We start from the raw sequence: 115,343 nt of genomic DNA on the forward strand, positions 1-115,343 counted from the left end.
AAGACATTCAGGAGGAATGCATCCGTTCCAACAATATGGAAAAACTCTATGAAAAGGCATACGAATGGTATGAGGAACAGGAAAGTTCAAACATGCACGACTATCTAGAGGAGACAAGAAAGAATATGGAAACGGACAATTTAGCCGGAGAGTTTGAAGAGCATGAAGATGAAATCAGGGAACTTATCTACGACCGGAACGATTCCGACCCGGTAAAGGATCTGATACGCAACTCGTCCGTCACTAATTTCTTCTATTCGCTCGGAGTGGAAATCAGCGGATATCTGACCGGTTGTTCACTGCGGGGAGAATCAGTCGCCATAGCCTGCCATAAGGTACGTCGCGCACTGCATCTGAAAAAGGGGCAGTTTGACGAGAAGATTGAAGAACTGGTAGAGAATGCCACATACGGCGGAGAACTGCGCATCTACTTCAACGCCATGTTTGACAGGCTCATTAGCAAAGACCCTGAGAACGATTTCAAAAGCATCCGTTTCCACGGGAATGTAGTGGTGGCCATTGCCGACAGCCGGAACGGTTCCGGACATCATGTACGGATTCCGCTGGATATCACTTTTCCTTTCCGAAGGGAGAACCTGTTTGTCGATTCACAAGTACACTATTCCTATGCCAATGAAGTCTGCGGCATGACCAATGACTGGTGTGATTCCACAAAATGGGAAACGGGCATGAAACCTTTTACCGGATCTGTCCGAAAAAGCCGGATGGCTGAATACAAGAAACAGGAAGCCGCTTATGAGCAGACATTCCGAGACGGGAAATGCACCTTCGGTGACATGAACTACAAACGCCACCGTGACGTACGGTATTCGAATGAGTATCCTGCCGGATGCAGATGCCCTCATTGCGGCACTTTCTGGATTGACTGAAAAACATTTATTAGCCAATAAAATTATATCTAACAATTGAAACTTTTTCTCATATTTTCTTTTTATAAATTTACTAATTAGAAGATCCAAATAAAGCTTTAGATGATCTACGGAGCATAGTAACAAACTCCATCATTGCAAACCCTGCAAGGAAAGAAACGATTAGATATGTATTTAAATCTTTGCTACTAAAAAGCGATGAAAACATAGAAGTCCGGAATGCAACTATAAGAAAGGCGGTTATTGGCACACCAATTATAGGTCGAAAGACATACCAAGGCCACCATGTATCCATATTTTGTCCACCTTTATAACACTCCCAACCTATATAATCGTAAAACGTACGTGCACAACAACCTAGAAAAACTATACATAAAGTTAAAACAAAAAGTTGTTTTGTATTAGAGTAATTGTTATTAGACTTATAAATTAGTTCATTTACCTTTTTTATATACTCTTGCTTATGAGAATCATTTTTTATAGAATCAATCGGTTCCATACAATTGTATAATAATTCTTTTTCGGAATTATCTATAGCTTTATAAGTAGAAATAGAAGTATCAGAAATAGCAAACCATACAGGCGGTTCATCCTTAATTCTCAGATTTTTTGTTAAATTCTGAATAGGAATTTCTACATTTGATTTTGATAACACATCTGAATAATAGATCAATGTATAATGTAATGCTATAAAGCAAACTATAATAGTTAAACTGAGTATTATAATTTTTTTCCACATAAATTTTGTTATTTGCATTATTCTTTTAAACAAATTACATTCTTTAATAAATTGATTGTCAATTGCATTTACATACGGAAGAAAAACATCAAGTGGCTCTCTAATAGTATTATTAGGAGTATTAAAATTTGTATAAGGGGATAATCTAATATATCTAAACACAGCATAAAAGTCAAGTGTTTTTTTTACTTCAACATCTCTATCAATATTGTATTGTTCAAGGATAAGTCTTGTAAAAGGATGCGTAGGACTACTATGTGACAAGATATAACCAATACCCAAAAGTGGATCCCCCGACATCATTCCTTCAAAGTCAATAAATGCAGCTAAATGATTATCTTTAGATATTATTATATTATCAAAACTAAAATCACTCCATACTAAGCATGGTGATGGTTCTTTTATTTTATCAACATAGTCAAAGAGTCCATTACAGATTTTGATATATTTTAAATTTTTTGTCTGCTTAAAATATTTTCTAGACTTTTCTATTTCAGCCTTAAGAAAATGACTCCATGAATTATATTCATTGATTCTACCTCTATTGACACCACCATATTTATCGACTTTTATTTTGTTAATTTCTTGATAATTACTAATTACCTCAATACAAATATTCTTTAATTCATTCTCATTTAGAGTGGTGAATTTATCATTGAGTGTTTCACCTTCTACCCATTCATATATGAGATAAGCAATTTTACCTTCTGTTCTATTTATACAAATTGGCAATGGAACTTTTATACCTTTTTTTGCAAAATCTATAAGATATGAATATTCAACTTCAGCTAACCATCTTCTTGGATTTGGATAACAACGAACAACATACTTTTTAGTTTTTGTATACATCTTGTATGTATCAGTCATTACCCCTTTATTAATATACTCAAGTGTTATATCATTCCAACCTTCAGCCTTTAATTGTTTAAGAACTGCATTTATCGATGTAAACATTTGTTTATATATAAATTTAATTCCTTACTTATATTGGGAGTAAAAAAATATTTTTTAAACATTTCTATGTCTTTAATCCTGTAAGCATTTTCGATTACCCATTCCTTTGTTTGCTTTTCAAATTCAAAACCCAATTTATTTTGAAAATGAAGAAGCCGAAACCAAAAAACAGAAACAGCCGACAGAGGTATATCATTAGAAACAGGTTTTTCTGGAAAATCCAAACGAACAGCTCGCAAAACGCGATTATTTATATCTGTTATGCCATGTACAGGATCATAAATAGTGCCTGTTTTAATATTAACACCTATTGCATTGGCTGTAAAATCAAAATTTTTCAACAAATCATCAATTGTAAGAATTGGTTTAGGAGAAACTATAAAATTGTAAAATGGGACAATGTCGACATAATGCCCATCAATTGCATTGGGATAAAATCGAGGTGAACCATATTGTCCATATACAACACGGCCATATTTTTCTAAATATGTAATTAGCATATTCAGTTCTTCTATCGTACAGTTTATAAAAACATCAATATCCTTACCACTATTTCCATATAAGATATAGTCACGAATATACCCACCACATACATAAAAATTTTCTATGTCTTGATAATCAAATAAAAGATTCCATATTGGGTGCTTATTTAAAAATTGAAGACTAGTAAATTCATTCATCTTTTATTAATATTATATTGATTCTTCTTAATTCATTTACAAAACTAATAAAAGAATCTTTTTCTAGAAGATAGATTATCAATTATTCTTCATAGCATTTATCTTATTAAAGATGTCATTATATCTTCTATTTATAAATAAGTTACATAAAAGTCTAAAAATCATTTTTAATGATTAATTCAAAATAAAAGAATTATATCAAATAACATTATATATGAACACATTCTTTTTACAATTTTAATTTTTAACCACATATACGTTATAAATTCTCTATTTACTGTATATCAAGAATAAAAAAACAACTATAAAAATCCAATATAAATTTAATCATGTAAAAGCTTTATTCATATTAAGGAAGATATACAATAAAATATATTGATTTGATTAATAGTGCCTTACGGTGAAATACATTTGCTTTTCTGAGAAGACCTCAAAATACATCTCTTAAACTTGACTGCATCCTCATTTCTTGCTGCAAAAATATCTGTTTGCCGCGCAACTCCCGCAAGGCGGCCCTGCCGGGCTGGTTGTCTGGAAAAAAATCATCCTCGCTTCGCTCCGGTATTTTTTTCCGCCAAGCCTTGCAGGGATGCGGGCAAACAGACAACAGGGACAACAAGAAATAAGAATGCCTGTACCTTACAGGCAGACAATGTATAACAATAAATATCAGAAGTCATGATTACAGACCAGAAGACACAGAACAGGCTTCACGCGGAGACCGGAACGGAACTGTTCTCCATCAGACAAAGGAAGGAAGCCGTCACAAGGATGCTGGACATTCTGAAAGAAACTCCGGAATACCTGCAGGTTATGAACCATATACCGGCTTATGCCATGGATGACGATACGTCAGAATGGTGGAATTCGGAAGAATCGGAAAATTTCATGAACTCACTCCTGGAAGTGATGGAAAGCTATACTCCGGATGGATACAGGTTCGGACCGAAATCCGGCACGGCTGACCTTTACGGCTACTGGGAAAGCAAGACCGGACGGACAACCCTCTTCCATCTGCTTTTCAGTCTGGAAAGCGGATATGAATGGGGAAAAGGTCTTTCCCATGAGAAAACGGACGTATTCTACAAGGAAATAAAAGAGAAATTTCATGGAGAGGGATTCGACACGGACATAACCGGCTGTACATCACAGGCCATGTATCTTGTAAAAGGAAAGACACGCCTGTACGTGCATCCGATGGAAATAAGCGGCTACTGTGAGACACTGCATATTCCACAGATTACAGCCATACTGAAAAAAGGAGGCCGTACATTCCGTCTTGTAAAGGATACGATAGCGGAAGAGGTGTATTCCTTCACCGATGAAGAAGAAATGGAATATTACCGTGCCAGATACGGAACGTGCATCCACCGGAATATACTGGATGCCTTCAGCAACCGCCGGGCAGGGAAAGAGGACATACTTTCCATGATGGCATCACGGATAAATGTGGCGACGACATCACATCTTCACGGTATCGGATATGATTCGCCTGCATACAGGTTTGTACATGAGGCATACGACAGACTGGTAAACAACGGAAAGCTGAAGGAGAATGTCCGGGAAATCGGTTGCTGCAACATCATAATGGCCATTTCAAATACCAACGCAATATGAGACTGAATTACAATGACATGCTGCTTCTGGCAATATGGGAATACAATAGGAGACAGGACGAGGATCTGACCCTGGAACTGTTTCAGGAAACATTCGGACAGGTTCCCGGCGCACATTTCCATGACAAATGGGTGCATTATTACAACAAGAACCTGCTGATGATGGCCGCCTATTTCAGGGGTGAGGAAGAAAACGGCCAGAAATTCTGTGATATGATCACCCGACAGGTTGAACGCTATACACAAAACAGGAGGAGAACAGGATGAATACAAAGATACGATATGACCTTGACAGTCTTGAACTGGCAAACGGTGACTTCGGGTATCCCATTACAGAAAAGGAAGTACGGAAAGTGAACCGTATGCTGGAACTGATTGAGAATGTCCGAAGCAGGCAGATGTGCCCGACAGAAGGAGACTGCGTGGAATTTATCTCACGTTCGGGTGACTATTTCGGAAAAGCTCATATAGAACGGATAACAGGCAAATATGCGGATATATGCCTGATACCGGAAACGGTATTCTGTTTCGATGACATGGGAAAAGCCGCCTATGATACCACCGGAAGCCTCTGGACGCAGGTCAATATTCGGAACATGAAACCCGCAGGTACTGAAATCCGCATATTCAGGACATGGGGATTCGGGAAACGCAGCAATACGGGCAGTCTCAGGTTCGATGCTCCGGTCAGGAAATGGGAATACAGAGAACCGGATCCGTTGTATGACGGTTACACCACCCGTAACTGGTTCCGCTATCATATCATGAAACACCGGGATAGGGAAAGGACAGGTGAATACACCTTCCGCAGCGATTCATTCACGCTGTACAGCCGGAGCGAGCTGGACGAGTTGGCCGCAATCCTGAAAGGCAGACTCTACAAGGGAATCCTGCCTGACTCTCTTGTACTTTGGGGATACCGCATGGATATTAAGGAAATATCACGTGAGCAGTGGAACGGTATGGGACAGCACGGACAAATCCGCATGAAATTCATGGGATACGGTCCGGTCAGAATCCACACGGACAATGAAAACCATACCGTAACAGTATACAGAATCAACGACAGTCTATAACCAATTATAAAATAAAGGAATATGGCACGATATGAAATCTCCAACGAAGTCAGGCCACTCGACAGGCTAATCACAAGCTTTGCCTCCTCATGCGGCTATGAAATACAGACCGTATTCAACGACCTGCTGCGTTTCATCATCCACGGCTTCTCTCCTGGAGCACCGCCAATAAGCAACTGGAAATACAAGCGTCAGCAAAACGCCTCGTTCATGGAAATGACAGCCGAATGGACACGTATCATGCAGAAACAAATCGGCAGGTCGGGCTGGTTCGACGCTTTCGGTGAACTCCACATGGCCTACTGCTCAAAACCGGGACAGCAGGCAAACGGACAGTTCTTCACGCCGTCACATATCTGTGAACTCATGGTCATGTGCGCGGCAGGTAAAAAAGAGACCGGACAGAGGATGGGAGACCCTACATGCGGCAGCGGAAGGCTCCTGCTGGCATACCATGCGCACAATCCGGGAAACTATCTGGTCGGAGAAGACATCAGCCGAACCTGCTGCATGATGACCGTGTGCAACATGCTCGTCCACGGATGTGTCGGGGAAGTGATCTGTCATGACAGTCTCCAGCCGAAGGCATTCACCGACGGATGGAAAGTCAACCAGGCTCTGCCCTTGACGGGAATACCTTCTATAAGACGCATGAAGGAAGAGGAATACAGGAATCCTCTTCCGGAAAATATCGGACGCTTCAAAGAGGCAGTCCGTATCATCAACCTATTGGACAAATAATTACCAACCTTTTAAAAAATATAATTATGGAAGCTTTAGCAACATTGAACAATCAGAGACAGTTTGATTTCCAGAACAACGGAATCGAAGTAATGGACCTTGAAACACTCCAGCGTACCTACAAGGAGAACGACATCTACGGTAATCCGGTCAGGGGTATCTACCACTATCAGGTCATCCAGCGCATGACGGACATCTGCCGCCGTCACAACCTGAACTATGAGGTGGAGGAAATCTTCGCCGCCCAGAACAAGAACCGTACACAGCCCGGTGTGGTCATCCTGCCGCAGGTGGAACAGACCTATGGAGAGAAGGCGGTAGAGGCACATGTACTGCGCAGAATCTTCACCACCATCCGTATTCTGAACGGGGATACCGATGAACTGACAACTACACTCGTGGTAGCCTACCATCAGGACGGTATCCAGGCGGCAATAGGTCCCTGTGTACGTATCTGCCACAACCAGTGTATCCTTTCACCCGAACGAAGCGTTGCCAACTACGGCAAGGACAAGGTGACTACCGAGGAACTGTTCGGGAAGGTGGATGACTGGATGCGGAATTTTGAGCGTGACATGGATGCGGACAGAAGCCGAATCCAAAGGCTCAAGGAGAAGGTACTGACACCCGGTGAGTTGTACATGATCATAGGTATGCTGACGGCTCTGCGTGTATCCCATGACAGCGCAGACAAGAGACTGGCATCACAGGTGGACACCTATCCGCTCAACCAGGGACAGATTTCCGTGTTTACGGAAGAACTTCTCAAACTATCACTTGAACAGCCGCACATTACAGCGTGGGACGTCTACAATGTGGCAACAGAAATCTACAAACCAGGAAAGACTGATTTTCCTGCCATGATTCCACAGAACGGAGCAATGGCCGATTTCCTGCTTTCGTATAAATAAAAGAAATTACGTAATCCATTCAAAAAGGCTTCTTGGTTCAATTTTGTGAACCAAGAAGCCTTTTAACAATAAACTCACAACTAAGCAAATATAACTAGCCGATTTCAAGAGCTTTTAATAATTTTATGATCACTAGAATAATGATTAACTGATATTTATGAAGTGTATTTTTTATGTACTTCCAACAAATATGAACGTGCATTTAATGCAAACTTGTTAGAGGGTTCTACACTAAGCCAAAAATTAACTTTACCTATTAGAGTTTCCAAATAATTGACTTTTCTTATTTTCTTTTTCTTGATATGAGATTCATATCCATATTTAATTATGAAATGTAATTCTTGTCTCAAACTACGTCTATAATTTTTAGGTAGCTTCAATTCATTACCAATAACAGAAATACCTGTAACAATTCTTTTACCCCCATTTTTATAAAGTCTTGTTTTTTCCGTATTAATTACAAACCCTTCACTTTTTACAATTTCATTTATATATTCTAATAACTTTGCTGGGATAGAATCTCCAGAAAATGTTAAATCATCAGCATACCTAGTATAACGTAAATCATATCTTTTAGATAATCCAATAAGCCTCTTATCTAATTTTTTTGCTATAATATTACTTAAATAAGGACTTGTAGGAGCTCCTTGTGGTAAAGTTCCTTCATAACTACACAAAGATGCTAAATAAAATGCCACTTTATTAGTATATCCCAATGATTTAAAAACATATATAATACGATTAATAGTAATAGAAGGGAAAAAATCTTTCAAATCTAACTTTAAAAGTTCTTTTTGATTTAAATGAATTTTAGCATTTGTTATAATAGATTTTTTACATACAAATCCATGAGAATAAGAGCTTACAGGTATTTTTTTTAGAATATTATTGTATATCCAATATTGCATTTCTAACAATGCTGGATATGGAGCTAAAATTTCTCGAAAGCCTCCATTCCTTTTTCTCAATTTAAATGAACGATAATGATTTTCAGGAGAATTTATTACAGATGTAAAATATAAATTACTTCTCCCCATTAATAATCTTAAATGATTAAAATCAAAGATTATTGGAACATTATTTTGTTCCAAGACCTTGATATATTCAATGTATTTATCTTGTAAAGTTTTATCAATACCTTTACGTGAAAAAAAATCATTCCATTTTTCTATGCTCATATCAAGGTCATTTTATAATAAAGAAAAGGTGGAGAAAACTACTTTCTATTCGTAAGCTCGCTCAATAAATATAATTTTATTGGAGCACGCTCCAATAAAATTATATTTATTGAGAGCGAATCTTGGCTTTGCCAAGTGAGCCGTAGATAGTTCGAAGAACTATCTACTGAGGCTAAAGAAGACCTTAACCTTCGGAAGCGACACCACTTCCTAAATGCTAGTTTCTATTTCCACCTTTTCATATTTAAAATTAAAAATCTTCTATTTCAGGCAAATATAGTGAATTTATTTTTAATTTAATGTCTATAAATTCAGAAGGTATATTACTATATTTTCCATTTAACGCTCTTTTATGCTTTTTTACAAACTTAAATACTATATCTCGTCCTTTATTTGTTAATGATATTTTCCCATCTTCAAATATTATGAAATCTTGCTTCTTATATTTCTCAATGAACTCAAATACCAAACTAGGAGACATTTTATACCGAGAATAAAATGTAAATGCATATAATCCATCAACACTTTCATACAAGTCCCTAAATATTTTTTTGTAGCAATTATTCAAATCCGGTTTCATATCTAGTAAGTATTGTTTCTCTTTCATTACCATTTTTATCCTTTAACCACCAAAAAATTGGGAATACAGAATTTGGTGTATTACCATTCTCCAAAGAATACAATGCCTCTGCTTTTCCATATCCAAATGAATAATCTTCTAGTTTTTTTTCTTTAATTATTTTAGCTAGTTTAGATTCTAGATCAATCATATCATTTATAGCGAAGCCCAATTTATCTCCTTCAAAATATTCAGAAATTCCTTTTTCCAATTGTAAAGGACAAAATATATCAATAGAATCAGCTTTTAATTTCTCCACAGCATTTTTCATACCAGCCAAAAAACAACATTTTATTTCTACAGGTTCCCTAACATTTTTTTTCAACCATTCTATTCTCGTTCGTAAAGTACGTCCAGTTCCTAGAAATTCATCTACAATTATAATTTGGTTTTTCCCTTCTGATGACGCTTTAACTGCTTTTCCTATAACATTTACAGTTTTAATTTTTTTCCATCCTTTCTGAAATAATGGAACTTTGATCATATCCAAAATTTTCTGCCCACTATCAGCTTCATCGTCATAAGTACAAGCAACTAATTGAACACGATCCTTTTCAAATTCACAATTCACTATATAATCAGCCATTTGCTCAAGAAAAAGATTAGTTGTCTCTCCATTCAAATAGTGAAATCTTTCAAGCAATGAAAAAACTAATTTTTTTTGTTCTTTTGTATCACATGTTGAGATTAATGCTTCAAGACTAGATTCTTTTTTACTTAACCAACTTTGATGTGAATATAATTGCATAAATTTAATATAATCTTCTTTTTTATAGTCCATTGGATTAAGATGTATTAATCAAAATAATCGTTGTGAAGTTACAAAATATTTCTAATAAATGACTATTCAAATTTAATTTTATAGATATTTCTTATACAAAAAAGTTAATTGAGGTATTTATATTAGATAAAATAAGTCTATTACTCTTATTTGCGCTCTTAATATTTATTTTGTTCACCTTTTTACAGTGTATCTTATTGTTTTGATTAAAAGTTTGTTTTTAGTATTTATTATATGCTTTATTGTTCTTTATGGCATAAACAGTAATCTGTATTCTTCTTTTCTTCTCCTTTCTATTGACGGTATTTTCTTTCCCTTATAGTGACAATATTGTATGAAGTCCACATAAATGTCCCGGTTACCGGCTTCCAGTTTCCTTATCAACGTGCTTTGGGGCATCCTACCATAACCGAGCAACCTATATGGCCCCACCTGATAAGCAAGACAGGCTATCAGCAGCGAATCCTTTCCCAGATGTCGGAACAATACACACATTTCCTTCAAGTCTTTTCTCAGAATGCTGTCTCCCTCACTTTCTGTCAGCCTGGCAGGAAACTTTTCCCCTTTTCTGATACAGTGACCGTATGCAACATATGGATGATGTTCCGGGCCATGCCATCCTTCATATTTCTTGATACACCTGACAGCCATTTCCCAACGTGAGTCTTCCACATTCTCCTGTGCACGCAGGGAAGTTACCGTTATGGCCAATACCACCAATGGCAGTACTGACCTTAAAAGCCTTACGGTTATTATAGGACACCTCCTTCCTGAACTGACAATGAATCTTCCACAGCATCCGTCTCTTCATCACCTGCATTGTTGAAGTCAAATTCCATTTCTGTCATGTTTCCCCAGTTGTCCTCGACAACGACAATGAAGTTCTGCGCCTCGTCACATAGTGATGTATAATACAGCCTGAACTTCCGGTTCTCCAGCAGATAACGGTCATTCGGTTTGAATTCAAGACCGTTGTCCAGTTTCAGGGAACCTTCCCCGTCATACTGGAAATAACGGATCGTATAGACCGTTCCGTCAAAATCGCCCTCACTTTTGAGTCCACACCGTATTTCAGCTGTCTCATTCCTGTTCAGTTCCTTGGGAACCGGCATTGTTTCCACGGTAAACGGATAACTCTGCTGGATTTCCAGCTCGGATTCGCATGAGGTCAGTACAAGACTGACCAGACCTATGCAGAACATGACAATCTTGCCTGCCAGCCCAAATCCTTTTCTCATATTCTTTTCTGTCTTCATTTGTTTTCCTTTGTTTTTGTCAGATATTCATTCAAGTCCTTTAATCCATCATACAGACCGGAACAGTCCATAACCTTATTCCCGAAATGTATGTTCAAAGTCTCCAGTGCAGTAATCCCGGCCCGGTCACGGTCAAGAAAGCACCGGATTCTGCCGTAACCCTCCAGTACGGCATACGACCGTTCCAGATTGGATACAGAGTTCAGCACCAGGCAGTCCTCGTCCGTCACAGTCCGCAATACCAATGCCGAAAGAAAATCCACAAACCCTTCAAACACACAGCACGTATCCTGTTTCTTTCCGGACAGGGACACACAGGAAATGTCCTTGGGAGAGATGCATCCCTTGAACATCGGGTTACGGAGTTCATAACCGCCGCTCCGATTCATGAAGCCTATGGCAAAATACCGTTTGCCCCGTATTCCGTATGCCACTTCCTTGCAGAATCTCCCGGCTATGGCCGGATCAATTCCTCTCTCTTTCAGATAAGCTTTCAAAGCCTCATGACTCAGTTCCGTCACTTTCACGTCCTCGAATCCGGAAACGCGGGGTATCTTCTTACGTTCCTGTAAAGGCCGGAGGGGAAGGATGCCGGATTTCCCTGAAAGGAACTCCAGCTGTTCCATGAAACCGGTACTTCCGGTCAGTTCTCCGGCAAGATGGAAGATGTCACCTCCCTTTCCGAGGCCAAAATCAAACCAGACATTCCGCTGTGTATCCACCTTGAAGGATGCGGTTCTCTCATTCCTGAAAGGGGATCTGAACCAGACATCATTTCCTTTACGGGATACCGGTATATGCCCCAGATCTTCAAGAAAACCGACAAGGGAAATCCGTCTAATCTGTTCCAGTTCCATAACCCGCTAATTTATCATAAAACGAATGCCGATTCCATACTGGATATGGCAATGTCCGAGACTTCCGCCCCACAGGAAACGCTCACGCAAGGAAGCCGTCAATGCCACACGGTCGGCAAGGTACAGTTCCATCTCCAGCGTCAGGGCACAGCCGTACACAAAGGCATCGCCGTTTTTCAGAGTGGCCCCGTCATAGAGTTTTTTATCGGACCAGTTTACCGTCTCATATCCGGCCAGTGCCGATCCTCCAAGATTGAGGAAGAACACTTTTCCCGCATCGGAAAGGAAATTCAGGTAATATCCGCCTTCTGCCGTAAACTGCGCTGAAGGGATGGTCACATGACGGTAACCGTGTTTCATATGCAGGTATTCCGCTCCATATACCCATTTGTTCCCGCCTTTGGCATAACTTGAAAGTATCATTCCCATATAGTATCCGTTATCGGAAGCCATACCTCCACGCATTTCCACACCCTGCATCCTTGGCAGAATCCGCTGGGCTTCTGCCTGTCCTACGGAAAGGACAAGCAGCAATGCCAGCATATACAATACTTTCGTTCTCATCGTACCTTCAGTTCGTTGATGGTTTCCGCACGCACCAGGTCTTCGTTGACCACCTCAAAACTCTGGTGACGGCCGCCCTGTTTCTCATACATCTCCACAACCAGTTTCTTATCGTCCGGTATTGTAAACTTGGGAAGGGCAAATACCGTACATTCCGAATCCCTGCCGTTTACACGTGTCACATAATTGTAGGCACGCAGCGGATAAATCACCTGCTCCTGCATGGCCGTACGCTTCATCACCTTTTTGTCCACCACCTTGAACGTAATGAAATCCACGTCAAAGGGCACATTCGAGGAGTTCTTTATCTGGGTATGGAAATAAAGCAGGTCATTATGGGTGTACAGTCCTTTGAGCAGATACTGGATACCGAAACGCTTGCAGCCGATATGACGGATACGGCGCTTGTCATTCTCATACACGGATTTCATGATAAGACGTACCAGACGGGGTGACTCGTTATCCAGCTCGGTCAGATAGATTTCCATGGCATTGTTGGGACGGTTCACCGATTCTCCGTCATGGATGAAATCACACATCTCCACATTCAGCAGCAGCGGCTCATCGGCATACTTCACGTTGAAGGTATAGAAGTTCCCGTCTTCGGTTATTACAGACATATTGGTCTCCTCCCTGAAATTGCGTGTCGTGGCCTTTACTCGGATTACATTCTCGGCACCGTCGGCCTTGCCGGCTATCAGGTTTGTAGAACCGAGATCCACATACTTGACCGGAGCCGGGAAAATGACATGGACGGTCTTGTCATACGTTATTTCCAGTCCGTGCGGCGGAATCATCTGGCTGAAACCGATCTTGCGGGTCAGCCCCTCATAATAATCACCGCTACTCTGCTGCGCCCAGGCAGCCGATACGCCCAGTAAAAGGGCAAACATCATCAGAATCTTCTTCATGTGCTTTTGTTTAATGGTTGTCTTTTCTTTCATAGTTTCCTGTATTTCATTTCTCCGGTGAATGGAGCAGTACCCGGTGTCCGGCCTTCAAAGTAATCTTTACCGTACGCATCCGTTTGGATATGTACTGGGAAACGCCCTGTATTACACCTTTCCCCAGATCGGAGGCAATCTGCGCTCCGGCATCGGTGGAAATGTTGATGCTGCTGTTCATCGAGGTTCCCATATTGGCGGCAATCTCCCTGGCAGCGTCATATTCCAGTGAACCCGGCACCAGGATTCCCTGCTGTCCGTCCAGATCATAGACTTCCAGTTCCACCGGCAGGATAGTTCTCTTGTATTCCACGGCATTGACCATGATTTCCAGCCGTTCACCCTGTATGCGTGTGCCACCTACCAGTACGGTCCCTTTCGGTATGAAACGTCCGGCAAAGGCATGGGCTCGGTAAGCCGCAGGCGCAAAGCCTGTCCGTCGGATACGGTCTGCGTACCGTGTACACAGGCAGCAATGGTATTGCCTTCCGTTACGATCTTCCGGCCGACAGCCGTATTGAAACCGGCATTGCGTTCTCCCGAAAAGGAGGATATGAACTCTTCGTCGCTCATAGGTCTGGAAAGCGAGGATACCACCTCATTGTGAACCTGTTTCACCGGCATGGCTTTTTTGTCCTCCGCTTTTCTGACAGGAGAAGGAGTCTCCACAGCCTGACGGTTATTGTATTTGGCGGCCAGTTCGTAGGATTTTTCCATCAGAACCATTTTTTCCTCCATGCCTGACAGTGGCTCCTGCTTCTGCTGCTGTTGCTGCATACGCTCCAGTTCCTCAATCCTTTCCAGAAGCCTTTCCTTTTCCGGATCGGTCCGCGGTTCATAGATGCTTCCCAGCGTACGGTTCATCTCACGGTAGGCTCCGGCCGAGGAACTGACCGCTCCGACATTGCCTTTTTCTGTTTCCGTCCCCGTGTTTGTTTGCCTCTCCGGTGGAATGTTATCGGGAAGACGGACAACACTGTCTTTCCGTTCCTCTTTGGCAAACATGGACTCCGCAGCTTCAAAGAATGTCTTCCTTTTCCTGCTTTCCTGTTCCATCAGAGCCTTTTCATAAGCATCCTTCTTGTTCCCTTCCAGGCGGCTGTCCTCGGGAGAAGGGATTTCCGTATTGAATCCCTGTCCTTTATCCTGCCGCTCCCGTTCCTGCCCGGAAGGTGAGAATATCAGATAGAAACTTCCCAGACACAGCAGGAACATCAGCGGATACACCACAAATCCGGCGCGTTTGCGTTTTTGTTCCTCACTCAGCGGCTTCCTGTCCTTTGAGGACCGGAGCCTGAACGGTTTCATCAGCCGTTCCATTACTTTCTTGACTTTTTCTTTCTCCATTTCTTACAATAGATTGAATGAACTCCATACGGAGTGAATCCTTTTCCATAAATTCCATTCCGGACTCCCGGTTCTTACTGCCTATAAACGGTCTGTATGCCGTATAGACACATGCGGCGGCAAACGGGACAAACAGTATCCAGAGAACGGCCTTGCGCTGTTTAACGGTAAGTCTGTGGCAGAACCTCCTGAGTTGAAGGTCCGCCTGTCTCGTCAGGTTCCTTTTCATCGCTCTACACTCCTTATGTCCTTGTTTTCCAGTATGGTCAGATGTTCGATGATAAAGCCGTTGGGGTTGTCATCGGAACGGGACGTATTCTGAAGCTGGCAGTCAGTCACCAGCGAACGTTCCGTCACATTACTCTCACGGATAATCATCTGGCGGGCATACGTCCTGGCCCTGTAGGGGTATCCGGAAAAGTCGCAGACCACGCTGTCCACCCGTACCACCTGATTGATATTACCGGAAATGAGACGGTTATAATATCCTTTCTCGGCAAAATCCACATAGTAATGATAGGCGCTTTTGTCCGCCAGCTGCAAGGCACGGTTGATATTGTGCTCAATGGCATCCTTCTGTGGCGACAGCCCGAAAAAGAGCTCATGGAACCTTCTTACATGCTCCCTGGCTTCAGCCGGACGGTTCTGTGAAAGATCCTGCGAAAGGGCAAGCATCAGTGACTTGCCGCCATCGAGTACATAAATTTTCTCACGCTGTTTCTCCGCAAAGCGGTATGAGTTCCACAGGGCAAAGACGGTCACAAGCGTGCAGCATCCGACAAAGACCGCAAGCATCAGGCGTATCCGTCTGAAACTGCTTTCAATATTGGTCAGTGATTTGAATTCCATCTGTTTTCATGATTTTTATGTTCCAGTTCTGTTTATTTTCCACGCAGACGCCCTCCGATATTTCCCAGTCCGGAACCTGCGGCGCCGGCTGCAAAGCCTCCGGCCTTGGTCGCGGTACGGTTGATGTTGCGGTTATAGTTTCCAGCACCACCTGCCTGCACAATCCATCCGGCCACGGTCGGCACAGTAAAATATCCGATGATACCTATCAGCATGAAGATCACATATACTGAATTGGAGTTGTCCAGCGAATAATTCGGATTGTTCTGGAGCTCCAGGATGTCGTTCTGCAGCATAAGTACCTGAATCTTGGCCAGCATACAGCTGAAAAGGTCACTCACGGGAAGCCACAGATAGACGGAAATGTAACGTGTGAACCACTGGCTGAGCGTGGACTGGAAACCGTCCCACACACTGAAGGCAAAGGCAATGGGACCAAGGATGGACAATACAACCAGAAAAAAGGTCCTTACCGTATCTATAAGCAGGGATGCCGCGGCAAAAAGCAGTTCCAGCAGACTGCGGAAGGCGTCCCGGATATTCTTTTCCAGATTGTACATGCCCACTTCCATATACATGCCCATGCGGGTTGCCATGGCATCGGGCGACCATCCGAGCTCGTCCAGCTGACGGTCAAACTCCTCATCGCTGACCAGATAGGCCGTTTCCGGATTACGGAGCATGGCTTCACGTTCCAGCCTGTCCTTCTGCTCACGGTACTGCTGCATGTCCATCGTCTGCCCCTCAAGCATCTTGTGGGTTCCCTGCACAATCGGACTCAACACCGTATTCATCGTTCCGAGTACCAGGGTCGGGAAAAGCATGATGCAGATGCCTATCGCAAACGGACGCAGAAGCGGATACACGTCTATCGGTTCGGCACGGGCAAGCGACTGCCAGACACGGACGGCCACATAGAACAGGGCACCGAGTCCGGCAAGTCCCTTGGCCACATCCAGCATATCCTCACAAAGGGGCATCATTTCATTGTAAAGGCTCTCCAGAATGGTATGGAGATTCGAGAAATCCACGGATAACAATACCATAGGCTACCAGTATTTGGAGGTGTCATTGCCATAGAGTTTCAAGACACGGTCAAGATCATTCTTCTTGCGGGCACGCAGGAAACTCACGGCTATATTCCTGTTCGTATAGTAATTCACGAGATTGCGGTAACGGCGCATACTGGCATAACAGTCATCCACCACGTCCATACGGTCCTTGTCGGTCATGGAAAGGGTACTGACGTTAATTACCTGCTTGAGGTCCTGCAACACCCCGTTGCTCTCTTCCAGAAGTTTGGTATAACCGAAAGCGATGGCATCCAGCTCTTCGGGAGAAAAGTTTTCGTCACCCAGCATCTTTTGGAAATTGGTCACGTAGATTTCCGACACGTCACCGACCATCAGGATGATCTCACTGACCTTACGGGCATCTTTCACTAGATTGTTGACGGACTTCAGGGCATCATAGTATTTCTTGTACTGCTGGTATATCTTCACCGTCTCCGCAAAATTCTGAGCGGTACTTGTCGCAGTTGAAGAGGTATGCACGATATTGTCCGACATGTTGATGATACTCTGGGCAAGGTTTCCCGGATCGGTCACCACCCACTGTGCCCGTATCTGTCCGGCAAGAAAAAAGGTTCCTGCACAAAGCAGCAGCAGTCTTTTTCTCATGGACGTACCTCCTTCCTTACATAATCACCGTTCAGAGAAAAGGTCAATACGTCAGCCGCCTCATTGTAGGCGATGTCTATGCGGTAGCCGGTATTAATGAACAGGTTACCGTTTTCTTCCACCAGCAGATAGGTTTCCGGCTTCAGCTTCCGTGTCTTTCCGCTACGGGCGAAGACCGTCACCTTGTAGGCGTCCCCTTCCTTATATATAAGAACATCGGGCTTGCCTTCCACACTGCTCCATGAACCGCACAGGCGGTCACAGTCCTTGAACCTGCTCTCACTGCAGCTCTGCAGCAGTGATGCCGCCCCGATCAGGCAAGCGGCCAGTCTGTACAACTGTCTGTTTTTCATGTCTTGTTTTTTTAATGATGTTGTTCTTGTTTTACTGAATCTTTCAAAGTCCCATCTTGCGTCTCTTTGGCTTCGGACTGACCGGGATGCTGCCTCTTCCGACCAACCTGTCTTTGCAGACTGGCTTCCGGCATTCCTTGCGGATAGCATTGTCGTCCTTTTTGTTTGGGGACTTCAGGCCAACCATGGTTTCAAACCTGGCATAAAGTTCCTTATAGGCCTTTTCTGCCTGTTGCCGTCTGATTTCATCCGGGGAATTCCGGTCAATGCCGTATTTCATGAGAAAACCGGAATTAATGAAAGGGCTGTCAATATTCTTCGGGTTGGCGATGAAACCTCCCAGCTTTTCCAGTTCCCCGTACAGCTTGTCGAGATACTGTACGGGAGGAGGGGAACAAAGCCGCTCGAAGACCTTCTCCACAGCATGTGTCAGTCTTACATCGACCTCTACGGCATCAGGTATCTCGCCTCTGAGCCTTTTTTCCCTGTAATCTTCCGGTTCCATACTTTCAAGCCGGTGATACAGCTCATAATCTTCTGAAAATCCGTAATATTCACGGATCTCCTTCGGTATGTCCCATCCGTTCATCAGGGACCAGTAGAGACATTCGATTGTCTCCTTACGCTTTCTTTCATCCGATTCAAAACTGTCATTCATAACCGTCATGCTTTACCGTTTGATCTTTTCCTTTCCCTTCTCATTTCCGCAATGCGTTTCACGGCCAGTTCCAGATTTCCGCCCAGTTCCTTGGCCAGCTTCTGCAATTCCAGCTTTTCCGACTCTTCCGTGGTATATACGGCATATTCCTCATCGCTGACTTCCGTGGCATACACGGCCGAATGGGTACCGCCAAGACCGATCCAGACCTCACGGTAGAAACGTCCGGGATGGTTGGCCTGGTTAATGGACAGGATCTGTCCGCGTTCCTTGTCGGTCAGTCCGAGAAGCCGCTGGATATGGTCGAACTTGTTCATGTATTTCCGCTGGTCAAGAAGAATCTTGCAGTCACTGTTGTTGATGATAGCTTCCTTCACGACAGGGGAACTGATGATGTCATCCACTTCCTGGGTGACCACAACAGCCTCCCCGAAATATTTTCTGACGGTCTTAAATAAATACTTTATGTACTCACTCATATTGGCGGACATCAGGGCTTTCCAGCATTCCTCAATGAGTATCATCTTGCGGATACCTTTCAAACGGCGCATCTTGGCGATGAAGGTTTCCATGATTATCAGCGTGACCACGGGCAGAAGCACCTTGTTTCCGCTGATATTGTCCAGTTCAAATACGATAAAGCGCTTGTTGGTAAGATCCAGTTCCTTGTCCGAATTAAGCAGGAAATCATAATCACCGCCACGGTAGAACGGTTCCAGCACGTTCAGGAAACCGTCGATGTCAAAATCCTTCTCACGGACTTTCTTCTCCTCAATCATCCGGCGGTAGTCATCACGCACAAACTCGTAGAATCCGTTGAAATCGGGTCTGACATCCCTGTTTTCCGTTATCCTGCGGATGTATGCGTTCACCGCTCCCGAAAGGGCCACTTCTTCCGAACGCCTTGGGGCTTCATCCTCACGTTTCCAGAGTGTGAGTATCAGTGTCTTGATGCTTTCACGCTTTTCCACGTCAAATTCCCCGGAATCCGTATAGAACGGATTGAAGGCGATGGGATTGTCCTCCTCATAGGTGATATAGATACCGTCCTCGCCATGTGTCCGGTCATGAATCAGGCTGCAAAGTCCCTGATAGCTGTTTCCGGTATCCACCAGCAGGATATGGGTACCCTGTTCATAATACTGGCGGACAAGGTGGTTCGTAAAGAAGGATTTACCGCTGCCGGAGGGACCGAGTATGAACTTGTTGCGGTTGGTGATGATTCCCTTGCGCATGGGCAGGTCACTGATGTCCAGATGAAGCGGTACACCGCTCTGCCTGTCCGTCATACGGATACCGAACGGGCTGGGCGAACTGCGGTAATTCGTTTCCGAAGCAAACAGGCAGACAGCCTGTTCCAGAAAGGTATAGAAACTTTCCTCAGCCGGAAAATCGCCCGCATTGCCTGGAATACCAGACCAGTACAGCACCGGAGTATCTATCGTGTTGTAATGGGGTACGCATCCCATCAGAGCAAGCTGGCTGCCGGTATCGTTCTTGATACGCCTTAACTCTTCCTCGTCTTCCGCCCAGGCCAGTACGTTACAGTGGCACCGTACCGGAACAAGCCCTTTCGTATGCGCCTCGTCAAGATACATTTCTGCCCATTCATAGTTCACGGCATTGCTGCGGCTGTATTTCGACAGGGACAGCATGTTGCGTGATGTCTTTTCCATGCGTTGCAGGATTTCCTGCGCGTCATCGATGAATACGTACTGCGAATAGACATGGTTGCATGAAAGCAGGAGTCCTACCGGAGCCGCAAACGAAAGACGGCAGTCGCTACGGTCCGTGGATAAGCGCTCATAGCGCATGTCCGTGCCCACACTGCCGGGAAGATCTTCCGTATCGGAAAGCACATGCAGGCAAAGACGTTTGTCACCGATGCGCATACGTTCCGGATCAAGGCAGATGTCCTGTAATACGGGGTGCGTGTCCTCCATACCGAGAGTCAGGTATCTTTCAATCAGCCCGGGACATTCTTCCGTTCCGACCACCTCTTCCGTTCTGAGACGCTTCATCCTGACATGCCCCGAATCGTTCATGATACGCTCGAACTGCTCCACCGCCTCCAGGAATTTCACGACCGAATCCCAGTCCGTGATTTCCTTGGGAAGGATATAGCCGCGGCACAGGGTACTGAAATCACTGCGGCGACGGGCACGTTCGCGTGTGGTCTTTGTCAGATACAGGAAGCAGCGGTGTCTGAGATACGGGCGTTCGTTGAAATGACGCTCATAGCTGCGGGACAGGAAACTTTCCGTCCCGTCTCCTTCGCTCCGGTAGTTTTCCTTGACGAACCAGTCCTGCTTGTACACGACCGAATAATTTGGAAGTACCTTCATGGCCTTTACCCAGGTACCGTGAATGGCTTCATATTCCGCCGCCGTCACCGTGTACAGTTCAGGCAGCTCGACCTCGAAGGCTACCGTAATGTCCGCATCCTTGCTTACGATGCAGTTGTTTTCCACGGCCAAAATCGGGAATCTGTCTTCCAGATCACAGGCCCTCAATACACTTCTCATTTCTTTCTCTTCTTTTGGGTTAATGCTCTGAATATTCTGCGACGGGCTGACAGATAGCGCGGATGGCGTTTCTCGGCTAGCATCTTCATCAGCCCGTGCTCACCGTAGCGGGCATTCATGCGGAAGGTCAGCAATACGGCCAGAGAACCGGATACTGCTCCGAAAGACAGGCATACCAGCTGGCTGACACCGGCCATATACAGGACAACCACCGCAAGAAAGACCGATATAAGACCTCCGGCAAAAAAGAACAGGTACTGTGATTTCAAGCCCTTGAACTCAATCGGACGGCCTGCTCCTTTGTTGATACGGTAATCCATGGCTTACAGGAAGAAGGAACGGAGAATGGTGGCGGCCACAATCAGGAAGATGCAGGCGAAGAACCAGCTTGCCGCAGTCTTGGACGTATCCGGATCGCCGCTGCTGAACTTGCCATACGTCTTGATACCGCCGACCAGACCGAGTACCGCTCCGATGGCATAACACAATTTGGTGGCCGGATCAAAATACGAAGTCATAAGGCTGGTAGCCTCATTGATGCCGGCAAGACCCTGTCCCTGTGCGAATGCACCTGCCGCTGCCAGCACACACAATACTGAAAATAGGATTCTTCTCTTCATTGTCGAATCATTTTGGGGTTTGACATAAATTTTGAATTCGGCTGCAAATATATAAGGCTTAAACCGCTGTGATACAACACCGTCATCAGGTGTCACCAGATGTCATCAGATGTCATTCAGGAAGCCTTACAGACATAAAAAAAGCATCCCGAAAAGATTTCCGGGATGCCTGAATATATCGGTGTTAGATATATTTCCGCCACTCGTCAGACGGTTCATTCCCATCCTTTACTTTAAGCGGTCTGGGATTGCCGTCCTCATCAAGATACCTGTCTATCAGTTCCTCTACAATCGCGGAATTCTCCATATTGGAAAGGAACACGTCAATCAGGCTGGTCTGCCTGATGGAGAACAGGACACGGGCTGCTTGCATGGCCTTCTCATGGTCGGCTTCACCCTGATGTGTCAGATATTCGCCGAGTACTTCCATGTCCCTGCTGGACAGAACAGGTGATACGGATTCCACTTCGGGAGACTCCGCATCAAGGTCTTCCTGGACTTCCTGCAGGAGTTTCATCTTTTCCAGTTGAAGGTTGCATTCCACATCTTCCTGCTGCACATCCTCCTCTTCACCGATAAAATTCCTTTCAAGTGGCTGGCTCATGAAGGGAGCGGCAGTCTTTCCGGCATTCTCGTCCAAATAGACATAACGGGTACTTCCCATCACTTCTGCATCTGAAACCGCAGATTCCGTTACGGCAGCTTCTTCCCTCTCCTTTTGTGAAACAGGTTTCGCATAAAGCAAAGTACAAATAATTTCAATATGTTTTCTCCAGCCATACACGCTGTACAACAAATAACTTATACAGACAATTCGTACACAGAGGTATATTAGTTCTTCCATATCAGAATGGTTCTTGGGTTTTACGGCGAAACAGCTCGCCGAGCTCTTTACTGTAAGTCTCAAGATGGTGTGTCAGCACATTATCTAAAAAAGCAGGCACACTCATGTCATCACTTAAAAGAGGAAGGATACGTGCCAGCTTGCAATACATATCATAGCTGATATAGGTTTGTTTCCGGTGTACCGACCTTCTTTTGTCCAAAAACAATTCCCTATACATCTCCACCTTCTTTTCTAATCCAGGGTCAGCACGTATCGTTTTGCGGGACTTTTCCAGTTCCAGTTTCTCTACTTCCGGCACATTTTTCCCTTTTTCTGCAGCAAAAACAACATTTCCACCGACATCGCCCCCAGACTTGCCACAGGAGATGGATTCACTGGCCATCATGTCCTTTAGGACATCCTCATCCACTTTGAATATTTCTCTTTTCTTTGCCATAGTTCTTATCCCGGAAATATGATACGTTCCATCTCCTGAGCAAACGCTTCAAGGCGGCTGTCTTTCAATAATGATTCGGAAGGAGGAAGAAGGGTGCAGCGAAAATGCTGTCTGGAAGAAGGTGTCATTTCCTTGTTGAAGCGTTCAAGATCCGGAAGTACGGTTTCAAAGACCTTCAACCCCATACGTAGCACTATTGCATTATACATTACATACAGTTCTTTTGAAGTACGGCTGTCCATACGGTTCCAGAATAAACGTATGTCCTTCAGGGGAGCTTCCGGATGCTGTCCGATAAAATCCTGAACGGTCGATACAAAGGAAAGGCTGCTCTGCATGACCATACGGTCCTTTACAATGGGAGTGAAAATGAAATCCATGTTCATGACGGACTCGAATACACCACGGGAATTCACCGTTCCGGGAAGATCGAAGAATATCAGGTCATAGTCACCTTCCAATTTGCCTGGAATCTCTGCGGCTGCTTCTGGAGTAGAAGTGACAATTGGATAAGCCTTACGGGAGCCCTCTTCAAACTGGCGGCAGAAAAGTCGCTGATGATACTCGCTTTTTTCAATGTTCTTCAAATCTCTTCCCCTTAGTTTTTCCAGACTGAACTGGGGATAGTCACAGTCAACAACAGCAACTTTCAGACCTCTTACATAATTAAAATAACTGGCAAGTACTACTGTTACCGTGGACTTGCCCACACCGCCTTTCTGATTACTGAAGGCGACAAGAATCGGACGCTTGTTCATACTTTCTTTGTTTTGGGGTTAATATTCAGATTCATTTTCAGATATTGCATTCTTATGATTATACAGTATCACACGAATGTATCCTTATGTCATTATTTCCCTATAATGACACAGCATAGCAACAATGCATTTTTACATTAAAACATTAATCTACTGACATTATATGATAGGATTATAATGAGAGGACATTACAAGAACATAATACTACACAAACATATTCACGTATTGTTATAACATTATGTTGTTATTTCCTTATGTTGTTATGTTATCATATCAATATTTCAATACATCATTGCCATGTTATAACATGGTTTCCTTACAATCACATCTTATTATCGCAACACTTTGTTACAATAAAATCTATGTCAAAAATAAGGTCTTTCAATCATACAGGTAATATGTAACTGATACCATGACATCAGATGTCATCAGGCGTCGTTATATGTCATACAATCCACTATTTCACAACTGTTTACACGGCTATAATTTTGCAAAGTCAGAACCGATGAACGGCTTGGAACATCTTCCGACGGACAGCAACACGCCGCTCACGTCGCGCAGCAATCCGCCGGAGGTGGATTCTCTGTTCAAACGAACAGAGCAAGTTGTGTCTTTGTCCGACAGAAAGTATTCTGCCCGACAAAGACCAACTTGCCCTCCCTCACGGTCGGGGGATTTTCCTCCAAAGTCGGAAAATCTGACGGATAAAGCAAAACAACCCAAAAGCAGAAAAGCATGGAGAAAAAACAGGCTAAAAGGACAGGCAAAAGAACGAAGACTGATCCGGCGGACTACAAGTACAGTTTCCGCCTGAACTCGCAGGAGAAAAGCAAATTCGAGAAACTGTTTCTGGAATCCGGAGCAAGGGACAGGACAATCTTCATCAAGAAATCAATCTTTTCAGAACAGTTGAAGGTTATCAAGGTGGACAAGGCTTCCATAGACTATTACATCCGGCTCGGGGAATTTTACAGACAGTTCCAGGCAATAGGCAACAATTACAATCAGGTCGTAAGGGCCGTACAGAAAAACTTCGGGGAAAAAAGGGCGATGTCCCTGCTTTACAAACTTGAAAAAGCTACCCTGGAACTGATACTGCTCAACAAACAGATTATGGCCTTAACTAAAGAATATGAAAAGAAATGGTTGCAAAGATAAGTCACGGGGCAAGTCTTTACGGGGCACTGGCCTATAATCATGAAAAGGTATTTCAGGGGACGGCGGAAATCCTTTCCGGACACCGGATGATTTCCGACCGCCCGGGACTGCCGAGCGAGGACATGCGTCTGGCTCTCCTTTCATTTGAAAACCATCTGACGGCAAACAGGAGGACGGACAAGCCAGTCCTGCATATCGTCCTCAGTCCGGCACCGGAAGACAGGCTGGACAATGATAGGCTGGCGGAACTGGCAGAAAAATACATGCAGAAAATGGGATATGGTGACCAGCCGTTCATCGTGTACAGACATGGAGATACCTGCAACACGCACGTACATATCGTGAGTGTATGCATTGACGATGAAGGAAGGAAAATCAATGACTCCTATGAACACCGCCGTTCAATGACAGCCTGCCGGGAACTGGAACAGGAATTCGGACTGCGTAACAGTGCGGATACGGAAAGACGGAATCCGAAAGCGGAACTGAAAAAGGTGGATGTCTCACAGGGGGATATACGCCATCAGATAGGAAACACACTGAAAGCCGTACTGGAAAGCTACCGTTTCCAGACTTTCGGAGAGTATTCCGCACTGCTTTCCACACTGAACATTGAAGCCCGCCAGGTTCGGGGCGAATACAAGGGAACACCCTATACGGGTATCATCTATTCGGCTACAGATGATAGTGGGAAAGTGGTCAGCCCTCCGATAAAAAGTGCAAGGTTCGGCAAGCGTTTCGGAAATACGGGACTGTCCGAACGTATGTTACGGCATACACAGGACTTCAAGGAAGGCAGATGGGCTCCTGCCATATCCGGCAAGGTCGTATGGGCCATGCGTAACGCAAAATCGGAACAGGAATTCAGGGAACTGCTGAAACAGGAGCACATTGATGTGGTATTCAGAAGGAACGATACCGGACGTATCTATGGCGTCACATTCATAGACCATGAACGGCGCGAGGCGTTCAACGGTTCACGTATGGGAAAGGAGTTTTCCGCCAACGTATTCAACGATTTTGTCTGCTGGTGGGAAGGAATACCCTGGCAGGAGAGACAACAGTCCGGTCCGGAGGAACTTTGGAAACGGTACGGTCACCGTATGGAAGAAAACAGTGCGCTTGAACAGGTGGCAGGCATCTTCTCCTTTGAGGCAAATCCGGCAGTCGATTACGAGGAAGAAGCGTTCCGTCGCCGCATGAAACGGAAAAAGAAACCACAGAAACGCAAATCACGCGGTATCTGATCAATCAAAATGAGTCAACAACAGGGGGAACAACGGATTCCCCCACAATCATATACATTATTATGCAACAGGAAGACGATTTGAGAGCCCTTGCCAAGATTATGGAATTCGGCAGGGCAGTCAGTATTTTTATTCTGGTAGTCCACGTTTATGTGTACTGCTATCCCAGTATGAGTGCCTGGCATCTGAATCTGGACGTCATAGACCGGATACTGATGAACTTTGACAGGACAACCGGTATATTCGGCTGTATCCTTTGGACAAAACTGATGGCAGTGCTTCTGCTGGCCATATCCTGCATGGGTACCATCGGAGTCAAGGGTGAGAAGATTACATGGCAGCGTATATGGGCGGTACTTACTGCCGGGGCGGTTCTGTTTTTTATGAACTGGTGGTTGCTTGACCTGCCTTTTCCGCACGAAGCCGTCACGGCCTTGTATGTTGTAACACTCGCAGCCGGTTATCTATGCCTGCTCATGGCAGGACTGTGGATCAGCAGGCTTTACAGACATAACCTGATGGAGGATGTATTCAATATGGAAAACGAATCCTTCATGCAGGAGACAAGGCTGATGGAGAATGAATATTCGGTCAATCTGCCCACAAGATTCCAATACGGCGGCAAGCTCAATGACGGTTGGATCAACGTGGTCAATCCTTTCCGTGCGACCATCGTATTGGGAACACCGGGTTCCGGTAAATCATACGCAGTGGTAAACAACTACATCAAACAGATGATTTCCAAAGGTTTCAGTGTCTATATCTATGATTATAAATTTGATGACCTTTCCACCATTGCCTACAATACCTTGTTACACAATATGGACAAATACAAGGTAAAGCCACATTTCTACGTCATCAACTTCGATGATCCGCACCGTTCACACCGCTGCAATCCCATCAATCCGGAGTTCATGACGGACATCTCTGACGCATACGAAGCAAGCTATACCATCATGTTAAATTTGAACAAGACCTGGATTGAAAAACAGGGTGACTTCTTTGTAGAGTCTCCGATTATCCTACTGGCAGCTATAATCTGGTATTTGAAAATATACAAAAACGGTATCTATTGCAGCTTCCCTCATGCCGTGGAACTGCTGAACAAACCTTACTCTGATTTGTTTACCATATTGACTTCCTATCCGGAACTGGAGAACTACCTTTCTCCTTTCATGGATGCATGGAAAGGTGGGGCTCAGGATCAGCTCCAGGGCCAGATAGCTTCAGCGAAAATTCCGCTTACCAGAATGATTTCTCCACAGCTGTACTGGGTCATGACAGGCAATGATTTTTCTCTGGACATCAATAATCCGAAGGAGCCTAAAATCCTTTGTGTGGGCAATAATCCGGACCGACAGAACATCTATTCCGCTGCGCTCGGACTATATAATTCCAGAATCGTCAAACTGATAAACAAAAAAGGGCAGCTTAAAAGCACGGTCATTATAGATGAGCTTCCTACCATCTATTTCCGAGGGTTGGACAACCTGATAGCAACGGCACGTTCCAACAAGGTGGCGGTCTGTCTGGGATTTCAGGACTTCAGCCAGCTTAACCGTGACTACGGTGAAAAAGAAAGCAAGGTGATTCAAAATACAGTCGGCAACATATTCAGCGGTCAGGTGGTAGGTGAAACAGCCAAGACACTCTCCGAACGCTTCGGAAAGATTTTACAGAAACGGCAGTCCATATCCATCAACCGTCAGGATGTCTCTACATCTATCAACACCCAGCTGGACTCACTGATTCCAGCATCCAAAATTTCTAACCTTTCACAGGGTACGTTTGTCGGTTCCGTGTCGGACAATTTCGGGGAGAAAATAGACCAGAAGATTTTCCATGCGGAAATTATCGTGGACCATGCCAAAGTAAGTGCGGAAGAAAAGGCTTATAAAAAAATCCCGGTTATCAACACGTTCAAGGACAGTGAAGGAAATGACATCATGCTTCAGCAGATACAGCGTAATTATGACCAGATAAAGGCGGATGCCCAGGCGATCATCAACGATGAAATGGAACGTATCAAGAGTGATCCGGAACTATGTGAACGGCTGGGAATAGAAAGTGCAGAAGATGAGAAAAGAAAAGCTGAATAGATACAGAATGACAAATAAATCCTGAATCAGTTTGATTTTCAGGGAACATTCCTTATCTTTGAACTTGAAATAGAACATAACGGCGGATTACGGGATGTTTTCCGTCGATTATATACATAAGTCGCAAGAAGTCTCAGGTAGGAATCTGGTAAATTTCAAAAAACGATGACTATTGCGTGAGGCTTATGCTATACCCTATAGCGTGAGCCCATGCAAGTTATCGTTTGGGCTTTACCAGAGCCTCTACCTGAAACTACATGGGTTTCATGCTTTTTTACAGATAGAGGTATGGCAAAAGTACAGATTATTATGCCCGTCACATTGGACGGATTTCTACCGAATAAAAATGAGGAACTGATGGAATGGCTCAGGACAGACCGGAACGGTTTCCCTTATTGGGAGGAGCGGGCTACATTCAACATGTATCCGCATTACGGTATGCTTGATTTGATGGATGCAAAAGAGAGACGAGACAATAACTGTACCTTCTTTATGAAAGTACAAGACGAAAAAAGTGCCGAATATGCCGGTGGAGTATTTCTCTTTCGACTCGCAGATGAACTGGTCATTTACTTGCTTCCAATATCATACAAAAGCGGGAAAAACATAACCGGAAAGATTCAATTCGGACAATGGACTTTGCGTGAGTCCAAAACATTCCGAAACAATATATGCAGACTGGTATACCGCCTTAAAGAATAAAGATTACTTCAGACCAAGTTTCTTCATTTTCTTGTACAGGGCTGTACGACTGCAACCGAGTTCCGCTGCTGTCTTGCTGACATTACCATGATTTTTATCAAGCAGATTTCGTATCCTTTCCTTTTCCTGAATGATACGAATATCCGGATTGTCACTACAATCTACATTGTCCAGTCCCAAGTCACAAACATCCAATAATGCATTATCCGCAACAATTACCGCACGTTTGATCTTTGCGTTCAATTCCCGCACATTACCCGGCCAGTCATAATTCAACATACATGTTTTGGCTCCTTCCGTAAATCCCTCATTTTTGACATGAATTCTACCGGAATGTTCTTTTCTGAAGTATTCGGCAAGCGGAAGAATATCGTCTTTGCAATCTTTTAATGGCGGTTGAACAATTTCGAGTTCTGCAAGGCGATAATACAAATCCTCACGAAAGCGACCTTCCTCCACCGCTTTTTTCATATCCTCATTGGTAGCAGAAATAATACGTACATCCGTATGTTTCACTTTATCACTTCCTACCGGATTAAACTCCTTTTCCTGAAGGACACGCAGAAGAAGAATCTGCATGGAATACGGCATATTACCGACTTCATCCAGGAATAAGGTTCCTCCATTGGCCGTCTCAAAATGTCCTTTCCTATCAGCAACAGCTCCTGTAAAAGCTCCTTTGACTGCACCGAAAAATTCAGAAGCCTGCAAATCGTTAGGTATACTTCCACAATTGACGGCAACAAAAGGCTTCTCACGTCTGTCACTATAATGATGTATCATCTGGGCTATCACTTCCTTACCGCTTCCGCTCGGTCCAAGTATCATGACTGAAAGATCTGAAGGAGCTACACGACGGGCAAGTGAAGCGACTTTTTGGGCAGCTTCACTAGTACGTTCAACAAAAGAACGTTCTTTACGCACAATAACAGGTTGCTTAAGCATACTATACACTAATTCAAGTAGTTGTTCTTGATGAACAGGCTTTTGCAGATAATCCTTAGCACCGAGTTTGATAGCACGGACAGCATCCGTAATACAGGCATAATCTGTCATGACAATAAATGGGTGTTCCATCTTAGAACGCATCATCCATTCCAAAAGACTGATACCATTTCCTAATGGCAGGCGTACATCACTAAGTATAAGACTAATCTCATTTTTTTTGATAATATTACGTGCCCTAGGTTCATCTGTAGCTGTAACCACATCGTAACCTGCTTTCTTCAGCCATTTTTCAATCAAACCACAGAGTATCATATTATCTTCAACTATCAGTATTTTCATATTTTTTCAGTTCGTTTTCTGCTTCTTTAATTAATTTTCCAATCCATTCTATAATCTTAATGGCATGTTCACAAATAGTTTTATCACTACAGTTCGTATTATGTAACAATTCTAAAAAGTCACGTAACAGATATTCTTTTCCAAGAATATCCCATACAGGCATCATACGATGTAATGTTTTTCTCATAGATTCACGATCTAAAGTTTTTATAGCCAATTCTATTTCCTCAAGATCTTTTCCTGAACCTTTTACAACAAGAGAAAGCATAGAACCATAATCATCCGTACTCTCTATAAGGCGAGAGAAATCAAAACTTTCTTTATCAGACTGTTTGGTCTGTTGCATGACAGATGACAGAGAACCAAGCAATGTGCGGATATTAAAAGGCTTGTGAATATATCCAGAAAAGCCTTCTTTCTCGTAAATATCAGTATTAGTATCATCACGAGCTGTCATTACAACCACAGGAACTGTCCTCGAATTACCAATGTCCGAATTACGAAGCAGTTTAAGTAAACCAAAACCATCTATAATAGGCATCTGTACATCTGTAAGTATTATATCATAATCAGAATGTCCGAGAGCTGTTACTACCTCCCTTACATTCATACAGGTTGTACAGGATATTCCTCTACGGCCAAACATATCTTCAGTAATTTTAAGTAGTATCGGATCATCATCAACAACAAGTACTTTTTGCGGAAGAAGGATTAGCGGATTATTATCTGGAATATCCTTTTCCATAATTTCCTCCGTTACTGGCATAGGGAACTGAAGTCTGAAAATAGTCCCCTTACCGAGTGTACTTTCAACATCAATGGTGCCACCCAAGACATTGACAAGTCCCTTTGTAAGGTAAAGACCCAAACCGAAACCTTCAGAATTTATATTCTGAGCAGCACGTCCAAATGGAACAAATATTCTTTTCAGTGTCTCATTGTCCATACCTATACCTGTATCACAGATCTCAATATGTAGCTTTTCTTCATAATATTTTGTATAAAAACGGATAGAGCCGGACGGTGTAAATTTTATTGCATTTGTCAACAAATTATCAAGAATTTGTTCAAGTTTATCTGCATCTCCTTTTACTGTCAATTTTGAATTTTCATGAAGTGCATAAAGAATAAGGGCCTTAACATTTGCCTTACGGGAAAACTCATCTGAAATCCTCTGCAAGAAATGATCAAGATGAAATGGAATGTCATTACGTAATTCACCAGCTTCATTTATACGGTATGCATCCAATAGATTATTGACTAGATGCAGAATATGATGACATGAATGACGTATATCGTTTAAATATATCTCTCGCTTCTTCTTTTCTCTGGTCTCTGAAACCAAATCAGCACAATTATGAATGTTCCCAAGTGGGCCTCGTATATCATGAGAAACGGTCAGCATAATTTTTTTACGCATTTCAAGTAAATCTTCATTCTCATGAATTACCTGTTTTAATCGAGATTTAATTTCCTCTTCTTTACGTATATCAGAAAAAAAAATAAAAAAAGAAACAATAAATAATGCTATAATTAAAAACATTACTTTTACAAAAGAATTAAAATATTCCTGCTGCGCATTCGATATATTAGTTATACTTTTGTCAAATGTATCTTGTATCTGAATATCTAAAAAAGAAATAAAATCAGATAATTTATTATTCAATATCCTATTTTGCAATCTTATACTGTCAACATATATACCTACATTATAACCTGTTGTGTTACGAAAAGAAATCAAGTCCTCATTTAATTCCTTGAATTTATTAGTGTAATATGGTACTTGAACATTTTCTCTTTTACCAAATAAACCTGCCAAACCTTTTTTTTTACGCTGTACAGATTTTATTCGGACATATTTGTTCACATCAAGAGGAAAACTATTTATAAAAACGCTGTCTTTTTTCTTTTGTAATGCAATAGCTTTTTTTACGTTGTACAATTGGTATTCTTTGGATTCCAGTAGTAGACATAAAGAATCAATCTGATCAGGTCTTACAAAACTTTTAGGAACATACTTTGAAATATTTCTTAGCAAACTGTCTATTTTTGTACGTTTGACATGATACTTTTCCATGTCTATATCATTCCTTAAAATAATTGACTCACCATATGTTGCCAGTTTAGTAATCTCCAAATGGGCTTCACCAATTAATTTTCGAGCAACATTTATATCAGAAATCATCGTTTCCAACTTATTTACTCGCAAACGTTCATGAATTATCAGAGAAAAAAAACATCCTATCAGTAGTATTTCAATAACATAAAATATAAGTATTTTACTTGGTAAAGATAACAAGTTTAAACTCCAATTATAATATATTCTTCTCATATAAAAATTTAAATATCCTACGCATATTGTAGAAGACATCAACATAAATCAGGAATATTAAATACGCCATTTATAATACAGATACAAAGATTGAACATTTCAGATATTTATTAATTACCTGATGAATAATTGTTACTTTCAAATTACAAAATATACACTTCTGTTACACTAGGAAAAAGAGTAACAGAAGTGCATCAATTCATATTCTTATTAACGGAGCCGTTCGTTTAATACGTATATTGTATATATTTTACTTTCAGCTTTAATTATTTAAATAATAATCTAGAACAAATTGTAAATTACATTTTATTCATGTATTAATAAAACATCAAGTTTTTTATATAGTTCTTCAGATTCACCTATGAATACTTCAACAATCTTTCCCTCTGGATTTATCAAAACTTTTGTAGGATAACCAGATATGGCATAATTTGTTGTAATTTCCTTATCGATTCCATTATACAGGTTGGTCCATGGCAAATCCAATTCCTTTACTCCGTTTCTCCATTTTTCTTCTGTATCACCACAGCATATACCAACTATTTCCATCCTGTTTTTATATTTGGCATAGTATTTCTTCATCTCAGGTATTCCTTTGATACACCATCCGCACCATGTACCCCAAAAATCAAGCAAAGCATACTTGCCTCTGAATGAAGCTAATGTCACGTCTTCATTGTTCAGATTCTTTAATAGAAAATCAGGTGCATCCTTTCCTGGAACTATGTTTTCCTTTGCTTTTCTTTTGGCCATCTCTGTTTTATAAATGTCCTGAGTCTTATCTATCAGCTTACTCAATGGTCCATTATTAACACTCTTATCAAGATATCTTGAAGCCTCATCTATATGCTCTATCATCAGGCTGGTGTATAAAAATCCGGAAGCTAATGATTTCGGATTATTCTTAATATATTCTAGTTTTTTCAAACTAAGGTTCTTTGAGTTTTGTGCAAGTTCCTTTCTCAATGAATCAGCAACCTCTTTGTTATTATTTCTTATAGACTTTTGGAAGTCTGTTACCAATAATATGTTTTTCTCTTTTATCTCATTTATACTCTCAATTTTTGCCAATTCATCATAAATCTCAGTACCATATGCTTTTAAGTTGTTTATGTCACCTTTAATTTTTAATTTCTCTCCAGGCAGCAAAGTAAAGAACTCATTAGCTGACATTCTCAAGGCCCCATTCCCATATGACTTTTCATAAATTCCTATTGATAGAATTATGGAATCAGGAAGATTGGTTGAAAACTTGTTATCCTTAACTGGAATCGTATCAATACATACAGATTTGTTGATTACTGGATCATTAGCAAAAATAATCAAGGTATCATTTTTAAGTCCTGAAATTTCTCCGGTAACATTACATGTATCCTGAATAGAACAGGAAGTGACTATAAGCCCTAGAATTGATAATGTAATAATAAGTTTCATATTTAGATGTAAATAAATTGTTATATAGTAAATAGTGAGATATAAATTCTCACATTTACAATATATAGAAATCAAATTATAGTATTTTTCTTTTCTCACCGCCCTTAAGGGCTATTTTAGTTTTTTTACCATTGTACTTTAATACTGTTCTTGCATCAGTCCTTGCCTTAATATAAAGTGATGTGACTTTACCATCTTTCCATTCCATATCAATCACAAAACCTCCCCTGGCACATATTCCTTTCACATGTCCATTCTTCCACTCATCAGGTAAAGCCGGTAATAAATTAATTTCTTCCAAAGAAGACTGCATAATCATTTCAATTACTCCTGCACATCCCCCGAAGTTTCCGTCAATCTGAAAAGGTGAATGTGCATCAAGCAGATTAGGATAAGTTCCACCTCCCCTACGGGCATCATTGCCATTATATCCATCCGGACTTACATAGCGCAGCAGCCTCCTGTACATATTGTACGCTTTCTGAGCCTCATGCAGACGTGCATAAAGATTGATGCGCCATCCGGTACTCCAGCCTGTAGTCTCATCACCTTTAATCTCCAAAGTACGCCTGCATGCATCCATAAGTTCAGGAGTACCAACAGGCGATAAATGATGTCCTGGATAAAGACCAATCATATGCGACTGGTGACGATGTTTGGGATCCTCATCCTCCCAGTCATGATACCATTCCTGTAAATTCCCCTTTTTCCCCACTTGGTATGGTACAAGTCTTTCCAGAACCTCATTTATACGCTTAACTAAAACATTATCTGTCCCCAATTCCTTTGCTGCCTTTCTGGTATCAATAAGACATTCCCTGATTATTGCCATATCAGATGTATTGCCATAAGAAGTAGCACCTACATATCCGTCAGGTGTAACGTATTTATTCTCCGGCGATGTTCCTGGCGAAGTCATCAGAAAACCGTTCTTCTCTATTAGCCAGTTCATAGAGAATTCAGCAGCACCCTTTAATGCAGGATAATTCTCTTTCAGGAAATCCCTGTCTTTCGTAAACTGGTAATGCTCCCATATATGAGTCGAAAGCCATGCTCCTCCCATTGTCCAGCAAGCCCACGAAGGATCTCCTTTCTGCAAGCCTACAGGGCATGTCATGGCCCATATATCCGAGTTATGTCCAAGACACCACCCGTTATCAACACCATAAAAATCTTTTGCAGTATTTTTACCGTTGACACTCAGGTTGGATATGAATTCCAACAGAGGCCTGTGCATCTCACTCAGATTGGCACTTTCTGCTGCCCAGTAGTTTTCTTCCAGATTAATGTTTGTAGTATAATTACAGCTCCACGGAGGAAGTATGCTTTCATTCCATAATCCCTGAAGATTGGCAGGAACTCCAGGGGTGCGTGAACATGATATCAGCAAATAACGGCCATACTGGAAATACAGTTCTTCCAGATCAGGATTATATTGTTTCTCATCAGAGTAAAGCAGAAGCTGCCTGTCTGTTGTCAATTCAGATATTCGTTTTTCCGTTGAACCAAGTTCCAGTTCAACCCTGTCAAAATAGTATCTATAGTCCGAGACATGCCTGTCTCTCAACTCGTCGAATGATTTTTCATATGCAGCATCAATTCTGCGCTGTGCCATATTACAATAGTCACGACCCTCGGTTACTGGATCCTTGTCGAATCCATTGAAGCTGGTAACATTCGTTATATATATTACCACCTCAGAACATTTATCAAGCTTCAGGCATCCTGAAGGGAAACTTTTCACATCTCCACCGTAATGCTTGACCCTAATCTGTGTCCTGAAATGAATACCTCTGTCCGGATCGTATTTCATGCTCTTGTCCTCCCAGTAATTAGGGAATGAATGATATGCAGCATATCCATGTACCTTTATTTCATTATCAGAAGCCGAAGAAGAATGCGGCAACTGGGAATCGAATGAAATGATTGCGGATATTCCGGATTTACTGTCAGACTTCAGCCTTACTATAATTACAGAATCAGGAGCAGAAGCAAAATATGTCTTCTCTATACGGTCTGTTTTATTGACATAAGACACACTCGCTATAGCCTCACTGATATCAAGTTGTCTGTAATAATCTGTTACCGAGCCACAATCACCTGAATAATCAATTTTCAAAGTTCCCAGCGGCTGGTAGTTCTGACTGTAATGCCCCTGAAGCTTACGTTGTAACAGGTCTGCAGCCTGATAATCCCCTTTGTCAAGCAATGAACGTATCTCGGATAATGCTTCTCTGTCAACGTCTGCAGTGCCAGTATGTTCAGGCTCGCCTGTCCATAGTGTTATATCATTCAATGAAATACATTCCTTTTCTGTCTGACCATAAACTGTTGCTCCCAGATTTCCATTACCTATAACAAAGGCTTCTTCAAAATAGGTTGCAGGACGGTCATAATGCAGAGCCAGACTTCTATCATTACTCGAATAAGCGTTTTTTGGTGACATGAAAAGACATGCCGTCAATGATATTATGGACAAAGCGTTAGCCTTCATACTGTTTTAATTGAATTATTTGTTTGTTATTTTCTGATAATACCTTACATAATCTATCTCCATACGGACCGGGAAAATAGTTTCATCTATTCCCCATATACCACCCCATCCTCCTCCTACTGCAATATTCAGTATCAGATAGAAAGGCTGGTCAAAGGGCCATTTCTCCGGTGATGCTCCTTCATCACGTCTATATGTAAAGACGACATTATTGTCAAACAGGATTTCCATATAATCTTCATCCCAGACAAGAGAATATAAATGAAACTCCGAATCCAAAGTCTCCGATGATGCCAGCCCTGAACTGATATAGTTCTTGTTTACATCAATATCAGTGGTGTGCACTGTAGAGAAAACCTGGTTATGAATACTGTCTCCATATACATATTCCATAATATCAATTTCACCACTATGAGGCCAACCACCATACTTGTTATCCAATGGCATCATCCATATAGCTGGCCACACACCTCTTCCTATAGGAATTCTGGCAGAAACATCAATCCTGCCGTATTTCATAGGGATGGTCTTAAGTGATTTTACCTCGGCTGAAGAATATTCAAACTTGTATGGCTCACCAGTCCATTTATTCACACCCATGTGAGAATCTTTATGCGCCTCTATTACCAGCAGTCCGTTTTCAACTCTTGCATATTTGGAATCAGCCTTTTTATAATCCTGAAGTTCATTATTGCGGCAATACCCTTCATCATACCCCCAATAACGTTCATCCACTATTCCGTCCTTGTCGAACTCGTCAGACCAGACCAGTTCATATCCCTTATATTCTGTCACACTATTATCAGACTTCTTTTGAGAACATGCTGCAGCAACAAATGCCATCGAAAGGGCTAATACTACACTTTTCTTCATAAACAATTTCTTTTAAGTATAAATCAGTTATATGATATAATACATTTCTTAACATTATCAGAACTGTTACCTACCATGATTTCAAAATCTCCTGGCTCAACCACATATTTCAAATCCTTATTATAGAATCCCAGGTCTTCCTTTTCAAGGCTGAATCTTACTTCTTTCTGTTCACCCGGTTCGAGTGTTATCTGTTGGAAACCCCTAAGTTCTTTTACAGGTCTTGTTACAGAAGACACCAGATCACGTATATATAATTGTAAAGTTTCCTTACCTCTATATTTCCCGGTATTCTTTACAACAACCTTACATGAAACAGATTCACCCATCTTATAAGTGTTTCTGTCAGTAACAGGTTCGGATATCTCAAACGAGGTATAACTGAGTCCGTATCCGAAAGGATAAGCCGGACGATAGTCCTGATCCAGATAACCGCACGTATAACTCATAAAGCCTGACTGGCTAGGGCGTCCTGTATTCTTGTAGTTATAATAGATAGGCACCTGACCTATAGTAGCCGGGAATGTCATAGGCAATTTACCGGAAGGATTATAATCTCCGGCCAAGACATCTGCTATTGAATTACCGGCTTCCGTTCCAAGCCACCATGTCATAAGTATTGCATCGGCATAAGGTTCAAGTTCATTGAACACAAGCGGACGTCCTCCCATAACAAGAACAACAACTTTCTTACCCTTCTTCTTAAGATCCATTACAATCTTCTGATGCTCTTTTGGAACATCAATATGTGCCATAGAACGCGCCTCACCACTTTGATAGGCCCTTTCTCCAACTGCAACCACTACTACATCAGCATTGGCAGCTGCACGGTAAGCGTCATTAAGTTTCAGTTCATTTGTTTCAAGGTCATATCCTTCAGAATAAGTAACATTGCTGTTTTTGAACTTATTCTTTATACCTTCCACAACAGTAATTACCTCGTCCTTGACTCCTTCCATAGCCCAACTTCCCAACATATCAATCTTTGAGTCGGCCAGGGCTCCAATAACAGCAATATTTCGTGGTTTATCCAGAGGCAAAGCCTCTCCTTCATTTTTCAAGAGTACTATTGAAGATGCCCCGGCTTCTCGGGCCACCTGTCTCAACTCATCAGAAAGGACTGTCCTTTTTTCCCTTTCTTCGCTACAGTACTTGAAAGGATCATCAAACAAGCCAAGTTCAAATTTCTTAAGCAATATTCTCCTGACTGCATCATCAATATACGATTCGTCTACAACACCTTCCTTAACCAACTCCTCAAGATGAGATGTATAGGCACGTGACTCCATATCCATATCACATCCGGCAGTCACCCCATTATATGCAGCCCCTTTGAGGTCAGCTACAAAACCGTGATTGACCATCTCACCTACGGAATTCCAGTCTGACACTACAAATCCATTAAAACTCCAATCTCCTTTAAGGATATCACGCAAAAGATATGTATTCCCTGTAGCGGGTATTCCATCCATTTCATTAAAAGCATTCATGAAAGTAGACACTCCGGCATCCACTGCAGCACGGAACGGAGGAAGATACACCTCATGCAGTGTAATCTTGGATATATCAACGGTATTGTAATCTCTTCCACCAATGCAGGCTCCATAAGCTGCAAAATGTTTGGCACAAGCAAGTATAGTGGTTGTATCTGCCAATGATTCTCCCTGGAAACCACGTACACGGGCTTCTGCTACACGACAGCCATACCATGTGTCTTCTCCAGCACCTTCCATTACACGCCCCCAGCGTGCATCTCTACTCACATCAACCATAGGAGCAAACGTCCAATGTATGCCTTCGGAAGAAGCTTCTTTTGCAGCAGCTGCTGCTGTACGTTCCATGAGGTCAAGATTAAAACTCGCAGCTTCGGCCAACGGTATAGGGTAAATTGTACGCATTCCATGGATAACATCCAAACCAAATAGTAACGGAATTCGCAGACGCGATTCCATTGCAGCCTCCTGAAAATGTCGTGTATTTGATGCACCTTTCACATTCAGCATCGAACCGACTCTTCCTCGTCTTATCTGATCAAGTTTAGTAGAATCTTTTCTACTTGGACCTGTGGCCTGCAAATCTGAAGTATATTGGTTCATCTGACCTATCTTCTCTTCCAGTGTCATAAGTTTCAACACAGAATCTACTTTTTCTGCATAAGGGCCTACTACTCTATAACTCACAACAGGAGGCTGATTGCAACTTCCTGCAATCAGCCCCATTAATAACATCGTAAAAATACTATTCTTATTCATGGTCGTTATTTTTTTTGCAAAACTAAAATTTCATCTATAAAGACCATCTGTATATTATAGCAAACAATGCTAATATTCTTCCAAACTTAATTTTAAGAGCATTTTCACATTCAAAGAGAGAATTTTATCACTCCAATTCTATAGGAGACTTTCTAAATATATCATTTAACTTCTTAATATCAAACTTAGGTGTACGGTCATAATAATACAATCCGTTCTGTTCCTGTTCTACATCTGTCAACTGTGTATAACAATAACCACCTACAAAAGGATACATATTCAGCACTACATCCACCAATGAACAGACTTTCTTATAGAAATCCTCCTCACTGGACGATCCGCCATATCCCCAACCAGACTGTTTGGTATTAAACGATATTCCACCAAACTCATCAAACAGATAAGGGCATTTGCCATTGTATACCATCCAGCGAGTCTCATGCGTATCGTATCGGAAGTTAGATCCGGTATTATACAGGACTCTAGGGTCCTCATTGAAACGATGTCCCGGGAACAGTTTTCCGTCATTCCACAACTCCTTATGCAGTGAAGCAGAATCCTGGATATAAAGATGGGAAGACACTATATCAGTCTTGTAATGGGCACCACCGGAATTTGTAAGAACCGGACGAGTAGGATCTACAAGTTTGGTAGCATCGTAAAGCTGTGACGAGAAACGTGGAAAATTTACCTTATCTACATTGTTCTGCTCATTCAGAGGAACCCACATAATGATAGAAGGATGATTTCTGTCCCTTTTAACTATTTCCATCCATTCAGGAAGAAAGACAGTAGTGGCAATAGGCAGATTATAATCCAAACCCCAACTGTTCATTTCACCACAGGTAAGATAACCCAACTTGTCTGCCCAATAATGGAAACGTTCTTCAAAAACTTTCTGATGCAACCTTGCACCGTTGAAACCCACGGCCTTGGCAAGCATTATATCATTCCTCAAGGCTGAATCTGAAGGCGCAGTCCATTGGCTTTCGGGATAGTATCCCTGATCAAGTACCATCCTCAAATATAAAGGTTGGTTATTGAGGTACAGCCTGTTACCTTCATAATGAATTTTACGCATACCGGTGTATGAATGAACCTTATCAATAACTTTTCCTTCCTCATCCAGTACTTCATAATCCAGGTCATAAAGAAAAGGTGAATCAGGACTCCACAGTTTGGCTTTCCTGACTTTAAGTACCATAGGAGAGTTTTCTGTAGCCAGACTAGTTTCCTGGGCTGCAATCTTACCGTTCTCCTTTAACGTAACTCTCAATCTGGTCTTTCCCAAACCATAGAATTCAGGATGGATGACTACACGTGAATTATCAATGTCAGTTACAACCTGGGCAGTCTTTATCGCTTTTGGATGAACTGCTTCCATCCACACTGTCTGCCATATACCTGTAGTACGGGTATAGTTGCATACATGCGAATAATAGCGGGTAGACTGTTTACCAGCTGGCTGAATTCTGTTTCTCAAGTCGCTCTTTACATATACCACAAGTGAGTGTTCACTGTCTGGAGTGACAAAATCAGTCAGGTCTACAGAGAAGGAGGAGCTTCCACCAAAATGTCTGTCAATAAATTTACCGTCCACATAGATTTCAGATTCATAATATACTCCTCCGAAATTCAGCATTATTCTCTTGTCCTTCCATTCAGATGGAATGTCCAGCATTCGGTGATACCACAGATGCTCTATAAAATCAGTATATTCCACCCCCGACAATTTACTTTCAGGAGAAAAAGGAACAATTATCTTCTGGTCGAATCCCTTTGCTTCCTTATAGTTCTTCTCAATACCCACACCAGACGGATCAATCTTACATGTCCAGGTTCCATTTAGGTTTATCCATTCGGTACGCTCAAACTGAGGTCTTGGATATTCATTTCGCTGTCCCCAAGCTGAAGACAGAAAAAATACAGTAGCCAATACGACACAAATCAATACTCTTTTCATGAAAATTTATCAATTAGGGTTCTACATTCATTTCCTTGAACTTTGCAGCCGCATTCAGGAAATGGGCTGTAATCCAAAATACCGTCCATCCTTCAGAATAACCTCCTCGCAACTTATGTACATTGCTCATATCTCCACGTTGTGCAAAGTTTGTCTGCTGTAGTTGTTCTCCCTGTGAACCATATACATCTGTCAGTTGGAAGCATGAACGGTACATAACGCCAGCCAGTTTCTTAAGTCTGTCATCATTCAGATATATTCCCATCTTGTATACTTCCGGTGCAAAGAGAACGCCATATACATCAATATGCTGGTTTTGAGGAGAGACAACAGTCCAGCCTGTTGTGCGGAAATGGTAATCAGCCATCCTGCCTGCTGGCAATGGGATATCCCAAACCACTACATAACTCAGACATACATCCATGGCATGCTTGGCCCACTGGAGATATTTATCAGTACGTTCCAGTTCATACAATTCCAGGAATCCCTGAAAAGCAGCCCATGCACCTTCTTTATCCTCGCAAGTAGCATCCAGTGTTCCACCCCAGTAACAACCGTTCATAGTCAGATGTCTGTCGGCAAAAGTCTGTGCAGCCTTCTTTGCCGCATCCAAGTAGGTCTCATTGTCAAAGAGTCTGTAAGCCATGACAAGGGGAGCTATAAGAAAGGCTTCTGCCGTAGAACGCGGATTCCATCCATCATCCAGTATTCTGCGACTCTGTCCGTCACAACACTGACAAAGAAAGTCCTCCCACTTTTCTGTTTTGTAGTTCCCCGTCTGTCGTGCATATGTGATGGCTTTGGCAAAGTTATACATAGCCTGACCGCATGAAACTGGGTCTCCACCGAAGAACTCCTTTCCGTTGAAAACTACAGGGAACATTCCTGTTTCATCATTAACAGGATAAGTGGACAGAAAATCCATCGAACGTTGTATCTTATCGGAAATTCCATTGTCACCCAAATCATCTTCAAGCAACTGTAAGGCATATCCCGGTGAATCAGCCTGGCCACACCATCCCATAACTATGGATTTTCCTTGCGACAGGTCATACATGTTGAAGCCTTCATTTCCTTCTCCGAAATCTATCCAACGGTTCTTTGCGAAACGGTACTTTTCCTTTACAATAGTACTGAAGTCCGTAAAAGGTTCTGCATTATAAGGCTTGTAAAGGTCCAATGATGTGTACAATGGTCTCTGGAATCCTGTACCTTCAGCTTCAACAGAATATAATTCCACACAGAACTCCTTCTCTATAACGCGCCCTGGCTCCATGTCTATATAGGTATTTGTATAAGCCATAGGTGTTGCCTGCAAAGCCTTGGCTACACCATGTTTCATGTTATAACCAATAGGACCAGAGTAGAGTACGAAATCTGTATAACCCTTACCTGCCTCAACACCCATCGACCACCACTGGTCATCCAACACGGCTCCTCTGACAGGACTTGGTGTTGTATGCAGTGCAGCAGCATATTTTCCGTTAGAATTCTCCAGCATCGCAAATGGCATAGGGAAGCGATGATCCTCAAATATAGCGAACTCACCAGGTTTACCTGTATAGACAGGTATCACATTAGGGTTAACCTTAGCACCGTTCTTGTTTCCATAATACAATATGCCTGGCATAAAAGCCTGCATGGTCTCCCCTTTTAAACGGAGTCTTACCGACAAATTCACATGGGAAAGGGTATCATTACCTTGCCATTCAAATCGGCGTCTACATCTCACTCTTCCGCCTTCCTCCTCACGATATGCATCACGCAAAAATAAATTTCCATGAGGGAACACCATCTTTCCACTGACAATAATCCATTCTCCACTTTGCTCCATGGTCTCAGGCTGGGCATGTTTCCATCCACCCATCCAGTTATCATCCCATTCTGTTGCAATACTCCAAAGGCCATCTTCCGGTACTGATAGTAAATTCTTACCGTTCAGCATCCACACAGGATTCATCTTTCCCTTATCTATATAAAACTGTGCAAAGCACCATACAGGAAAAAATTGTATAAGAATTATCACAACAAGACTTCTAATATAACAATTGATTTTTCTCATATAATGAATATTCTATTCAGGTTAATAAGCATATAAATCAGAAACTGGCAGTACATTCCCTTCTCCATCTCTCACTTCCATTTTCAGTACTCCACCATTACTGTCGAAATATCTCAACTCTATAGGATGGTATCCCTTGGACATGGCCTTCTGGCCTACAACCTCACGAGGACTGTGGGGACCATCATTGTCCACAACCTTGTCACCATCTATGACCAATGTACTGCCATCGTCTGATGTAAGGGCAAAAGTATATATTCCATCAGCAGGAATATTTATGAATCCATTTATAACAAGGCCTATTCTTCCATTTACACCCTCAGGTATAGATACATCGGCAATGGAGTATTCGCCATTTCTTTCGGCTTTATCAATGTCAGAACACTTGTCTCCTGCGAAATTATACCAAACAGCCTTTAGCCCTTTATTTGATGGGGTGATGGATGCAGCAGGAGAAAATTCACCTTTAATGAACCTGGTCTTGAATACATCGCATGGCTTGCCATCAGGACGGAAAGTTCGGAAAACAAGATCTGTATTGTCTGTAATCTTCAGGTTACCGTCATACTTTGGAGATTCCAATGTAGGGATACTTCCATCAGTGGTATAATGTATCTGTGCATTAGGATCTATGCAAGTAACATCTACATTTGCCTCACCTACAAATACATTCGAGTCATAGAAACCTTCAAGGTCTGGAATGCGATAGTTTACATTCATCTCGTCAAGACGTTCAAAGTGATCAGTAAGTCTGTCTATGAATCCATTCCAGTCCTTATGTTCAGGATTACTCCATCCCACCTCAGCTATAGCCTGCATACGGGGAACTACCATATATTGCATACGCTCTCTGGAAGGAATCCATTCACACCATATGTTTCCTTGCACACCCAATACCTGATTAACAAGTTCAGGCTTGTCCGTGAATTCTGCAGCAGGGTCATAATTATAAATATTAGACAAAGTTTTCTTGTCCTGCTGATAGTCCAGATAGAAATGTGAATTTGGGGTAAATATGATGTTATTTCCCTGCGAGGTGGTCTTTTCAGGAGCATCCTTTACCCATGAGCGCCACCACATAACAGTTGCAGTCTTTGAAAGTCCACCTTCAAGTATCTCATCCCATCCTATCATCTCTTTTCCTTTAGAATTGAAGAATGCCTCCATCTCATGAATAAACCATGACTGCAACTCTTCCTCCGACTTCAGATTGTTTTCCCTTATACGTTTCTGGCAGTCAGGACATTTTTTCCAGTTTGTCTTCTCTACTTCATCACCTCCGATGTGTATATACTTATATGGGAATAGAGGGATTATTTCACTGTATACATTTTTGCAGAATTCCAGGGCAGAATCTTTTCCAGGGCATACCGGTGAAGAGAAAGTTTGTCCCCAACCTGTGGTCTTGAAACATGATACTCCATCATAATTGCTCACAGCTGCAAGCATGTGGCCCGGCATATCAATTTCCGGTATTACATCTATTCCCCTAACCTGAGCATACGATACAATATCCTTTATGTCATTCTGGGTATAGAATCCTCCATATAAAGTATCTCCATCCATTATAATAGTCTTTTCTTCCGGAATAAGATAATCTGTATTGTCATTCTGTCTGGCCAGACTCATGCAGGTCTTGTCATGTGAATTATATTTCCTCCATGCACCTTTTTTCGTAAGCATAGGATATTTCTTAATCTCAATACGCCAGTCCTGGTCATCAGTAAGATGCCAATGGAACTTGTTCATCTTATAAAGTGCCATAAGATCCAGAAGCTCCTTTACTTCATCTATGTCATAGAAATGGCGAGAAACATCAAGCATAAGTCCTCTCCATTGAAACCGTGGAGTATCATCAATATTCACTGTTGGAATAGTCCAGTCAATATCTTCAACCACTTTCTTACTTTCAATCTGATAAGGTAAAAGCTGTCTCAATGTAGCAATTCCATAAATTACACCAGCATATGAATTTCCTGAAATAGTAACTTCATCGCTTGTTGAAACCAGTCTATATCCATCACTTTCTTTTGAAATAGAAAGAGAAAGGTTTATGTCCCCTTTACCTTCCCTTATTACCAGCTTATATCCTGTTGATTTGTTCAGGATATCAACCAGATATTCTGCTGCAGGAATAAGAGATTTGTCAGAAACCCCAATTGTAGATTTCTCCGTGATAACGAACTCATCTTTTTCCACAACCATATTGTAAGGAAGAGGAATAATGGATATATTATCATGCTCTACAGATATGCCATTACATGCACTTAAAAAACCTGATCCGATAATGCCAAGTCCTATAACCAAACCTTTGTAATATTTTCTCATAAACATGTATTAAATTTTCAAACAAACTATTAATATCAACATCGTATCTAATTTATTATCTATTCATAAGCCGTACTTGTTCACCTTTCGATAAGGGAATCTCAAAAAACTCGTCTTTTAAACTTAATATTCTACCATCTTCATAATATACAAAACAAGTTTTTCCGGGCCAAGGATTCTGGATGTTACAAGGACGTCCCTGCTCGCTTTTAATCAAAACATATTCCACATTTCCAGCTTTACAACTTGCAGAAACAAGAAAAGCTCCATGAGTTCGCAATGTTTTGAAACTAGCTTCCATCTCTTTAGGCCATACAGGAAACACTCTAATAACCCCTTCATACCCCTGTAACAACATTTCATTAATACAAGAAGGAACAGCACTGAGAGATTCTATTCCACCACCATCTTGCGGTATCCAAAGATTTGGTAAAGCCGTTTTCTTAACTCGCTTCTTCAACTCGTCAAGCAAACGTTCACCATCATATCCTACTCTGGCAGCTGAAGTAAAATAAGTTTCTATACCATTACCAAGATTATCCCAACGGGCATCTCGAGGACCATTATATGGGATGGTATCAGTGTCCCAACGATAAATCTCTTCACGCAATATACGGGCAAAAGCAGAATCTGTAATTACACCACAAGTTCCCGAGGGGAATAATAACCCGTGCATCATCACACGTCCAAATCCTGGAGCAGTCCTACTGCCGGAGCCATTACCTCCCTCGCATGCCTTAATACGAATCTTTCCATCTATTTCAACAGTAGGTATTGCACTTAAATGAGTCAATATATGATTCCATTTCTCAACCTTATCCCGATCTGTTTGAAGGAACGAACTCATATCTATAATACCCTTAAACAACATACGACACAAACCAAGGGAAATTGTAGGATTAATATCTCCATAGTTGCGTTTATAATCTTTACCTTCCCATGGACCAACTTCCCAGAAATTGTCATTATAAATTACGTATCTGTCATTTTCAAAGACAAGATAATCTTCCCAAAAATCTGCAACCTCACGGATAAAAGGATATACCATCTGCGCATAGTTTCTGTCATAAGTATGATAAAAACGCATGAACATATTAGTTGCACAAAAGGCTGCATTACTCTTTTGTCCCAGAAACATATATCCACCTTCAATGTCATTGTCAGGAGTACCATACTGTTTCATCATAGCCTCAGAAGTTAGAGGGAACATACTTGAACAGAATCCTTTCGGACCAATACCTACAGGATAGTAAACACCATCATTATCTAATAGACTCTTTGCGTGTTCTCTGGCTTTAGGCATATAGTCCAGTATTGGCTGATCATAAGGTTCTGATAATTCCACATGATTGGAAGAATATACACCCCACCATGGTGCCATATAGTTATAATTGGTATGATAGTCTCCTGCCCAACCATTGGCTGTAGCATCCATGGTAAGAGATGTCCCCCATAACCCTGGAGCAAAATCTTTATCCCTGCTACAACAAGCCAATAGGTAATGAGATCCATAGTAATATTTTTCCAGCAATGAATCGTTCAACTCGACCTTTGATGCCTGCCAAAAGTCTGTCCACCATTTCTTGTGCTGCTCAAACAAACCGGATATTCCTTCTTTTTTGAGATCAGCAGTCATCTCAACAGCCTTCTGTATATAATCTGAGTTATCATGATTTGAGTATAGTGACAATATTAATGTTGTTTTTTCACCAGCTTCGAGAGAAAGGTTTGCATCTTTACCTTCTGTTGACGAAAGAGCTACAGCTACAGCAGAAGGCCACTCTAAATCTTGTCCTTCAAACTTACGTGTAAACCAGCTAACACCTTTATCTTCACCGGAACTGTTTTGTGAGTTCATTCCTTCAGCAAGAGAAAAAGAGTAGCTCAAATCCACTCTGCCTTTTATTGCTTCCAGTTCTATTACTACTATATTTTTTGTAGCGGCACACCATGCTTTCATACATAATGAAGAACCGTCATTACGAGTATAACGGGTTTTCACAACACCTTCTGACATCAATTGTCGAACTTCATAGGTAGCATCCTTCATGTCAGAAGCCTTAATATATAACTGTCCTACATAACACACTCCACCGTCCGGATAACCATTCTTTGCCTTCCAGAAATCATTCTTAGATAGATAAAAAACAGACTCTTCGGCATCTCCTCCTAGAACAAAACCAATATCACCATTCCCATTTATAGCTCCGTCTGGAACTTTACCGTTAGGAGTATGCTTAGGAGGCGAGTTCCAAACTCCCTCATAAGCAGGAACAAATAAGGCAGATTTATCAAGAATATTATCTGATAATGTCTGACATCCAATACAATCTGCACAAATTATAAAAGCTGAAATAATTACACTTTTTTTCATTACAAAATTAGTTGAATATTCATATAGAGTTTTTATTCACAAGTAGGGAAAGACGATATACGAAGTCTTGCTGCTCCCATAGGAACAAGTTCCAGCTTCTCCACTTCCTCTGACTTCATAACATTTTCATAAGGCAACACTCCACATAGTTTGTACTCGTCAACTTTCCAGTCAGGAACAAGTCTTCCACAGGCTTCAAATACAAGAGGTACATTATCTTGAGTAAAAGGATTCACATCATGTTTCAATGGTTTGCGTTCTTTCAGTTTTACACTTTCCACCTGTAATGCATAATTCCATGGACTGTCAGGATATATTTCATATGACGGCCATAATGAAGCATCTGCACCCTTTTGCCATTGAGAGTCCCAAATAGCTGTTTCAGTACTGTTCTTCTCAACATATTTCTCAGCTATACGAAGAGACAAAGTCAAAGGTCCATAATCTACACTTACACTGTTCTTGTTAACCTGCCATGTACGGTAAGATATTTCCATAGGAAAGTTCATTACTACAGTGTTCCCATCTTTCCATTCACGCTCTATACAAAGGTAACTGCCTGATTCCGGTTCCACCACAAACTCCTGTCCATTCACCTCACATGTAGCATTCTTCGTCCATTTAGGTATTCGTATATAAAACGGGAACTTTACTGACTCATCATTTGTATCAACAGTAAAACTGATTCTGGTGTCAAACGGATAGTCCGTCTTTTCTCTGATGACAATTTCCTTGCCTTCAGCCACCTTCATATGAGCTTCACATGTATTGAACAATACTGCGGCCGCTCCGTTATCTGGTGTTGCCAACATAAGATGTTCAGTATAATAAGGCCAGGCAAAGCCGTGATTATGCTGGCAACAACGGCTGCTAAATGGATTCATTGCAAGGAATGGACCGGCATTGTCAATACCCGGTTTATGGTTTTCACTATCACTAATCACCATATTTGGGGATGTAATATATCTTAGAGACTTATAGTCAGGCATGAAAGCTGCCGGATAGCTGTTGAACGCAATATCTTCACAGTTTTCTGCCCAATACGGATCACCGGTTATCAGTAACATTATTTCGTCTGAAGCCATCTGTTCTGCAAAGCCACAAGTTTCAGTACCCTGTCTTGGATCGAAAAACCCCATTCGCGCATTCTCATCGGCACCGAACATTCCACCCGGTACCTGTCCGAAAGTTCTTCTCACAAGACTCTGCACATTATAACTGGCCTCCAGAAATCTCCTGTCACCATTAAACAAGTAATAAGTTGCCGGTTCACGACATCCTTGTGCCACATTGACATTATGCCAGTTTGGCAATTCTGTTGATTTTGTCCAGTCTGCAGTATTTCTATGAATCTTGTCAGCCAATTCCAGCAGTTTAGAGTCTCCCGTACGGTTATATAGCCATACTACACTCCACAGATTATCACCACCGCGACTGTTTTCCCAATAGCTTTTCAGGAAATGTTCGTCAGGAACATTCAATTGGAAATGGAAATAGCGAGTCATGAAATCAATGACACGAACATCATTGGTATATTCATAATATGATTGCAGAATCCACAAGGCAATCATATTGGGCCAGAAATCCTGAGAGCCGTTCACTTCTGTGTAAGGTCCGAAGTTCCCGTCCTCACGCTGGCTTTTCAGAATAGCTTCAATCCATACCTTCGCCTCATCCATCATCTTTTCGTCTTCCATAAGATAGGCCAGACCGGCATATCCTCGAAGCCAGTAAGGGACTTCCTCCCACCCCCATTTACCACCTGCTGTCAACCAGGCATTGTCCTCCTTCTGGAGCCAGGCACTGATTTCTCCCAAATGTCCATTCAAACCGTCCTTTTGAAGCTGTAACTGAGTAAGCAGCCACCCACCCGGCTTAATGCTTCCTGACGGCAACTTTATGAATTGCTGAGGGAGCAATGGTTTCTTATTACTTACATAATTGGAATTGATTTCTTCAGTCGGGATCCTGTCTACCATGCATACTTCTTCAGTCAATCCGGAAGAACATGCTCCTGCCAATAACATAAAGGCTCCGCATAAAATACTTGTATTTTTCATGTTTATCAAAATATAGTTTCATTTGTATATTATTCTCTGATACAAATATAAAATGCGTTCCAGTGATATTCTGTCATTTTCCTTTCCAATACTATCAAAATACAATCATTTACCCCTCTATAAGCCTTATGGTACACATTTTACCAATTTCAGAATTATATTACCATTACTTTGAAAACAATGTGAAAGAGATTGTTTTAACGAATAAATATTTTTGCCTTATATCATTAAAAATAATTGAATTATGAAAACATGTTTTTATCTAGTACCAATTTTCTGTGCATTATGTGCATGCAACAACAAGACAAGTTCTTCAGATATAACAGGAATGCTGATGGACGAAACAAAATTCGACACAATTATAAACGGGAAGAAAAACAGTCTCTACACATTGAGGAACTCCCACATGGCTGTACAAATAACAAACTATGGAGGACGTATAGTAAGCATTGTAGTTCCCGACAAGGATGGCAAGGCTACAGATGTGGTATGGGGATTTGAAAGTATAAAGGATTATCTTAATGCAGAAGACGTATATGGAGGACCACTGGTTGGAAGATATGGAAACAGAATATCCAAAGGAAGGTTCTCAATAAACGACTCAATATACCAGCTCAGCATAAACAACGGTCCAAACCATCTGCATGGAGGTAAAGAAGGATTCTGGAACAAGATGTGGGAAGGAAAGACCATGAAAAACGGAAAAGGTGAGGAATGTCTGATCCTTTCATATCTTTCGCCTGACGGAGAAGACGGTTATCCTGGAAACATTATGACAAATGTCAAATATACGCTTAGAAGTGACAATGCCCTTCAGATTGACTACATGGCTACTACAGACAAGCCGACTCCTTACAATCCCACAATACACCCATACTTCAATCTGCATGGAACCACGTCAAAAAGCACAAACACCCATTATCTGCAGGTTGATGCATCATATTACACACCTACAGACAGCGTACTGATACCTACCGGAGAGATAGCAGAAGTAGAGAATACACCTGCCGATTTCAGGACCCCGAAACAGATAGGTGAAAGGACAAGCGAGGACGGCAACGACATGATGAAATTCGGAGGAGGAGGATACGATATAAACTTCGTACTTGACAAGAAAGAGAAAGAAACAGTACGCGTAGCAACACTTCATGAACCTTCCAACGGTATATCTATGGATATAATTACAGACCAGCCTGGACTACAGTTCTATAGCGGTGGATGCATAAACGGGACAGATATAGGAAAAAGAGGCGACCTACACAGAAGATACAGCGGACTGGCACTGGAAACACAGCATTTTCCGGATTCTCCAAACCATAACAACTTCCCTAATACAATCCTCTATCCTAGAGAAACATATACACATACGGTTATATTCAGATTCTATGTGGCAGACAGCCCAAAATAATATCACTGGAATGATAAAATTAAAGTAAGGTCTATACTGGGGAAAATAAATAACACCAGCATAGACCTTGACAATACATATCCCTACATATTTTTCCGTTTCTAGGCTTCCAGATAGTAGCAGTCTAATTAAGAGGTTTGTCCACTTCTGCATTATGAGGTATACTTCCTACCGAGTGCATCAGGATAAACCTACCGTTTTCTCCAAGCTTCGCAGTGTAACCGTCACTTGAAAGGCTTTCCATAATCCTGTCTGCATAATCCTTGAAAGATTGAGCTTCAGGAACATCATAAGTACTCATCTCATAAAGTGCAGAAGCTATGACAGCAACAGAAGAAACATCTCTCGGTTCATTTGGAATATTCGGAGCATCCATATCCCAGTATGGAATATAATCTTCCGGCATCCTGATATGATTTTTCATGAAGTTGAAAGTCCTGATTGCCTGATCAAGATATTTTCTGTCGGAGGTATATCTGTAAGACATTGAATATCCATATATGGCCCACGCCTGTCCACGCGACCATGCAGATTCATGTGAATATCCCTGTGCCGTATGGCGATGTCTGACATTACCGTCCGACAATATTCTTATGTGTCAATACTTGATATTGAATGTATAGCAGTCTTTAACTACTTTATTTTTTGCAGTGAAGCTCAGTCTGAAAATTCTGCTTCCCCATACGTCTGACAGTCTCTTGTCTGTAAGCTCTATTGTTTCTTTCTTTACAGAGAATTTGTCATTGTCAAACCTCAGCTGTGCCTTTACTCCATTCACTTCAATCAATACACTATCATCATATATTGTTATGTTACCCCACGTGAGGAAATTGATTACGTTCTCCCCTTTTGCTTCTGAAAGTTCGAATCTGTCCTTTATCACAAGTCCATTTCCTTTCACCGAATAAGAACGGATCCATTCCTTCACTTTTGCTTCTTCAGGATATGCCGTTGCAATGTTTGCCGAGAAACTGTTTCCTGAAACTTTTACATCAGTAGCTTTGTAGTTTCTTCCATACTTTTGAGGAACACCGTTTATCATTGGCAGGTTATGATAGTTGCTTTGCATAGTCCATATTGTATACCTTTCACTGCTGAATGTCTGTCTTGTATATGTCCCTACACCTGCATCAATCATAATGGGCGTATTGTCAACCCATAAAGAAAAAGTACCTGCGTCATTATGGTTGTGGCTTTCATCATTATATCCTCCTTTTGCAGCAAGAAATGTCCTTTTGTTTTTCAGATAGCAGAACTCTGTTTCAGGATACCATGTAAAGTCCTCTCCCCCGTATTCCTCCTTAAATCCTGAAAGCTCCCCAATGACTCTCATAGCCTCCAGCAAGCGATAGATATCACGGCTTTTGAAAGATATTTTCACGTCATTGTAAAGCATTGCAGCAAACTGTTTCATCATATCACTTCCCACTGCCTTTCCGTATCTGTATATAAGGTAAGGATCACCGCCCCCTTTTGCAGAAGCATCTGCAAAATTCACTACCCATCCGTTTCCTACGTAACTTTTTGCTATATATTCCCCCATAGCCTTTATCTGTTCGTTATCGAAAAGAGAAATCTTTCCTCCGGTAATGCAGCCCAGAAGTTCAAGATAGTCGAATGATTTTCCAGAAGCATGTCCCCAGTATGACGGTCCTTCTTCACAGGCACCATCATAGTGTACGTAATTCAGGAACTTGTCTACAGACTGCATGCTTCTGTATACAGCCTTGGCCAGTCTGTCTGTATCATTCTCTAGGAGCATGAAAGTCATAAGACAATTGCTGTTACACCAAGGATTCCAGTTGTTCACCATCTGTCCATTATAGTCCAATGCAAGCCACCAATAACTGTCATTTTCAAGATATGGAGTCATTATCCTTCTGTCAAGTTCACGATAAAGACGTCTGGATATTTCAGGATCAATCTTGTCAAACTCCTCATGCATGAAATAGTATACCCATGAAAGCATGGCTCCAAGATCGCCTGCTGTAAGGTCAATCTCCTGATATTGATCGCTAGGCAACGATCTGTATGACGGTTGCCTTACAAGGTGTGCAGACAGAGTCCATGAAGTCATTTCACATGTATGAAAAACCCCGTTTATAAGCTGGTCTGTAAACCGGCCTTTACCTTCGGCCAGCTCTGCAAGCAGCAGTTGTACGATGGCATAATTATTGTCATCAAAAGGTTTCTCCATAATCTGCCTGTTACCGCTTCTTTCAAATTCTATATAGTCAGTGGCTTTCACCACCTTCCACTCATAATTGAGTAGCTTCTCCCCGTTCTTTATAACTTCGTCCCTATATCCTCCAAAAAACTTATCACATCCGGTCCTGTCATTGTATGAAGGATATTTTACCCATTTCCTATCCAGTACCAGAATGTTCTTCAGATTCTCGACATTAACACTTTTCTCAAGAATATTTCTTTCAGTATAAGCTCTAATGCTTGTACATGAAATAATTAAAAAAACAATAAATGATAAGATACCTTTTGTTTTCATTATATATAGTTTTCGGTTTATGAATATTACACTAAATAAAGAATAAAATTGATTATAATCCCGATTATCCGGTTTTAAACTTCTTCCTTTTTCGATAACATATATTCTTTAGGAGTCATTCCGTAATGCTGTATAAAGCAGCGTGTAAAATAACTAGGAGTGGAGAAACCCAGTTCATAAGCCACATCCCTGATTCTCATTTTATCGTTCTCCAGTAAGATTTTCGCAGCATGTTCAAGTCTGGCTATACGTATATAGTCATTGGGAGAGACATTAAGTACCGACTTAAGTTTACGAAAGAATGTTGACTGGCTCATACCTAACTTCTCGCAAAGGAAAGGTATATCAAGTTTGTCATTGGTCAGGTTTTCTTCCACAATAGACCTGAATTTCTCTATCAGCACCCTATCGCTATTATCAACCAGACGGTCTATGTTTATTGTGGTCTGTGAATTGTAATGGGTTTCTGCTTCCTTTTTCTTTTTCTCCAATATAATTGCAATTCTTGCAGAAAGATATTTCATTGAGAAAGGTTTCTCTATATATTCCTCAGCACCAGCCATATACCCGTCAAGTCTGGACTCCACAGTATTCTTCGAAGTAAGCATAACAACAGGAATTCCACAGAAATCAATACGGTTCTTTATCGCTCTACACAGTTCACATCCATCCATTTTAGGCATCATAATATCCGTTACTACTAAAGACACTGAAGTCTTTTCTATTATGTCCATCGCTTGAGCGCCATTGCTTGCAGTCAGTACACGATATGTTTCCGACAGCGAGTCTTTCAAGAAAGCACGAAGCTCAGGCTCGTCTTCTACGACCAATATGGTCACTTCTCCATTTACTGGAATATCCACATTTCCAACCTCATCTTCAGTAGATTCATCCGACAACGATTCTATGGAAAATACAACTTCCTGTTTCAATGGAAGAGTAAGTCTGAAGTGAGTATAATCATTATCATCAACCAGTTCGAGCTTTCCGTTATGCATCTCGGCCAATGAACGGCAAAAAGACAGGCCTATCCCGTTGCCGGTAGCATTTCCCACACTATCAGTACGATAGAACATATTAAAGATTTTACTGCGGTCTGATTCCGTTATCCTTTCCCCATCATTGTAGACAGAAAAATAGAGATTATCCTTATCAGATGTCAGTTCCACCTTGATATATTTGCTTCCATATTTCACTGCATTGTTCAATAGATTACTTACAATCTTTGTAAAAGCCTCCCTGTCAACAGGAGCTTCCAGAACAATACTGTCCAGATTATCTTCACAAACCATTCCATTGTCCAGTATTTGTGCAGAAAATCTATACAATATACCTTTAAGCATATCAGGCAGGTTAGTCTTTACAAAATTCAGTTGCAACTGGTCAGACTCCATCTTCCTGAAATCAAGCAACTGAGTGCACAGATTCTGTAAACGGTCCACATTTTTCTCTACCAGCAACAGATTTTCACTCCTGTTCTTTTCAAGTTCCTTATCCAAAGGAGCCTTTATCAAGGTAAGAGGTGTACGAATTTCATGTACAATGGTTGTAAAGAAGTTAATTTTGGTATGATATATCTCTTTCTCTGTTGCATCCTTTACTTCCTGAATATGTATAAGCTGTTTTTCCTTCATTCGTTTGTACCATAACTTTAATACAAACATAACAAACGCACAAATAAATATTACATAAAACAGTTTTGCATACCATGAAGCATAAAAAGGCGGTATTATATTAATGGTATAACATACTTCGTCAGGTACCCATATTCCATTGTAGTCCGTTATCTGGAAACGGAGCTTATATTTTCCTGAAGGCAGGCTCAGATATGTTACAGGAGCATACCCTTGCTGGACATGCCAGCTCTTGTCCAATGGGTCCAGACGATAACGGTAACGCAATGCATCCGGAGCAGTGTATGTAAACGAACTCAACTCGAATTTAATATTGTTTTCAGTATAGTCAATATTAAAGACACTGTCTGTCAGGTTGTAGATTACACGCTCATTGTTTACTCCAGAACATGTCATTTTAGTAAGGCCCAAACGTGGAACGATTTTACTGGGCAGAAGCAATGTAGGATCAAACGATGTGAAACCATCTATAGTTCCCAAATACACCAGTCCTTCGTCATCAATAAATGACGAACTAACATTAAATCGGTTCTCCGGCAATCCTTCCAACGTAGTAAACACATAAGAAGAACCTGTGGAAGGATTGAAACGTACCAGTCCATGCGCTGTAGATATCCAGAAAAAGCCTTGTCCGTCCTCTACTATACTATATGCATAATTTGTAGGATCGCTCAAATCCGATAATGAATAAAAAACAAAATCATTCTTTGCCTTGTCATAATGTGCTATCCCTTCAGATGTAGCAGACCATATTTCATTATCAGTTGTCTCCATAACAGACTGTACAGATTTACTGCAGAAATAATATTCACCCAGTTTCCCGTCTTCGGTTATAGAATACAGTGTATCGTTGGAAGCACACCAGACTGTACCATTACTGTCTTGAAAAAGAGATTTACATATAGTTATATCAGGATAGACATTTTCAAAACTCCCGGAAGCATCATCAAACTGCTGTATACCTCTGTCAGTACCTATCCATATCTTACCGTCTCTTTTACGGATAATAGAGAAAACAAAATCTGAAACTAGCTTTGACACACCGTCTCCGGCTTTATAAGAGCGTACCACCTTACGCTTTCTGATATCAAATATCTCGATACCATTATCAAAACTTCCACACCACAATTCATCACCATCCAGAAAAAGCCCGTGAATGTTATTGGAACCCAATCCGTTGATTTTCGAATAATTTACGAATCTGTCATCTTTCTTTGTATAACAGTTCAATCCGCCATCCTCCGTTCCAATCCAGAGATTTCCATCCTTGTCCTGACAGAACTCACGATATACAGTCCCTTTCAAATCCGGATAAAGGCTGCAAGGCTTGAAAGAGTTGAAATGACACAGACCATTGGGTACATATGAAAGTCCTCTGAAGTAGCTTCCACACCATATACCTCCTTCCCTGTCCTTATATACAGAATAAATGGCATGGTCTTTAAGGCTGAACATATTATATGGATCTTTAGTCCAGTGTTCTGTTGTATCTGATATTATATCATAAATGTAAATACCATTTTCTGTTGCAATCCAGTATACAGAAGCAGAATAAGGCATTATGTCACGGATATAGTTTTCATGAAATATTTTTCTGGCTTTCTGGTTTACTACATCAAACAGCCATGCTCCGGAATATTTGGTTCCTATCAGCAACAGTTCATCATTAACGGCACACAGCTTTGTAACATTATGTATTCCCCATATATTCAGGTTATACTGTGTACTCGAAATATTCCCTTCCCCTACAGTCATACGATAAATGAAATTAGAATTGGATACTCCCCAAACATAATGTTCGGATTTTGTAAAACCAATCCCAACAGACGCTTCCAAGACAGAACAGTCACTATAGCCTTTATTGTATTTTACATACCTGTCAAGAAAACTGAGCCACAAGTTACCCTGGACATCAACAAGAGGGGCATTCTGCATTTTCTCACTTGATATTTCATTCTTTCTTAGCAAGCCTGTCTTAAACTCAAACACATACCCTGTACTCATCCACAAAAGTCCGGCATTATCGTCAACCATAATCCAAGGAGTATATTGTTTAAGTATTTCATCATTTCCCGGTACTATTTCAGCCAAAGAAACAGCCTGGTTTCCATCAAACCTGTAAACTCCATGTCCGGTAGCCAGCCATAAATATCCTTTAGCATCTTGTTCTATCTGCAGGATTGTGGTTTGAGGCAAATTTAGCTTATCAAAATAGTACCTGAAATATGCAGGCTTGTTTATAGTTTTTCCCGATAAACTCAATGATGAAAAAAAACAAATGAAAATCAAGAATAATGTTTTCATGGATTATCCGAATTTTGAAAATAATAATGTTGTCTTACTCTGTATGTAATAATTTATAAATTCCAGTCACAAAATAAACGGATTATCCAATCCTGTTTTAGTACTAACATTCCAAAAAGTTGCAATATTCTGCCAATATAAAAAAACAAGTTGACGAAACATAGGTAAACTCCTTTTTTCTGTTCGTCAACTTGTTACTAACCAATCTCAATTTGTATTCTTACATATACATCTGACAAGATGCCTGTATACATAATTCTTCCAATTAAGAAAAGGTCAGAAATGTTCCTGTTTTTCTGTAGACTTTACTTCATTATGGCTTTTCCAGTGATTGGAGTCATTATGAATGTGAATTCATAGTCACCGTAAGGGATTCTGTATTCCTTGCGAGGAATTGCACCCCAACTGTTTTCACAGGCAAGTCCCTGCTGAACCTTGTCAATAAGCAGATTTGTAAGGTCAGCCTCTTCCACTTCCTGAGAGTGACGCTGGTCTTTCTGTACTCCGTCATCAAGTGATTCCATTGTGTAGTGTAGTGCAGATGCAGAGAATGGAGCCTCGGATACAAATTCAAGTCCCTTACCTTCATCGTTCAGCATCTGCCACCAGCGGATGTCGGTCTTGTTACCGTTTTCCTGAGGTCTGATGTATGAATAGAACTGTTCAGTTACTGTCTGGTTGTAGATACCGAGGTCTGTGCTATGATTTCTGTCTATATAGTTTTCAACAGGTCCTCTTCCATAGTATGAAATGTTTTCGAAAGATTTAGGCATTACCATCTGCATACCGAAACGGAACATATCCGAAACTTTTGCATCCTGTGCGGCAACCATCTTCTGGTTTACTTTAACGGCACCCTTGTTGTTGATTGTATAGTTCAGATACAGTTTTGCAGAAACGCTCTTTATTTCATATTCGGCAGAAACTGTAACCTGATCGTTTGCAGCTTCATGTTTGAGTGACAGAAGTTTGATTTCAGGGTTCTTCCATACTGCATATCTGTCCTGCAGGCCTGCTCCGTAGTCATTGTCTGTAGGGGCACGCCAGAAGTTTGGAGTGAGCTGCGCTCCTTCCTTTATCATCTGTGTTCCGTTAACAGTGTAGCTGTCCATATATCCGTTCTGCTTGTTGAACTGGATATTGAAGTTTTCGCCTGTTACTTCCAGGCAGTTTACATTGTCATCATTTGTTTCTGGTGCAACAATCTGTTCGTTGGCGAATGCTACATTCTTCAGCTCCATAGAAGGTGCCTTGTAGTCGTTCAGTGCAATCTGAGACTTAGCCACTACATGACCGGCCGGTACTAGGCTTTCGCTGTTTCTCTGGATATATTTCACGTTAAGCAGCCATTCTCCGCAATCGCAGATCTTGCCAAGGTCAAGTTTCACTGTAGCTGTCTGCTGAGGCTTGACATCAAGTTTGTCCATAATACCGCTACGGATAACTTTACCGTCCTTCATTACTTCCCACTGCATATAGTATGCCGAAAGGTCGCGGAAGAAGTTCTCGTTGTAGATCTTTATCTCGCCGTTCTTCAGGTCTCCGGCTTCTGTCCAGATGTTCTGATAGAAGTAGCCTACTTCGTACATGTGTGGATTAGGAACGCGGTCAGGGCTGATAAGACCGTTGTTGCAGAAGTTGTTGTCACTTGCATCGAAACGGTTGAAGTCTCCTCCGTAGCCGTAGATTATCTTTCCTTCCTTGCCTGTCCAGCGGCATGACTGGTCTACGAAATCCCAGATGAATCCTCCCTGGAATTTAGGATACTTGCGTACCAGATCCCAGTATTCCTTGAATCCACCCTGAGAGTTACCCATGGCATGGGCATATTCGCACTGGATAAGAGGTTTATTGGATTTATCATTTTTAGCATAATCCTCACAATCCTTATAGCTATAATACATAGGACAGAATATGTCAGTCTTGCCGTTCTGTTCACTTCGCTGATATTGTATGGCCTGTTCATACTGTACGGCACGACTAGGGTCTTCTGCCTTTATCCAGTCGTATGCAACCTCAAAGTTTGGGCCATGTCCTGCTTCGTTACCCAATGACCAGAAGATGATGCTCGGATGGTTGAAGTTGCGCTGAACGTTACGGACATTGCGTTCCATGTGAGCCTTGGCATATCCCTTGTTCTTTGCAAGAGTTGTTTCGCCATATCCCATTCCGTGTGATTCTACATTTGCTTCTGCCACCATATAGATACCGTATTTGTCGCAGAGTTCATACCAGAATGCATCGTCCGGATAATGGCATGTACGGACTGCGTTGATATTGAATTTCTTCATTATCTGGATATCCTGAATCATGCGTTCGCGTGAAACCACGTATCCTTCGTCAGGGTCCATTTCATGACGGTTTGCACCCTTGAACAGTACAGGTTGGCCGTTTACGAGAATCTGCGCATTCTTGAGCTCGATCTTTCTGAAACCGACTTTCACAGGAACAACTTCAGATGTCTTTCCACCGTTGTTTACAGATGCTCTGAGTGTGTAGAGATATGGAGTTTCTGCTGTCCATTTGTTAGGGTTTTCCACGCTGATTGTAGCACTGACGTTGCCTGAGCCTTTTACATCTTTTGTCACCACTACATTGTTTACAGCATCAAGCAATTCGAGTTTCACGCTATTGCTGCCCTTAAGGTTGAGCTCAACAGCGAGAGAACCGTTCTTGTACAAACTGTCAAGGTCAGGAGTCACACGGATGTCATCTATGCGTTTCTTGTTGCGTGTATAGAGATAGCAGTCACGTCCCACACCGCTGTAGCGGAAAAAGTCCTGGTCTTCAAGATAGCTACCGTCGCACCAGCGGAACACCTGGAATGCGATAAGGTTCTTCTGTCCCGGTTTGAGGTATTTTGTGATGTCGAACTCTGCTTCCAGCTTGCTGTCTTCGCTGTAGCCTACGAACTTGCCGTTTACCCAAAGATACATGTTCGATGTAACGGAACCGAAGTGGGCAATGATGTCCTTACCGCTCCAGTCGGCAGGAATTACGAACTCGCGTCTGTAAGAACCCACATGGTTCTTCTCTACAGGTACATAAGGAGGATTGTTCTTGTACTGGTTTCTCCATGCGTAACCCACGTTCACGTATATAGGGTCGCCATATCCGTTAAGCTCCCATACGGCAGGAACCTGCATATCATTCCAGCCCTTGTCGTTATATCCCACGCGGAAGAAGTCGGTAGGACGCTGGTCGGCATTCTCCACCCAGAAGAATTTCCATGCACCGTTCATCGACATGAAGTTTTCAGATTGTTCCTTTACAGCCTTTGTTGCGGCCTCGCCATTCTCGTATGCAAAAAAATTGGCATGCATAGGAGCACGGTTGATTTCATTTACATTGGGGTTCTGCCATTCCGTAAAACTCTGAGCACCTGCCGAGACTGCACCGGCAAAGATGCTGCTGAATAACAATAGTTTTCTCATGATAACTTTACTTGATTTAATTTCAAAATGATATGATTTTCCGATTATTTGAACTATTCCATCATTATGTTACTTATATTGTCAATCATTAACTTTATAATTGACTGAACTTTGCTACACAATCACTTATAGATTGGTATCCAGTGTTTCAAACACTGCAAAATTACTTATCTGTGGTTCAGCCTTTGATTCTGTAACTACAATCCTTATAGCTTCCAATGATTGAGGATCAAATCTGGCTATATGCTTATGTCCAACACATGAACCTTCATCCAATACTATCCATTTATCAGATTTAAAGCCCTCAAGTTTATATGCCAATATTCGTTCACCTTTTGAAATATCCTCTTGAATAATAACTCTATCTACACTTGCTTCTTTTTCAAACATAAGCTTAAGTTCATTGCCAACTCCCTTAGTACGTATCATTGGGGAACCATACTGACGCTCAATTTCCCTACCAAGTTCTTCAATGCGTTCAACATCTGCATCAGGTACCAGGCCACGGTCATCAATCACAAGTCCCAACAGCATGTTAGTGTTACGTCCAACACTGGTTTCGTATTTTGTAAGAAGCTGAGATATTGTAAACATCATACTGTCCTGTCCTGCAGTCCAGAACCATCCACCCTGATAGGAACTGTTCCAACGCAATGTAAAGTCAGATTCTCCCGGACACCAAAAGCGAGCTTTAGCATCTCCATTAAGTCCCTGTATGACACGGGATCCGTCAGCATTCGTTGTAGAATCACATGTAGCCCAACAAGGATAAGGAGCAACCCCTTCCTCATTACCAACCCATCTCACCAGATTTGGATGACCATAAGGCCCTTGGAATGCAATAGCATTAGGTTGAAGTTTCTGTACCAAAGAAAGTACATCAGCTCCACCCTGTTTCTTGCTGAGTACACCACCGTCAAACCAGATTTCAAACAATTCACCATAATTACTCCATAGTTCTGTAAGCTGTTTGGTCACAATATTGTTATACTCTTCCTGACTAACCGGACTTCCTTCCTGTACATAGCCAGGGTTGTCTACGTATAAATAACCATTGGCGGTTATACTAGCATATATTCCCGGTTTTATACCATATTTCCTACACGAAGCCACAAAATCACCTACTATATCTCCTTCTCCATTCTTCCAAGGAGAATTCTTTACACTATATTCATGTGCTTCTGTAGGCCAAAGGCTGAAACCACTGCAATGTTTAGCTACAAGGACTGCATATTTTGCCCCCAATTTCTGAGCAGTTTCCAGCCATTGGTCTGTATTCAATTCAGTAGGATTAAAAGTAGAGGCATCAGGATGTGTCCCCCAGTTACGCCACGAATAATCCTTATGGAAAGTTGGCATATCGAAATGAATCAGTACACCAATCTCTGCATCAGCCCACTCCAACTGACGCTCATTAGGGACTACCATTGAAACTTCCTTATTCTTGGAGTTAGAACAGGAAGTAAATATTGATAAAAGTGCTATTGTATACAAATAAATTTTCAACATCATTCCTTTTTTATATTATTCTAAAATCTATAGTAAAATACCTATTTCTCCTACACTTGTTTTATTTTTAGAGTAAATCTCACGCAAAGGCACAAGCTTTATATAATTAGCCTTTATGCTCTTTCCGAGACATTCATAATACGGAATAGGATATTTGTTGCATGCAGGAGAATCACCGTAGCATAGAACTTTTCTATCCCATGAAGAAAGATATACTCCGAATTTTATACCATATTTGGAGCAGGCGACACGCAATTCAAGCACCACATAACCTTTTCCTCCTTTCCAACTGGATGAAGCAACGGAATGTTTAGTCGCTTGATAGGCCAAAGACAAAACCGTCATGATGCTTGGATATGATGATTGCCATTTTAAAACTTCCATCCTTAAGCGCTTCAACCCATTACTCACAATCCAATTAATTGATAAAAAATGTTTGCAGTTGTAATAAATCTGGCACCTATTTACAACTGCAAACATATAAAAGTAATACAACTATAATTAAATATTTCACAAATATTTAAATTTGAGAAGATACTTAAAAAAAGTTATAAATTCAATTTAAATCAATACTACTTTTTTTGGTAATATCTCACATAATCAATCTCCATTCTGACAGGGAAAATAGATTCATCAATTCCCCATACACCTCCCCAATCGCCACCTACAGCAATGTTCAAAATCAAAAAGAACGGCTGATCAAAAGGCCATGTTTCAGGTGTTGAACCTTTTTGTTTTCGTTCATAATTAAATATTACCTTATTATCAAATAATATCTGAAGATAAGTCTTTTCCCAAACAAGAGAATATAGATGGAACTCTGTATCCAATGTTTCGGATGTTACAGTTCCAGAAGGGATTGTATTTCCGTTTACATTGGTATCTGTAGTATGAACTGTAGCAAATATCTCATTGTGACCGGGATTATCTCCCCAAACATATTCCATTATATCAATTTCTCCACTATGAGGCCACCCACCATATTTTTCATCTACAGGCAACATCCAAATAGCTGGCCAAATACCTTTTCCTATAGGAATCTTGGCTGAGATATCCAATCTTCCATAATGGAATTTAACATCACCCATATAATGTAATTCCGCTGAGGAATATAAAAAGTGATACGGTTCACCAGTCCATTTATGTGTTCCCCAATGATCATCTTTAGCTGCTTCTATTATAAGTTTGCCATCTTCAACTCGTGAATATCTCTGATCTTTTACTCGATAGTCCTGTAACTCATTATTTCGGGCATATCCTTGTTCATATCCCCAACAATATGGATCAGGCAGACCTTCATAATCGAATTCTTCAGCCCACACCAATTCATACTCTGTTCCTTCCTCTACAGATTCTTCTTTTTCATTATCAGGAATATGTATATCATATGAGCCACAAGATACATTTATAAAAAAAACAAATAATAAAGCATAATTAAAATATTTCATTTCTTCTTATTTTTTTTATCATTAAATGCCAAACTGTTTTCAATTAATTTAAACAGCCCTAACATCATGTTTATATTACCATCCTTCATTTTGAACTAAATTGGAATTTTTATAAACCTCTTGCTGAGAGATTGGATACAGATACATTTTATCATCCCATATACGATTTTGTACATTAATCTTAGTATATGTTCCCGACTTTGATATTTGTACTCCATAAATGTCTTCTACTGTGTCTCCAATTTTCCAACGGCGAATATCCCAGAAACGGTGATCTTCAAAAGCTAATTCAACGCGTCTTTCATTACGAAGACGTTTTGTAAAATCTGCACCTGTTTCATTTATAGCAGGCATATTAGCAGCAGTACGAACAATATTAAGAGCTTCTCTTGCGGACAAAGGGAAATCACTATCTTTATAATCAGGATTATTTCCTTCCTGCCATTCATGCATAGCCTCAGCATAATTCAATAAAACCTCCGCATATCTAAACAAAATATAATGATGCGGCTTACTTATTGGATTTTCAGGAGACAAAGAAACTGTTTCATTAACATATTTCCTCAGATAATATCCTGTTGTTGTTGCACCAACCAAAGGTAATCCATTTTTTCCACCATCAAAAGTCTCTACTACAGTATTCATTAATGTTGCACCATTATAGACAATAGTTTTATAAAAACGAGGATCTCTGGTCTGATTTCCATTTTCATCTACGTAAATGTGTTTTACATGGTCAGGATTATCCCAATCAAACGGTTCTCCAGATTTCATTTCATAAGCATCTACCAAATTTTGTGTAGGTACATTACCACTATTTCCACCTTCAAAACCAATAGGCAAATTCAACTGTTCAAAATAGTTACTGTCACCATTACGACGTTCGAATATCAATTGTGAGGATTTCAAAATTTCATTTCCTCCATTCACACTATAAATTGGATCACTATCAATATTAGGCAGGCTATACCATCCCGTCTCTATAAGGTCATAAGCAGCTTCTGCTGCAGCTTTCCAAATTTCTCTGTTTCCGGTTTCGTTATGCAATGGACTAGCGGCATACAACAAGATTCTTGATTTTAGAGCCATTACCATTCCTCTGGTGACACGTCCGGTTTCCAAAAAGAAATCATTTTGATTAATTGGTAATTCAGGGGCTATTTCGTCGCACTCACGAACCAAGAAATCAACTATTTCAGAAAATGAAGTCTTATGTAAATTATTGACATCATCCAGTTGTAAAGTCTCTGTTACTAATGGTACATCTCCATAACGCTTAATTAGTTCAAAATAGTAGAAAGCACGTAATGCTCGTACCTCAAATGGATACATCCTAAACTTCTCAATCTGTTCCTTGTAATCTGCATTTAAAGACAATCGTTCCAGATATTCCTCATTATAATTTTCCAAATAGGAATTGGCCGCCTGAATTCCAGTATACATAGTCCCCCAAACATCATCGACAAGAACAGAGGGAGACCATTTATCTTCATAAATCTTATATACATTACTTGTATTCCATACATACATAGCATTATCTGAAGCTGATTCACGAAGAGCATTACCCATAACTCCAAAATCTTGTGGCAAAAATGAATAAACTCCAGCCACTAATTGACGAATATTATCAAACGTAGAATAAACTTCATCTTTTGTCTGTCCTATGGACTCGTCAAAATCTAAATAACTACAAGCTGTAAATGAACAACCTGCAAATATTGAAAGAAACAGTTTACTTATTCTCATAACAAACAAATATTAAAACTTAATATTTACACCTGCATAGACAGACGCTATATCAGGATAATTAACACTCATACTTTCACAATTCAAATAAGGTACATGATCCAATGAGAATAGATTATTACCACGTAAATAAATCTGGCAATTTTCCATTCTTAAAGGCTTTATCAACTTTTTAGGCAAATTGTAATAAATATTTACATTACGTAATTTCAAATAGCTACCATCTACAAGCCATTGTGTACTAGTTTGATAATTATTTGCATTATCCAGAGTTGATAGTCGTGGCATATTAGCAATATCTTTTGTTTCCTCTGTCCATCTAATCTTATCTTCCATATACCATTTAGAAATATTTGTATTATTACGTAATGGCTGATATACACTCGAAGCATTCAAATATCTACTTAAACCTGCTGCACCTTGAAACAAAAGGTCTATTCCAAAACCTTTATATTCCAATCCTAATTGTAAACCACCATACCACTCAGGAATAGAGCCTGAATGTCCTATAGCAACAACATCTCTAAAGTCAATAACATTGTCTTTATTCTGATCTTTATATTTTATATCACCTGGAGAGACTGCAGAAAACTGCTGTATTGGAGATGCATCAATATCTTCCTGATCTTTAAAATAACCTATTGCTTCGTAACCAAATATCTGACCTACAGGCAGTCCTTTCCCGGACATATAAGAATATTCTTTATATCCTTCACCATTCTCAATGACTTCTGTTTTTACCCTTGAGACATTGGCTCCTACATAATAATTAAAATGCTTTCCTATCTTATCTTTCCACATTGCAGACAACTCAAACCCTCTATATTCAGATTTACCCTCATTCTGCAGAGGTATTGAGTTTCCAAAAACTGAAGAGTATAAATTTGACACATCAATCAAAGTATTGTCATATGTATGTTTATAAACATCAGCAGTTAAAGAAAGCTTTCTAAATAATTGCAAATCAATACCTACATTAAACTTATTAACACGTTCCAGAATAAGATTATCAATAGCTGGAGTTCCTTCTTTAATTCCTCCCATTGAAATATTACCATCACCATAAAAATAATTACCATATCCATTCCAATAATGCTTATCCAAATCATAAGCTATATCATCGTTACCAGCTTGTCCCCATGAAAGACGCAATTTTAAGAAATCAACAAAAGAAATATCCTGCATAAAATTTTCTTTTGAAACCAACCATGCAGCTGATACAGAAGGATAAAAATTATACCTGTTACCACTCTGAATCCTGCTTGTTCCTACATGCGAAAAAGCTGCATCAACCATATATTTCTGAGCATAGTCCCATCCTATTTTACCAATATAATACAAACGTTTAGTAGTATTATTTCGACCAAGTCCAGAATAATATTCCAAACGGTAAATACCATCAATATCCAAAGTATGTCTATTAAATGTGCGATTATACAAAATTTTACCTTCTAGATTAGTTGATACATACTGGTTACTCATCCCCCAGCAATTAATACTCAAAGCGCCATTTGTACCATATATCTGCGAATTTAGTTTATCATACTCCTGAGTAGCTTCATTGAATACAGGAGTATTAACCTCATAGCTATATGTTTTAACACCCTCATCTATATAAACAGCATAATTATCATATGCAATTGCAAGTTCAGCAGACAACCCTGGAGTTACTGATGATAAATCCTGAAGAATACGTAAATCTGCCAACAAAGCACGAGGATTTTGTTTATGATAACCATAATCAGAGAAGCTTGCTATCGGATTACTTTTATGAATCAAATCTCCTCCCCAATTTCCAGTAGAAGTCTTAACTGGGTAAGAAGCCGAAGGCGTGTTATATATCAAAGAAAAATCATACCCTCTAGGTTGAGTTGTTTCTTTCAAACGACCAAGCATAGTCCATTTTACTAAAGTGCTAGGTGTCAAATCAATATCCAGATTCATACGTAGATTCATTTCATACTTTCGATACTGAGAATTATAACGTTCAGTCTCTGTATATTGAGGATTAAGTACACCAAAATCATTTTTATAAGTTAATGCTGTAAAATATCGAACCTTATTTCCACCACCTGAAAAAGTAAAATCTAATTGATTATTCACTGTATGATTTCTCAACGCTTCATTCACCCAGTTAGTATTTGCAAAGAGTTCCGGATATTTCCCACTACGGAAAGCATCTAAATCAGATTGAGTATATTGTAAATCAAGACCATCATAATACAATGCTTCATTACGCGCCTTAGCATAAGTATAAGCATCGACCATTTCAGGCTGATTAATCAAATAACCCATACCATGACTATAATTAATAGATATATTACGTTGGTTTTTTTCTCCACGTTTGGTAGTTACCAAAATAACTCCATTAGCTCCTCGAGGGCCCCAAATAGCAGTAGCTGCTCCATCCTTCAAAACCTCTATAGTTTCTATTTCTACTGTAGAAAGAAAATCCAAAGAACGAGGGAATCCATCAACAATGATCAAAGGAGATTGTCTACCACGCAAAAACAGATTTGAATTTGCATTCCAATCACTTTGTTGCAATACAGACAAACCTGGTAATAATCCATACAATGTATTATATGGATTTGGAGACGCATCTTTTTCAAAATTTTCTGCCTTTATTACTGAAACAGCAGAAGTCTCTCTTTCATTAAATTCTGTTTGTGCAAAAGCAATAGTAGGTGAAATTAATAAACACCAAACTATCTGTAAATATTTTGTTTTCATTATATCTTTAAATTTAAAAAACACATAGAATAAAAACATTATTCCCATCCTGGATTTTGAACTAAACCATATTTTTTATTAATCTCTGACACAGGAATAGGAAGAAGATAAAAACGATCAGTCCAACGTTCAACCCACATTCTATTTGGATATTTCATGTCAGTATCTTTACGATATTCCATAGTTCCATCTTCTTTCTTATAAGCTTTTAAACGATATTGTTCAGTACGAAGCAAATCAACTCTTTTCCAACGAACTATATCAAAATATCTAACTTCTTCATATCCAAATTCTACAGCCCTTTCATGCAAAATTGCATTACGAAGAGCCTCTCCTTCAGGATATTTTGCCCTATCTAAATCAGGCATATCAACACGATTTCTAACCAAATCAATATAATCATAAGCATCACGCCCAAAACGATCTTTTTGATTGGCTATACCTAATTCATTCATAGCTTCAGCAATATCTAAATAAATTTCAGAGATACGAATTTGAGGACACTGGTAAAACTTTCCATATAATTCCGTATCCATATCCAACAAAAATTTACGCATTCCATATCCGTTATAACTCAAAGCACCAATAGTAGTGCTTGTTCCGTCCCATGTTTCACGTCCTCCTTGATAAATTTCCACAGTCCTTCCTCTAAATTTATCTCCATTAACCATTAATGTTTCATACATTCGAGGATCTCTGACCATTTCTCCGTTTTCATCAAAAAACGGATTGGCTGCATGTTCAGGATTATTCCAATCAAATGGTGTTCCATCTTTCATCTCAAACATATCTGCATAAACAGCTGAAGGACATGTCCACCCCCATTGTAATACATAAAGAGAATAATACCAAGCAAATCGAATTGTAGTAAAACGATGTGTTGGAAGTAAAACTTCACTATGACCACGTTCATAATATCCAGCTAAATAATCTTCTCTAGGATTTCCTGTATCTACTAATTTATAATAATCTCCATTTTGCTGGTTTTTATCCAAGAATTCCAACCCTGAATCGAGCGCCCTTTGCCAACGATTAATATCTTTATTTCCATACCATGTATAACGAAGTTCGGAAGCCTCACCATCTAAAAATGGCTGTTCAGAATTAAACAATGGGCTAGCAGCAAATTGTAATACCCTATTTTTCAGTCCTAACGCAGAGGCAGCAGTCATGTGTCCCTCTTCATCTGAACTTACAGACCAAGGCAATATTCTAGCAGCTTCATCGCAAAGTTCAACAATTTTATTAACATGCTCTTCTACCGTCATACGTGTAAACTTCAGCTCGTCACTAGGTTTATAAGCTTTATCTATCCAAGGCATACCGCCATAGTAACGCAACATATCCATGTAATGATAAGCTATAATCAACTTTACTTCCGCTTTTCGTATAGCTTTTTCATCTTCCGTCATATCGGGTACACGGTCTACATTTTCCAAATAAATGTAACATACGCGAATACCTGATGTTGGTGAATCTATTTGAAGAGCATCATCCGTCAAACGGTATGGCATCAAACCAACTTCCGTTGATGCAGTAACTTGACCAGCATAATAAGTTCTATCAGCCCCACCTGATCCAACACAGTCACCTATATCAGTCAATACATCCAACATAGACCATGCAAGTCTTCCACTCTTTGGAAGAAAATCTGGCAAAGAGTGATAAGCCTGTGCCAATATTTGATCTGCATATTTTTTATGATTAAAGACTGTATCAATAGTGAGGTCTGTTGTTAAAGGTTTATCCAGAAAATCATTACCGAATTTAAAATCTTCACAAGCTGTCCACAAAAATGATATAGACGACAAAACACTTAAAAGAAAATATTTATTCATAATCATACATTTTTATCAGAATGTTATATTTAGTCCTAAATTATAGATTTTTGTTATAGGATATGTATTACTTCCATTAGGATTACATTCAGGGTCCATAATACCAAACTTATCAAAAGTCAGAAGATTATAAGCACTTAAAGTTAATCCCATTTGAGAGATCCCTAATTTTCTTAATAAAGCTCCTTTTGTAAAAGTATAACCTAATTCTACTGTTTTCAATTTAAAGTACGAACCATCTTTCACCCAAAGAGAGGATGTCAAAGTATTATGGTTCAAATTATTGGAAGTAAATCGAGGTATTGTTGCAGTTTCTGCTGTTTCAGGAGTCCAACGATTATCAACATGAAACATCAACAAGCCTGATGAACCACCATTAAAAGGTTTTCTGAAGTTATCACTAAGCAGCAAAGAACGTTGTGCCGCACCGGTCCAATTCATTGTAAAACTCCAACCCTTGTAATTAAAACCATAATTTAATCCATAAGTATAAGCTGGACGAGTTGAATATCCTATATCTGTAACATCATCTGAATCAATAACTCCATCATTATTCAAATCAACGTATTTACAGTCTCCAGGATAAACTACAGTTCCAGGATCTGCATATCCATCCTTTAATACTCCATCGGCTTCAAAATCATCATCATTATAAAAGCGATCAAAAACATAACCGAAAATTGTTCCTACAGGCTTACCCGTACTCCTCATATAAGGCTCATTAGGCTCAACCTCATCTTGTTCGATAATCTTATTTTTTGAATAGGTAACATTTGTTGTTAACCAATAATCGAAATCATTAATATGGTCATTCCATTTTAGTTCCACCTCATACCCTTTATTATTTACCTTACCTAAATTAACAACAGGTAACAACGATGAAGTCAAGCTGGAAAAAGCAGGTATAGTACTACGCTTTATTAATATATCTTTTCTGTTTTCAAAAAAGACATCAGCACTGATTCTAAGACGATTACTTAGAAAATTTATATCAATTCCATAATTCCTCTTCAAAGCTTTCTCCCATGTTACATCAGGATTACCAATACGGCTTTCAATAGCTCCCAATATAGCATTAGGATTATTGACACCAAAGTTATATCCATACAACAAATCGCGCCATTCACCATATTCTCCTGATAAATTCACACTATATGCATCTGGTAAATATAGAAAACGATTACCACTCATATTATCATTACCTACAAGTCCAACAGAGGCTCTTAATTTCAGGAAATCTATGACATGCTGATTCTTCATAAAATTCTCTTCTGTAATTACATAACCAATAGATCCTGCAGGAAATGCTCCAAAACGTTTTCCTGGTGCAAAATTCTCAGAACCGTTGTAACCAAAATTAAATTCAGCGAGATACTTTGACTTATAATCATAAGTGACTCGACCTACAAATCCGACATAAGCCGTAGGAACTGAAGTCCATGAACTAGGATAGTATTTCTTATTTTGATTATATAGCAGCAACCCCCCAACATTATGACCATTAAAATCACGATTATATCGTATACTAGCTTCAAAATACCAATCACGTGCACGCTGTGAATTATCCTCGCCATACTGTAAACGTTGATTCGTAGTTCCAGGATCAATTCTATAAACAATTGTCTTATCAAATGCAGGATTGTCCATAGACATTGTAGGATCATCAATAGAAGATTTATAATATGGAACCAAAGCTTCAACATTACCTGTTCTACTTACCACTTTCGTAAAAGATGTATTATAAGCACCTTTAACTTCTACAGACAATCCTTTGGTAATAAAATCAAGATTTTGAGTTAAAGACAGGTCCATATTCATTGTATTACTCGTACTATTATTATAGCCCCTACCATAATATCTCTGTAATCCGCTACTTGTATCATCCATCACGATACCAGGGTATTTAGACCTGTCTGTTCTCACCAAACGACCATCAACAATTCCCGGACTTACAAAAGGTTGGGACATATCCAGTATATGAAATAAATCATAAACATTATTAGTTGCATTGGGAGAATGAGTTAAGCCAACAATACCACCTATTCCAACTTTTAATAAAGTAGAAGATGTTAAATCAACGTCAAGATTACTACGATAATTATAACGAGTATAATTATAATTATTGTTATAATCCAATTCTTTAAATTGTTTCATTAAACCATCCTGATATAAAAAACCTGCAGATATGAAGTAACGAACATTTTCTGTTCCACCTGATATGTTAAGATTATGCTGTGTTTGAACTGAAGAATTCTTCATCAAGTATTCTCTCCAATTAGTATTAGGATACATAATAGGCTCATCCCCTAAGCGAAAACGTTCTACTGTATAATCATCAAACGTATGTTTAGACAATTTATCGTTATCATTCATTTCATTAAACAATGTTGCATAGGTATAGCTATCAGCCATTTCCAGCATTCGTGTAGGTTGTTGTATACCAACAGAAGATGTCACAGATATCTTGGCTTTACCTTCTTCTCCACGGCGTGTGGTCACGAGAATAACTCCGTTCGCTCCACGTACCCCAAATACAGCAGTTGCAGATGCATCTTTTAACACAGTAACACTTTCTATTTCATTAGGATCCATTTGAAAGAAAGATCGCTCAACACCATCAACCAAGATTAGAGGCTTAGATGCACCCTCAGATAAAGAACCGACACCACGAATAAAAATAGAAGGATCCTCTTTACCAGGCTGACCAGATGTTGCAACAGATGACAAACCTGATATTTGTCCTGCCAAAGCATTTGCAACACTTGAATTAGGAGAACGAAGCAAATCATCAGTCTTGATAGAAGATATGGCTCCAGTTAATGTTTCCTTTTTTTGAGATCCATAAGCAACCACCATAACTTCACCAAGCATCTCACTATCTTCATACATAGTAACATTGATGACACGCTGTGTACCAACTTTAATAGTTTGGCTTTTCATACCAATATAAGAAAACTCCAACTGGTCATTTTTCTTAGCATCAATATAAAAATTGCCATCCATATCTGTTACGACTCCAGTATTAGAGCCTAATACTTTAATAGTAACACCAACTAAAGGTTGTCCATTTTGGTCAATAACAGCCCCCTTAATACTTCGGTTCTCCTGTTGTATCTCGTAAACAGAAGCAACAAGAGAAGAAGAAAAAATGCTTGTGGGCATAGCGCCCAAAGCCATTACAGACAAACAACCATTTATAAAAGAATGGCTGAATCTGTCCAATTTTCTTTTGTATTCTTCCATAAAAAAACATTAAATAATGGTTAACTAAAATTTGAGAAGAAGTTTAAAAGCTTCTTTACAGCAAAGGAATACTTTTGTCAAATTATTCAATAATACTATTCTACCTATTTTACATAAAAAATCAACTATCTTTTAAAATAAGAGAATTTAAATATATAATGGTAGAATAATACTATTTCTTCGATGAATCAATACGTAAAATCAAAGTAGAGATATCTTTATAAAAAAATTATAAGTAATCAGATTAATATAGAAAATAAAAAAACAAATAGTACTAAACCTCATTTGTTATTTAATTTTCTATATTCATTATATTACTAAAAAACTAGAAATATGAACAAACTGTAATTTAGGATATAATAATAAGCACTTAAACAAGAAAGATGAGAATAGTCAAACTTAAAAATAAAAATTACAGACATAAATACCTCAGAATCCAGCACATGATTATATAAACGAGTATTTTTTATTTAAAAGATGTAAGCATATTTAAACAAAAAGCAGTTATCAATACAGTAATAATTTACTACCTAAATAAAAAACAGAGTTATATTTCAGAATAAAAATACTCAAAAAATAATCAAAACCAACTCTATTAAACATAAAGTATTTTTTATACTTTTATACACTATTATAGATAAATTCTTTGACATCATGAAATCAAAATTACATTATACCGTAAAATTGAATATTAAAAAACATTTGTAAAGATCTAAAGTTATATATATTGAAAACTAATATTAGATTAAAAAAGAAAGAATCCGGTAAAGAATACCGAACTCCTTCTTAATTGAAGACATGCCAATTAAAGAGTAATCACATCCTTAGATAAACAAAGATAAAATATTACTATTTATTGAGATAATAATCTATGCCAAGCTTTCCAGCTCTCTTGCTAACAAACTTTATTTCAACGGCATTCTCCACTGGCTCAAATTCTCCGAATTCTATAGTAGAGACTGCTGAATGTTCTGCCGAAAGATTGACAGTCTTAACAAATTTTCCGTTCAGAAAGACATCAAATTCTCCACTCTGGCTATCAGTAATAAAACATATCTTTAAGTTAGTCTTATCAAAAAGCTCTGTAAGTCTGACACTAACAGTCTGGCCTTTTTCAGAGAAAGAGAAACCTTTTGCATCACCATTGCTTAATTCTCCCCATACATTTACTTTATTCTCTGCTGTTACGCCATCAGCATAAACATAGGTTTCTATATTCTCTGCTTCAATGGCTCCCGGATAAACATACTTGTTGCTCTTACATTCATCATTGAAAGCACGCAGCTCTTCCAAAGTCATAATCTTTCTGGAAGCCATTTCAGGCAATGGAGCACGGTTTGAAACTGCACCAGGTTTGGCATACCAATATGTATTTACTGCGTATTGAAGATGGAACCAGCTTGTACGGTTAGAACCTGAAGATTCTATATTAAAGTCAATCTGCCTGTTAAACGGAATAGCATCAAGCACACGTGTTCTTGTACATGTGTTATATCCCATGGAATTTGGTGATGCAACCCTGACATTTGAAAGGAAAGGTTCATCAAACTCATCTACCGGATTAGGAACAACACCGCCGGCCCATCCATAATAGTCTTCTGTTCCAGTACCGAAATGAGATGGGAAAGTATCATCGTCTACATATACCTTTTCATCACCTTCTCCCCACCATCCCTGTTCAGGATTAAGAACTGTGAACTGGTCGCCAACGTATATACCTGTACCTTTTACATTCACCAGGTTATAATCAAACAACGGGAAACCTGGGGTTGGATCATCCATTCGCCATGTAGAATGGAAATACATTGAATTGTCTGTCCAATTATAAGGTCCATAAGTTACAGAAGCCTCAACATTCACCTTCTGGCTACCCAAATTTTCAAAGCATAGTTCAGCATTGTTCCTATATGGCATTACCCAACGGCATACCATGGTTCCATCAGGTTCAACAGCACGTTCCCACATCTTGTAATGCTTCATTCCAACACCTATATTGAAAAAGTCTCCTACAGGCGACCAAATTGTCTGTTCTCCGTCGAACTTTGCTTTAAGAATTGTTGAGCGTAATGCCTGTTCTTCATTTTCGGCTTTAATCTTCACAGTAAGGAAACGAACCGCACCTGATTTGCTGCCTTTAAATGACTTGTCAAGTGACAATTTCATTTCATCACCAGAACCCAACATCTTGCTTTGAGACAAAGTTTTATGAAATTCCAGTTTTTTCACATCGTCAAGGACACATCCTCTGGCCAGTACATTATTGACACTATCAATCAATTCAGTTGAATTATAGAAGTCATCCATACTGAAAGATTTGATTTTAGTCCCTTTAGGATAACTTCTGTAATTTATTATGTTATAGAAGACTTTCTTGTCCATTGTTATCTTGCATCCTTTTTCATAAGGAATAGGCAGATAACAGTTTCCAGCTCTTCTTGTTTCGGCTGCCAGTGGTGATTTTATGAAGGCTTTACCTTGAACAAGTTCGAAGAAATTACAGCAGATTTCCGGTTCATCCTTACCATCGAGATAAATCTTTACATTGGCTCCTGTAGTATTGTCCAAACCATAATAGAAACATACAGCCCACATCTTGGTTATCACTCCTGGGCCATCATCTTCCATCAGGACCCATTCTGTCTCGCCTTTTTTATTTTTCTCTGTTCTGATACAGAAAACTCCATCTGAATCGGCAAACCATCCTGGCTGATCAGGAGAAACTGAAGCTCTGTTGTAACTGCTAGCCTGCAAGGTTCTATACTGCAGGTTTTCAGGATACTCGGCAATTCTTTCTCTGTCAACCATCTCTCTTAAGAAATCCTGCATTGTTATTTCCTGGGAATAACCGGAAACAGAAAGCATTGCAGACAATATTGTTGGTGCTAAAATTTTATTATTTATTTTCATATCGTTTTTACTGGTTTTCCATTAAATTAAGATTCCAGAATCTTGCTATATATCACATTATTCTATCACAAGCCATGTATGTCCATTGGCAGGAATCTTCACTGTTACATCTACTGTATAGTCACGGTTGATTCGGTAAGTCTTGGATTTTCCTCCCTCAACGCTTATCTTAGTCTTATCATCCAAACCTGTATAATACATAGGAAGCTTTATTTTCCTTTCAATATCACTTCCTGTTGGATTGAAGAACATGGCAAGACCCTTTTCATCGAGTTCAGGATTTACGTGGACAAATCCGTCCCAATCCTTTCCGTCAGGTTTACGCAAATGAATCATATCGCTGTTCAGGATTTCCCTATAGCGCTTATACCACGATATAACCTTCTGTACACAAGCCTTAGTCTCGTCCGTATCATAAAGTCTTGGTCCGCGATAGCATGCCTGAATTCCGGCACCGTAATTGCCCATCATTATCTGATAATATGTTTCAAGATGTTCGTTCAACGGTTCGAGTGTTGCAGCTGCTCCACCTCCGTGATATTCCACCAACGGAACGAATGACCAGCATGAAGATGCCATACGGTCGTATGTATTTGAGTAGTTTACCTGACGGCTGTGTATCAGCTGACGGTCTCTAGGCAATGACCAGTTAACCTCACGGTACCCTATACTTGTCTTGGTAGAGCCGTTTAGGAAATAGAAATCAGGAACATTCAGGGAAATGCCTTTAGCAAGACACCAGTGATACAGATCACGGATTCTTTCAAACTGCTTCCATTGTGAATCATTAAGGCCTTTATGGTAAGCGTGTTTGGTAGAAGCACACACATCACCTGGATAAGAACCGTCATGCTCAAAGAGCGTAAGTCCTGTCTTCTCGTAGAAATTCCTGATCTTTGCCAGATAATCTACTCCCCACTGGCTACACAGACATGGTGAAGAACCGAATGTAGCACCTCCACGTTTTCCTGTAGCTGGATTTATCACATCCACTTCATCACTAATCCATCTGCTGGCAAGAAGAGAATAACCGCCCATCTCGATTCCCCTGCTCTTTGCATAGTCAACAAGAGATTTTATATAGGCAATATGTTTCTCGTCTGTTGTTTCTGCATTCATTCCAGAACCGAATGAAAGAATAATCATTTCATATCCGGTTTCAACACACTGGTCTACAGCACGTTTCACTATTTTCTCATCTATTGTGGTAAGATGCATGAAAATAGGATTCTCTGTTGTCCATGGAGCTATAGTACGATAGAACCTGCGTAGGAAAAGACCTTTGCGTTCACGGTCGTATGTATCAATAGGCATCTCGTATACCTTATATGAAGAGAAAGGAGCATCCTTTGTTATCTCCACATCAGGACCAATTTCATTATATACATCCAATGTACACAAAGTGTTCAGTCCGTAGTTACACTGTGAAGTATACTCCTTGTCGGTAGTCCAATGTTCAGTCCTATCACCTGTATATTCCCAGAAAGTACCTCCCATAGTGTAGTCACTCTCTATATGGATATTAGGAAGATAGCGTCTGGACATATCTCCCTCTGTAGATTCCGGTTCTGCAAAGAACAAGTGTTCAAGCTTGAAGGAATCCAGATTTATAGGTTCATCACTTTCATTAAAAATCTCCATGTGTTTTCTTATTACAGGCACATGGTCATAGATGTCAAAATGAAGCTTTACTTTAAGATTTGAAACATCTCCTGTTCCACGCATGGTAAATGTAAGGGATTTACCGGTAGGAAGTTCCTTGTTCAGTGCCCAACGGCTTCTGGCCCAGGCCAAAGAATGTATGGAATCTGAAATCTCAAAATCCTCAACAATGAAAGAACGGTCTGCAACAGTCATTTCATCTATCCATTCAAGCTTGAGATATCCGCGTTCAGGCTGTCCTTCCAAACCACCAAGAGACCATTTTTCTCCGTTAATAGTAAGTTCTCCCTCGCTGCTGACTGCCCTGAGCATATTCTCACCTGACATATGATTTACAATGTCAACTGTAGCAAGATTAGGCGTAATTCTGAAGACTCTGGATGTCAGTCCATTGGTAATTACAATAGATTTGCCATCAGCTCCTGCCATTACTTCAGCCTTGTAACTATCCGGAGACACCAGCCAGTCTATATCACTGCGCTCCATAGAAGGATAATCAGAAACAGGAAGCTTGCTTATTTTGGAAGACATTCTGTCCCAGTCTTCTTTAGAAACCCCTTCGCCTTCAGTGGTAGATTCTGTACTGATTGCTGGAGCTTGGAAGTTGTCATAATCAATATTTACGTCAGACCACACAGCAAAGTCACCGCTACAACCGTCTCCTCCATCATCAACCTTCAGTTCAAGCTTCTTGACCTTTGATATGTTTACATCAAACGCTTCCATTTTCTCGCCCGAACTCATTTTACGTGAATACAGTTCCTTGCCGTCACCTAAAATCCTGAAAACTACTGTTCCTTTCTTAAATGTTCTGTCAGCATCTTCAACCCCTGCAAAGTACTTCCTGTCTCCTACCTTTCTATAGAAGACACGTGTTCCGTCCGGTTGTGGTGAAGAGGATATGTCTGCCGATGTATAGTCAAGTTTTGAGTCGGCAACACCTATACGGCCAGTTATATTCTTTCCAAAACCTTTCATGTTAACCTTTATAACACTTTCGGAATGAACTCCAACAGGATCTGTACATTTCTCCCCGGCTACAAAAGCCTCCTCCCCTGTCACAGACAGACCTACAACAGTGGTTCCATAAGTTTGTGAAGAGCGGGAAAGGTCAAGTCCCGAAAGTTTCTGCTGGGCATTAACTCCAATAGAGTAATACAATGATAATAGAAAAAAAAATCGTTTCGACAGATTCATATTAACAGATATTAATTAATTATTTTTTTATTATGCAATAATGAACTGAAAGAGTCTGGAAGCTATTATACACCTATAAACAAATAATCCACTCTATCTACATAACATTTTTTAATTACAAACTTGATAAACACGATATCAAAATTTATAATCACAATTAAGTATTATTCCCAAATTATTAACAACATACAATACATTATAAAATGATATTCATATTATAATAACAAGTGAATACAAATAAAATAAAACATTCCATTTTCCAATAGCACAAAAGCACCAAATAATTTCAATATACAACCATTCTATAAATAGTAAAATACACTATGCAGACATTTAAGAAGTAAATACCATAAGTAATAACAATAAAATCCTTCCACTTTACATATTCTAAAAAAAGAAAATCATAAAATAAAAAAGAGTCCAAGCTACTATACATGAAAAGATATTGAAATTAATTGAAAATATTATTACAATGACTCCTTATGACAAATATTACATTTGCAAATGAAAAACCACATATAGGACAAATTACACTATAATAATAATAAAATTCCATATAGGCTACATAAAACCATTATTAATATAAAAATTTATTTATGAAAAATGTACTCAAGAATTTGGATGTAAAACCACATATGGCTTTTACATCTATATTATTATTTTCAAATACATTTTTATTTGGAAATAATAATGCTACAAACATTAATTCTTCACCTACATCGTCTTTCGTTTTACAACAAGAAAACAAAACGGTAAAGGGAAAAGTAACAGACAAAAATGGAGAGCCACTAATTGGAGTAAATGTTATCATCAAAAACACCAATAATGGTACAGTGACGGACTTTGATGGAAATTTTGAAATTAGCGTATCTGATAACTCTGTTCTGGAATTCTCATACATCGGATATTTGTCTCAGACATTAAAAGTGAATAATAGACAAAACAATATTTCCATAACAATGATGGAAGACACCAAACTTCTTGAAGAAGTTGTTGTTGTTGGATATCAATCAAAGGAAAGAAAAAACCTTACTGGTTCTGTAGCTACAATTGACTCAAAATACCTTGAAAACAGACCTGCTGCCAGAGGAACCGACCTGCTTCAGGGTGTTTCACCAGGCCTTATCGTCAGTCGCAGTAATCCAGGAAGAGTTGGAGGAGGAAGTGTGGGTATTGAGATACAAGGTGTTTCGACACGTACAGGTGGAGATATACTAGTTGTTATTGACGGAATTCCTCAACCATTGGGCTCAATAGATGCTATCAATAGTATCAATCCAAATGATATTGAAAGCATAAATGTTCTGAAAGATGGTGAAGCCGTTGTTTATGGTTCAAGAGCTTCATCAGGAGTAATTGTCATCACAACCAAGTCAGGAAAAAAGAATAAAGTAGAAGCATCATATACTGCCTCATTCAAAACTCCATCTATACATACTGAAAAAGCCAATGTTATTGATACATATCTATTGATGGATAAAGCTTGGAGCATGAGCGGTATAGACAATGTACTAGGATACAAAAATGTTATAAACTATATCAAAGATAATAATTTAACATACAATGATATAAAGAATAATGACTACAAACATGTAGTATCCGGAACAGCACCGTTCCCTGACACACCATTCCTAGTATTTTCTGACTATGATTGGTTTGACATAATGTATGGAACCGGTATTACACATAATTACGATGTATCAGCCTCTGGTTCTACAGATAAAGCATCATACTATACATCAATTGGTTTTATTGATGAGGGTTCTATGCTCAATTATGGAAACAATTCAAACAAGACTGCATTTGCTCGTCTAAAATTGGATTATCACTTTAACAAATGGATTTCAGTAGGTACGAACATAAATATACGCTACCAGAATCTGGTAGAACCAATTGATATAGGTGGCTTGGAATCAGCCATTGCAAACAGACCAACTTGGGATGTTCCATACACGCCAGAGGGTAGATACTGTGTATGGGGAAGTATGCCGAATCCTATAGCACACGCAAAAGAAAGAGGAGAAAACCGTCAGCAAAGATATATGTTATCTGCACAATTTTATGCGGATATTACTCCGATTGAGAATCTAAAAATTCGTGCTGTCGGTATGAAAAGTTATGACGGAATTAAAGCGCGTGCATTGCAGAAATGGTATGATTCTTATTATTGGGATGAAAGTTATGCTTTCCCTTCAATGACGAACAGAGATGCAGATACATACTCATATTACGGTAACAATTTTGACCAATCTCTAAATCTTACATTTTCTGCTGATTATAGAAAAACGTTCATGAGAGACCACGCTATACGTGCTTTTGCAGCATTCACACATGAGGAATTCCAATATGATCATGCCGTAGCACAAGCACGTGACCTGGCCAACTCTACTTTATATACCCTTAACTTCGGAAATCCCTTAAAGAATCTGGCGTCCGATACACAAACAGAAAACACATTACAAGGTATACTTGCTAATGCTGGGTATACATATAAAGACAAGTATACTGTAGAAGGTTATTTCAGACGTGATGGCAGTTCAAGATTTGCTAAAGGATACCAGTGGAGCAACTTCTTTGGGGCCGGTGCTGCATATACCGTAACAAACGAGAACTTTATAAAGAAACTTGGAATAAATGATTATCTGAATTATTTGAAAATACGCTTCAACTATGGAGAACTTGGAAATCAAGCCGGATTAGGAAATTATGACTTTGTACAAGGTATAGGCATATCTACTTCTAACATATTATTTGGAACTCCATCTTCAGTAACAAAACAGCAGATAGCTACATTATCAGGATTTCCTTCCAATACGAGAACATGGCAGATTTCAAAGAAAATGAATATCGGTCTTGATATGAACTTGTTTAAAGACAGACTAAACATTGTATACAACTATTATATTACAAATACAAACAATGCATTCTATACACAAGAATACCCTAGTCTGCTTGGAACAACTGCTCCTAATATAAACGGAGCCCACATTCGTGTAAAAGGATGGGATTTGGGAGTAACATGGAGAGATCAGCTAAAAAACGGCTTTAATTATAGTGTTTCATTGGGTTTAAGTGACTCCAATACTAAAGCCATTAAATTACCTGACAATGTTATACCTAGCTTAAACAGCGGTTCATGGGTTGAAGGTTATCCATTAGGAGCACAGTTTGGTCTAGTATATGACGGAATAATGCAGAATCAGGACGAAGTAAATGCTTATTATGATCAGATTAAAGGTGGAATAACAAATCGTCTTGCTCCTGGAGATGTGAAATTTAAGGATCTTGATGGAGATGGAATTATTGAAAGTACATTGTATCAGACAGACGAAAACGGAAAGCCTCTACCTTCATCAGGTGATATGGTATATCTTGGAGACACCAGACAACACTACCAATACTATATAAATCTGTCTGCAGGATATAAAGGATTTGAATTCAGTGCAATACTTAATGGTGTAGGCAAATGGAACGTAGTACAAAATGACAGAGTAAATTTCGGACTTCCATGGATTCAGTTGTTAGAGCATGCTGTCTCAGACCCTGGATGGACTCCTGAAAACCCTGTAGAGTTTCCAAGACTATATGTAACAGATGCTACATTTGACAATTCTGTTAACAGTAATAACTTTACACCTTCTACAGCTCCATTCTCTTTTGTCAATGTACCATGGTTGGCTATAAAGAACATACAACTATCTTATACCCTACCTCAAACATGGGTTGATAAGATTCACCTCAGCAAAGTCAAGATATTTGCCAATGCAACAGACCTTGGATATATTATAAATAAAATGCCTAAAAGCTATAGCCCTGAACAGCCATACAACTCTGCCATAGCACCTTATGCTAGAACATTCTCTGTTGGATTAAATGTCGGATTTTAATACATAAACAAACATGAAACCATATAAACTATTTTACATAATTAGCCTTATAACATTAAGTGCATGCGAATCAGACTTGAATCTACTTCCTAAAGATTCATTAACATCTGATGTATACTTTAAAACTGAAAAAGATTTTCAGCTTTACGCCAATGGGTTATATCAACAATTGCCTGATTTCGGTGAAAACAGTAACGATAACATGACAGATTTGTACTATGCTGGGGGACCGAACTCAGTAAGTAACAGTACGTATATTGAATCTCAAAATGACGGAACATGGAATACATGTTATTCAAATATAAGGAACTGTCTTGTTTTACTAGAAGAAGAAGCAAAATTGGAAGAAGGAGACTTAAAAAATAGTGTTCAGGTATATAAAGGTGAAGCGCACTTCTTTTTAGCAATGAACTACTACAATCTATTGCGCTATTTCGGTGGTGTTCCATTGATAGATCATACCCTGACATTAACAGACCCTGATTTGTACAAGCCAAGAGCTTCAAGAGAAGATATAGTAAATTTTATTATTGACAACCTTGATAAAGCTATAAATGCTCCTGTAGGAACACTTACATCATCCGATCAGGAAGGACGTATAACCATTACTGCAGTACGTGCATTTAAGGCAAGAGTAGCACTGTTCGAAGGTACTTGGAGAAAATTCCACGAACTAGGAGGCGAACAAGAAATGTTCGATATTGCCATAGAGGAATCAAGCAAGGTATTGGAAGATCCTAACTATTATCTTTTTGACGAAAGAGAAATTCTTGGAGACATGAGTTACTTCTACATGTTTATACTGGAAAGTGATGAAAAATCAAATCCTGCCGGCATAAAGAAAGAATCAAATCATGCTTATATATTAACAAGAAAACATAACAAGCTGGATTCCCCTACAGGATATATAGCTGTAACAAACGGGAATCTATCTCCTACACTAAAATTAATGGATATGTTTCTGGATACTAAAGGATTGCCTATAACTCATCCTGAAACTAATTTTAAAGGACATGGTTTCCAGATTGATCCAGTAACAAAAGAAGCCATCAATATCGAGTTCCAAAACAGAGATCCAAGAATGTCTTGTAACCTGATTGAACCATTTACTCAATTCTGGTACCATTCTCCATACCATAGAAACTATGACTGGACAGACGAAGAATTAGTAAATACCGGAGCATGGAACGATGGTTTTTGGACAAGTGGTACAGGATATCTGCTTGGTAAATACATTCCAGAAATAGAAGGAGCTGTAGGTATAGATTATCCGGTGATTCGTCTGGAAGAGGTTATGTTAATATATGCTGAAGCTTTATTCGAAAGAGATGGAAGTATATCAGACGAGGATCTTAACAAGTCAATAAACAAATTACGTGACCGTGTTGGTATGCCACATCTGACAAATAACTTCTGCTCGCAGTATGGACTGGATATGCGTACGGAAATACGTAGAGAAAGAACTATCGAACTCATGGCTGAAGGATTCAGATATGACGACATCAGAAGATGGGCTGTAGGAGAAACCGAAATGAACCAAGATATGAAAGGTATATTATGGACTAATTCCCCTATCAGTACACCTGGAGGATTCGAAGTATATAATGAAAAAGAAGATAAAATAGTAAAAACAGACTTCAGCAACAGAGTATATACAGTAGATGAGAATGGCTTTATCATTCTAGAACCGGCTTCATCAAGAAAATTCTCTTCCAAACACTATCTAAGACCTTTGCCATTACGTCAGATTGCTTTAAGTAATGGAACTCTGGAACAGAATCCTGGTTGGGTCAGTCAATAATATATTTTCATAACCAAGAGCATTAATAGTTGATTCCCCTTATTCATTCTAAATTATAATTGGATAAGGGGAATTTATTGTTTTACACAATGAAAACAATATATACCATGTTTCATTTAAAATAGGTTCTTATGCATCGTATCATTTATTATCTTACTTTTCTTTTTACTATAATATATCCTGTAGTAGTAAATGCCTCAATACCCCAGAAACAGATAGTCCTAAGTTGGAAAGCACAGGGAATCCTATCAGGCAAAAAAATATTGTATATAGAGCGTAAACAATATCCAGGCGATCATCATAATACGGAAACACTGTTTATGGCTGGTGAGTTTAATGAAAACAGTTTTAGTGGTGGAAGTGCAATGAGAGTATTTGATGTAGATACAAGAAAATCTTATACTTTACTTGAATGTACTGATGGAGTTATACGGGATCCTGAAATCTCATATGACGGCAAGAAAGTTCTATTTTCAATGAGAAGGAATGTAAAAGACTCATATCATATATATGAGATGAATCTGGATGGAACTGAACTAATCCAATTGACAAAGGCTGAAAACGTTTCAGATATTGACCCGGCATATTTACCTGATGGTGGTATCGTATTTTCGTCTACACGTCAGCCCAAATATTGTATGTGCAATTTGATTATCCAGGCTAATCTATTTAGAATGAACGGTGATGGCTCTAATATTACCCAAATTGGTGTAAATACTCTTTTTGAGGGTCATGCATCTATTCTTAATGATGGACGTATATTATACGATCGATGGGAATATGTGGACAGAAATTTCGGAGATGCCCAAGGGTTATGGACTGTTAATCCTGATGGAACTAAACATTCTATTTATTATGGCAATAATACGGCTTGTCCAGGTGGAGTTATAGATGGACGTCAGATTCCTGGAACTGACTTAGTTGTCTGCATTTTCGCCCCTTGTCATGAAAGGCCATGGGGAGCAATGACTATAATAGACCACAATAAAGGTGTAGATGGACGCAATGCTGTTACACGTATTTGGCCCGAAGAAGCTTTAGATTGGGTTGATAATGGAGATTTAGACACATTCAAACAACTAAACCGTTTCTTTGAGGACCCTTTCCCAATTGACAAAGAAAACTTTTTGGTATCAAGAACTATTTGGTTTAAACCAGGAGGATGGTTCATTGCTGACTCAAAACAGGGCATATATCTGGTTGGATATGATGGTACAGAAGAGTTATTGATTGAAGGGAACGAGAGTTTATTTGATCCTCAAATCATACAACCTAGACCAAAGCCAAACATTATACCATTTATGCGTAATTATAAAGATTCTTTTGGCCAGTTTTACGTTGAAAATGTATATGTGGGAACTCACATGCAAGGTGTAAAAAAAGGAGCTGTAAAATGGTTGCGTGTTGTTGAATCACCAGAAAAAAGGACATGGAGCAAAAGTGCCTGGAGTGGTCAAGGAGCACAATATCCAGGTATGAATTGGCACAGCTTTGAAAACAAACAAATATTGGGAGAAGTTCCAGTGGAAGAAGACGGTTCTGTAAGTTTTTATGTTCCTGCTAAAAGACATGTATATTTTCAACTGTTGGATAAGGATAAGAAAATGATCCAGTCAATGAGAAGTGGGGTTTCATTAATGCCAGGAGAGATAAACGGTTGTATTGGATGCCATGAGGATAGACTTAGTATTCCAACTCCATCCCCAAGGCGTCCTACCGCCCTAAATAAAAAACCAGCCGAACTATCAAAATGGATGGATAAGGAACCTTTTAAGTTTTCATTTATGGAGCACGTACAACCTATATTTGATAAACATTGTGTTAAATGCCATGACTTTGACTTAGAAAACCGTAAAAAGCTTGTCCTTGCTGGAGATATGACTCCTTTTTTCAATACTGCATATACTAATTTATATGTAAATAAAATTATCAGCCTTGTAGGTGGAGGTCCAGCTGATATACAGCAAGCATACTCCTGGGGAAGCCATACCAGCAAATTGACAAAGATTATAGACAATGGCCATAAAGGAGTAAAACTGACTCCTAAAGAAAAAGAAATAATTTATACATGGATGGATTTAAATGGTGTATATTATCCTGTATATGAATCTGCCTTTTTTGAGACTTTGTCCGGAAGATGTCCTTTATATGATAACGAAATTCAGCGATTAGCAGAGCTTACTGGAATAGACTTGTATAGTTTGCGAGATTGCCAACGATCATTACAAGCACAAGTAAGCTTTGACCGTCCTGATCAAAGTATTATATTGGATGGAGTAAGGAAGGATAAGGGTAAATATAATGAGGCTCTACAGATTATAAAACTTGGACAAAAACGTTTGAAAGAAACTCCTAGAGGTGATATAGAAAATGAGCTCGTACCATGTATACAACATAAAGAACAACTTAAAAGATACATAGAGCGAGTCTCAAAAAATGAAGAATTTGATGATGCAATCAACTCAAACAGAAAATTATATGACGTAGAATAAATCATGGAGGATGTAACTTCCAAACAATTTATATAAAAGTCTGTATTTTCAAAATATAATAAGCCAACTAATTCTCAACTCCAAAGCATTAAGAATTAGATGGCTTTTACTTTAACATGACTACATGTAATAACTCATACTCAATTATTATCTGAAGTTTTCTTTTGAGCTATATAATCTTTCGGCGACATTCCATAATGCTGAATAAAGCAGCGTGTGAAGTAGCTAGGGCTAGAAAAACCAAATTCATATGCTACATCAGATATACGAACATTATCAACTTTAAGTAACACCGTCGCTGCATGTTCTATTCTGGCAATACGTATATAATCGTTAGGAGAAACATTCAATAAGGCTTTCATCTTTCTGAAGAAAGTTGTCTGACTCATCCCCAATTGTTCGCATAAGAACGTTATATTCAGTTTATCACTTGATATATTTTCTTCTACCAGTTTCTGGAACTTATCAACCAACATGCTATCTGACTTATTAACAAGTTCATCAATCTTAACTGATACCTGCGATGAAAAATGTTTCTCTGCGTCTTTACGTTTTTTATCAATAATAAGATCAATCCTTGCCAACAAATACCTCATAGAGAAAGGTTTCTCAATATATTCCTCTGCGCCCGCCATATATCCTTCCAATCTTGCTTCCACGGTATTCTTTGCAGTCAGCATTACTACCGGTATACCACACAGTTCAATCCTGTTCTTTATAACCCTACATAACTCGCACCCATCCATCCTTGGCATCATCACATCAGTTATTACTACCGATACAGGATATTTCTCTATAATTCCCATTGCAGAAATACCATTTGAGGCAACAAATACATTATACTTTTCTGACAATGTTTTTTTTAGGAAGTTACGTAATTCTGGTTCATCTTCAACTACCAAAATATTTACTTTAGATTCATCCGATGTTTCTGCAAGAATCAAATCATTATCTTCTTCATCCGTTACTGACTCGATAGAAAATACCATTTGTTGCTTTAAAGGCAATGTCAAACGAAAATTTGTATAATCCATATCATCAATCAATTCCAAACTACCATTATGCATCTCGGCTAACGAACGGCAAAAAGCTAATCCAATACCTGTACCAGTCTTACTTTCAGCGTTAGCAGTTCTATAAAACATATTGAAAACCTTTGCCCTATCACTTTTATCTATTATAACACCGTCATTACGTACTGATAAATAGAAATTATCCCCATCAATACCTAGCTCTATTTTAATTATATGGCTGGAATACTTAACAGCATTATTAAGCATATTACTTACTATCTTAGTAAAAGCCTCTCTATCTATTGGAGCCTCAATAGCTATATTATCTAAATTGTCTTCACAATCCAAATTGTTTTCTTTTATTTGAGCAGAAAATCTATAGAGAATACCTTTTAATAAATCAGACAAATTGGTTTTCACAAAATTCAACTGCAACTGTTCCGATTCCATCTTACGAAAATCCAGCAATTGTGTACATAGATTTTGAAGACGATCCACATTTTTCTCAACCAATAGAAGATTCTCACTTCTATTCAAAGAAAGTTCTTTGTCCAAAGGAGCCTTTATCAGTGTTAGAGGAGTACGAATCTCATGAACTATCGTAGTGAAGAAATTAATTTTGGTTTTATATATTTCCTTTTCTGTAGCATCTTTAATTTCCTTTATATGTTCCTTCTGTTTACTATTAATACGTTCATGCCATTTATGAAGAGAGAAAATAAAAATTGCAAATGCAACCACCATATATATTGTTTTAGCCCACCACGAAAGATAGAAAGGGGGGATAATTTCAATATTATATGAAATTTCATTATCTACCCACTCACCATTATAATCTGTTGTCTGAAAACGTACTTTATATTTTCCAGGTAAGAGACTGGGATATGTAAAACTTGCATTACCATTCTGTACATGCCAGCCTCTGTCAATCGGGTCTAAACGATAACGATAGCGCAATGCCCCAGGAGCTGTATATGTAAGAGAACTAAAATCAAAAGACAAAGTATTCTCCGTATAATTAATATCATATACACCTTCATCGGCATTATATATGGTGCGTTCCATGTTCACTCCCATACACATAAGTTTCGACAATTGAGGTTTTGGCACTATATTACTTGGGAGAAACAATGTGGGATCAAAACATGTAAAACCATTTATTGTCCCAAAATGAATTATACCATTATCATCTTTAAAAGAGGAACTGACATTAAACCTGTTTTCAGGCAATCCCTCCAAAGTTGTAAAAACATACGAAGCATGTGTTTTAGGATGATAACGAACCAACCCATAGGCTGTAGATATCCAAAAATATCCTTGGCCGTCTTCAACAATACGGTATGCAAAATTAGTTGACACACTTTGTTCTGAGATAACATGGTTAATAAAACAATTTCTTGATTCATCAAGACGAGATATACCCAAGGATGTTGCAACCCATATTTCATGGTTAGTGGTCTCCATTACAGACTGTATTGTGCCAGTATTCAGTGCATATTTAGTCAATTTATTGTCTGGAGATATGCATGCAAGTTCATTTGTACATACAGCCCATATATTACTCCTGCTATCCTGATATAGTTGACTACAAGGTCTTATTTCTTCATACAAATCACTAAAACGTTTGTTTTCCTTTTCATATACCTGGACACCTTTATCAGTTGCAATCCATATATCACCTGTATTTGTTTTCAATATAGAAAATACGAAATCAGACTTAAGATTACTCTTATTGTCATCTGATGAAAACGAATATACTACCTTCTTCTTCTTGATGTCGAACAGTTCTATACCATTGTCAAAACTTCCACACCAAAGAATACCATCATCGCAACATAGTCCATGGATATTATTGTTATTTAAGCCATTACCTTTTGAATAATTCTCAAATCTGTTTTCTGAATAAATAAAACGACTAACACCATAGTCTTCTGTTCCAATCCACAGATTACCTTCATTATCCTTACAAAATTCACGGATTACTGTTCCTTCCAAACCTGGATATTTTTTACTCGGCTTATAGCTATTAAATTTACATTGTACGTTTGGAACGTATGATAAACCTCTAAAGTAACTTCCACACCATACTCCTCCTTCCCTATCCTTGAAAAAAGAATATATTGCGTGGTCTTGAATTGCATAGATATCGTGAGGATCCTTTTCCCAATGATAAACCTTATCTTCATCAATATTATAAATATATATACCATTTTCTGTTCCAATCCAGAAAGTTGACGGATCATAACACATTATATCTCTAATGTAATTTTCCTTAATGATCTGCCTAAAACTATTCGAATTCACATCATATATCCACAATCCCTTTGATTTAGTTCCTACAAGTATAGTATTATCATTTACAGCATACAAATTATTTATATCACTTATAGTTGAAGGTATATCATATTTTATATATGCTATATTTCCTTCACCAATAGACATTCGAACAAGCTGTTTATCTTCAATGACTCCCCAGATATAATGATCAGACTGTGAGAATCCTATACTTACAGGCGCTTCAAGCAATGACATTCTCTCTGTTTTAACATCATATCTAGCAAATCTGTCATAGTAGTTAAACCAAAGATTACCAAGACTATCAATTAAAGGCATATTAAATGTTCGCTCATAAGATATAGGATTCCTGTATAAATCCCCAGACTTAAGATCATATATATATCCATTACTAATCCATAATTTATCTTTATCATAAACCATTACCCATGGGGTGTATATTTCAAGTATATCACGAAAATCCGGAAGAATTTCCGACAGTGCTATTACTTCATTTCCATCAAACCTATATACTCCTCTTCCTGTAGCCAGCCATATATACCCTCTCGAATCCTGGTCTATATTTAATATTGTAGTCTGAGGAAGATTTAACTCATCATAATAACAACGGAAAAATGTAGCACTATCTTTACCTGATAGCAAACATGGTAAAATAGATATTAAACACGTTAACAAAAATACTTTCATAGTTTTCATTTATTCATCAATTCTATATTCAAGTCAAAAGTAATAATCTCAATAATTATGAGCAAATCTACAATAAAATATATTTAATGTTTGGAAGAAAATAAATACATATTGGAAGAATAATGAAATTTTACAGATATTAAATTCCCATTTATCCATAATAAGGGAGTTTTTGAAAAGCATTTAAAAAAATATATAAACCTATTAGAAGAAAATATATAGACATTTGCATTATACTATATTTAAATTTTTATATCTATGGAATTAAACATTATTGAATTATTAATTGCATTTGCAGGGGGGATTTTTGGGGCTGCCATAGGCGCCTTCCCCGTTTGGGTATTATGTGGGTTGGCTGTACTGATTGGAGCTACAGTAAATCTTACTTCCGGTAATCCGGATTTCATGAATCTAGTTGCATGGGGCATCTTTCTTGGTCCTCATACATCATTTGCAGGTGGATGTGCAGCTGCAGCATTTGCAGCAAAGAAAAAACTAATAACAAATGGTAGAGACATATGTACTGCCCTTGTTGGTCTTAACAATCCTTCAGTACTGTTGGTTGGTGGTCTTTTTGGAATTCTAGGACATTTAATCTTGCTTATTATCAATCTAATTCCTAATTACAGTGATACAACATGGACAAATACTATAGCACTTGCCGTAATATTAAACATGTTTATTACTAGATTAGTATATGGAAATACAGGACTGTTAGGAAAGAAGGAAGGAAAAACAAACAGATGGATACCAACCAATGAACATTCGTGGGTAATATACCAATCAGATTCTCTTCAAATACTACTCTTAGCTATAGCTATAGGTTCCCCGGCTGCATATATGGCAATAATTCTACCAGGAAGCAGCGGACTCATATTTGGGTTTGCAACTGTTGCATACACTTTTATGATAATGGGTTACAAAATACCTGTTACACATCATATCGCACTCTCATCATCAATGGTCACTGCTACCACAGGAAATATTGCATGGGGAATAGCATTCGGCATTCTTGCTGCATATATAGGAGAGCTGTGTGCGGCAGCTTTCGTATATCATGGAGATACTCATATTGACCCACCTACCATGGCTTTAGTAATAACGTTTACTATATACCCGGCTTTGGAATATATAGGAGTATTCGAATACAATGGAATCTTTACATGGATAGTTCCTATTGTTGTTGCCACCGGAGGATTTGTTACATTAAATCAGCTTCGTAAAATTAAGGAATATTGAATTAGTAAATAACAGAAGTGCCATTTCCTCATACATTGACGATATGGCACTTCTGTTTTATATAGCTATATTAGTTATAAGATCTAATTATTGCATATCCTTCCATTTCTACAAGCAAATTGTCTCTACAAATATCTGCATTTACATATATCACCTTTATTGAAGGATATGAAGATTCTATATATTGTTTAACAAGTCTTATATCATTTGAACGCTTTACATATACTCTTAATGATTTCAATTCTGCATGCCCTTGAATATTGTATTCTTTCAAAGTTGCATCTGAAAGCAATATCCTAATATTATCCAATGTTAGTTCTGCCTGCTTTCCTGCATCCGTTTCGATTGTCATCTCACCTCGAATGGCAGCAGTTCCTGATATATATATCCACCCATCCGAATGAAATGATACAGAACGTGCTCTCTCAAACTTTGGAGTTGTTTTTCCTTTACTACCTACAAGAACCTTGGATGAATATTCATAAGCAGCTCTCTGTATTGGGTTATCAACACGATGAGAATACATTTTTGAGCCAGAAAACGCATCTAGTTCTATCTGTATTCCACCTAATTGAGTACCTATACCTGTAGCCGCTGGATAGCCATAATCAATAAAGGAATCTCCATAAGTCCTGCTCCTCACATCATTAAACTCCTGATATCTCTGTCTTCCGGAAACTTCTTCTCCTGTGATATGCTCTATATAGTTCCACTGACGAACAATATCGCTAATAGTAAAACCTTCACGTAACAGTATGCATGATATTTTTTCCATAACCATTTCGGACTGTTGACGTACAGATAAAGATAAGTCAGATTGAAATATTCCTGAAATAAACAACATGCGTTCATTTCCAATGCTTAACTTAACACAAGAAAACACATCATAAGTAGGATACTCCCAAACGACATCATCACAATTTTCAGCTACCTGAATCTCAACCCCCAAAGTTCCACCATCAAGCAATGGTTGAGCCAAATATGTATATGCAGGAATTGAATGTTGAAATTCGCGCTTCAACATCAAGGCTATACTACTGCGCTGCTTCTTGAATTTTTCAGTATCTGTAGGAGAACCAAAGAATACAAGACGTACTACATTTTTCATATCAGATGCATAACGGAGCAAATCTGCCAGCGCTATATCAAACTCCTTCTCTGAAGAGCATTTATAATAACAAGATAGAAACATAAATATTATTTTTTAATGCTAAAATACCATCATTTTAATTATTCAACGAAAAGAATCCTTTCAAAATAATGAAATATTCTTCTATTATATCTAAAATATATAATAAAAGTATTTTAAATCGCATCTCATTTTAGAATGGGAGTTTTTTAAAAGCTTTTAAAAGGAAAATGAAAATACTATAAAGGAAAAAAGACGTTATTTGCAAAAAAAATACTGATATATGAAAACAAACAAAATTCCAACTCTAATCATAGCATCCCTATCGATATTGTCTGGGGGGGCTACTACACAGGCCCAGTTGCCAAAGAAAGATATCTTTCTATCAGAGAAAGCAAGAAATGTCTTGGCCGGTAAGCAGATTATATACATCGAACGCGAGCAGTTTGCACCGGACCATCATAACACTGCAACGTTATTCCAGTATGGAGAAATCAATGAAAACAGTTTCGCTCCAGGAGGAGCCATGAGAATTTTTGACGTGGACAGCCGAAAATCTAGAACACTGATTGAAATAACAGACGGTGTTGTACGTGACCCGGAAATTTCTTTCGACGGGAAAAAGATTATATTCTCCATGAGAAAATCGAAGGAGGACTTCTATCACATCTACGAAATGAATGTAGACGGGACAGGACTGAAACAACTTACATATGCAGAAGGTGTATCGGACATAGACCCTCTATATCTGCCTGATGGTGGTATTGTATTTACTTCTACACGCCAGCCTAAATATTGTATGTGCAACAGACATATTATGGGAAACCTGTTCAGGATGAACGGTGACGGTTCCAACATTACCCAGATTGGTGTAAGTACCCTCTTTGAAGGACATTCCTCGCTATTGAGTGATGGAAGAATATTATACGACCGCTGGGAGTATGTAGACAGGAACTTTGGAGATGCACAGGGGTTATGGACAGTTAATCCAGACGGGACAAAACATTCTATATATTACGGAAACAATACCGCCAGCCCGGGTGGTGTACTGGAAGGACGCCAAATACCAGGAACTGATCTGGTTGTATGTACATTCAGTTCATGTCATGACAGACCTTGGGGAGCTATTGCTGTCATAGATAGAAAGAAAGGTGTAGACGGACGTGACGCCGTGGTTAAAATATGGCCTAAAGAGTGTATAAACATTGTAGGAAACGGTGACTTGGATTCATTTAAATGGATTAGCAATTTCTACGAGGATCCATTCCCTATAAATGAAGACTACTTCCTGACATCACGTACTATATGGTTCAAACGTGGTTCATGGAATATAGATGATTCAAAGCAGGGAATATATCTGCTGGGAATGGATGGTACAGAGGAACTGCTGATAGAAGGCGACAAGAGCCTGTATGACCCACAGATAATCCAGCCTAAGGAAAAGCCGTTGATACTCCCTTCTATGAGAAACTTCAAAGACAAGACAGGACGCTTCTATGTGGAAAATGTATATGAAGGTACTCACATGGAAGGAGTTAAAAAAGGAGAAGCCAAATGGCTGCGTGTCGTTGAATCACCGGAGAAAAGGACATGGACAAAACAGGGCTGGTTCGGGCAAGGAGAACAGGCTCCTGGCATGAATTGGCACAGTTTCGAAAACAAACAAATCCTGGGGGAAGTGCCTATTGAGGAGGATGGTTCTGCCAGCTTTATTGTACCTGCCGGAAAGCATGTCTATTTCCAGGTTCTTGACAAGGACAAGAAAATGATTCAATCAATGCGAAGCGGGGTATCACTTATGCCGGGAGAGATAAACGGTTGTGTGGGCTGTCACGAAGACCGCTTAAGTATTCCTGCACCAATGCCTAAACGTCCGATAGCATTGAGCAAAAAACCTTCAGAACTGTCCAAATGGATGGGAAAGGAACCGTTCAAGTTCTCTTTCATGGAGCACGTACAACCGATACTTGACAAGCATTGTGTAAGTTGCCACGACTTCGACAACAATGACCGTAAAAAACTTGTCCTGGCTAAAGACATGAACCCATTCTTCAATGCCGCATACGTTAATCTGTATGTAAACAAGATTGTCAGCCTTGTGGGAGGAGGTCCTGCTGATATACAGCAAGCATATTCCTGGGGTAGCCATGCAAGCAAGCTGACAAAGATTATAGACAACGGGCATAAAGGCGTGAAGCTGAGTCCTAAGGAAAAAGAGACTTTATATACATGGATGGATCTGAATGGTGTTTATTATCCTGTATATGAATCTGCTTTCGACGATGCCCTTGCAGGCAGATGTCCGCTTACCAATCAGGAAGTAAACCAGCTTGCGGAACTTACAGGCATAAGCTTGTGGAATCTTAACAATTTCTCAAGAAACATGCAGGCACAGATTGCTTTCGACCGTCCTGAACTGAGCCCTATTCTTGACGGAATACGGAAAGACAAGGAAAAGTACAAAAAAGCACTGGCTATAATCAAGGAAGGAAAGAAGCGCCTTAAAGCCACTCCTCGCGGAGACATTGAGAGCAAGATTGTTCCGTGCGAAAGACATAAGGCAATGCTCAGAAAATATGCCGACAAGCTAGAGAAGAATGAAGAGGTAAACTCCTGCATCAATGAGGGCAAGAAAATATATGACAAAGACCAAATGTAATATAAATCAATATGAACAAGGTATTATATTCCAGCATATTCTCCGTAGTCCTAGCTTCAGGACTATGGAGCTTTACAGAGAAAGGGAACGGTCTGGAAGACGTAAGACCGCTATATATGAATGATGTCACACTGTTCAAGAACAATATCCTATCTTCAGAAAAGGGTACATCAAGTATATGCATATATTCTATCGACGGGAAAGAACGTATCAGACAGTGGAAGACAAATGAGCCACCTACAGGAGTAACGACTGACGGTAAAACCATCTATGCTACAACTGGTGGGGCAAGAGGAGGTGTAGTGATAATAAACCCGGAAGAAAATGATTCTGGTATATTCATCCCTACAGGACGAGGAGCATGCTCACCTGTATTAAGCAAGGACAAAAGCAAACTATACATCTGCAACCAGTTTCAGACTACAATATCTGAAATCAATCTTTCTACAGGTAAAGTAACAAGAGAAGTCAAAGTACTGAGAGAACCTAAAAGTGCAATAATAACAGAAGACGGAAAATTTCTTCTGGTAGCTAATTTCTTGCCTACCGGAAGAGCAAACCAGGATTATATTTCGGCCGCAGTGTCTGTCATTTCATTAGACAACTTTGAAAAGGTAAAAGATATACAGCTTGCAACAGGCAGTAATGCTATTAGAGGTATTGCTACGAGTAAAGACAACAAATATGCATTCGTAACCCATAATCTTGGAAGATTTCAGGTTCCAACAAGCCAGTTGCAACAGGGATGGATGAACACAAGTGCAATGAGCGTAATAGACATTCAGAAAATGGAATATGGTGGTTCTATTCTGTTGGATGAACCGGATAGAGGTGCCGCCGGAATATGGGGTATTGAGTGTACACCGGACAATATCGTAATAACACATAGTGGTACTCACGAAATAAGTATAATAGATTATAAGGCATTCGTAAAGAGATATGAAGAAGTGTCAGATAAGAGTACTTTATCATATGACCTAAGATTCCTTGTAGGTTTGCGTCAGAGGATTCATCTTATAGGAAACGGACCTAGAAACTTTCTAATGAAAGAAGGGTATGCATATATTCCAACCTATTTTTCAGACACTCTGAACATAGTTAATATAGGTACTCCTACTGAAATTACAACTGCTGCACTGGTAAACAACAGAACTGAAAGCAATATAGACAAAGGTGAGAAATATTTCAACGATGCAACATACTGCTTCCAGAATTGGCAAAGTTGTAACGGATGCCACCCTGGTGAAGGCCGTACAGATGGACTTAATTGGGATAATCTGAATGATGGTATAGGCAATCCCAAAAACTGTAAAAGTATGTTATATGCCCATAAAACAGCCCCAAGCATGATTTCCGGTATCAGAGAAAATGCAGAAATTGCTGTCAGAGCCGGATTTAAATATATACAGTTTCATGAGGTTCCGGAAGATATTGCTACATGTGTAGATGAATATCTTAAAAGTCTGGAGCCAGTTCCCAGCCCTTATCTGATTAACGGAGAATTATCTGAGAAAGCCAGGAAAGGTAAAGAGGTATTTAAGAAATACAATTGCGATTACTGTCACAGTGGAGAATATTTCACTGACAAAAGCATGCACGTGATAGGCAAGGATGTTGAGTTTGAGAAAGGATGGGATACTCCTACACTGAAGGAAGTATGGAGAACGGCTCCATATCTTTTCGACGGAAGGGCTGCAACTATGGAAGAAGTCTTCACTATACATAAACATGGGCTTGAGGGCAGTAAGATTTCAAAGAAAGAGATAGAAGAACTGGTAGAATATGTAAACTCTTTATAATATATATTACAATGAAATACAAAGCAATACCAATAGTAACATTGGCTCTGATGATATGCCTTATTCCTATCAGAGCACAAGATAAGCTATTATTGGCCGGTTCTTGCAATACGTCTATTATGATAGTAGACAAGACCAGCGGTTCAATAGAATGGCGACACACCATTGAGCCTTATGAGAAAGGTATAGAATGCAATAGTGTAGATATAACAGAAAAAGGGAATATACTATATTCATATAAAAAAGGGGCAAAACTTATAAATATAAACCATGAGACCATATGGGACTATCATGCCCCTGCTGGATGTGAGATACATAGTGCATCTGTATTACCGGATGGTGGATATCTATTGGCCATAAACGGAGTACCAACACGCATTGTTGAATTGGACAATGATGGAAAGGTAAGAGATTCCATAAATGTAAAAGAAGACCTGGGCAACAATAATGTCCATATGCAATGCAGACAGATACGTAAGGCTAGCAACGGGAACTATCTGGTCACTGTTCTTGGGGGAAAAGAGCTTTACGAGATTGATTCTGAAGGTAACACTGTTAGAAAATATGGTATTGGAGGCGGTGCATTCTCTGTTATGGAAACAGACAATGGCGATCTTGTAATACCTTTAGGTGATTCACACTGCATACAGCAAATATGCAGAAAAACCGGAGAAGAGAAGCTCCTTATAGGAAGAAAAGACCTTATGGGGTGCGTTTTACAGTTTGCTGGAGAAATAAGCAGGCTGGGAAATGGTCACCTGATAATAGCCAACTGGTCCGGACACGGTACTGATGACAATTCACCTCAAGTAATTGAATTTGACCTTTGTGGGAATGTATACTGGACTCTAAAAGGAGAAGAATATGGAAACATTTCCACATGTCGTCCACTTTATAAAAACATTTTAAGATGAAACAGGAAATCTTTAAAACAACAATATCTTTCCTAAGTTCATACAAGATTACCATTGCACTTATGATTGTTTATGGTATTTTGTTGGGGACAGCCACTTTCATTGAGAAATACTATGGTGTTGACATGGCAAAAAGTATCTATTACAGTCCTTTAATAGGTATAATATGGTTATTGATGATTGTAAACTGGATATTACTTATTATCAGAAACCATACATCTGTAAAAAGAAAATTCGGATACTATATGCTGCATGCATCATTTGTTTTCATATTAAGTGGTGCTATGTTCAGTCATTTCAAAGGTGTTGAAGGCTTGCTTCATGTAAGGGAAGGAGAACAGACAAACGAAATTATAACAAATCGGAATACAAAGATAAAGCTTCCTTTCCAGGTCTATCTGAACGACTTCCAGCTGGTGCGCTATCCTGGTTCGAACAGTCCACGCTCGTACAAGAGTATAGTTACCATATACGAGAAGAATTCGAATTCAAAAATGGAAGTGTATATGAACAAAGTTATATCTGTACAAGGTTACAGATTGTTCCAGACTGCATATGACGAGGATGAAGCAGGAACAATTCTTACCGTAAGTTATGACCCTATAGGTATGACTATAACATACATAGGCTATACAATACTACTACTTGGAATAATATTAATTCCTTTTCAAAGAGAGTCCAGGCTTCGTATTCTTTTGGGAAAGCTTAAGTTAATAAGTCTACTTCTGTTATTTCCCTTTTGCAGCATAGAGGCTCATTCATCCTGGAAAGACATACAGATTCAGAACCCAAACGGAAGAATAGAGCCTATGGACACTTACTGCAGGGCTCTCACAAGAAAGATACACCACAGCGAAAAAGTAAATAGTACGGAGGCTACAGAGTTTATCCTAGGGCTTATGGGCAACCCGGGATACTGGAACGACCAACCTATAATCTATCAGAGCAACAAGGAAATACAAAAAGATCTGGGCAAGGAAGGTAATTTCTTATGCTTTAATGATCTGTTCGACTCTGATGGCAACTATATCCTGAAAGATGAGATAACTAAGATATACAACACTCCTGTCAAACTACATGACAAAAGGCAGAAGGATTTGCTTAAGCTTGACGAGAAGCTCAATATTATGCTTTCAATAGAACAGGGACAGATGCTTCAGATATTTCCATTGCCTGGAGATGAACGGGAAAGATGGTTTTCTCCTGGTGATGACCTGTCGGCATTTTCTGGGGATGATTCCATGTTCGTAAGTCATATCATGCCATGGTACTTTACTGAACCAAGCCAGGAGATAGTAGACATGATATCAAAATACCAGAAAAAAAAGACAAATACAACACTACTTTCGGAAGCTCAAGTAAGTCTGGAAATTATATACAATAAGATAAGACCATTTTTTTATACTGCCATAATAAATCTGTCATGCGGTTTACTGCTTCTTCTATCAATATTCATAAAGCTAATACATAATAAGTCTTCATTAATCAGGACTGGATGCAGAATCTTTACCTATATAATAATCCTTTCTTTTATTATTCACACTTCAGGACTAATTATACGATGGTATATCAGCGGACAAGCCCCATGGAGCAATGCATATGAGTCGATGGTATATGCAGCATGGTGTACTTTGGGCGGAAGCATAATCTTCATGAAGCGCTCTCCTATCACACTGGCATTGGGTGCATTCTTCTCAGGAATAATTCTGCTGGTAAGTAACATGAACTGGATGGATCCTGTCATAACGCCTCTGGTTCCTGTTCTGCAATCATACTGGCTGATGATCCATGTGGCAGTTATAATGAGCGGATATGGTTTCCTGGCCATAGGTTTTCTCTTAGGACTTACAAACCTTGCCATAATGATTATTCCACGATACTCGGACATTATAGACAGACAATTAAAGGAAATCTCAATAATAAACGAGATATCCCTGATTTTAGGGCTGTGTCTTATGACAGCAGGAACATTCCTGGGAGCTATTTGGGCCAATGAAGCATGGGGCAGATATTGGGGTTGGGATCCAAAGGAAACTTGGGCACTAATAACAATCCTGATATATGTAGTGATAACGCACGCACGATTTATACCTAAACTGAATAACCCTTTCGCTCTCAGCGCGATGTCAGTATTTGGTTTTAGTACTGTATTGATGACATATCTGGGAGTTAACTATTTCTTAAGCGGAATGCACTCATACGGTAGTGGTAATGCTCCTTTCGAAATATATTTCTTTATTATCGTCTATATTATGCTATCAATTGTTTCTGTCCTAGCCTATCATTCATATAAAAGAAGATTAGTATTTAACTACAAGAAATAGAATAAATATATGATGACCTTTAAAAATAATATTATAGACACAAGTAACGGTAATTATACAAATATAATAGCCGGTCCGTGCAGTGCAGAAAACAGAGATCAGTTATTCAACACTGCAGAAGCATTGAAAAACATAGGTATCTGCAAAATAAGAGCAGGTCTATGGAAGCCTCGCTCAAGATTTGGAACATTTGAAGGAGTAGGATGCATAGGATTGCCATGGCTTAAAGAAATTCAATCCGGACTTGGAATGAAAGTCATGACTGAAGTAGCTTTGCCTTCTCATGTAGAAATGGCACTTAAATACGATATAGATATGCTATGGATAGGTGCCCGTACTACAGTCAACCCTTTTATGGTGACAGAACTGGCAGGAGCCTTAAAAGGAACAAAAATACCTGTCTATATAAAGAACCCCATGTGTCCGGATATTGAACTGTGGGCTGGATGCATAGAACGCATGATGCATGCAGATATCAAGAATCTGTTTCTGATACACAGAGGTTTCTGCCTATTGGACAATACTCCATACAGGAACTCACCTTTATGGGAATTGTCAGATAAAATCAGAGAAGAATTCCCTAATATCCCAATATACTGCGATCCAAGTCATATGGCAGGAAACAAAGAACTGATCCATGGAATCTGTTTAAAAGCTATAGAAAAAAAATATGATGGTATATTCATTGAAAGTCATATTTCACCAAAAGATGCACTTTCTGACGCACGACAACAAATCACACCAGCTGAACTGAAATTTCTTCTAGAAAATCTTGAAAACAATAATTTATAGCCTAATTATCGGTTATAATATTATAAGACAAGATAAAGAATTCTATATGTAGAAAAGGCTCAACCCTATTACAAACTAAATAGGATTGAGCCTATATTATTTTAATTGAGTAATAGATATATAATACAACTTCCAATTACAGAAACTAAAGAATAAAAAGAGCAGTATCATCATACATGATGATACTGCTCCTAATCATTAGAACAATTACAAATATAACAATTCTAATACTACAAAGCAATCTTCAGGACTTCCATAATATCCTCACGGCTTACTGGTGGAATACATTTCAACATTCCGTCATTTCCAAAGCTTACCTTTACAACTCCATCTACGATAAGTGGAAGATCTTCTTCTGAAATATTTACTTCACGTAGTGTCTGAGGAACATTTATACCACTCAAGAAATTCTTGAATTTTAATATACCTTCTTTAATCACCTCTTCTGAAGACTTTCCTTCAACATTTACCTGCATTACATTCTTGGCAAAACGATAATAACGTTCAGGGCGGCGTGAATACATGTATTCCATCCAGGCAGGCATAAGAATAGCCAGAGATGCCCCATGCTGAACCCTGTGACGTGAAGTAAGAACATGACCTACCTGATGTATTGGCGTCCAGGCATCACCTGGCGATGCCCAGCCATTAATACCGCAAGTTGCCGCCCATTGCAAATGTGAACGTGCAGAGATGTCAGATGGATTTTCAAGTACTTTACCTATATTATCTATGACTGTACGCATAACGCCTTCCTGGAAATAATGTTGAAGATCACTGTCCTCTTCTCCATTGATATATATTTCCAATACATGTGATATAGTATCAGCTGCAGCGCATGCAGTCTGGAAAGGAGGTAAAGTAAGAGTCAATTCAGGATCAATTATAGAAGTTTTAGGGTATAGGCATGTACTCCATATATATGATTTCTCCTTCAATTCGGAGTTGCTTACTACTGCACAATTATTCATTTCACTTCCTGTAGCAGGCAAGGTAGGAATCATCATTGTAGGCAATGATTCTGTAGGCGGGACAGCATCAACATGGTCATGGCGGCTAAAGACCATATTCCATAGATCACCTTTATAGTAAACACCGGCTGCTATTGCTTTAGCAGCATCCATAGCACTACCACCACCAACACCAATAACTAGATCAATATTATTGGATTTACAAAATTCAGCTCCTTTTGCAATTGTCTGAATTTCCGGATTTGGTTCTGCTTCATAAAACGAGAAGACTTTCAAACCTGATTCTTTAAGCAAAGACTCAATTTTACAGATAAGCGGTTCCAGAAAGTTCAAATCCTTATAAGAAACAATACAAACTTTATTACCTAGCTTTTTAGCTTCTTCACCTATTTTCTTAAGTTCACCTGCACCGAACAATATTCTTACAGGATTATAATATTCAAAACTGTTCATAACATTAATTATTTATTCATTTCAGCTATATGGTTAACCAACTCTTCGAAACGCTTTTGGGAATATTCATATACACTCCTATTCTCTTCTTTAGGACTATAAACCTGCTCAATATGATGTAGTTCATCTATCTTTTCATAACCATTCCAGAGACCAACTCCATTAAATGCCAGTGCTGCAGCTCCAAGACTTGCCGCTTCCTGGTCTATAGAGGTTTTCTCTATTGCCATACCATATACATCTGCAAAAATCTGCATCCATATTGGACTCTTTGCTCCACCACCAACAATTAACATTCGTTCTATCCCTTCATCATAACGACACAATACATCAAGAGCCATACGTAAATTCATAGCTATACCTTCTTGTGTGGCACGAAGAATATCCGCACGGGTGTGTTCGAGTTTTAATCCTATAAAAGCACCTGTCATATTAGGTGTAGGCTCCATCATTGAACCTCCTGCCATACTTGGATTAAAAATAACACCATTAGCACCCGGAGCAGACTTTTCCACCAGTCTGTTTATTTCCTGATAGGAGTCAATCATATTATTTTGCTCTTTTTCCAGAAGGTCCTGACAGAACGTTTTCCTTACCCATTGTTGACTTAAACCTGCAGAAAATATACATGTAGCCGAAGCATACATACCACGTATAACATGGGCAAAAACATATGGCTTGTATTTAAAATCAATAACAGGCTTATCTGAAACCAATGCAATCCATGCTGATGAACCCAAAGAAGTATAGACTCTTCCATTAACAGTTCCTTTAGCTCCCAGAGCCATACAGGAATTATCTACACCTCCGCAAATAACTTTCACACCCGTAGGAATTCCTGTTTCCATTGATGCTTCATAGGTTATATCGCCAACAATGGCATCTGATGGGATTATTTCCGGAAAGATATTTCTTGATACACCTGCTGCATCCATATATTCTCCTACATAGTCCCATTTATGTAAAGAAAATGCGCCACAACCGGAAGCATATGAATAATCTGTACACAGACGTCCGGTAAAACGATAATTACAATAATCCTTTGTACCGATAACCTTATCTATCCTGTTATACATTTTCGGCTCATTATTCTTATACCACATAATCTTGAATAATGAGTAGCATGCAGCAGGAAAACCATTGCCTGTTTCCTCATACCAGGAACGATAGTCTACCTTACAGAAAAATTCTTCGGCCTCTTTAACAGCTCTCATATCAGACCAAATAGGAGTCTTTTCCCTCAACAAGCTACCATCTGAACCTATAGGAATAACCCCAAGACTATGACCGGAAATAGCCACAGCCCTTATATCATCAGGCAATAGCTTATCGGAAGCCAAAAGCCTGTGAGTAGACTCTACAAGCGCATTCCACCAATCTTCAGGAGCTTGCTCCTGGATACCTCCAGACTGATAATAAGTATCATATGCCACAAATTCGGAACATAGAATCCTGCCATCTACTGTTACAACAGATGACTTTATACCACCAGTTCCTAAATCGTATGCTATTACTACATCATTCATTATTTTCTCTATTGACACATTCTTGAATAATACTCAAAGCAGACTTGTAGCCGATTCCAAAACGTGAAACTCCTGCATTATACATTTCCTCTAGAGTTTCAAGAGTACGGACTCCTCCAGCTACCTTCAGTTTTATACGGTCCCCTACTGTACGTTTTATGATTTCAATATGATGCATATTTGTAGCTCCTGCCCATCCAGTTCCAGTCTTAACAAAATCAGCACCACCTTCAAGAACCAATGATGAAGCTTTTGCTATCTCCTCGTCAGTCAGCAATGCAGCTTCAATTATTACCTTTAGAGGTAATGGACTGACAGCACTCTTTACACTCTTTATATCTTCAAGAACATCATCATATAATCCTGATTTAAGTTTTCCGATATTCATCACCATATCTATTTCAGTACAGCCTTTATTTTTCAATTCTGCAGCCTGCCATACTTTACTTTCTGTAGTATCACCACCTGAAGGAAATCCTACTATACCTCCAACTCCAACACTTTCCGAACCTTCAAGGCCAGAAAATACGTAAGGCAACATAGAAGGCATAGAGAAAACACAAATGAAATTATACTTCTTGGCAATATCAACTATCTGATTGACTTCTACCAATGTTGATTCAGCCCGTACTGCACTGATATCTATCAGACGAGCTAGTTCTGATGATTTTAACTTAGTCATAATTCTATATTTAATAATGGATATTAGATTTTCTCTATTTAATAGAGAAGAAGAGGTATAATCCCCCCTTCTTCCTATGTTTCCTGTAACAATTTTTACCCAATAAGAACAAACGTCTATGAATTTAAACACTTCTAAAAAATGCTCTCACAAAATCTTATATTATGTATTTGATGCAAATGTAGAAGTTACAGCAAAATATTTTTTTTTATTTTCTACCAAACTCTTTCAATATTCAACCGATATATTAAAATTGGTTTTTATGCGACATTTTGGTAATATAATACAAATTATATGGTAGTTTTTTTACTTATAATTCAAATTAACAACCATATCATAGATAAATAGCTCCTAACATCAAAAGAGGAAAGGATATATATCCAATTCCTCTTCAATAAATATTTCCAACAACTTTTTACCTTTACGAATAAACATCTATGAGCCTAAACATCTCAACCTATTCAATTAATAACCTTATTTTTTATGGAACAAATGTAACTGATAAACCTTAATCACATTTTTTATTTTCTACCAATATCTTTCAATTTTGAACCGTTTTGCCGAACCAAGTGATTACATCCTTAACATAGGACCGATTTGATAATATATTACAATATAATGGTAGAAATTTTACATTTAATATTCAGCTATGAGAGTAGTTTTGTTTAAAACTTAATACTAAAATATATGAGCTATACATTAAAAAGAAAAGCAATCTATCTGTGTATTATTATTTTGTCAATTCTATTCTGTAACACAGCCATGGCTGGATTATACAGGAGAAACATTTGTGAGAACTGGGTATTCAAACAAGCAAGACTTAACAAATGGTATAAGGCTACCGTTCCGGGTGTAGTACATACAGACCTGATGGCAAATGGTATTATTGATGATCCATTCTACAGACTGAACGAACGAACCGTTCAATGGATTGACAAAGAAGACTGGATTTATGAAACAACTATTATCGGAGAAGATGAAGTCATTGACAAAGATATGCAAAGACTTGTTTTTAAAGGACTGGACACATACGCTGATGTATTCTTAAACGATTCTTTAATACTTTCAACAAATAATATGTTTCGTGAATGGACTGCTGACGTAAAAGGATTATTAAAAAACGGTGAAAACAAACTGAGAGTATATTTCCATTCTCCTATAAAAATTGATATGCCAAAGTGGGAATCACTTCCATACCAGCTCAGGTCTGACAATGATCAGTCCGAGAACGGAGGTCTTCTGAACAGGAAAATAGGAATATTTGCCAGAAAGGCAGGATATCATTACGGTTGGGACTGGGGACCTCGCCTAGTTACTTCGGGGATATGGCGTCCCATATACCTTGAAGCATGGAATGATATAAAGGTTGAAGATGTACATATTATACAGAAAAACGTAACATCGGAATGTGCAGACATTTCTACAACTGTAGATATTCTATCTACAGAAGATTTTTACGGAGCAGATATATCCATAAAGGCAGATGGAATTGTCATGGCAAAAAAAATTGTAGACCTCAAAAAAGGGCTTAACAGGTTCTCTCTTGATTACAGGATAGAGAATCCTAAACTTTGGTGGACGAACGGTCTCGGTGAAGCATATTTGTATAAGTTCGACACTTCCGTGACACTGGGAAACAATGTTTCAGACAGTGTAAGCCATAACATAGGCATACGTTCGCTGAATATGATAGCCCGAAAAGACAAGTTTGGTACGTCACTGTACTTTGAGCTGAATGGAGTACCTGTTTTCATGAAAGGGGCCAACTATATACCCGGCGACAGTTTTCTGCCAAGAATCACGAAAGAAAAATACGAGAAAGAAATATTGGATGCAAAGAACGCCAATATGAATATGCTCCGTGTCTGGGGTGGAGGAATCTATGAAGACGATTCATTTTATGATTTCTGCGACAAGCACGGTATATTGGTATGGCAGGATTTTATGTTTGCCTGTGCCCTCTACCCTTCCGATGAAGCATTTATTGAAAACGTAAGGCAGGAAGCCATATACAATGTAAGACGTTTAAGGAATCATCCCAGCATTGCCCTATGGTGCGGCAACAATGAGATAATAGACGCATGGTACGGATGGGGCTGGAAAAAGGAATACGAATCCATGGGAAACGGTTACTCCGGGAAATTATGGAATGATCTGTACAACCTATATTTCAATGTACTGCCTAAGGTAGTAGAAGAATATGGAGGAGGTATAGGATACAGAGGCTCATCACCATTGGCTTATCCGGACAAAAGATCTGACGGAATAAACGGAGACTCACATTATTGGGGTGTATGGCATGGCAATCATCCGATTTCCCAATATAATACAGAACGTAGCCGTTTCTTCTCGGAGTACGGATTCCAATCATTTCCTGAATTTGAATCCGTAATGGAGTATGCACCATTAAAAGAAGACCACAGCATAGAATCGGAAGTGATGATGTCGCATCAGCGTGGAGGAACAAACGCAAATAGTAAGATAAAGGAATATATACTGAAATATTATAATGCACCTAAAGACTTCGAAAGTTTTCTATATGTTGGTTCGATTCTTCAGGGTGATGCTATAAAAACAGCTATGGAAGCCCATAGAAGAGATATGCCTTACTGCATGGGGTCATTATTTTGGCAGCATAATGACTGCTGGCCTGTAGCTTCATGGTCAGGCAGAGACTACTACGGACGTTGGAAAGCACAGCATTATTTCGCAAGAAAGGCCTATGACATGATTCTGGTATCTCCTATCATAAGCGAAGATAACCTTACTGTACATATCGTTTCTGACTTACTGGAATCTGTAAAGGGAAGGTTCTCACTAAAAGTCATGGACATGGACGGGAATATTATCAGAAACAGTTCTAAGTACATAAGTACTCCTAAAAATGGTTCCAAACTAATCCTTAAAAAGAATATAAATGATTTATTGGATAAAAATTCCAAACAGGATGTCATTATTCTTGCAGAGTTCTCCACACCGGAGAAAACATACTCCAATATCGTATATGCTGTAGAACAAAAAGATTTAAATCTGAAAAAAGTGGATATAGACTGGACAGCTAAAAGAACTAAGGACGGATATATCATATCCATTAAATCGAACAAATTTGCAAGAGGGGTATTTCTATCAATACCAGGTAAGGAACACTTTTTTGAGGATAATTATTTTGACTTATTACCCAACAGAATGACAAAAATAACAGTCAAAACAAACATTTCTCAAAACGAACTGAACAATCTGCTGGAGATAAAATCATTAATAGACAGTTATAATTATTAACACTATAAACGCCTAGAAATAAACAGCTATCCCTTCCATCAAAGATAAATTCCAATCCTGCTTTGCCAGCCGCATTTATTCCTTTTTTCAGGAGAATTTTCTTTATGGCTAACGCCATGAAAATTCACCTGAAAAAGAATGCGGCGGCAAACGGATTAGAATTAAAGGAAAGATTACAGGGATTAACTGCGACCGACGTGACGCATAGCCGTAAATCAAAGGCGGCTATCCTTATATTCTATATATGGCCTCATAAATACTGTAAAAATCCACCTTCCCAAATAACAAAACATAGACTGCTTATCAAATCCCGAAATAAGACAGGGATTTCAACTCCCTCCGATCTGCATAGTCTGGTGGCTTCGCTATGCTTTTATTCCAACTCTTCCTATTTCTTTTCATCCTTTTTTTCTGCTGTTTCTACGTTCTTTCCTATCTCCGATATGACATCTGATGACACCTGATGATATCTAACGCCATCCGTTTGTAAATCAAATGTTTACTCAATTTATCATCTTACATTTGGACTGTGAAACAAATCAAGTAGTCACTCAAAACAAAAGATTATGGCACAAGAAAACAGTCCTGACAAGGAAAAAAGGCAAAGCCGGACAAAGAAACCGGAAAAGCCTTATGTGGAACAAATTGACGAACTTCTGCTGGTACATAACAAGAATGACCCAAAGGGTGTTTTGGGAGTAATCAGCAAGGCGGACGAGAAAGGCAATTATCAGACGGTTGCACTGGAGGAGAAGAACGAGAACTCATTTTTGAAATTCGACAAGAATTCGAGTATTCTCGAAAACTTCATCAAGAATTTTTGGAGCCAGCTGAAGGAGCCTACGCATTTCAGGCTTATCCGCATGACCTTCAACGATTACAAGCAGAACAAACAGGCTCTCAAGGACCTGGCTGAAGGCAAGAAAACAGACTCGGTAAAGGAATTTCTGAAACGCTATGAAATCGTACCGAAGGCAAACAATCAGAAAAACAGTCAAATAAAAGAGGAGGAAACAACAATGGCAAAGAAGCAGGAACAGACAACGCAGGCTCAGCCTGAACAGGTATCACAGGTGGAAGCTGCCGCACAGGGGCGCGAACAGCAGGAACCGCAAGGCCAGCAGACACCAACTTACCGCTACAACGAGAACATGATCAACTGGGAGGAATTGGGCAAGTTCGGTATATCCAAAGAAATGCTGGAGCAGTCCGGACAGCTTGACAGCATGCTGAAAGGATACAAGACCAACAGAACTATGCCGCTGACGCTCAACATTCCTGGGGTACTGACCGCAAAGCTTGATGCACGCCTTTCATTCATATCCAACGGTGGGCAGGTTATGCTGGGTATCCACGGTATCAGAAAGGAACCTGAACTGGACCGTCCTTATTTCGGGCATATCTTCACGGAAGAGGACAAGAAGAACCTGCGTGAAAGCGGGAACATGGGACGCGTGGCTGACCTTAACCTACGTGGCAACACGACAGAGCCGTGTCTGATTTCCATCGACAAGAATACCAACGAACTGGTAGCCGTACGACAGGAGCATGTCTATATTCCGAATGAAATCAAAGGTGTGACTTTGACTCCGGATGAAATTCAGAAACTGAAAAACGGTGAACAGATATTCGTGGATGGCATGAAATCCAATCAAGGCAAGGAATTCAATGCCAATCTGCAATACAATGCGGAAAGAAGAGGCATCGAATTTATTTTCCCGAAAGACCAGGCTTTCAACCAGCAGACGCTTGGCGGTGTACCGCTTTCCCCCATGCAGCTCAAAGCGTTAAACGAAGGCCACACCATCCTTGTAGAGGATATGAAACGAAAGAACGGCGAACTGTTTTCCTCCTTCGTTACCATGGATAAGGTAACAGGCGGTCTCCAATATACACGCCACAATCCGGAAACGGGAGAAATCTACATACCGAAGGAAATCTGTTCGGTACAACTCACACCGGAAGACAAGGAAGCGTTACGCAAAGGGCAGCCCATCTATCTTGAGAACATGATCAACCGTAAAGGTGAGGAATTCTCGTCATTCGTCAAGCTGGACCTGGCAAGCGGAAGACCACAGTATTCCAGAACTCCGGACGGTTTCAACGAACGACAGGCACCTACCATCCCGGCTGAGGTTTACGGACACCTGCTTTCGGCACAGGAAAGAGCAAATCTTCAGGACGGAAAGGCCATCCTTGTAACGGGTATGAAAGGTCCCAACGGCAAACCGTTCGATTCCTATCTGAAAGTAAACGCAAACACCGGACAGCTGCAATATTTCCAGGAAAATCCGGATGTACGCCGCAATACCTCACAGCGTGCTTCACAGACTGACAATACCCAGCAGCAGGAACAGAAGAAGGGAGCAAAACAGGCTGTCTGACCTGAACGGGATTCAAATCATTCAAATCATCAATTACTAAAAAAGGAAAGAACATGAACAAGACCAATCATCATATCTACAAGGCTGAACAAATCGACTGGGAGAAACTGGAATCGGTAGGTATCAGCAGATTGCAAATTGAAAAGGACGGAAACATGGACCTGCTCCTTCAGGGAAAGGAAACCAATGTCATGTCCATTAAAATCAAGACTCCTGTATTTTCACTGACCATGGATGCCACACTCAGTCTGATTGAAGACGAGAATGGAAATCCGGTCATCAGCGTAAACGGTATCAACCCTTCAGGTGAATAAATAAGAATCCATAATGTATCATCTCTCTTTCCATACGGACTTACCGTATGGAAAGATATAAAAACAGAATTTATCATGATTGCCATATTAACAGACAAGCCAAGTGTAGGAAAAGAAATCGGAAGAATCATCGGTGCAACCAGAGTAAGAAACGGATATGTGGAAGGAAACGGCTACATGGTTACGTGGACTTTCGGGAACATGCTGTCACTGGCCATGCCGAAGGACTACGGAACTCAAAAATTGGAACGGAATGATTTTCCTTTCATCCCGTCCGAATTTGAACTGATGGTACGTCATACACGCACCGAGAACGGATGGATACCGGAGATTGATGCCGTGCTCCAGCTTAAAGTAATCGAGAGGGTGTTTCAGGCATGTGACACCATCATTGCGGCTACCGATGCCAGCCGTGACGGGGAAATGACATTCCGCTATGTCTATCAATACCTGAACTGTACACAGCCTTGCTTCCGTCTGTGGATTTCCTCTCTTACTGACGAGTCTGTACGTCAAGGCATGGAAAATCTAAAACCGGACAGTTGTTACGACAGCCTGTTCCTTGCTGCCGACAGCCGCAACAAGGCGGACTGGATTCTCGGAATCAACGCCAGCTATGCCATGTGTAAGGCGACGGGACTCGGCAACAATTCCCTCGGACGGGTGCAGACACCGGTACTGGCTGCCATCAGCAGACGCTACCGTGAAAGGGAGAACCATATTTCATCGGACAGCTGGCCCATCTACATCAGCCTGCAAAAGGACGGCATCCTTTTCAAGATGCGCCGCACACAGGATCTTCCCGACAAAGAATCCGCTACAATGTTTTTCCAGGACTGCAAGCTGTCACATCAGGCACAGATTACAGGTATCAGCCACAGCGTTAAGGAAATACTTCCACCGGATCTGCTTGACCTGACACAACTTCAGAAGGAAGCGAACATCCGCTATGGTTATACCGCATCAGAGGTGTATGACATCGCACAGTCCCTTTATGAAAAGAAACTGATTTCCTATCCAAGGACTTCCAGCCGTTATCTGACGGAGGATGTGTTTGACTCGCTTCCACCAATCATGGCGCGTCTGCTATCATGGGAGCTGTTCCCTGCAGCTAAAGGAACTGGAGGTATTGACATATCCAATTTGTCCCGCCAAGTAATAAGCGCAGAAAAAGCCAATGTACATCATGCCATCATCATTACAGGTATCCGTCCCGGAAATCTGTCCGAAAAGGAAATGCAGGTTTACAGACTTGTAGCCGGAAGGATGCTTGAAACATTCATGGCTCCATGCCGCATAGAAACGACAAATGTTGAAGCGGTTTGTGCCGCACAGCATTTCAAGGCCGAACAAATAAGAATTATTGAAACTGGCTGGCATGATGTGTTCATGCGTTCCGACATGATCCCGACATCGGGATATTCCGTAAATGAACTCCCCGAAGTGGAGAAAGGTGATAGCCTGAATGTATGCGGATGCAACATGGTACACAAAAAAGAGCTGCCGGTAGATCCGTTCACGGATGCAGAACTGGTGGAATACATGGAGCTGAACGGACTGGGCACGGTATCCTCACGTACCAATATCATCCGTACACTGGTTAACCGTAAGTATATCCGTTATTCAGGGAAATATATTGTTCCGACCCCGAAAGGTATGTTCACCTACGAAACCATCCGTGGAAAGAGAATTGCGGATACTTCACTCACCGCAGACTGGGAAAAACAGCTGACCGGACTTGAAAGCGGAATGATAACCGGACAGGACTTCCTGAACAGGATCAGGACTCTCACCAAGGAAATGACTGATGACATTTTCAATACCTATTCCACAAAAGAAGAATAACATCTATACCTAAGCAACCAGGAGAATGCAGGCCGGAAGGTCTGCATTTTTTTGTAACCGTACAGAAAAGAATCTGTTTTTCCGCTTTTAAGCGGCAAAGGTCTTGGATTGCCTACCTTTTGCCGCAAGGCTGCCCTCAAGGGCTTGGCTGGACAGGAAAAAATCATCCTCGCTACGCTCCGGTATTTTTTCCTGCCAGGCCTTGCGCAAAAAGGCAATCCAAGAGGCCGGAGGCCTATAAAATCGGGAAAACACATCCCGATGGGATTATTCATTCATAAAATTAAGGATTATGAAACTACAGATTATCGAAAGTATCAGCAAGCATGCGGTAACCCTGGTACTGGTTATCGGAATACTTATGCTGACAGACAAAGGTATCATGCCTACCGGTATTATTGCAATGCTCCTGCTCACCGGAGGAATCATAGGATTTCTTTTCAGAGCTCTTCTACTGATTGTCAGGATAGCATTTATCTTTTTCATTGTCGGACTCCTGTTTTTCTAACCAATAAAACCAACAGATATGAAAACAAGTACATGTATATCTTCTGCTCCTGTCATGCCGGCTGTATGGCCACAGAGTGAACATATCAGACCGGTCAAAAGACGTCTGCCCAATACAGTTGATGAGCCTAAAAACATCGGCTACTATCTGGAATCGCTACGTGATATTTCCAGCAATCCGGACAGAGAGAATGTCCTGAAAGAATTCTTCAAGGAAACTTATGTATAACCATAAAATTTTT

At 39.6% G+C, this 115,343-nt stretch carries 75 protein-coding genes and 3 pseudogenes (1 of these 78 cut by a window edge); 27 read left to right on the top strand and 51 right to left on the bottom strand.

The window, feature by feature from the left end:
- Nucleotides 1-890 carry the 3' portion of a hypothetical protein gene (locus Q0486_RS07370; RefSeq protein WP_299231656.1) on the top strand. The gene continues 88 nt to the left of window position 1, outside the view, so 890 of the gene's 978 nt are visible here — the last part of the coding sequence; the start codon falls outside the window, past its left edge; it ends in the stop codon at nt 888-890.
- Between the two features lie 73 nt (nt 891-963).
- On the opposite strand, the gene Q0486_RS07375 is transcribed toward Q0486_RS07370, so the two are convergent.
- Together Q0486_RS07375 and Q0486_RS07380 are read right to left on the bottom strand one after the other, a co-directional pair.
- Nucleotides 964-2,583, bottom strand: a complete 1,620-nt coding sequence (locus Q0486_RS07375) for an aminoglycoside phosphotransferase family protein (protein ID WP_299231658.1) — start codon at nt 2,581-2,583, stop codon at nt 964-966.
- Nucleotides 2,568-3,263, bottom strand: a complete 696-nt coding sequence (locus tag Q0486_RS07380; RefSeq protein ID WP_299231660.1) for a CCA tRNA nucleotidyltransferase — start codon at nt 3,261-3,263, stop codon at nt 2,568-2,570. Before Q0486_RS07380 ends, Q0486_RS07375 begins: the two co-directional genes overlap by 16 nt.
- Nucleotides 3,264-3,941: 678 nt before the next feature.
- Between Q0486_RS07380 and Q0486_RS07385 the strand changes: the two genes are divergently transcribed.
- Genes Q0486_RS07385 through Q0486_RS07405 form a run of 5 tightly spaced genes read left to right on the top strand, consistent with a single transcriptional unit; the run spans nt 3,942 to nt 7,607 of the window.
- Nucleotides 3,942-4,880 carry a hypothetical protein gene (locus Q0486_RS07385; RefSeq protein ID WP_299231662.1) on the top strand — a complete coding sequence of 313 codons (939 nt, stop codon included), beginning with the start codon at nt 3,942-3,944 and terminating at the stop codon, nt 4,878-4,880.
- Nucleotides 4,877-5,146: a hypothetical protein gene (locus tag Q0486_RS07390; RefSeq protein WP_009121403.1), complete on the top strand. Its 270-nt coding sequence runs from the start codon at nt 4,877-4,879 to the stop codon at nt 5,144-5,146. The genes Q0486_RS07385 and Q0486_RS07390 overlap by 4 nt, the downstream gene beginning before the upstream one ends.
- Complete coding sequence (locus Q0486_RS07395) at nt 5,143-5,955, top strand: DUF4121 family protein (RefSeq protein WP_299231666.1); 813 nt, start codon at nt 5,143-5,145, stop codon at nt 5,953-5,955. Before Q0486_RS07390 ends, Q0486_RS07395 begins: the two co-directional genes overlap by 4 nt.
- 21 nt (nt 5,956-5,976) lie before the next feature.
- Entirely contained in the window at nt 5,977-6,696 is a 720-nt protein-coding gene (locus Q0486_RS07400) for an N-6 DNA methylase (RefSeq protein WP_299231668.1), read from the top strand.
- Between the two features lie 26 nt (nt 6,697-6,722).
- Nucleotides 6,723-7,607: a DUF932 domain-containing protein gene (locus Q0486_RS07405; RefSeq protein WP_299231829.1), complete on the top strand. Its 885-nt coding sequence runs from the start codon at nt 6,723-6,725 to the stop codon at nt 7,605-7,607.
- 155 nt (nt 7,608-7,762) lie between these two features.
- On the opposite strand, the gene Q0486_RS07410 is transcribed toward Q0486_RS07405, so the two are convergent.
- The 20 genes and pseudogenes from Q0486_RS07410 to Q0486_RS07505 form a co-directional block, all read right to left on the bottom strand.
- Nucleotides 7,763-8,785 (bottom strand): reverse transcriptase family protein, encoded by a 1,023-nt coding sequence (locus tag Q0486_RS07410; RefSeq protein WP_299231670.1) that lies wholly within the window; start codon nt 8,783-8,785, stop codon nt 7,763-7,765.
- A 250-nt stretch (nt 8,786-9,035) separates the two neighbouring features.
- Nucleotides 9,036-9,365, bottom strand: a complete 330-nt coding sequence (locus Q0486_RS07415; protein WP_299231672.1) for a hypothetical protein — start codon at nt 9,363-9,365, stop codon at nt 9,036-9,038.
- Nucleotides 9,346-10,185 carry a phosphoribosyltransferase family protein gene (locus Q0486_RS07420; protein WP_299231674.1) on the bottom strand — a complete coding sequence of 280 codons (840 nt, stop codon included), beginning with the start codon at nt 10,183-10,185 and terminating at the stop codon, nt 9,346-9,348. The genes Q0486_RS07415 and Q0486_RS07420 overlap by 20 nt, the downstream gene beginning before the upstream one ends.
- A 249-nt stretch (nt 10,186-10,434) precedes the next feature.
- Entirely contained in the window at nt 10,435-10,890 is a 456-nt protein-coding gene (locus tag Q0486_RS07425) for a glycoside hydrolase (protein ID WP_299231831.1), read from the bottom strand.
- A gap of 47 nt (nt 10,891-10,937) precedes the next feature.
- Nucleotides 10,938-11,441: a DUF3872 domain-containing protein gene (locus Q0486_RS07430; protein ID WP_299231677.1), complete on the bottom strand. Its 504-nt coding sequence runs from the start codon at nt 11,439-11,441 to the stop codon at nt 10,938-10,940.
- Nucleotides 11,438-12,298: a toprim domain-containing protein gene (locus Q0486_RS07435; RefSeq protein ID WP_299231679.1), complete on the bottom strand. Its 861-nt coding sequence runs from the start codon at nt 12,296-12,298 to the stop codon at nt 11,438-11,440. Before Q0486_RS07435 ends, Q0486_RS07430 begins: the two co-directional genes overlap by 4 nt.
- A gap of 6 nt (nt 12,299-12,304) precedes the next feature.
- Nucleotides 12,305-12,862: a conjugal transfer protein TraO gene (locus Q0486_RS07440; protein ID WP_299231681.1), complete on the bottom strand. Its 558-nt coding sequence runs from the start codon at nt 12,860-12,862 to the stop codon at nt 12,305-12,307.
- On the bottom strand, nt 12,859-13,773 hold the full coding sequence (gene traN / locus Q0486_RS07445) for a conjugative transposon protein TraN (RefSeq protein ID WP_299231683.1): 915 nt from the start codon (nt 13,771-13,773) through the stop codon (nt 12,859-12,861). The genes Q0486_RS07440 and traN overlap by 4 nt, the downstream gene beginning before the upstream one ends.
- Before the next feature lie 46 nt (nt 13,774-13,819).
- Nucleotides 13,820-15,153: pseudogene (gene traM, locus Q0486_RS07450) on the bottom strand (conjugative transposon protein TraM).
- Between the two features lie 225 nt (nt 15,154-15,378).
- Nucleotides 15,379-16,002, bottom strand: coding sequence for a conjugative transposon protein TraK (gene traK / locus Q0486_RS07455; RefSeq protein WP_004326315.1), 624 nt, complete (start codon nt 16,000-16,002; stop codon nt 15,379-15,381).
- 32 nt (nt 16,003-16,034) lie between these two features.
- A complete protein-coding gene (gene traJ / locus Q0486_RS07460) occupies nt 16,035-17,048 on the bottom strand; it encodes a conjugative transposon protein TraJ (protein WP_004294973.1) in 1,014 nt (337 codons plus the stop codon).
- 3 nt (nt 17,049-17,051) lie between these two features.
- Complete coding sequence (locus tag Q0486_RS07465; protein WP_009121388.1) at nt 17,052-17,681, bottom strand: DUF4141 domain-containing protein; 630 nt, start codon at nt 17,679-17,681, stop codon at nt 17,052-17,054.
- Nucleotides 17,678-18,034 carry a DUF3876 domain-containing protein gene (locus Q0486_RS07470; RefSeq protein ID WP_299231832.1) on the bottom strand — a complete coding sequence of 119 codons (357 nt, stop codon included), beginning with the start codon at nt 18,032-18,034 and terminating at the stop codon, nt 17,678-17,680. The genes Q0486_RS07465 and Q0486_RS07470 overlap by 4 nt, the downstream gene beginning before the upstream one ends.
- Nucleotides 18,035-18,077: 43 nt before the next feature.
- Nucleotides 18,078-18,692, bottom strand: a complete 615-nt coding sequence (locus Q0486_RS07475; protein ID WP_299231693.1) for a hypothetical protein — start codon at nt 18,690-18,692, stop codon at nt 18,078-18,080.
- A 5-nt stretch (nt 18,693-18,697) separates the two neighbouring features.
- A complete protein-coding gene (locus Q0486_RS07480; protein WP_299231695.1) occupies nt 18,698-21,217 on the bottom strand; it encodes a TraG family conjugative transposon ATPase in 2,520 nt (839 codons plus the stop codon).
- Nucleotides 21,214-21,537 (bottom strand): DUF4133 domain-containing protein, encoded by a 324-nt coding sequence (locus Q0486_RS07485; RefSeq protein WP_299231697.1) that lies wholly within the window; start codon nt 21,535-21,537, stop codon nt 21,214-21,216. The genes Q0486_RS07480 and Q0486_RS07485 overlap by 4 nt, the downstream gene beginning before the upstream one ends.
- Before the next feature lie 3 nt (nt 21,538-21,540).
- Complete coding sequence (locus Q0486_RS07490; protein ID WP_363317983.1) at nt 21,541-21,933, bottom strand: DUF4134 domain-containing protein; 393 nt, start codon at nt 21,931-21,933, stop codon at nt 21,541-21,543.
- Between the two features lie 88 nt (nt 21,934-22,021).
- Nucleotides 22,022-22,681: a DUF4122 family protein gene (locus Q0486_RS07495; protein WP_299231704.1), complete on the bottom strand. Its 660-nt coding sequence runs from the start codon at nt 22,679-22,681 to the stop codon at nt 22,022-22,024.
- 1 nt (nt 22,682) lies between these two features.
- Nucleotides 22,683-23,120: a DUF3408 domain-containing protein gene (locus Q0486_RS07500; protein WP_087211075.1), complete on the bottom strand. Its 438-nt coding sequence runs from the start codon at nt 23,118-23,120 to the stop codon at nt 22,683-22,685.
- A 5-nt stretch (nt 23,121-23,125) separates the two neighbouring features.
- On the bottom strand, nt 23,126-23,878 hold the full coding sequence (locus tag Q0486_RS07505; protein ID WP_087211078.1) for an AAA family ATPase: 753 nt from the start codon (nt 23,876-23,878) through the stop codon (nt 23,126-23,128).
- A gap of 735 nt (nt 23,879-24,613) precedes the next feature.
- Between Q0486_RS07505 and mobA the strand changes: the two genes are divergently transcribed.
- From mobA to Q0486_RS07525, 4 genes are all read left to right on the top strand, one after another.
- Nucleotides 24,614-25,036, top strand: a complete 423-nt coding sequence (gene mobA, locus Q0486_RS07510; protein WP_299231710.1) for a conjugal transfer protein MobA — start codon at nt 24,614-24,616, stop codon at nt 25,034-25,036.
- Nucleotides 25,021-26,283 carry a conjugal transfer protein MobB gene (mobB, locus tag Q0486_RS07515; RefSeq protein ID WP_299231712.1) on the top strand — a complete coding sequence of 421 codons (1,263 nt, stop codon included), beginning with the start codon at nt 25,021-25,023 and terminating at the stop codon, nt 26,281-26,283. The genes mobA and mobB overlap by 16 nt, the downstream gene beginning before the upstream one ends.
- Nucleotides 26,284-26,345: 62 nt before the next feature.
- Entirely contained in the window at nt 26,346-28,382 is a 2,037-nt protein-coding gene (mobC, locus tag Q0486_RS07520; RefSeq protein ID WP_299231714.1) for a conjugal transfer protein MobC, read from the top strand.
- Between the two features lie 288 nt (nt 28,383-28,670).
- Nucleotides 28,671-29,084, top strand: a complete 414-nt coding sequence (locus Q0486_RS07525) for a hypothetical protein (RefSeq protein ID WP_259003810.1) — start codon at nt 28,671-28,673, stop codon at nt 29,082-29,084.
- A 3-nt stretch (nt 29,085-29,087) separates the two neighbouring features.
- Here the strand turns inward: Q0486_RS07525 and Q0486_RS07530 are convergent, their stop codons facing one another.
- The 11 genes from Q0486_RS07530 to Q0486_RS07580 all read right to left on the bottom strand — a co-directional run bounded on the left by Q0486_RS07530 (nt 29,088) and on the right by Q0486_RS07580 (nt 50,510).
- Nucleotides 29,088-30,371 (bottom strand): sigma-54 dependent transcriptional regulator, encoded by a 1,284-nt coding sequence (locus Q0486_RS07530; protein WP_299231716.1) that lies wholly within the window; start codon nt 30,369-30,371, stop codon nt 29,088-29,090.
- Entirely contained in the window at nt 30,352-32,703 is a 2,352-nt protein-coding gene (locus Q0486_RS07535; protein WP_299231718.1) for a hybrid sensor histidine kinase/response regulator, read from the bottom strand. The genes Q0486_RS07530 and Q0486_RS07535 overlap by 20 nt, the downstream gene beginning before the upstream one ends.
- Before the next feature lie 306 nt (nt 32,704-33,009).
- The gene (locus Q0486_RS07540; protein ID WP_299231720.1) at nt 33,010-34,137 is read right to left on the bottom strand and encodes a TlpA disulfide reductase family protein; all 1,128 of its coding nucleotides are present in this window, start codon (nt 34,135-34,137) and stop codon (nt 33,010-33,012) included.
- Nucleotides 34,138-34,213: 76 nt separating this feature from the next.
- Entirely contained in the window at nt 34,214-36,631 is a 2,418-nt protein-coding gene (locus Q0486_RS07545) for a glycoside hydrolase N-terminal domain-containing protein (protein WP_299231722.1), read from the bottom strand.
- A 15-nt stretch (nt 36,632-36,646) separates the two neighbouring features.
- Nucleotides 36,647-37,504 carry a glycoside hydrolase family 16 protein gene (locus Q0486_RS07550; protein WP_299231724.1) on the bottom strand — a complete coding sequence of 286 codons (858 nt, stop codon included), beginning with the start codon at nt 37,502-37,504 and terminating at the stop codon, nt 36,647-36,649.
- A 23-nt stretch (nt 37,505-37,527) separates the two neighbouring features.
- Complete coding sequence (locus Q0486_RS07555) at nt 37,528-39,756, bottom strand: glycoside hydrolase family 3 N-terminal domain-containing protein (protein WP_299231726.1); 2,229 nt, start codon at nt 39,754-39,756, stop codon at nt 37,528-37,530.
- Between the two features lie 127 nt (nt 39,757-39,883).
- Nucleotides 39,884-41,719 carry a glycoside hydrolase family 2 TIM barrel-domain containing protein gene (locus Q0486_RS07560; RefSeq protein WP_299231728.1) on the bottom strand — a complete coding sequence of 612 codons (1,836 nt, stop codon included), beginning with the start codon at nt 41,717-41,719 and terminating at the stop codon, nt 39,884-39,886.
- Nucleotides 41,720-41,732: 13 nt separating this feature from the next.
- Nucleotides 41,733-43,781, bottom strand: coding sequence for a hypothetical protein (locus Q0486_RS07565; RefSeq protein WP_299231730.1), 2,049 nt, complete (start codon nt 43,779-43,781; stop codon nt 41,733-41,735).
- Nucleotides 43,782-43,802: 21 nt separating this feature from the next.
- Nucleotides 43,803-46,109 (bottom strand): family 20 glycosylhydrolase, encoded by a 2,307-nt coding sequence (locus Q0486_RS07570; protein WP_299231732.1) that lies wholly within the window; start codon nt 46,107-46,109, stop codon nt 43,803-43,805.
- A 55-nt stretch (nt 46,110-46,164) separates the two neighbouring features.
- Nucleotides 46,165-48,483, bottom strand: a complete 2,319-nt coding sequence (locus Q0486_RS07575) for a trehalose hydrolase (RefSeq protein ID WP_299231734.1) — start codon at nt 48,481-48,483, stop codon at nt 46,165-46,167.
- Nucleotides 48,484-48,515: 32 nt separating this feature from the next.
- Nucleotides 48,516-50,510 carry a beta-L-arabinofuranosidase domain-containing protein gene (locus tag Q0486_RS07580; RefSeq protein WP_299231837.1) on the bottom strand — a complete coding sequence of 665 codons (1,995 nt, stop codon included), beginning with the start codon at nt 50,508-50,510 and terminating at the stop codon, nt 48,516-48,518.
- A gap of 277 nt (nt 50,511-50,787) precedes the next feature.
- On the opposite strand from Q0486_RS07580, the gene Q0486_RS07585 reads away from it, so the two are divergent.
- A complete protein-coding gene (locus Q0486_RS07585) occupies nt 50,788-51,951 on the top strand; it encodes an aldose epimerase family protein (RefSeq protein WP_299231736.1) in 1,164 nt (387 codons plus the stop codon).
- 101 nt (nt 51,952-52,052) lie between these two features.
- Here the strand turns inward: Q0486_RS07585 and Q0486_RS07590 are convergent.
- From Q0486_RS07590 to Q0486_RS07650, 13 genes and pseudogenes are all read right to left on the bottom strand, one after another.
- Nucleotides 52,053-52,537, bottom strand: a pseudogene (locus tag Q0486_RS07590) (glucuronyl hydrolase); the annotation flags it as partial.
- Nucleotides 52,538-52,549: 12 nt separating this feature from the next.
- Complete coding sequence (locus tag Q0486_RS07595) at nt 52,550-54,454, bottom strand: heparinase II/III-family protein (protein WP_299231738.1); 1,905 nt, start codon at nt 54,452-54,454, stop codon at nt 52,550-52,552.
- 74 nt (nt 54,455-54,528) lie between these two features.
- The gene (locus tag Q0486_RS07600) at nt 54,529-58,392 is read right to left on the bottom strand and encodes a hybrid sensor histidine kinase/response regulator transcription factor (RefSeq protein WP_299231740.1); all 3,864 of its coding nucleotides are present in this window, start codon (nt 58,390-58,392) and stop codon (nt 54,529-54,531) included.
- Nucleotides 58,393-58,697: 305 nt separating this feature from the next.
- Nucleotides 58,698-61,826: a glycoside hydrolase family 2 TIM barrel-domain containing protein gene (locus tag Q0486_RS07605; protein WP_299231742.1), complete on the bottom strand. Its 3,129-nt coding sequence runs from the start codon at nt 61,824-61,826 to the stop codon at nt 58,698-58,700.
- Nucleotides 61,827-61,952: 126 nt separating this feature from the next.
- Nucleotides 61,953-63,254 carry an alpha-L-fucosidase gene (locus tag Q0486_RS07610; RefSeq protein WP_299231744.1) on the bottom strand — a complete coding sequence of 434 codons (1,302 nt, stop codon included), beginning with the start codon at nt 63,252-63,254 and terminating at the stop codon, nt 61,953-61,955.
- A gap of 225 nt (nt 63,255-63,479) precedes the next feature.
- A pseudogene (locus tag Q0486_RS07615) lies at nt 63,480-63,753 on the bottom strand (alpha-L-fucosidase); the annotation flags it as partial.
- A gap of 154 nt (nt 63,754-63,907) precedes the next feature.
- A complete protein-coding gene (locus Q0486_RS07620) occupies nt 63,908-64,783 on the bottom strand; it encodes a glycoside hydrolase family 16 protein (RefSeq protein WP_299231746.1) in 876 nt (291 codons plus the stop codon).
- A 75-nt stretch (nt 64,784-64,858) separates the two neighbouring features.
- Nucleotides 64,859-66,529, bottom strand: a complete 1,671-nt coding sequence (locus tag Q0486_RS07625; protein WP_299231747.1) for a RagB/SusD family nutrient uptake outer membrane protein — start codon at nt 66,527-66,529, stop codon at nt 64,859-64,861.
- 12 nt (nt 66,530-66,541) lie between these two features.
- Nucleotides 66,542-69,262: a SusC/RagA family TonB-linked outer membrane protein gene (locus Q0486_RS07630; protein ID WP_299231750.1), complete on the bottom strand. Its 2,721-nt coding sequence runs from the start codon at nt 69,260-69,262 to the stop codon at nt 66,542-66,544.
- Nucleotides 69,263-69,300: 38 nt separating this feature from the next.
- Nucleotides 69,301-71,100, bottom strand: coding sequence for a RagB/SusD family nutrient uptake outer membrane protein (locus Q0486_RS07635; RefSeq protein WP_299231751.1), 1,800 nt, complete (start codon nt 71,098-71,100; stop codon nt 69,301-69,303).
- 15 nt (nt 71,101-71,115) lie between these two features.
- On the bottom strand, nt 71,116-74,343 hold the full coding sequence (locus tag Q0486_RS07640) for a TonB-dependent receptor (protein WP_299231752.1): 3,228 nt from the start codon (nt 74,341-74,343) through the stop codon (nt 71,116-71,118).
- 849 nt (nt 74,344-75,192) lie between these two features.
- Nucleotides 75,193-77,250 (bottom strand): glycoside hydrolase family 172 protein, encoded by a 2,058-nt coding sequence (locus tag Q0486_RS07645; protein WP_299231754.1) that lies wholly within the window; start codon nt 77,248-77,250, stop codon nt 75,193-75,195.
- A gap of 57 nt (nt 77,251-77,307) precedes the next feature.
- A complete protein-coding gene (locus tag Q0486_RS07650) occupies nt 77,308-80,109 on the bottom strand; it encodes an NPCBM/NEW2 domain-containing protein (protein ID WP_299231756.1) in 2,802 nt (933 codons plus the stop codon).
- 596 nt (nt 80,110-80,705) lie between these two features.
- Here Q0486_RS07650 and Q0486_RS07655 point away from each other — a divergent pair.
- The 3 genes from Q0486_RS07655 to Q0486_RS07665 all read left to right on the top strand — a co-directional run bounded on the left by Q0486_RS07655 (nt 80,706) and on the right by Q0486_RS07665 (nt 88,289).
- Nucleotides 80,706-83,996 (top strand): SusC/RagA family TonB-linked outer membrane protein, encoded by a 3,291-nt coding sequence (locus Q0486_RS07655; RefSeq protein ID WP_299231758.1) that lies wholly within the window; start codon nt 80,706-80,708, stop codon nt 83,994-83,996.
- Nucleotides 83,997-84,009: 13 nt separating this feature from the next.
- Complete coding sequence (locus Q0486_RS07660; protein ID WP_299231760.1) at nt 84,010-85,797, top strand: RagB/SusD family nutrient uptake outer membrane protein; 1,788 nt, start codon at nt 84,010-84,012, stop codon at nt 85,795-85,797.
- A 131-nt stretch (nt 85,798-85,928) separates the two neighbouring features.
- Nucleotides 85,929-88,289 (top strand): hypothetical protein, encoded by a 2,361-nt coding sequence (locus Q0486_RS07665; protein ID WP_299231762.1) that lies wholly within the window; start codon nt 85,929-85,931, stop codon nt 88,287-88,289.
- A gap of 140 nt (nt 88,290-88,429) precedes the next feature.
- On the opposite strand, the gene Q0486_RS07670 is transcribed toward Q0486_RS07665, so the two are convergent.
- A complete protein-coding gene (locus tag Q0486_RS07670; protein WP_299231764.1) occupies nt 88,430-92,284 on the bottom strand; it encodes a response regulator in 3,855 nt (1,284 codons plus the stop codon).
- 258 nt (nt 92,285-92,542) lie between these two features.
- Between Q0486_RS07670 and Q0486_RS07675 the strand changes: the two genes are divergently transcribed.
- The gene (locus Q0486_RS07675) at nt 92,543-93,523 is read left to right on the top strand and encodes a hypothetical protein (RefSeq protein WP_299231766.1); all 981 of its coding nucleotides are present in this window, start codon (nt 92,543-92,545) and stop codon (nt 93,521-93,523) included.
- A 70-nt stretch (nt 93,524-93,593) separates the two neighbouring features.
- Here Q0486_RS07675 and Q0486_RS07680 read toward each other — a convergent pair whose 3' ends face one another.
- Complete coding sequence (locus Q0486_RS07680) at nt 93,594-94,715, bottom strand: PTS cellobiose transporter subunit IIC (RefSeq protein WP_299231768.1); 1,122 nt, start codon at nt 94,713-94,715, stop codon at nt 93,594-93,596.
- A 220-nt stretch (nt 94,716-94,935) separates the two neighbouring features.
- Here Q0486_RS07680 and Q0486_RS07685 point away from each other — a divergent pair, with 220 nt between their 5' ends.
- From Q0486_RS07685 to Q0486_RS07705, 5 genes are read left to right on the top strand one after another with little or no spacing between them, the layout of a single operon-like run.
- Entirely contained in the window at nt 94,936-97,311 is a 2,376-nt protein-coding gene (locus Q0486_RS07685) for a hypothetical protein (RefSeq protein ID WP_299231770.1), read from the top strand.
- 11 nt (nt 97,312-97,322) lie between these two features.
- Nucleotides 97,323-99,110 (top strand): YVTN family beta-propeller repeat-containing protein, encoded by a 1,788-nt coding sequence (locus Q0486_RS07690; protein ID WP_299231772.1) that lies wholly within the window; start codon nt 97,323-97,325, stop codon nt 99,108-99,110.
- A gap of 11 nt (nt 99,111-99,121) precedes the next feature.
- Nucleotides 99,122-100,024, top strand: coding sequence for a hypothetical protein (locus tag Q0486_RS07695; RefSeq protein ID WP_299231773.1), 903 nt, complete (start codon nt 99,122-99,124; stop codon nt 100,022-100,024).
- Nucleotides 100,021-102,348 carry a cytochrome c biogenesis protein CcsA gene (ccsA, locus tag Q0486_RS07700; protein ID WP_299231775.1) on the top strand — a complete coding sequence of 776 codons (2,328 nt, stop codon included), beginning with the start codon at nt 100,021-100,023 and terminating at the stop codon, nt 102,346-102,348. The genes Q0486_RS07695 and ccsA overlap by 4 nt, the downstream gene beginning before the upstream one ends.
- 9 nt (nt 102,349-102,357) lie before the next feature.
- Nucleotides 102,358-103,140, top strand: a complete 783-nt coding sequence (locus Q0486_RS07705) for a phospho-2-dehydro-3-deoxyheptonate aldolase (protein ID WP_299231777.1) — start codon at nt 102,358-102,360, stop codon at nt 103,138-103,140.
- Between the two features lie 230 nt (nt 103,141-103,370).
- On the opposite strand, the gene Q0486_RS07710 is transcribed toward Q0486_RS07705, so the two are convergent.
- Genes Q0486_RS07710 through deoC form a run of 3 tightly spaced genes read right to left on the bottom strand, consistent with a single transcriptional unit; the run spans nt 103,371 to nt 106,772 of the window.
- The gene (locus Q0486_RS07710; RefSeq protein ID WP_299231778.1) at nt 103,371-104,564 is read right to left on the bottom strand and encodes an iron-containing alcohol dehydrogenase; all 1,194 of its coding nucleotides are present in this window, start codon (nt 104,562-104,564) and stop codon (nt 103,371-103,373) included.
- A gap of 8 nt (nt 104,565-104,572) precedes the next feature.
- Nucleotides 104,573-106,090 (bottom strand): FGGY-family carbohydrate kinase, encoded by a 1,518-nt coding sequence (locus Q0486_RS07715; RefSeq protein WP_299231779.1) that lies wholly within the window; start codon nt 106,088-106,090, stop codon nt 104,573-104,575.
- Nucleotides 106,083-106,772, bottom strand: a complete 690-nt coding sequence (gene deoC, locus Q0486_RS07720; RefSeq protein ID WP_299231780.1) for a deoxyribose-phosphate aldolase — start codon at nt 106,770-106,772, stop codon at nt 106,083-106,085. Before deoC ends, Q0486_RS07715 begins: the two co-directional genes overlap by 8 nt.
- Before the next feature lie 687 nt (nt 106,773-107,459).
- Here deoC and Q0486_RS07725 point away from each other — a divergent pair.
- The 7 genes from Q0486_RS07725 to Q0486_RS07755 all read left to right on the top strand — a co-directional run bounded on the left by Q0486_RS07725 (nt 107,460) and on the right by Q0486_RS07755 (nt 115,330).
- Nucleotides 107,460-110,051, top strand: coding sequence for a glycoside hydrolase family 2 protein (locus tag Q0486_RS07725; protein WP_299231782.1), 2,592 nt, complete (start codon nt 107,460-107,462; stop codon nt 110,049-110,051).
- A 116-nt stretch (nt 110,052-110,167) separates the two neighbouring features.
- Nucleotides 110,168-110,515 carry a hypothetical protein gene (locus Q0486_RS07730; RefSeq protein ID WP_299231784.1) on the top strand — a complete coding sequence of 116 codons (348 nt, stop codon included), beginning with the start codon at nt 110,168-110,170 and terminating at the stop codon, nt 110,513-110,515.
- Nucleotides 110,516-110,617: 102 nt separating this feature from the next.
- Nucleotides 110,618-112,435 (top strand): DUF3945 domain-containing protein, encoded by a 1,818-nt coding sequence (locus Q0486_RS07735; RefSeq protein ID WP_299231786.1) that lies wholly within the window; start codon nt 110,618-110,620, stop codon nt 112,433-112,435.
- 53 nt (nt 112,436-112,488) lie between these two features.
- On the top strand, nt 112,489-112,749 hold the full coding sequence (locus Q0486_RS07740) for a DUF4099 domain-containing protein (protein ID WP_299231788.1): 261 nt from the start codon (nt 112,489-112,491) through the stop codon (nt 112,747-112,749).
- 75 nt (nt 112,750-112,824) lie between these two features.
- Nucleotides 112,825-114,594 (top strand): DNA topoisomerase, encoded by a 1,770-nt coding sequence (locus tag Q0486_RS07745; protein ID WP_299231790.1) that lies wholly within the window; start codon nt 112,825-112,827, stop codon nt 114,592-114,594.
- Between the two features lie 292 nt (nt 114,595-114,886).
- Nucleotides 114,887-115,102 (top strand): hypothetical protein, encoded by a 216-nt coding sequence (locus tag Q0486_RS07750; RefSeq protein ID WP_005776832.1) that lies wholly within the window; start codon nt 114,887-114,889, stop codon nt 115,100-115,102.
- Between the two features lie 18 nt (nt 115,103-115,120).
- Complete coding sequence (locus Q0486_RS07755) at nt 115,121-115,330, top strand: hypothetical protein (RefSeq protein WP_004294135.1); 210 nt, start codon at nt 115,121-115,123, stop codon at nt 115,328-115,330.
- The last annotated feature ends 13 nt before the right edge of the window (nt 115,331-115,343 follow it).

The sequence above is a fragment of the uncultured Bacteroides sp. genome (assembly GCF_937912035.1).
GTDB lineage: Bacteria > Bacteroidota > Bacteroidia > Bacteroidales > Bacteroidaceae > Phocaeicola.

What these genes read in the sequence shown, in the direction of transcription:
- Q0486_RS07375 (WP_299231658.1), bottom strand. Translation starts at nt 2,583, where the DNA reads ATGTTTACATCGATAAATGCAGTTCTTAAACAATTAAAGGCTGAAGGT.
- Q0486_RS07380 (WP_299231660.1), bottom strand. Translation starts at nt 3,263, where the DNA reads ATGAATGAATTTACTAGTCTTCAATTTTTAAATAAGCACCCAATATGG.
- Q0486_RS07385 (WP_299231662.1), top strand. Translation starts at nt 3,942, where the DNA reads ATGATTACAGACCAGAAGACACAGAACAGGCTTCACGCGGAGACCGGA.
- Q0486_RS07390 (WP_009121403.1), top strand. Translation starts at nt 4,877, where the DNA reads ATGAGACTGAATTACAATGACATGCTGCTTCTGGCAATATGGGAATAC.
- Q0486_RS07395 (WP_299231666.1), top strand. Translation starts at nt 5,143, where the DNA reads ATGAATACAAAGATACGATATGACCTTGACAGTCTTGAACTGGCAAAC.
- Q0486_RS07400 (WP_299231668.1), top strand. Translation starts at nt 5,977, where the DNA reads ATGGCACGATATGAAATCTCCAACGAAGTCAGGCCACTCGACAGGCTA.
- Q0486_RS07405 (WP_299231829.1), top strand. Translation starts at nt 6,723, where the DNA reads ATGGAAGCTTTAGCAACATTGAACAATCAGAGACAGTTTGATTTCCAG.
- Q0486_RS07410 (WP_299231670.1), bottom strand. Translation starts at nt 8,785, where the DNA reads ATGAGCATAGAAAAATGGAATGATTTTTTTTCACGTAAAGGTATTGAT.
- Q0486_RS07415 (WP_299231672.1), bottom strand. Translation starts at nt 9,365, where the DNA reads ATGAAACCGGATTTGAATAATTGCTACAAAAAAATATTTAGGGACTTG.
- Q0486_RS07420 (WP_299231674.1), bottom strand. Translation starts at nt 10,185, where the DNA reads ATGGACTATAAAAAAGAAGATTATATTAAATTTATGCAATTATATTCA.
- Q0486_RS07430 (WP_299231677.1), bottom strand. Translation starts at nt 11,441, where the DNA reads ATGAAGACAGAAAAGAATATGAGAAAAGGATTTGGGCTGGCAGGCAAG.
- Q0486_RS07435 (WP_299231679.1), bottom strand. Translation starts at nt 12,298, where the DNA reads ATGGAACTGGAACAGATTAGACGGATTTCCCTTGTCGGTTTTCTTGAA.
- Q0486_RS07440 (WP_299231681.1), bottom strand. Translation starts at nt 12,862, where the DNA reads ATGAGAACGAAAGTATTGTATATGCTGGCATTGCTGCTTGTCCTTTCC.
- traN (WP_299231683.1), bottom strand. Translation starts at nt 13,773, where the DNA reads ATGAAGAAGATTCTGATGATGTTTGCCCTTTTACTGGGCGTATCGGCT.
- traK (WP_004326315.1), bottom strand. Translation starts at nt 16,002, where the DNA reads ATGGAATTCAAATCACTGACCAATATTGAAAGCAGTTTCAGACGGATA.
- traJ (WP_004294973.1), bottom strand. Translation starts at nt 17,048, where the DNA reads ATGGTATTGTTATCCGTGGATTTCTCGAATCTCCATACCATTCTGGAG.
- Q0486_RS07465 (WP_009121388.1), bottom strand. Translation starts at nt 17,681, where the DNA reads ATGAGAAAAAGACTGCTGCTGCTTTGTGCAGGAACCTTTTTTCTTGCC.
- Q0486_RS07470 (WP_299231832.1), bottom strand. Translation starts at nt 18,034, where the DNA reads ATGAAAAACAGACAGTTGTACAGACTGGCCGCTTGCCTGATCGGGGCG.
- Q0486_RS07475 (WP_299231693.1), bottom strand. Translation starts at nt 18,692, where the DNA reads ATGAATGACAGTTTTGAATCGGATGAAAGAAAGCGTAAGGAGACAATC.
- Q0486_RS07480 (WP_299231695.1), bottom strand. Translation starts at nt 21,217, where the DNA reads ATGAGAAGTGTATTGAGGGCCTGTGATCTGGAAGACAGATTCCCGATT.
- Q0486_RS07485 (WP_299231697.1), bottom strand. Translation starts at nt 21,537, where the DNA reads ATGGATTACCGTATCAACAAAGGAGCAGGCCGTCCGATTGAGTTCAAG.
- Q0486_RS07495 (WP_299231704.1), bottom strand. Translation starts at nt 22,681, where the DNA reads ATGGAAGAACTAATATACCTCTGTGTACGAATTGTCTGTATAAGTTAT.
- Q0486_RS07500 (WP_087211075.1), bottom strand. Translation starts at nt 23,120, where the DNA reads ATGGCAAAGAAAAGAGAAATATTCAAAGTGGATGAGGATGTCCTAAAG.
- Q0486_RS07505 (WP_087211078.1), bottom strand. Translation starts at nt 23,878, where the DNA reads ATGAACAAGCGTCCGATTCTTGTCGCCTTCAGTAATCAGAAAGGCGGT.
- mobA (WP_299231710.1), top strand. Translation starts at nt 24,614, where the DNA reads ATGGAGAAAAAACAGGCTAAAAGGACAGGCAAAAGAACGAAGACTGAT.
- mobB (WP_299231712.1), top strand. Translation starts at nt 25,021, where the DNA reads ATGGTTGCAAAGATAAGTCACGGGGCAAGTCTTTACGGGGCACTGGCC.
- mobC (WP_299231714.1), top strand. Translation starts at nt 26,346, where the DNA reads ATGCAACAGGAAGACGATTTGAGAGCCCTTGCCAAGATTATGGAATTC.
- Q0486_RS07525 (WP_259003810.1), top strand. Translation starts at nt 28,671, where the DNA reads ATGGCAAAAGTACAGATTATTATGCCCGTCACATTGGACGGATTTCTA.
- Q0486_RS07530 (WP_299231716.1), bottom strand. Translation starts at nt 30,371, where the DNA reads ATGAAAATACTGATAGTTGAAGATAATATGATACTCTGTGGTTTGATT.
- Q0486_RS07535 (WP_299231718.1), bottom strand. Translation starts at nt 32,703, where the DNA reads ATGAGAAGAATATATTATAATTGGAGTTTAAACTTGTTATCTTTACCA.
- Q0486_RS07540 (WP_299231720.1), bottom strand. Translation starts at nt 34,137, where the DNA reads ATGAAACTTATTATTACATTATCAATTCTAGGGCTTATAGTCACTTCC.
- Q0486_RS07545 (WP_299231722.1), bottom strand. Translation starts at nt 36,631, where the DNA reads ATGAAGGCTAACGCTTTGTCCATAATATCATTGACGGCATGTCTTTTC.
- Q0486_RS07550 (WP_299231724.1), bottom strand. Translation starts at nt 37,504, where the DNA reads ATGAAGAAAAGTGTAGTATTAGCCCTTTCGATGGCATTTGTTGCTGCA.
- Q0486_RS07555 (WP_299231726.1), bottom strand. Translation starts at nt 39,756, where the DNA reads ATGAATAAGAATAGTATTTTTACGATGTTATTAATGGGGCTGATTGCA.
- Q0486_RS07560 (WP_299231728.1), bottom strand. Translation starts at nt 41,719, where the DNA reads ATGAAAAGAGTATTGATTTGTGTCGTATTGGCTACTGTATTTTTTCTG.
- Q0486_RS07565 (WP_299231730.1), bottom strand. Translation starts at nt 43,781, where the DNA reads ATGAGAAAAATCAATTGTTATATTAGAAGTCTTGTTGTGATAATTCTT.
- Q0486_RS07570 (WP_299231732.1), bottom strand. Translation starts at nt 46,109, where the DNA reads ATGAGAAAATATTACAAAGGTTTGGTTATAGGACTTGGCATTATCGGA.
- Q0486_RS07575 (WP_299231734.1), bottom strand. Translation starts at nt 48,483, where the DNA reads ATGAAAAAAAGTGTAATTATTTCAGCTTTTATAATTTGTGCAGATTGT.
- Q0486_RS07580 (WP_299231837.1), bottom strand. Translation starts at nt 50,510, where the DNA reads ATGTTATTGGCAGGAGCATGTTCTTCCGGATTGACTGAAGAAGTATGC.
- Q0486_RS07585 (WP_299231736.1), top strand. Translation starts at nt 50,788, where the DNA reads ATGAAAACATGTTTTTATCTAGTACCAATTTTCTGTGCATTATGTGCA.
- Q0486_RS07595 (WP_299231738.1), bottom strand. Translation starts at nt 54,454, where the DNA reads ATGAAAACAAAAGGTATCTTATCATTTATTGTTTTTTTAATTATTTCA.
- Q0486_RS07600 (WP_299231740.1), bottom strand. Translation starts at nt 58,392, where the DNA reads ATGAAAACATTATTCTTGATTTTCATTTGTTTTTTTTCATCATTGAGT.
- Q0486_RS07605 (WP_299231742.1), bottom strand. Translation starts at nt 61,826, where the DNA reads ATGAGAAAACTATTGTTATTCAGCAGCATCTTTGCCGGTGCAGTCTCG.
- Q0486_RS07610 (WP_299231744.1), bottom strand. Translation starts at nt 63,254, where the DNA reads ATGGTAGTCCCTAATGAGCGTCAGTTGGAGTGGGCTGATGCAGAGATT.
- Q0486_RS07620 (WP_299231746.1), bottom strand. Translation starts at nt 64,783, where the DNA reads ATGAAATATTTTAATTATGCTTTATTATTTGTTTTTTTTATAAATGTA.
- Q0486_RS07625 (WP_299231747.1), bottom strand. Translation starts at nt 66,529, where the DNA reads ATGAGAATAAGTAAACTGTTTCTTTCAATATTTGCAGGTTGTTCATTT.
- Q0486_RS07630 (WP_299231750.1), bottom strand. Translation starts at nt 69,262, where the DNA reads ATGAAAACAAAATATTTACAGATAGTTTGGTGTTTATTAATTTCACCT.
- Q0486_RS07635 (WP_299231751.1), bottom strand. Translation starts at nt 71,100, where the DNA reads ATGAATAAATATTTTCTTTTAAGTGTTTTGTCGTCTATATCATTTTTG.
- Q0486_RS07640 (WP_299231752.1), bottom strand. Translation starts at nt 74,343, where the DNA reads ATGGAAGAATACAAAAGAAAATTGGACAGATTCAGCCATTCTTTTATA.
- Q0486_RS07645 (WP_299231754.1), bottom strand. Translation starts at nt 77,250, where the DNA reads ATGAAAATAAATAATAAAATTTTAGCACCAACAATATTGTCTGCAATG.
- Q0486_RS07650 (WP_299231756.1), bottom strand. Translation starts at nt 80,109, where the DNA reads ATGAATCTGTCGAAACGATTTTTTTTTCTATTATCATTGTATTACTCT.
- Q0486_RS07655 (WP_299231758.1), top strand. Translation starts at nt 80,706, where the DNA reads ATGAAAAATGTACTCAAGAATTTGGATGTAAAACCACATATGGCTTTT.
- Q0486_RS07660 (WP_299231760.1), top strand. Translation starts at nt 84,010, where the DNA reads ATGAAACCATATAAACTATTTTACATAATTAGCCTTATAACATTAAGT.
- Q0486_RS07665 (WP_299231762.1), top strand. Translation starts at nt 85,929, where the DNA reads ATGCATCGTATCATTTATTATCTTACTTTTCTTTTTACTATAATATAT.
- Q0486_RS07670 (WP_299231764.1), bottom strand. Translation starts at nt 92,284, where the DNA reads ATGAAAGTATTTTTGTTAACGTGTTTAATATCTATTTTACCATGTTTG.
- Q0486_RS07675 (WP_299231766.1), top strand. Translation starts at nt 92,543, where the DNA reads ATGGAATTAAACATTATTGAATTATTAATTGCATTTGCAGGGGGGATT.
- Q0486_RS07680 (WP_299231768.1), bottom strand. Translation starts at nt 94,715, where the DNA reads ATGTTTCTATCTTGTTATTATAAATGCTCTTCAGAGAAGGAGTTTGAT.
- Q0486_RS07685 (WP_299231770.1), top strand. Translation starts at nt 94,936, where the DNA reads ATGAAAACAAACAAAATTCCAACTCTAATCATAGCATCCCTATCGATA.
- Q0486_RS07690 (WP_299231772.1), top strand. Translation starts at nt 97,323, where the DNA reads ATGAACAAGGTATTATATTCCAGCATATTCTCCGTAGTCCTAGCTTCA.
- Q0486_RS07695 (WP_299231773.1), top strand. Translation starts at nt 99,122, where the DNA reads ATGAAATACAAAGCAATACCAATAGTAACATTGGCTCTGATGATATGC.
- ccsA (WP_299231775.1), top strand. Translation starts at nt 100,021, where the DNA reads ATGAAACAGGAAATCTTTAAAACAACAATATCTTTCCTAAGTTCATAC.
- Q0486_RS07705 (WP_299231777.1), top strand. Translation starts at nt 102,358, where the DNA reads ATGATGACCTTTAAAAATAATATTATAGACACAAGTAACGGTAATTAT.
- Q0486_RS07710 (WP_299231778.1), bottom strand. Translation starts at nt 104,564, where the DNA reads ATGAACAGTTTTGAATATTATAATCCTGTAAGAATATTGTTCGGTGCA.
- Q0486_RS07715 (WP_299231779.1), bottom strand. Translation starts at nt 106,090, where the DNA reads ATGAATGATGTAGTAATAGCATACGATTTAGGAACTGGTGGTATAAAG.
- deoC (WP_299231780.1), bottom strand. Translation starts at nt 106,772, where the DNA reads ATGACTAAGTTAAAATCATCAGAACTAGCTCGTCTGATAGATATCAGT.
- Q0486_RS07725 (WP_299231782.1), top strand. Translation starts at nt 107,460, where the DNA reads ATGAGCTATACATTAAAAAGAAAAGCAATCTATCTGTGTATTATTATT.
- Q0486_RS07730 (WP_299231784.1), top strand. Translation starts at nt 110,168, where the DNA reads ATGAAAATTCACCTGAAAAAGAATGCGGCGGCAAACGGATTAGAATTA.
- Q0486_RS07735 (WP_299231786.1), top strand. Translation starts at nt 110,618, where the DNA reads ATGGCACAAGAAAACAGTCCTGACAAGGAAAAAAGGCAAAGCCGGACA.
- Q0486_RS07740 (WP_299231788.1), top strand. Translation starts at nt 112,489, where the DNA reads ATGAACAAGACCAATCATCATATCTACAAGGCTGAACAAATCGACTGG.
- Q0486_RS07745 (WP_299231790.1), top strand. Translation starts at nt 112,825, where the DNA reads ATGATTGCCATATTAACAGACAAGCCAAGTGTAGGAAAAGAAATCGGA.
- Q0486_RS07750 (WP_005776832.1), top strand. Translation starts at nt 114,887, where the DNA reads ATGAAACTACAGATTATCGAAAGTATCAGCAAGCATGCGGTAACCCTG.
- Q0486_RS07755 (WP_004294135.1), top strand. Translation starts at nt 115,121, where the DNA reads ATGAAAACAAGTACATGTATATCTTCTGCTCCTGTCATGCCGGCTGTA.